We start from the raw sequence: 115,343 nt of genomic DNA, 5'->3' as shown, positions 1-115,343 counted from the left end.
AATCTCACCGTTGTCAACGAGCCCTGCCAATTCATAATAACCGGTAATCCATTCTTTGCGATTACTCAATTTAGCCTGATCCGGAATTTGCGTAAATATTTGGGTGACGCGTCCCAAATAAATACCAGCAATATCCACCATTTGGCGACGTTCATCGCCCTCCACTACCGCTTTGGGTGCAATATCGATTACCTGGGATCTTTCTAGAGTTCCCACGCGATATTGCAGATTTTGGCCAACCCCCAGAGTGGCATAACTGCTCAGCAAATACACTCTAGTCTCCTTAACCGCCGGCAAATCTAACGCTTTAGCCACTTGATTTTCAACAGCTAAATGCTGAGACGATAACTTCTTAGCAATCATTCGTAACTGTGGACGTGACCTTTCCGCTGAACATAGGATGGCAACCAACTTCTCCCACACCTGCTCTATAAATTCTCGATCCATTACTAAATGTCGAAAGTCGTCATCTTCTTTGGGAAGGACACTCTGCAACCCTAAAAATGTTGGCAATTTTTCATTGCCTAAAAAACAGATGAAGCTATCGAACAATTCCAAATAACGCAATTGAATATACTGATATTCTTTAGGATTATCCTTCCTCTGAAAATGCTGATGAACCTGGATCATCGTCTGCTTAACAAATTGGTCCAACTTTTTTAAGTTCTCGTCTTGCTCGGGCGTTAGTTTCAACTCCTGCAACCGCGTTTGAACTAAATCACGCATACAGTGTCCGCCCTCACTGGTTGCGGCCTGAGATGTCGTTTCTAAAACCTTAACTGTTCCACCATTTTCACGATAGCGCCGACTAACGTCAAAACTTTCCTTAACTGCGTCTGGTAAATTTTCGAGTCCATCAAGCAATCGTTCCCCTAGCGGCTCTCGTAAAAAGTTAAAATCAAAATTGCTGAGCACCGTTTCAACATTAACGGTTGCCGACATCCCCAAAACAACACCACGTTTTACGAGCCTCAAGAGAAATTTTTCCGGGGTCGTTTGAACTGTGCCAATCTCAACTTGCGTTCGATTTAAATGATCGTCACTATCCGTTAAAGAGACCAGTTGCAAGCCATAACGTTGTAAATGACGGCCGTAGTAGTTCTCAAATTTAAGCTCATAAGCTTTACGCCGATAACCACCTAACCGTTGAAACATCGCAACAATAATATTCTTCGCATCTTGCGACAACCATAATGTGTCACAGACCGTTCGCAAAGCACTTTCTAACTGCAATTGATTTTCCAAGTCATCACGTTGCCCGTTGACCTGACTTTGATAGAGTTCCGCCCACTTTCCCATTAATTCCGTGAACGTTTCTAAAAAAAGGCCAATCTGCCGCACCATTTCATAAAAGTGAAGATCATCCGTTTGGGGTTTCAGCTGCGTCAAAACCACCTTTTTTTCTTCCGGATTATCTCGACTCCACCAGGCATGACTACTGGTTATCGTTAAACTCGACAGATTAAAAATAAAATTTGTCTTCGTTGCTGAGTTGATTGTTTTATAGTCTTCAGTTAATTTATATTTTTGATCTAGATAATCGACGCGTTGTTTTAATTTGCTAAAACGTTGCTTTTGTCGAAGAATCGCCATAATATCTGCTGGCCGACTTTTCTGGAGATTATTTGTCGCCGCGTGGATTTCTCGAAAGAGCGCTAAAAAATCTATCGGTAATCGCAAGCTATCATCAATTATTTGATCACTCAAAATACGCTTCATCTCATCAATTTCATCCAACACAATTAGTGAATCACCAAGTTCCTCATCACGACTGATCGTGATTGATTTTGAACTGAAAAAAGATTGATAGCTTCTCGTAAACTTAGCCCACGTAAGAAGTACTAATTGATGTTGATCTAAATTAATTTCTGGAAAGTACTGATTGAGATAATGAGCGGCAGGTGTCTTATCAGCGGCAACATAATTGCAAAAACAGACACGATCACCCTGGTTCAACGGCATATTTAATCCCAGTTCAGCAGCTACTCTCTCAATTAGTGCACCCTTAAACTCAGTAAATGCTTGCGCCATATTTTGGTAATCCTTGATTCGCTCACCTCTTAAAACTTGATCCGGCTGATTACGAAAGCGCTGATAGTACGTTTCTAATCGTTCCACTACACGTGAAAGCCCATCTGACTGTAGGCTCACTGGAATATCGTTCTGATGATTTAAAACAATGGCAATCGTTTCCTCTAACGATCTCAAAACTGCCAATGTTCGATGTAGATACTGCCGACGAGCTTCCGTGGACTCAAAATTACCATTCTCTTTCACGTACTCAGCGAGTAGCCTTTTGCCAAACATTTCTGGATGGAGGTTATTTTTCTTTGTGGCGACAAAATACGCGCGGAACTTTCGATTCTCAACAACACGTTTACACAGGTAATTAATAATCCCAAATGTTTTTCCACTACCCGTTGGTGCAGAAACTGTCACGAGTGCTCCAGGTTGATCCATAGTTACCATATCGTATGCCGGTTTCAGTATCTCAGAAAAATTCAGACCCATGTATTCTGTCAGCTCCCAGTACAGCATTTCTTTCTAAACTAGCAAATAATGGGTTGTCTTACAATCTCCTTTACACAATTTGTACAATGTTTACCTACATTTTACTGGAAAGCCATTTTGCTCAAATTTACGCGCTAGTCAGGCTCTTCAACGCGACAGCATATCAATTTCCATCAAAAATAGGCCTCCCAACCGGCAGGCCTACACTTATTATCAAATTTAACTCAGGCCAACTTCCGGCGGTTCCGCCAATACACCACTACGAGTAGCGGAAGTGTGATCGCCATCATCGGGTAGAGCGAGACCCATGGTAAGTAAGTCGTGATGACCCCTGCCAGCATAGGCCCGAGCGTCATCCCCAAGTCGATACCAATGTAAAATGTGCTGTTGGCCAGACCTCGGTCGGACTCGGGAACCAGCGTGAGTGACTTCGCCTGACAAATGGAAAACATCAGACCGTATCCAGCAGCGAGACCCACGGCACCTACCGCCAACATCAACCAATTTGTCATATCCGTCAGCCCGATGATGCCAATCAGATTACACCCCAGGCAGACCCAGAAGAATTTGCCAAAGGGAATCCGGTCAAAGGCGTCTCGTAAAAGTAACCGCATCGCTAACAGTACCAGCGCATAGACCGGGAAGAAGGCTCCCGCCGGAATCGCAAAACCGCGGTGTTCGACATAACTCACAATATAGGTCTGCGTCGCGAAGTATGGCAGAGAAAAGAGCAAGAGAATCACGGCAACTGGAATGACTTTGGGCTGAACCAAGCGCAATTTCGGCTGCTGGGCCTTACTCTTTCTGTAATCGGGGTGCGGCACACTCCGGTTACCCACGAACTGAATGATGATGAGCAAAAGTGTCACGCAAATCGCGGCGACCCAGAAAACACTGCGATAGCCAAAATGGTGATAGAGATAAACACTCACCGCGGGACCAATCGCCATTCCCAAAGCGTTGGCGATACCGTAGATCCCCATGCCGGCGCCAATTCGGTCGGCCGGTAACAGGCTGGCCATCCAGGTCGACATGCAAACGGTACATAGCGTGTAGCCCAGGCCGTTCACGACTCGCCACACCATAATTAAGGGGACGGACGTGGTTACGCCATAGCCCACGCACGCAATAAGGATCAGGATTCCCCCAATCAAGGTCAGCCGATACTTGGAAAAGCGATCGGTCAGATTCCCTGCTAAGGGCCGCAAGACCAGCGAGGTCAGGTTCATCATCCCAGCGACGACCCCGGCCAACACACTGTTCGCCCCAACATTACTCGAGAATCCCGCAATGATCGGATTCACCAGCATCGGACTCATCAGGAAGAAGAAGCTAGCGGCTAACACTAATTTCACATCTTTTGTATACAAACGGGTCTTCACACGACCTCAGTTCCTTTCCAAATTCTGGCTGACGCGATCCAGCATCGCCAAAAGTTCTTGCTGCTCGGTCGGTGTAAAGTCGGTAAACAGTGCCTGACTGGTATCTTCAATATGCGCATCTAACTGTCGGCATTTCGCAAGGCCGGCCGCCGTGAATGCAACTAGCTTGGCGCGACCATCGTTAGGATTAGGGTCTAATTGTAACAGCTGCCGATTAACCAACCGCTTCACGATCATGCGGGCCGTTTGGTGGGTAACCTGCTGATGATCTTTAAAATCCGTAATCGTGCTCTGCGGAAAATCTTCAAAGAACCGCAGTGCATCAGCCTGCTCACTGGTTAACTCCAGCTGACCTACGAATAAATTCTGTTTATGCCTGATTCGCCGTCCCAAAATAACTAACTTGCGGGAAATCATTTGATCACCGTTCATGGAAACACCTCTATGATTATTGTACAGCTAACTGTATAGTTTTGGAAGGCCTGATTGTGTTTTCTTTTCTCAGCAGCTTTTGCCTTGCTTTCATTGAGTGGTCACTAGTTGACATAGCTTTTCAAAGATGGCCTAATTCTTTTCCACTTGCGATGAGTCCTACTGTACAAAAATAGCCGTCAGTTAATCCTGACGACCATTTTATTCTGAAATTTTTTTAAAACACATTTTAGGTAATCTCAACCGTCTTACTGGCGACGACGGCGTTCACCTAAGCCTAGCCAAGTCAAGACTGCCAACAATGCAGCCCCAATCGCTGACCAATAATTATCCTTTTCAAGGGTTTGTGGCAATTGCGTTTGCACCTGTGTTTCTTGTCCATTAACTTTGGAACCACGCTTTGCAATAACCGACTGTTGCGTATAGGACCACGTGGATGGCGACATCCCCTGTTGCGCACCATTGAATCCAGTGGACGCAGCGGAACCGGCTAACTTGAAAGTTACTCGCTGACCCGCACGTTTCACAGCCATCCCCTTAGTTCGATGTTGCTTAGCCTTACGAGTTGGCACCTTTTTCTGAGCCCGTTTAGTCGGCTTAGCTTTGTTAGTTGGCTTGCTAGGAATCGTTGGCTTGGTTGGCTTGGTTGGTTTTGTCGGTGTAGTTGGCTGAACTGGTTTAACCGGCGTCGTTGGTGTCGTCGTACCAGAACCACTACTTGGTGTTGACCAACTCAGTGTTAGGGCGTCCACCCCATAGTTTCCGGAATGGTCCGTTGCATCCCCAGTCTTTCCACTCGATAGCGACAGTTTCAGACTGGTCCCCTTAGAGTCTGCAGGCAAGGTTAACACGTCAGTTGTCAGATCATACGTAACTTGCGTATCACCCAGCATAAAGATCATGGGATCCGTCAGAGTGAAGTTCTTTAATTGTAGTTGCTTGGCAATGGCGGCACGAATGCCGGTCAGTTGATTACCGGACTTGTTCACACTAACAGCCAATGTCTTTTGCCCAGCTAGAGCGTTGTCCCCGAGAGTTGTGACTGGTTGAGCAGCCTGAATCCTCTGTAAATCGTTGCCAGCAAAGGCACCATCTCCGACACTATTCACAGTACCATTCAGTTGGATGCCGCCCAAATCGTTGCTGGCAAAGGCTGAGGCACCAACGTCCGTTACCGATTCAGGAATCGCTAATGTTCCTCCTAACTTATTGTTCGCAAAGGCTGCAGCGCCAATGGTCTTTACGGATTGTCCCAGTGTAAGTGTCTTCAATTGATTACTGACAAAGGCACTCTCACCAATCGTCGTCACCGAGTCGGGAATCTCTAAAGTACCAGCCACCTGATTACCTGCAAAGGCACTGCCTCCAATAGTGACTAAATCCGTACCTAGCTTTAGGCCAGTCAACCGATTACCTGCAAAGGCGTCCTCACCAATTGATGTCACCAAGTCGGGAACATCTAAAGTATCCTTCAATTGGTTGCCCGCAAAAGCACTGTCTCCAATAGTGAGCAAATCCGTGCCCAATTTTAGACCAGTCAATTGATTACCTGCAAAAGCTGCATTATTAACATGTTGAATACCATCTGACAACACCAACGTTCCTACCAAGTGATTGCCAGAGAATGCGGAATTCCCAATAGTCCCAGTACTCTTGCCAAAGTCAATTCCCGTCAAGGCATCTCCAGCAAAGGCCCCCTCATTAATGAACGTTACACTATCTGGAATCACTAAATTCCCAGTCAAGTCTGGATTGCCAGTAAAGGCCGCGCTCCCGATTGTTTGAAGTTGAGAAGTCCCATCGCCGAGTTGCAATCCCGTCAATTGATTGCCAGTAAAGGCGGTATTACCAATAGTAACCACCGTATCCGGAACATAAAGATCCCCTCCAATGCTATCACCAGCAAAGGCCGCATCTCCAATGGTCTGAACGTTTTTACCAAGCGTGAGCTGTGTGAGCGTCTGATTCGTTGAGAACGCGGAACCTCCAATCGTTTCAACCTGGTCTGGAATCACAACACTAGTTAGCAAGTTGTTATCAAAAGCTGATCCACCAATCGTTTTCAGTGCATTCGCATTATTCAGATCAAGCTGGGAAATTTGATTGAACTCAAAAGCATTACTATCAATCTTCGTTACCGTCTCAGGTATGGTGACAGCAGTGATCTTATTATTTGAAAACGCGGCTTTTCCAATTGTCTGCAGGGCATTCCCTAAGTCAACGGTGGTCAGAAGATTATAATCAAACGCGTTATTCCCCACAGACCATGTCTCCTTCGGTAACACCACACTGGTCAGTGCATTGTGGGAGAATGCGTTGACTCCAATTGAAAGAGAATTGTCTCCTTGACCGAAATCAACCCCAGTTAATTGGTTACCAGAGCCATCGCCTTCATTTCCTTCAAACGCCGCATTCCCAATCTCTGTTAAGGTTGCTGGCAACGTCAAAACACCTGTTAACTGATTTCCACTAAACGCATTGGCCTTGATATCCCATAGCGAATTAGTATCCTTGGAAAAATCAATCGTCTTCAGCAGATTATTCTCAAAAGCATGCTCCCCAATAACTTGGATATTAGCACCCATGGTTAAGCTCTTAATCCCCGCATTCTGGAAAACCTTATCCGCAATTTCGGAGACATTGAAAGTACCCGCACTCCCGGTATGAGCGTCCGGAATCACAATATCCTTACTTGTGCCCGAGTATCCTGTAATGATATAACCATTACCAGCAGCGTTTAAGGCATACGAAAATCCATCCGCATCCGGTGTCGTCTCATCAGCGCTTGTTGGAACAACTGCCGATCGCGATAACAACAAGGATGGCCGAACCTGATTCAACCGTAATGAATAGCCCATCGCAGAGAACTTTCTAGAATTGTTTACCGCCACGGATGAAGTCTTTACTCGAAGTGGCTCCGTAGACACTACCGGTGGTTGTACAGGTTCTGTTGGTTTTTCGACTGGTTCCTCTGTCGTTGCTTGGCTTGTCACAGCTGGTGAGTCCGCCTGAGACGGTTGTTGTGCAGCCACTGGCTTGCCACTGGCAGTACTCGACGCTTGACTAGTCACTGACGACGGGGCAACGCTAGACGACTGGCTCGTCACTGAAGATGGCGCCGAGTTTTCGTCAGACGCAGCGCTCGTCAGGTTACCAGCAGCCTTTGCTGAAGCAGCGACTTCACCAGCTGCTGCGTTTTCAGAATTTTTAACAGTTGCTGTGACCGGCTCTGTCGTATCTGTTGCGGCTTGTGCTGTTTGCGCACTGATCATGAGCCCTGTACTCAAAGCCACTAACGTAACGCCCGCATACAGGAACTGATGCTGCGTTTTATTTTCACGACCCCATTCTTGACGATCTTTCGTCTGCATGTCTAATCTTCCCTTTTCTTTTCCCATGCCGTTGTCGCACATGGAGATGTTCTCCGATTAATAAGTTTTCTTATATTTCAAGGGTAGCACGAATAATGTAAATTACCAGATGCCGCCAGATAGCCACGGGAGAAACGGTTCACCCTATGTTAAAAAAATTTTAGCTACTCTGCATCTATAATTCCCGCCATAATCCCGGTCTTTTGGAACAATCCACAACAATTATCAAAATTCATCACAAATTACCTTATCTGTGATGAATAACATTTTTCTGGTCACTGACCATTTTTTAATCATCATCTAATAGCAGTCCAATCATTACCGTTGTCTCCCTTTTAATCACCATCTCGCTACACAAAAAAGTGCCAAACACCGCCCCGTGCAGGGAAGCGTTCGGCACTCATATTATTAAGATTTAGGATTATCTCCGGCCTCTGCGTTGTCATCCTTCAGTGGCATCAACCGCGCCGACCAGGACTGCATCTGATCCAAGAACCGTTTACTCTTGGGATGAACCCCAATCTGGCTGTCGTAGATTTCATCCATCAACTGCCGCAGGGCGTGCTCCGTTTGAGGCTTCACACTAATCGTGTGGAGCTTATCCAGGTCGAGCACTGAGAACTGCCGTAGGTAATAGATTGTCCGCTGATTCAGATGAAGCCGGCGTGGGTCCATCTGCCAATGCTGCTGGCACAACAGTCCCCCGTAGCTTTCCGAATAATCAAAGGGCAGATCGTTTCTACCACAGACCGCACAGCCTTGGAGCTGTGGCGCTACCCCAAAGGCCGGCATCAACTGAATTTCCATGATGTTGGTCACAATCGACGCATTCACGCCATCGTCAATCAGCGTCAGCGCGCGCTGCACCCGGTGATACCACTCGGGTAACGGCTGACTGTCGGGAAAGGCGGCATCCACCAGGCTCATGATATACGTGGCGTAGGCATTTTTAAAAATGTCCGCGCTAATATTCTGATACTGGCTGGTCTCCCTGGCCGTGCGAATATAGGACAAGCCATCATCGGCAATGTCCCCCACGTAACTGCCCACCGTAAACGGTAGGATATCCGCGACCATCTTGAAGCCCTTCTTCTTGGCACCACGCACCAAAAACATCTTCTTGCCGAACTCCCGCGTCAAAAACTTAATCAGGAAGTCCCGCTCAGCATAGTCGCGCCGAAACAGCAGGATGCCGTGAAAATCCGTCACATTACGTGCCACCGTCATCCCCGCTTTCTTTCAAATACCGTTGCTTTACAGGTCGTCCTTACGATAACCGTAGCTCTTCAACAACGTTGCCTTGTCACGCCAGTTTGGTTGGACCTTGACCCACAGTTGCAGGTAGACTTTGCTTCCCAACAAGTGTTCAATGTCGCGCCGGGCCATCGTGCCGATCTTCTTGAGCATACTGCCACCCTTGCCGATCATAATGCCTTTTTGGGTCGGCCGTTCGACGATGATCGTGGCTTCGATGTGCACGTGATCTTCATCCTTTTGCTTCATGCTTTCGATTTCAACCGCCACTGAATGTGGCACTTCTTCACGCGTCAACATGAAAATTTTTTCGCGAATCAGTTCACTGACCACGAAGCGTTCTGGGTGATCGGTCACCTGATCTTCGGGGTAGTACTGGGGACCATTTGGCATCTCGTCAACCAAGTCACCCAAGAATTCATCCACGTTATTTCCTTCAAGCGCGGAAATTGGGTAAACGGCCTTCCATGGCAGCGCCGTCTTATACTGTTCCATGATGGCCAGCAGGTCGTCCGGATGAATCTGATCGATCTTATTGATCAACAAGTAGACCGGTGCCTTGATGCCCTTCAGACGGTCAATGATAAAGTTATCCCCGGCCCCCCGTTTTTCAGCAGCGTTGATCATGAACAGGACGGCGTCGACTTCGTTCAAAGCCGACATTGCGGACTGCACCATGTAGTCGCCCAGCTTACTCTTAGGCTTGTGGACCCCCGGCGTATCAATGAAGACGATCTGCGCTTCATCCGTCGTGTAGATCCCTTGAATCTTATTCCGCGTAGTTTGTGCGGTGTCCGACATGATGGCGATCTTTTGACCGATCACGCGGTTTAAAAACGTTGATTTCCCCACATTGGGCCGGCCAACGATAGCCACGAAGCCTGATTTATAATTTGGATTATCCATATTTTCCTCCACTTAGAACCAACGACTCAGCGCTGGCAGCATGACGAGTGCGCCGACAATGATGGCAAAAGTCGCGGCGAGTAAGACCCCACCGGCGGCCACATCCTTGGCCCGTTTCGCCAAATCGTGATAGGTCGTGCCCACCACTAGGTCGACGACAGCCTCAACAATCGTATTGAGCGTTTCGGCGATCAACACCAAGAAGATGGCGAGCACCAGCCACAGCCACTCATTTAACGTTAGTCTTAAAATAATGCCGGCAATCACCGCCAGCGTTCCTACTGCCAAGTGCTTCCGGAAATTCCGTTCGTAATGAAACAGTGCCCGCAGGCCATCCCACGCGTGACCTAACGACTGCACGAACGCCCGGTTCTTTCCCGTCTGCTTGCGCTTATCGTTTGAGCCCATAGGCATCGAGGATATCGGCTTGCAACTTGAACATGACCTTCTCATCCTCTGGCTTCATGTGATCGTAGCCATTCAGATGTAAGAAGCCGTGGACCACGAGAAATCCGAGTTCCCGTTCGTAGGAGTGGCCCAGATATTCCGCCTGTTCTTCGACCTTATCCATGGAAACAAAGATATCACCGATATTTTCGGGAATCTCGGCGGCCATCTCAGGGTCCATGACTAATGGAAAATCAGCGTCTTCATCCTCAGAATCTTCAATCGCAAAACTAATGACATCGGTTGCCCGATCGACCCCGCGGTACTGCTTGTTGATGCGGTGAATGTCTTCATTGTTCATCAGAGTCACGGACATTTCGGTATTTTCGGCAAGTTCAAGATACTTCCCGGCATATTCCAAAACATCTTTAATCATGTCCACGTGCTTTGCTGGCACGCCGTCTTTGGTTTTATCATAAATCTCTAAATCCATTATTTTTTAGCTCCATTTGGTTTAGTATCGTTGGCTTCGTAAGCGTTAATGATGCTGGCAACGACTGGGTGCCGGACCACATCATCAGAACTGAAGGTCACAAAGTTAATGTGCGCCACATTCTGCAGGATATGCTGAGCCTGAATCAACCCAGACTTGGCATTGTGCGGCAGGTCAATCTGCGAAATGTCCCCGTTGACGATCATCTTGGACCCAAAGCCCAATCGCGTCAGGAACATCTTCATCTGCATGTTAGTCGTGTTCTGAGCTTCATCCAAAATGACGAAGGCTGATTCCAGCGTCCGCCCCCGCATGTAGGCCAGTGGCGCAATTTCAATAACTCCACGATCCATCAAGCGGGTCGTATGTTCTGCCCCTAAAATAGCGTACAGGGCATCATAGATAGGCCGCAAATAAGGGTCGACCTTCTCCTTCAAGTCCCCAGGCAGGAACCCCAGGCTTTCTCCAGCTTCCACGGCGGGACGGGTAATGATCAGTTTCTCCACGTCACCGCGCTTCAGGGCAGCCACGGCCATGACAACGGCTAGGAAGGTCTTCCCAGTCCCGGCCGGCCCAATCCCAAAGGTAATGTCGTTGTGCTTAATGGCGTCAATGTACTGGCGCTGGCCAAAGTTCTTGACCCGCACAGCACGCCCCTTAGCGTCCTTAATCAACGTTTCATTGTAGAAATCCTTAAAGTACGTCAATGTGCCCTTACCCGCCATCTTCATGGCACTGATGACATCGGCACTGTTGAGCTTGATCCCCTTGGCCAGTAGGTCGCTCATGTTGCGCAAGATAGCCAGCGTTTGGTTGACCGTATCCGCAGCACCAGAGACCTTGATCACATTACCGAAAGGCTTGATTGTTACTTGCAAGCCTTCTTCAAGGATCGTGACGAACTGATCCTGCGCTCCCAGTAAAGCAACCTCATCTTCAGGCCGGGCCAAGATATATTCTTTTTCAATCGTTGTGTTTTCAGTCAAATACGGTGGCTCCTTTGTTTTTAGTTAGTGTCTAATAGTCAAATTTTAGCATACTGCCGGGGATTGTAAAAGGATTCCGCGCGAAAAGCCAGGAGAAGCGCCAATAACTGCCACTAATCACCGATTCAGACCGGTCTGGTTGCAGTCACCCTCACCACTCTTAATCAGTTGGGCTCACAACTCTTCGGGTCAACACGAGTCGATCCCGAAGCTCCAAGCCGTTTTCCATAATATCGTGATTGTAGTGGGTCGTAAAGTAATCGGCCTCCACCGCCACGACGCGATAACCCTGCCGTTGATAGAGATAGAGTTGAGTGAAGCTCGTGGTCCCCGTGGCCACCCGTAACGTGTGATAGCCGTGGTCGCTGGCCCACTGCCGGGCAAACTCCAGGAGGGCCTTGCCGTAGCCCTGCCGCTGACGGCTAGGGGTAACGGCCAAATTAGCAACTTCTAGGACTTGATTGGCCCGTGGTAGGAGTACCAGTACGCCAATCAGTCCCCGAGAATCACTAGCAGCGAAGGCTGTTGCCACTTTCAGGTAGCTGTCGATCAGGCTCTGACTGGGATCAGCGCTCAGTAACAGGTCATTTTGAGCCGGCGTGGGTTGCTGAAATTTTTGATAAATCAAAACCACGTGACCACCCTCCCTTCGTTAAAAAAATCACCACGGTCCAACCGTGATGATTCTCGTGAACTTACTTGTTTAATTGGGCCTTAACAGTCTTGTTGACAACGGCCCCATCGGCCTTGCCCTTAACCTGTGGCATCACAACGCCCATAACCTTACCGAAGTCACCCATACCGCTAGCAGACACCTTAGCGATGCTGTCAGCGACGATCTTAGCAACTTCGTCTTCACTCATTTGCTTAGGCGCGTACTTTTCAACGATGGCAATTTCGGCCTTAACGCCTTCTACCAAGTCGTCACGATTACCTTTGGCGAATTCTTCCATGGATTCCTTACGTTGCTTCAATTCACGGGAAACAATCGTCAATTCTTCGTCAGGGGTCAAATCATGGCCTTGCTTAACCTTTTCGTTGGTCAAAGCAGCCTTCATCATCCGGATAACGTTTAAGGATAACTTATCGTGGGCCTTCATAGCCGTCTTTAAATCTGTGTTGAGTTGGGTCTCTAAACTCATTACATTTCCTCCTAAAAATCGTGATTACTTTCTAGTTTACACCTATTTAGCGGATGCGTCAGCTGAAGTTGCTCCCGTCTGGCTTTGGTTATAATGCTGACCCCAAGCCGCCATCGCCGCAATTACTGGCCAAAGTGACTGGCCAAACGGTGTCAACCGATATTCTGTTCGCGGTGGCATCTCCACGTAAACCTTTTTGGTCAGGAGTCCATCCAATACTAGCTCGTGAAGTTGCCGCGCCAGCATCCGTTCTGAAATGCCGGGTAACCAACGTTTAAAATCACTGTAGCGGCCCACCCGTTCTTGAAACAATCGATATAAGATGACACTTTTCCATTTCCCCGCAACAAACTGTAAAGTACTCTCTACCGGACAGCCAACAGCACAATCATATTTTTTTCGCTCCATGATTCTCTGCCTCCTCTGTCAACTGGACCCAGTCTACGCCGAATGCGCCAGATAACAAGTAACAGCACTTACCTTTCATTCAAGCCCACAGCGCAACTAGTAACTGACAGATCTGTCAATTACTGACAAAAAATTCAGGATTGTTTTTCACCGACCGATGATTTACGCTAACACTGAATCACCAATCAAGAAGGGAAGTTTTGCCATGTCAGACATGCGGGCCATCGGCTTCACTCAGAATTTACCGATTGAAAATGAAAAAAGTTTCTTTGAATTCTTTACACCTAAGCCAACACCCACGGGTCACGACCTTTTGGTGAAGGTCCAGGCGACCTCGGTCAATCCCGTGGACACCGGTGTACGGCGTGGGACGAAGGGTGTCCTCACCACGCCTAAGGTGATCGGTTGGGATGCTTACGGCATCGTTGACGCGGTTGGCGATGCTGTCAGTCTATTTCAACCCGGCGACCGGGTCTTCTATGCTGGTTCCTTCAAACGCGCTGGAACGGACAGCGAATACCACCTCGTCGATGAACGCATCGGGGGCCACGCACCAACTACGCTGAATCCGGCGGAAATTGCGGCCATGCCCCTGACCTCCTTAACGGCGTGGGAAGCCCTCTTCGAACAGATGCCAATTGCCTTCGACCATCCCCATGACAACGCCGGGAAGACCGTGTTGATTATCAATGGCGCTGGTGGCGTTGGCTCAACGGCAACACAGCTCGCTCACCTAGCTGGCCTGACTGTGATTGCCACGGCATCGCGGCCGGAGACCATTGCCTGGACCAAGGCCCACGGTGCGGATGCCGTCGTCAATCATCGCAAGAACCTCGTTGAAGAGGTCCACGCACTGGGCTACAACACGGTCGACTACATTCTAGAACTCAGCAACCTCAATCAGCACTGGGCCGAGATTGTCACGCTCATCGCGCCCAGCGGTCACATCGTCTCTATTACTGGCAACGACCAACCCATCGACCTCCGGGCCTTAAAACAAAAGCGCGCGACCTTTGCCTGGGAATGGATGTACACCAAGTCCTACTTTGAGACGGCCGACATGATCAGCCAGCACGAGACGCTGGAACGCATTCGGCAATTGCTAGACGACAAGCAACTTAAGTCCACGCTAACCAAGACACTTACCCCCATTAACGCCGCTAATCTGCGAGCTGCCCACGCGTTAGTGGAAACTAACCGGATGATTGGGAAGGTCGTTTTGACTAACAACTAAAACATTCTTTATCGTACAACAGTCGCTTCCACCAACTCGTTAGAAACAGTAAACGAATTGGTAGAAGCGACTGTTTTAATGCACTAATAATGATTAATCAAATACAACAATCGGCTTGATGACCTTACCACTGGCAGAGTCCGCAAACGCCTGATTAATATCTTCAAACTTATAAAGCTTGGTGAGTTTATCAAATGGGAACAGGCCCTTTTGGTAATACTTAACAATCTTAGGGATAAAGAGTTGTGGAATGGCATCACCTTCAATGACCCCAGCAATCGTCTTACTTTCGGCCATGATGTCATCGTTCACATTAAATGTGACATCTCCAGCAATCCCCACGACTGCATCGATACCACGTGGCTTGATTGCGTTAGCCGATTCCTTAATGCATTGTGCGGCACCAGTCGTCTCCAATGCAAAGTCGGTTCCGTTACCGGTAATCCGTTTGATTTCGGAAACCACATCGACATCGGGCTTGCTCTCAATAACATCCGTTGCTCCCAACTCGCGAGCCATGTCCAACCGATAAGGATTAGGTCGATTCACGACAATGATGTGTTCCATATTCATTAGCTTGGCGGCCATCACACCAGACAACCCAACGGCGCCGGCACCAAAAATGACAATTGAATCGCCAAATTTAGGCTTGAAGTATTGTAAAACTGTCCCGGCACCGGTTTGAATTCCACAGCCCAAAGGTCCGAGTAGTTTAAGATCAGCACTCTCATCGACTTTAACCACACCACGTTCGGAGACTACTGAATAAGTACTGAATGAGGATTGACCGAAGAAGTTCGAGACAGCTTCCCCATCTTGGGTAATTGCAGCAGAACCATCCTTACGACGCCCACCAAAATTAATTTGGTTCATTTTATCACATTCTGCAGGATGCCCAGAAAGACAGCTCTCACATACGCCACATGAATTAAATGATAAGACCACGTGATCTCCTGGTTTCACCGTTGAAACAGACGACCCAACTTCTTTGACAATTCCGGAACCTTCGTGTCCAAGAACCACTGGATAGCCAGCCATACCAGCATCACGACCAACAGCATCCGTGTGGCAAACGCCACTAGCTACCATCTTTACCAGGACTTCATCACTTTCTAATTCAGCCAGTTGTGCCTTTTCAATTGTTAAAGGCTCCCCTGATTTGCGAGCCATTGCAACCGTAATGTCCATTGTGTTTTCCTCCACGATCTGTTCATTTTGTAACAAACATATTTATTTTAACCTATATTTTGTAAAACTCAATGGTTCTCTATGTAAATTTAGTTAACAGTCGTTGCACCGTCATCCACTTTGACCGAACAACGACAGTAACCGTGTGCCCTCTGAACGGAAGCTACTGACCAAAACACTACTAAAAAATGCTGCTAACTGCATTGCTTTAGTGCATCAACTTCACCTAAACGATACAAAAAACCGCTAACCAATTAAGGTCAACGGTTTTTTAAGTTAAATTGCAAAAAGAGCTTAGAAACGCTTCTTCTTGGCTTTACGCTTACGCGCAGCTTCTGATTTTAACTTTTTCTTCACACTTGGTTTTTCGTAAAATTCACGTTTACGGTATTCTTGTAAAGTACCGCTACGGGAAACCGTACGTTTGAAGCGCCGAAGAGCGTCGTCAAAAGACTCGTTTTTGCGAACGACTGTCTTTGCCATATAAAATTCCCTCCCTCCGAGCACAAGTAATAACGCCGGTTAGCTTTTTACCACCGGCGTAACGGTTCTTAACTATTATACATAATCATCCAAACGGCGTCAATAACGCAAGACAATAAAATTTGAACCGTTTTAGCGGACGGGGTAAACTAGGGGTAATCATTAAGAAAAAATGTAGAGGAGTTGCTCGCTATGCCGCAGATTACCATCTTCATCATTTCCGATTCTTCCGGGGAGACGGCGCTGACCGTTGCCCAAACGGCAGTATCTCAGTTTCCCACCGTGCAAGCCAGCTACCAACGGTTCCCCTTTATTCAAACCGATTCCATTCTCGATGGGATTCTCAACCTCGCTAAGAAACAGCGGGCGATGATCTTTCACACGCTGGTCAACGCCAAGCTGAGTAAAAAGGTCAGAGAATTTGCGACCACTAACCAGCTCCAGCAGTTCGACTGCATCCAGCCGGCCATGGGAGTCATGCAAAACGCCACGGGCTTAACTCCCGAAGGTGTTCCCGGCCTGGTTCACAACCTCAATGACACCTACTTCGATCGGATTGCCGCCATGGAATTCGCCGTGACCTACGACGACGGCAAGGACCCGACTGGCCTACTCAAAGCAGACATCGTGATTCTCGGGGTCTCACGAACCTCCAAGACCCCCCTGTCACTCTTCCTGGCCAACCGGAACTTACGGGTCGCTAATCTGCCGCTAGGCCCCACTACGCAGCTTCCAGACGAGCTGTGGCAGGTTGACCCCAAGCGAATCTTTGGCCTGACCAACAAGCCGGAATCGCTCAGAAAGATTCGTCAGGAACGGATGCTATCTTATGGCTTACCCGCAGACAGTGCCTACTCTGATACCAAGAAGATCAGCGAAGAATTAGACTACGCTCAGAAGATCTATAAAAAGATTGGCTGTCTAGTGATCGACGTCTCAAACAAGTCGATTGAAGAGACTGCCACACTGATTATGGAGAGCGTGGATTACGATTTAATTCCCCATCCCTTAGCTGATTAACCATCTAAAGAACAAAGTGCTCGTGACCAATTTCGGTCACAGAGCACTTTGTTTTTTTGCTATCACTATTAGTCAGAATCAACGCGTCTCTGCATTTCTTCACTTCTGAGCTATCAAAACTCTCGTACTCAGCAACGCATACATTCCATTAAGTCCAGCGTGCTGGACACTAACTTCCTTCACGCCAAGTTTTTTCAATTGATTCCGATATTCACCGACGTGTTCAATATCCAAAATAACCAGATGCCCGTTCGGCTTCAATACCCGGTAGGCCTCCGTAATCGCTTGTTGCCGGCTAGCCTTGGGTTTTACATTGTGAATGGCAAGACTCGCCACAACATAGTCAAAACAATCATCCTCAAAGGACAACTGTGTCATATCGCCGGTGACCAACTCACTGACGTCACTAACACCCGCCCGGTCAATGTTGCGTTGCGTCTCCTCGGTTGAATTGCCTGACTGGTCTCCCCGATTCCAAATATCTAAACCCGTCACTTTCCCCGGGACACGCAACCGCCGCGCAACTTCCAGTAAAAAGGCCCCATGGCCCGTACCGAGATCCAGCACCCGTTCGTGACCGTCAAGCTGCATTTCCGCAACGACGCGTTTGATAAGCTTGTACTTCCCCCACAACGACGTATACAAATACATGCCCGCAAACAAGTACAGGGCAATTGGGAAAAGGTAATTGGTCCACTCCCCAGAAGTAACTGCCATCACCATCCCCACGATACCAACGAGTAAAAACACGATTGGTACTAACGGCGCATCGACACCTTTTTTCATATTCAATTTCTCCTCCTAAGTCTCCTACTCCTACGATAAAGCTAAGCGATTATACCATATCTGCTCTACTACCGCGTCAGGTATGCATCGACCGGGTTTCCGGCTAATACATCAGCTTCTAAATCCGGATTAAATTGTTGATGCTTGAGCATGGCCACCTCGTAGCCGTGAGGATTGACCCCATGCTTGCGGTCTGGCCCAATCACGGGCGTTTCCATAATCTTCGGCACCGCCGTCAATTGGGGATGATGTGCAACACTGTTCAACACGTCAAACCCCAACGTTCCCAATCCGATATTGGTGTGCCGATCTTTGTGACTTCCCTGTGGATTCTTGGAGTCGTTCAGGTGAATCACCTTGAGCTTGTCGACGCCGATGACGTGGTCGAATTCATCGAGTACGCCATCAAAATCCGTGGCGATGGCGTAACCGGCATCACTGGTATGGCAAGTGTCGAAACAGACCGACAGTCGGTCATTAGCCGCCGTCGCATCCATGATGGCCGCGAGTTCTTCAAAGGTTCGACCGACCTCGGTTCCCTTGCCCGCCATTGTCTCCAAGGCAATCTGCACGGGCTCATCGGCCGCCGCCAAGATCTCATCGAGACCCTTGGCAATCTGGGCAATCGCAGCTTCCGGGCCAGCACCCACGTGAGCGCCGGGGTGCAGCACAATCTGTGTGGCCCCGAGAGCCGCCGCCCGTTTCACTTCATTGGTCAGAAATTCCACGGCAAAGGCATAGTTCTGGGGCTTGGTCGTATTTCCCAAGTTGACTACATACGGCGCGTGAATCACGACGGCCCGCTGATTGTGGTCGGCCATGAACTGCTTGCCCACCGGAATATTCAGCTCGTCGATTGGCTTGCGACGGGTATTCTGGGGCGCACCCGTGTAGATCATAAAGACATTTTCACCATACTGATCAGCCTCTTGCGCCGATCCCAGAAGCATGTCTTTGCCCTTCATACTAACGTGTGAGCCGATTAAAAATTCTGCCATTACAATTCATCCTTTCCACTGATGATCAGGCTGGCCACCTTCTGGCTAGCCGTGCCGTCTTCCCAATCACAAAACTTCTGATAAAAGGCGTCCTGCTGAGCCTGATACGCTGGGAAGCTCCCCTGGTCGCGCCACCCATCGAGTTGCTCATAGAAGGCGTTCGCCGTCGTGACGAGTGGCCCCGGAATTTCCTTTTGGTAATCGAAGTAGAACCCGCGAAGTTGGTCGCGGTAGTGTTCGAGGTCGTAGGCGAAGAATAATTGGGGCCGTTTTAAGTTAGCAAAGTCAAACATCACCGACGAATAATCCGTGATCAGAAGATCCGTAATCAGGTAGAGTTCGGCAATGTCGGTATCGGCCAGTACCGTCACTCGGTCCTCGTAGCCACGAATATCCACGGCGTCCTTAACCAGATAATGAGGGCGAATAATCAAGTGCGTCCCAGTCGGTACGTGCTTAAAGAATTCACCCAGGTCAAACGGCAGGTCAAAACGATAAACCCCTGGTCGCACCGCCATGTCGTCACGCCAAGTTGGCGCATAGGTCACAACTGGTCCAGTGACCTTGCCCAACAGGCATTGGCGCAGTGCCGCCACCTTATCCGGTTGATCATCCGTGTAGAGCACGTCGTTTCTGGGATAGCCAATCGTCAGAAAATGGCCGCGATAGCCAAAGGCCCGTTTGAAAATATCGCGCGAATACTGGTTCGGTGCAATCAGGTAATCCCAGCGCGATGCGGCCGTCACAAACTGCTGGTGGTAGTCAGCCGTACTGGTCCCCGGAATTGCCACGTGTTCGATGTCGGCGCCCAGCTTCTTCAGGGGCGTCCCGTGCCAAGTCTGAATGGTTCGAGTGTGCCGATTTGACCGCCACCAGTTCGGTAGCCGGGAATTTAAGACCCAGTACTGAGCCCGGGCCATCAGCCAGACCCACTTGGGTGTAAAGCGCTTGATTAGTTGGATCTCCGGGTACTTACGTTTCAATGCCGCATATTCACGAGGTTTGACGCTAAAGTACGCCGTCTCCCGGTAACGGGGATTCGCCGCCACCAATGCGCGGTAGATGGCCGCCGGATTGTCGTTGACATCCTTTCCGTTGAAGCTTTCAAACATCACTAGTCGCCGTTTAATAGGTAAACAAATAAGCCCATCGTTCATCACGATGAGCCCATAGCGAGCAACTAGCTTCAATGACTGCGTGATTTTTTGGAAACCGTTCGCCATTTGAGGTTGCTCCTTTCAATTATATTAAATCAACAAAGCGTGACCGGAACTTGTAGTGCAGGTGGGAACCCACGAGCAGTAAGAAGAACACGAACAGCCAGAATTCTAACGTTAACATTGGCTTATCCCAGAACCAACCGGTCCCTAAGAAGGATTCCCGGAAGCCCGCAACGATATAGTAGTACGGGTTAAGTTCGAGTAAGTGAATGAATGGTGTTGGGAATGAGGGTGTCACGAAGTTAAACAGCACACCGGACACGTAGAACAACATCCGCATCAGGGATTGTAACAGGATATGGTAGTCCCGTACCAGCACACTGATACATGAGTTGAAGATTCCCAGAGCCACGAGTAAACAAATCATGGCAAAGAAGTAGTAGATCCACTGGAACCAGGCAACCTTAGGGTAAACCCCGTTCAACAGGCCAATAAAGATGGTGAAGACCATCATGGTCCAGAAGGAACTCAGATTGCTGACGATCTTGATCGTTGGCAGCGCGGACACGGGGAACTTCATCTTGGCCACCATGTTGACCCGTTGGTAGATACTCTTGGACCCATCCAACGTGGCCCGGTTCATGAAGAACCAAGGTGAGATTCCGATAACCATCCATGGCAGATAACCGACCCCACTAATGGGTTGGCCGTGTTTCAGACCCACACCGAAGACTAACCAGTAGATACCGATTTGAATCAACGGATATAAGTACTCCCACATTAAACCTAAGTAATGACTTTGATAACTTGCTTGATCTTCGTAGCGCGAAATCCGAAAAATGATTCCGAGACTCGAGACCTGTTCTTTGAATAAGGTCATGACCTCTTTCAAGGCACTGCACTCCTTTAAATTTTAATCGCTGGTGCTAATCTAGCAACGCAGCATAACGGTCAACGACCCGCTGTGTGGCCGCCCCATCGTTGGCGGAATTCCACCGTTGGTTAAACTGGGTTAGATCGGTTGGCGCGTCGGCTTTAATCGCTGCCGCCAACTGATCGGTCGTCTTGATGATTGACCCAGGCAACCAGTCTTCCAAGTCCGGTTGAACACCGGGATCTTGCCGGTAATCGTCCAGATCGAACAGGAAGAACAACAGACTGTGTGCATTGGGCACCAGGCTGTAGTCAAAGGCCACTGAAGAATAATCCGTAACGACCGTTTCCGCAACGTTCAACAAGTCCGTGGTACTGATGTCCTCAGTCACCACGACCTGTTGTCCCAATTGCGCCTGTAACTTCTGCGCACTGGCTTTTAACGCCGGATGAATCTTCACGACTACCTTCGCATTGGGATCAGCGGTCAACGCTGCTGCCAACCCAGCTGGTGGCGTGAAGGTCACGCCCTCACGGTAGGTCGGCGCATACAAAATGACCCGGTGGTCCACCAACTCAGGTGCCGCTTTGGCAACCGCTTCACGTGACAATTGCTGCCACTTCGGATCGGAATACCGGTCCGACCGCGGATAGCCTAAAACTTGCATTCGCGCGACAGGCACCCGATAGCTTCTAGCAAAGACTTGACCCATTGCTGGCGAACCAACAACGTACTCATCAAAGTGATCGTAGACCGCCTGAAACCGTCGCTGGTCGCTGGCGGAACGCTGCGCCGTGGTGGGATCATCCCAACCAAAGCGCTTGATGGCCCCAGCCGCATGCCAGACCTGCACGATCCGCATCCGTTGGGGATGGTGCAAACCACCGAGAAACGCGTAGTAGTTGTCACAAAACAAGACCCGCGCACGCATAATCTGGGGAATGCCCTTCAAGGCAAAGGCCAAATCATCACGAAACGGCCGCACATCAATCCCGGACCGCGCCAAACGCTGCGCCGCCCGTTCCTGTTGCGGTCGGTAAAACACGACTAACGGTCGATCGACCGGTGACGCCTGTGCCAAGGCACGAATAAACGCGAGGTTGTCGCCAAAACTCATCAGGTAAACAAAGTTACGCTGCCGGCGGCCACCACACAAGAGCGACATCAGTCGGATTAACCCTAAATAAATATCTTTCACGCTATCACCAATATCACTTATTTTCGCTGTCCATAACACCGAGAATTATACCACATCTCCGGGGGGAACCTAGAGAAATTTAAGAACCTTTAAGAAACACGTTGAAAATCCACTGGAACTTAGCGGGAGGCTTGGTGAAAAAGCATGGAAACGTCGCGTTCTGTTAAATTACTTTCTACCCACAATGGCTCATAGGTTAACACGATTTTTTTGCGTAAGTGTCAAATTCATGAGACCAATTCCGAAAAAATTACATTAGTAATAAGTAGCAGCCCCCGTTTGACAAAAAATACAGCGGCGAAGGCTTCTCCTTCATCGCTGTATCGATTTACCATTTCGGCTCGTAGAAGTGCCCCAACACCTTCACCGTATCGGAGATGCTGACGAAGGCGTGTGGATCAGCCTCTTCCATGGCGACCTCCAACTCGTCCATTTCATAACGCGTGATGACCGTGAACAAGATTGTCTTCTCATCGTGCCGGTAAGCCCCTTCAGCCCCGTGGACGATGGTGATTCCCCGGCGCATATGGTTCTGAATACTGTCGATGACCGTCTTAGGCCGGTCGGTGATGACCATGACCTGCATCCGTTGTTGACGGGTAAACGTCATGTCGATGACCTTGGCGTTCACGAACAGTCCCAACGCGGAGTACAGCGCATATGGCCAGCCATAAACGAACCCGGCACTCAGGACGATCAAACTGTTAAAGGCGATGTTAATGGTTCCCATGCTTCGGCCAGTCTTACGCCGCAACACGATACCAATAATATCCAGCCCACCAGTCGAAATCCCATTCTTTAAGGCGAATCCCGTCCCGAAACCGTTGACCGCACCCCCGAAGATCGCACAGATAATCGGGTCACTAGTCAAATGAACGGGTTGAATAAACCGAATCATAATGGACGCGAACAGGACACAAATGAACGTAAAAACCGTAAAAGACTTACCAATTTGTTTCCAAGCCAGGACAAACATGGGAATGTTAATCAGAAACAGCCCCAGAGCCGTGGAGATATGAAACATTCCCAACCCTGCCGTCAAACTGTTAACCAACTGTGCTAACCCGGTCACACCGGAGGAGTAAATATGCCCCGGTGTCCAGAAGAAGTTCACCGCAATCGACACCAAGACTCCGTAGAAGAACGCCACGGAGAATTTCGCCGTATAGGTATGCCGTTTTAACAACTGCTGCACATCATCCATGATTTAAATACCAACCTCGCTTACTCTTTTGTCATATTTCATACTATGCTCGGCTTAGTATAGCATTTATCCCCCGCCACGGCCACGTTCCCGCGTATCTTTTAGCGAGTTCTAATGATTCTGCCAGTGCTGTTGGATAAAGTCAGCCCGACCGCCAGCCTCTTCTTGTTCGAAACGTTCGGCATTCTTCTTATAGAACTGTTGGTGCCGTTCCTCCGCTACAAAGAACGGTTGAGCGACCTGAATCTTGGTCACAATAGGCTTGTCAAACTGTTCACGATCCTGCAAAGCTGTCTTCGAGGCTGCTGCCGTTGCCGCCTGTTCTGCGCTATTCACGAAGATTACGGGGCGGTAATTGTCGCCTCGATCTTGAAACTGACCGGCATCATCCGTAGGGTCGGTTTGTTGCCAGTACAACTCAACTAACTGTCGGTAGGTCACCTTGCTGGGATCGAACCAGATTTTAACGGCCTCGGTATGTCCGGTCGTTTGACTCTTAACCTGTTCGTATGTAGGATTCGTCACGGTTCCACCCGTGTAGCCAGACAGGACTTTCACAATGCCCGGAAAGGTATCAAACGGGCGAACCATACACCAAAAACAGCCGCCAGCAAACGTTGCAGTTTCAATTCTCTCACTCATCATAATCACTCCATTTTCTAATGATTCCATTAAACGGCTTTTCACGGGCGGCGTCAAGGGTTACTTACTTTTCGTCACAGCATTGATCTTGGATTCGCCTTACCGGGTGGCGGAAATAGCCTGGAACGCTAGGGCGGACGTTCAGAGCCACAGAGCGGTCTCTGAACTTGCTTTCAAGCCTCTGAGAAACAAGTCTTAAAAGCACCAAAGTTCTAAGCGGTAAAATCCACCGCTAAGAACCTTCCCACGGCTGAGGCTATTTCCGCCATCCTCACGGCTTACATAGATCACTGCTGGCACCGTATGTCTCTCCTTGATGCCCGAAAATGACTATTCAAATCACCTTCACGTCAAATTGCTCATGACTAAAAAGCTTGATTAACCTTGTTTTGAAGATAGCGTCACGATTAACCGATACTCAGTTAAATTGCGTTTTGTCATTTACGCGACACTTATGGAGAAAAACTAGCTTAGCCGGAGGAGGCCAAGGATGGAGCAGCTGTGACAGCGGTGTTGTCTGATGTTCTTTACCAGACTACAGCGCGGGACGAGCTTTAAGCCAGGTGCTCTTCGCGGCTTAAAGTCGAGGTAAGAGATCGCTTCTCAGGCTCTTGCCGGTCCCCACAGCAGCGAAATCCTTGGCAGCCGCAGGCGACAGGTTTTCCGCCATCACATATCTTCAGTAAGCAAAAAAACGCCAACCGCAAATACGGCTGACGTTTCACCAGACAAAACTAGTCTTTGTCTGCGTCTGAATCTTCTTTTTTAGCGATCAACAAGTCCAAATCAAGCAATTGCTTGTCCGCAACCGTCGATGGGGCTTCGGTCATTGGTTCCGTGGCCTTCGAGTTCTTAGGGAAGGCAATCACGTCACGAATGTTGTCGCGCTTAGCCAGCAACCGGGCGAAACGATCCAACCCGATAGCCAGACCACCATGAGGCGGGAACCCGTAATCTAAGGCTTTCAGGAGGAAGCCAAATTGCTTTTCGGCGCGTTCAGGCGTGAAGCCTAAGGCCTTGAGCATCTTCATCTGCAGTTCACGAGTGTGAATCCGGATGGAGCCCCCACCTAATTCCAAACCGTTCAGGATGATGTCATAACTTTGAGCGTAGGCCTTGTGTGGGTCTTCACCGTCGTTCAAGTAGTGTGCATCCCCTTCGGCAGGCATCGTGAATGGATGGTGTGCTGGAACCCAACGTTCGAGGTCGACATCGTAGTCAAACAATGGCCAGTTGACGATCCATAAGAAGGCCCACTTATTTTGATCGATCATGTCCTGTTCCTTGGCAATGGCTACCCGCAAGTAACCCAAGGTTTGGGCAACGACACGCTTGGAGTCAGCAGCGAACAGCAAGAGGTCACCACTCTTGGCACCAGTCTTCTCAGTGATTTGGGCGAACCAGTCGCCTTCCTTGAAGAACTTGGCAACTGGGCCGCTAAAGCCGTCGTCGGTAACCTTCATCCAAGCTAAGCCCTTGGCGCCGAAGCGTTCAACGTATTGGCCGTACTTGTCGATATCCTTGCGGCTGTACTTGTCAGCACCACCAGGAACGGCGATAGCCTTGACTTGACCACCGTTAGCAACGGCTCCGGAGAATACCTTGAAGTCGGTGTTGGCCATGATGTCGGACAGGTCCTTTAATTCCATACCGAAGCGGACATCTGGTTGGTCGGTCCCGAAACGGGCCATAGAATCGTCCCAGTCCATCCGTTCAAATGGCAGCTTAACATCGACATTTAACGTATCTTTCATGACTTTAGCAATCAGGCCTTCAGTCAGGTCTTGGATTTCTTCAGCAGTTAAGAAGGACGTTTCCAAGTCAATCTGGGTAAATTCAGGTTGACGGTCCCCACGCAAATCTTCGTCACGGAAACAACGGGCGATTTGGTAGTAACGGTCGAAGCCAGACCCCATCAGTAATTGCTTAAACAATTGTGGGGATTGTGGCAAGGCGTAGAAGTGACCAGGGTAGATCCGTGAAGGTACCAGGTAGTCCCGGGCCCCTTCTGGCGTTGACTTGGTCAAATCTGGCGTTTCAATGTCGATGAACCCGTTCTTGTCAAAGTAACTGTGAACGGACTGTACGATCCGGTTCCGTAACAACAGTGACTTTTGCATTTCTGGCCGCCGTAAGTCCAGGTAACGGTACTTCAGACGCAGGTCATCGGAAGCGTTAACGCCATCCTTGATTTCAAATGGCAATTCCTTAGACTTGTTCAACAGGTTGATGCCGGTAACCCGGACTTCAACCTTACCCGTATGCATGTCGGGGTTGATTTCTTTAGGTGCCCGTGCGACAACTTTTCCTTGGATCTCAATGACGTATTCGCTACGCAGTTGGTCAGCAACGGCCAAAGCGTCCTTGTCGAATTCTTCACTGAAGACCAGTTGAACGATGCCTTCGCGGTCGCGGAGGTCAACGAAGATCAAGCTACCTAAGTCACGGCGCTTTTGTACCCAACCCTTTAAGACAACGGTTTGGTCGAGGTAGTCTTCGTTAACTAACCCGGCGTACGTGGTTCGCTTTAAATTCTTTTCCATTCTTATCCCCTCTTATTTTGCCGCAAACTTAGTGTTTACAACGTTTTGGAAATCTTGGTAAACGTCAGCTAACGGCACACTGACTTCTTCACCAGTCTCCATGGATTTTAAATTAGCCGTTTGGTCGGCTAACTCTTGGTTACCAATGGTTAAGGTGTACTTGGCTGCTAAGCGGTTGGCTGTCTTGAATTGGGCCTTAGGTTTGCGTGCCAAGTAGTCACGATCAGCGGTCAGACCAGCTGCACGAATGGCCTGAACCAACTTCAACGTTTCTAAGGACGTGTCGTCCCCGATACCCACGACGTAAACGTCAAGTGGGTGATCGTTAGGAATAACAACCTTTTCGGCTTGCATCAACAGAACCAGGCGTTCGACCCCGAGGCCGAAACCAACGCCGGGCATCTCTGGACCGCCGAGTTCTTCGACTAAGCCGTTGTACCGGCCACCGGCCAGCACAGTCGTGTAACCTTCGCCCAGTGCGGGTGAATCAGCCATGATTTCGAAGATAGTGTGGTTGTAGTAATCCAACCCACGGACCATCGTGGCGTCGACATCGTAGTCAATCCCCAGGGCGTCCAGACTAGCCTTAACCCGGTCGAAATGGGCCGTGGCGTCAGGCGTCAGGAAGTCCAGGATGGACGGTGCATCGGCGACAATCGCTTGATCGTGCTTGTCCTTGCTGTCCAAGACCCGCAGTGGATTCTTGTGCAGTCGAACCTTAGAGTCGTCACTCAGTTCATCAAAGTGTGGTTCCAAGAAGTCGATCAGGGCTTGACGGTAAGCGTCACGGCTTTCCTTGTCGCCCAGCGTGTTCAACGCTAAACGCAAGTGCTTCAGACCGAGCTTGCCCAACAGGTTCATCCCTAAGGCAATGACTTCAACGTCTAATTCTGGAGCGTCACTCCCAAAGGCTTCCACCCCAATCTGATGGAATTGCCGTTGGCGACCGGATTGTGGCCGTTCGTAACGGAACATAGGCCCCATGTAGTAGACCTTGTAAGGCTTGTTGGTCTCTGGACCATAAAGCTTGTTTTCAACGAAGGCCCGCACAACACCGGCAGTCCCTTCTGGCCGCAAGGATAAGTGACGATCCCCCTTGTCCCTGAAGTCGTACATTTCCTTGGTCACGATGTCGGAGGTATCCCCGGAAGTCCGTGAAAAGACTTCGAAGTTTTCAAACATCGGCGTCCGAATTTCTTCGAAGCGGTAATTAGCAAACAACTGACGCGCGGTGGCTTCGACGAATTGCCAGGTCTGTGAATCGCCTGGTAGAATGTCGGCCGTTCCCTTTGGTCGTTGATAACGCATGAGCATTCTCCCTTTCTACGCCTGCAACGAATTTTTATGTTGGTGGTACCCATCCCGCCTCTCGGCTGACACTTGCCACCAACAACGCACACAATAAATTTCAACGCGTTAGTGACAAGCATAGCTATAAGAGCATAAAAAACGCCCCTGTCAATTGACAAGGGCGCAGGTATGCACGGTACCACCTTTTTAAAGTTCTCTGCAGGATAACGTTGCAAACGAATGACGACGAGCGCCATTAGCCTCAAAAGTGTCTTCAGGGTCACACCGTTGACCGCTCCCAGCAACGCGGTCTCTCTAGTAACGGGCTTTCTCCTACTAATCTCTCTCATTGGCAATCTATTTTATTCTTCCTAAGCTTACTGAAACTACCGTGAAAAGTCAAGGCGTCCCCTCACAAAGTTTAAGAGTTATGAAAACCATTCGTGGTATAATTAAACCTAATTTGATGAAGGAGAATTCAGCATGCATTTTAAACCACGCAACTGGCCGGGAATCATTACCGCGCTAGTTATCCTCTTAGTTGCCGGGGGGCTGCTCTTCAGCTTCATCCGCAACAATTCTGTCACCGCCACCGTCAGTAATCTCAACCTGCGCAATGGCCCCGGCCTGACCTATAAAACAACCTATAAAATCAAACGTAACAGTCGCCTGACCATCCTGGGCGAAAAGAACAACTGGTACCACGTCCGCGACAGTCAAAATCACTTTGGTTGGGTCGCCAGCTGGCTGGTTGATCATCCGGGAAACCTTAAAAAAGCGACCAGCCTGTCAGAAGCCACGGTCGTTTTGGACCCTGGTCACGGTGGCAGCGACTCCGGCGCCCTGTCAATCAATCAGAAGCATGACGAGAAGACCTACACGCTGGCCCTGGCCAAACAGGTTGCTAAGCAGCTTCGTGCGCGTGGCACACATGTCATTATGACTCGTGACAACGATAAATCAGTCAGTCTCGCCAACCGACCTAGTCTCGCCAACACTAATCAGGCGAGTGCCTTCATTAGTTTTCACTTCGACTCTTCCCCAACCAATAACCTGGCTTCGGGGACGACAACCTACTATTACCATCGCGACACGTCCTACAAACTAGCCGAGGCGATCAACGATCAGATGGGCGACTTACCCCTAACCAACCGCGGCATCAAGTACGGAAACTTCGAGGTCATTCGCGACAATAGTCGGCCATCCCTTCTACTAGAGATGGGGTACATCAATACCAAGCAGGATTTTAAATATATTCACAGCACCACGTACCAAAAGCAGGTTGCGACCCGGGTCGTCAGAGGGCTCAGCGCCTACTTCAGTTCTCAGTCCTAGTCATTTAGAAAGAAGATCTTACCATGCAACTTACGTCGGAATGGCTAAACCAATTGCCGTTACCGCAAATCCAAGCCGCTCACCCCGTTTCTGGTGGGGACATCAATGAAGCCTTTCAACTAGATACCGCCGAAGGGCCATACTTTCTTCTGGTTCAGCCGGGTAAACCCGTCAGCTTTTACGCCCACGAGGTTGCCGGACTGAAGGCACTGAGCCAAGCCGCTAATGCACCAGAGGTCATCGCCACTGGTGAGATTGGCTCCGATGCCTACCTCGTGTTGGAATTTCTGGAGACTGGTCACGGGAGCCAGTACGAACTGGGCCAAACAGTTGCCCGGGTCCACCACGTCACCGCCAAGCAGTTTGGCTTCGCTGATAGTAACCTCGTCAGCAAGTTACCTAAGAACAACACCTGGCAAGACGACTGGACAACCTTTTACCTAAAGCAACGACTCGACCCACTCGTGCAGCGTGCTCAGGCACATCATCTCTGGAATGCATCCCGCCAAGCTGCATATGACCGTGTACGGCAGGCCATTATCACGGAGAACCAAGACCGGCAGATTCAGCCATCGCTGTTGCACGGCGATCTCTGGGCTGGTAACTATCTGTTCACGGCGGAGGGCGTGCCAACGCTGATTGATCCAGACGTCCTCTACGGCGACCGTGAATTCGATCTGGCCATGACTACCATCTTCGGCGGTTTTACGGCCGACTTCTACCGCGGCTATCAGGATCTTTATCCACTAACGACTGGCTACACTGAACGCTTGCCCCATTACCAACTCTATTACCTACTGGCTCACCTGAATCTTTTCGGTGAGACTTACGGCGAGGCCGTCGACCAGACGTTGGCTCGGGGATAGATTCTTCTAATTTAATGTGAATTTCAAAAGCGCAGACTGCCCGAGCAAGGCAATCTGCGCTTTCATTTGTAATTGGCGTATTATCAGCTTCTTGCATATAGCAAAATGCCAATTTAGATTGATTTCATTGTACAACTAGATGCATTTACCATCAGACTATATCGGCGAAAAATTGTTTCTCAATCGCACCAATACCCTAAAATTCAGCCCGAATTTCCGCTAAATAGTTTGTAATAGACAATAAGCTATCTATTGGTAATTCATCGGTCTATTTTTCGGTCATCCACGCCTGCAAATCGGCCATTCGGGTCACGCGAATCTCCGGCTGGCTCTCGTCCACAATCAAATGTTCCGGATCGAACAACGCTCCTGCCATCCCGGCGCGATGACCGGCTGCCACATCCAGGTTACGATCGCCAATCATGATGGCCGTGTGTGGATCGACTGAATATTGTTGGCAGAGTGCCAACAGACTGGTGGGGTCTGGTTTCCGCGGATAATCGTCATCCTTCGTCACATAACCGCTAAAATACTGATTCAAGTGTAACGTCGTCAGCCGATCCAAGGCCCGCCGGTTACGATGGGTTAACAAGAAGTTCCGACCGCCGCTGGCCACAACGGTTGCCAATAACTCGGCTACCCCAGGAAAAGCCACGGTCTCATTCAGCAGTGGCGCTGCTAGCTGTTCATAGATCTTGGATAGTCGGTCACGGTCCACTTGATACTCCGCGGTAAAGCGCTGATAAGCCGTACCCAAACTGTGCTGACGCATTGCCCGGTAGATATCTTCGCTGTCGATTTCAAAATCATTCACGCCACAAGCGACCAACGCCTCACCAAAGGCCTTGACCATCCCCGGATAGGTATCGACTAAGGTGCCATCAAAATCCCAAAATACTTGCTGATAACGCATGTTGTTTCCTCCCGAAAAAACGAGCCCGAACGCTTACCGCCCAGACCCGCTCTACTAATTTATTTGTGATCCGTGTCAAACCAAATCGTAACGGGGCCATCGTTGACCAAGGCCACCTGCATGTCGGCGCCAAAGACGCCCGTTGCGACCTTGATACCTTCAGCCGCCAGTTTTGCGTTGAGTTCTTCATACAATTTTTTCGCATGAGTTGGTTCGCCAGCCGCCGTAAAACTCGGGCGGTTGCCCTTTTTGGTACTTGCATATAATGTGAATTGGGAGACGGATAGAATCTGGCCATCAACATCGGCCAAACTCAGATTCATCTTACCCGCGTCGTCCTCAAAGACCCGCAACTTACTGATCTTATGGACGAGGTAGTCGACCTCTTCACTGGTATCGCTGTCCTGAGCACCCACCAGCAGGCAAAATCCCTGCTGGATGGCCCCGTGAACTTGACCGTCGATGGTGACGGATGCCTCGCTTACTTTTTGGAGTAATACTCGCATGGTGACCCTGCCTTTCTGTCTTATGTAATCGGCTGAGGTTCGCTCGCTTCGGGGCGACCTGGCCGAAACGTGAAAAAAAGGGCAGCCGATTCCGCTTAACCCCGATAAGCCAAGAATACAAGCCCGGTATTCTCAGTTTATCGACGTTAATGCTCGTCAGCTAACCGCCTTTTTTCTCACTTTTTCTTTAATGAAACGCCCGCTTAACCACGTAGACGTCCGGAATATTTTTAATGTTATCGAGAATCCGTTGCAGTTCAAACTGGTTTCGTGTCCCCACGCTGACCGAGATAACGGCCATCCGGTTGTGATCGACCTTGCCGTTGATGGACGTCAGGTACTTGGTGTTGTTGTTGATGGTCCGCAATACATCGTTCAGCAAGCCATTACGGTTGTAGCCCTGGACTTCGATGTCGGCATTGTAGTTGGTCTTATCGCCAGCCATATCGCCCCAGCGAACCGCCACGATCCGTTCACCGTTTTTCTCGGCTTGCTTCACGTTCGGACAATCCTTCCGGTGCACGGAAACCCCACGACCTTTGGTAATGTATCCGACAATATCGTCGCCTGGAACCGGTGAACAGCAGTGACTTAGCCGAATCAACAGGTTGTCGACCCCTTCGATCACGACGCCATCAGAATCCTTGCCCTTACGATCCTTCTTATCAGCGTCTGGATCGTTCTTAATGGTTTGGTGTTCCTCCAGCAACTCGCGTTCTTCCTGGCGCTGCCGTTCGTCCTCCTCGGCCTTACGTACGCCTTCGGTCAACCGGTTGGCCACACCGCGCGGTTGGATATCACCGAACCCAATGGCTGCCAATAAATCATCGGCGTGCTGGTAGTGCATCTTAGCCGTGACCTTTTCCAAGTTTTCCTTGTTCATCAAGGCCTTGGGTTCATAGCCGAGTTCGCGAATCGTCCGTTCCACGGCATCCTGCCCTGCCACGATGTTTTGTTCACGGTCAGTCTGACGGAAGAACTGCTTGATCTTGTTCCGTGCTCGCCGCGTCGAAACCAGCTTGAGCCAGTCACGACTGGGTCCGGCAGAACTCGAAGACGTCCGAATATCAACGATGTCCCCGTTCTTAATCTCGTAGTTCAACGGGACAATCTTACCGTTGATCGTCGCTCCGGTCGTGTGGTGCCCGACCTCGGTGTGAATGGCGTAGGCCATATCCAACGGACCGGCACCCTTAGGCAATTCAAGTACGTCGCCCTTAGGGGTAAACGCGTAAACGTGGTCCCCAAAGAGTTCACCCTTGACACTGTCCATGAAGTCGGAAGCATCATCAGTATCTTCCTGCAATTCAATGATGTGCTTAAAGATATTGAGCTTATCTCCGGAATTGGTCTCTTGAACCTTGTCCTTGACACCTTCCTTGTACGCCCAGTGCGCAGCGACCCCGTATTCAGCGACCGCGTGCATTTCTTTCGTCCGAATCTGGACTTCCAGTGGCTTGCCTTCGGGACCAATCACCGTGGTATGCAGGGATTGGTACATGTTGGCCTTGGGCATTGCGATGTAATCCTTAAACCGGCCGGGCATTGGCTTCCACTGTGAGTGGATGGCCCCCAGCACGGCATAACAATCCTTAATGGTATCGACGATGACTCGAATCGCCAACAGGTCATAGATTTGGCTAAACTGTTTGTGCTGGTCCTTCATCTTGCGGTAGACCGAGTAGATATGCTTGGGGCGACCATAGATTTCGGGCTGTAGCTTCAGATCCTGAATAGAGGATTGGATGACCTTGATGGCCCCCGCAATGTACTGTTCCCGTTGATCCCGCCGTGAATTCATCAGGTGAACGATCCGGTAATACTGTTGGGGATTCAAGTAACGGAGCGAAATGTCTTCCAGCTCCCACTTGATAGTGCTAATCCCTAAACGATCGGCCAGCGGTGCATAAATTTCCAGCGTTTCATTAGCGATTCGGCGTTGCTTATCGGGCCGCAGGTGTTGCAGTGTTCGCATATTATGCAGGCGATCGGCCAATTTGACGATCATGACCCGGATATCCTTGGACATCGCGAGCAACAACTTTCGGTGATTTTCAGCCAATTGTTCTCGGTTAGACTTGTATTTAATCTTCCCGAGCTTCGTCACACCGTCCACAATCAAAGCCACGTCGTCACCGAAAAGTTCCCGCACGTCACTCAATGACACACCGGTATCCTCCACGATATCGTGCAGGAAACCAGCGGAAACCGTTTCGGGATCCATGTTTAGATCAGCCAGGATTCCCGCCACTTGAATGGGGTGCATAATGTAGGGTTCACCAGATTGGCGATGCTGGTCCTTGTGGGCAACTGTTGCGAAATGACAGGCTTTGACCACCATCTCAACGTGTTGCGCATTCATATATTTACCGACTCTGGCAATTACTTCTTCAGCCGTCCAGACGCGTTCTTTGGTCATATTGGACGCCACCACCCTTAGTTATAAATTATGATTCGATTGCTTGCTTCGTTTCCGTTAAACCATAGCCCAGATAAGCTAGGCACAGATAGACCACCGCGAAGGACCACGTGTACTGAGGTAAGAATAGATAGGACCCCAGTAAGTAGACCAGTGGCCAAATAATGAGCCACCAGCCGGGCTGAGTCCGGCGATAGATTCGCCGGCCCAGTGCCACGGCCAAGCCACCATTGACGATGACCAGTAATCCCGCAAAGCGCCAGACTGGACTGACTCCCAACCAACTCAACACTGCGGGGACGATCATTCCCATCACCAGACCGACCGCCCAGTAACGCCAACCCACTCTCTCCAAAAACGCCATCCACATTCACCCAATTCTCTCTTATAATTGGAACCATTTTAGCATGTTTTCACAGAGATTTCATTAAATCATCTCGGTTGTTGAAGTTCCATCACCATCGAAACGGCTGAAAGCAGGTATAATGGGGCAGTTTCCGTTCGTAAAATCCGGGGGCCTAGACCAACTAGTGTCGTCTGAGCGGCCTGGGCTGCAGCCACTTCGGCTGGACTAATACCGCCTTCAGGGCCAAAGATGGTCAACAGACTCTGTCCCGGCGTAACGGCCTGTAGCTGTTGATTTAAGGCACTCTGTTCACCCTGCTTGGCTGATTCTTCATAGGCCATTAAGCGCACGTCTACGGGCTCCTGAAGGACTGCTGCGAGGTTCTGGACATAGCTCACGACAGGTCGCCGTAACCGATGAGATTGTTCGGCCGCACCGTGGGCAATCTTAGTGAGTCGTTTTATTTTTTTATCAACTTTATTCCCCTGCCACTTGGCAACGGACCAGTCACCACCGAAGAAGATGATTCGGTCAACACCGAGTTCGGTCGCTTTCTGGGTAATCCACTCGGCCTTCTCCTGTTTAGGTAGCCCACAGGCAATCGTTACGTGAACCGGTAATTCCACTTTCGGCGTGGGAACAGCCGTCAACGTTACGGTTGCCGCCTCAGTAGTCACCTGCGTCAATTCGCCGTGGAAGAGATGGGCCTGGGCGTCGACAAATTCTGCCGTGGCACCGACTTCGGCCCGCAGAACCGTCACCCAGTGATGGGCAATCGTCTCGGGTAACACCACATGGTCGCCGGTCTGATGGCTGTCATCTAAGAAATACCGTTGCATGCCTATTCATCCTCCGTTGGTTTGTGCGCGATTACACCACGCCAGTCCTTCATCTGTAAGATGTTATCAATGATAAAGCCCTGTTTTTCTTGCGCAGCAACCACTTCATCCAATTTGTCAGCAATGATGCCCGACGTCAGGAAGTAACCACCATCGGTCAAGTTTTCCCACGCTTGTGGCACTAAAGGTAGGATGATCTCAGCTAAAATGTTCGCCACAACCAGGTTAACCGGCTGGTGAATGCCCTTCAGTAAGTCGTTAGGCTTAGCTACGACATCCTTAGCGATTGGGTTCAAGTCCAGGTTGGTCTTGGCGGAACGAACGGCCACCTCATCGAGGTCAAACGCCGTGATGTCCTTAACCCCCATGTATTTGGCCGCAATACTCAACACACCGGAGCCCGTTCCCACGTCGTACATGGATTCGCCACCACGGACGACCATTTCCAGGGCGGTCATCGAGAGCCGCGTTGTTGGATGGGTCCCCGTCCCAAAGGCCATGCCGGGATCGAGGCGAATGACGCTCTCATCAGCTTGTACAGGTTGATAGTTCTCCCAGCTGGGGGTAACCGTCAAGTAACGCGTCACGCGGACTGGATGGTAGTACTTCTGCCAGGCAGTTGCCCAGCTCACGTCATCAACAGCCTTGGTCGTCACCGTTCCTGGCTGGGGATCGAGGCCAAATTGACTGAGTTCGTTGACCCGCTGCTTGATGGTTGGCAGAATTTCGGGAACAAACACCGTTTCGGGATAGTACGCGGTAATCAGCGCGCCCGTGGTCCGATGGGGAATCGTCTTGAGGTCCACGATTTCACCAAACTTACCGGCCTTTAAGTTAGCATAATCAGCGGCATCATCAATTTTGACCCCGCTGGCACCGGCTTCCTGTAAGATGTTGCTGACCGCTTCAACGGCCTCGTTCGTGGTTAAAACACTGACTTCGGTCCATTCCATGAATTATTTCCTCCTTAATCTATGTAAAAAAAGAGCCGGGACAACAACCTTGTCACCAGCTCACCGCTAAACATTTAAGAAATTGACGAAGACGGCCGCCTAGACCTTCTCGGTTTTCGACGGGTGGTCAGCGTTTTTTTGCTTTCGCTGGGCAAGACGTGTTTCGAGATAGTCCAACATGTCCGCCTCATTTTGGAATACGCGGGGATGCTTCTGTTTATGCAGGCGCAAATCAATCTCGTTAATTCGCTGACGCCCGGTCCACGTATGCCCATAACGAATGATTACCCGGTTATTGAGCGAATCTTTTCCGAATTTGAAGACGTAGACGCTCTCTGGCGCCATCAACGGCCGAATATACGATTTTTCATAACGGTAGTTGTTCTGCCGCAAAAACTCTTTGGTTCGACTCAGCATGGTAATCACCTCCTATACAATGACAATCGGCACGGTTCCTAGCTTTCAGGGCCGTTTAGACTGCCTTACCATTTTAAAATGTATCAATAATTGATAATAGTTGATTTTACGCCAGAATGCAAGTAAAAAGTTCACCCACCACAACTTTTGTGAAGCTTGATTTCAGATAAGCCTTCACCGTCTTGTAAACACTTACATTATACTATTTTTTGTCTTTTATTGAAACCATAAATCAGTCTGAATGCCCGTATTAAGGCATTTTTAAAAATATGATAATTACTACTCATTTTTCTCCAAACATCGATAATTGTAGAAAGCAGATACGTTTTGCCTAAGTCATATTAAAAGTAGCAAACACAAGTAGTCTCTGTTGCCACTAACGATCTAGCTGAAAATGAATTTATATTACACTATATTGACCTAACCATCTCAAAAGTCATAGATTCAAAAATACTTTTCCCTACAGAGTTCTCCAAAACATATCAGTCTAATTCTAAACATTATTCCTGAAAGAAGCATAGGTGATTATTCTTAGGACAATAAGCTTGCTTATTTAACCTGTTGCAAGTTTAAAAACAGACAGAGCTGGCTTTGAAATTATGGTATTCTAGAATGAATGATTCTTTGAGCCTGAATATGTTAATACCGTTCAATATCAAATCTTCAAAAGTGGTAATTCCCACATAGATTTTACGTCCAAAACTGATTGACGCTAAAAGCTGAATATACTTAGTCGGAGGATTAAAAATATGAAACACAAATTATTAACAATCGGCTTAATAACACTATCCTTTCTCGTGCTATCAGCCACTAGTGAAAAGGCGTTTGCCTCGAGTACTACGCCCAAAAGTATGCGAGGTTACTACATTGGTGACCATCATCTTTTGTGGTTAACTAAACACACGCTTCACGAAGGTGCCCCACAAGCAGATGTTTACAGTTACCATATCCGAAGTGTTTCAAAAAAGGGTCATAACTACCGTTTCCATACCAGCTTTACAATGGGAAATACCATTTACCCAACGTTAAAATTAAAAAAAGTCGGTTATCACAAACTACGTCTGGTTGGAATGGCGACTGTTCATAAAGTAACTAAAGCTCACTACTATCGTTACGCTAATGGCGGTTATTAATCGATAAATTACTTCGTCTTGAATCTTTCACACCTAGCACCACTTCTACCAAGCATCAAACGCATCAGTAAAGTCGTCTCGCCCTCCACCGCGTTTCGGTTGCAATTTATCAATAAATCGTTAAAAATAGAGGGTAAACGAAGCGGCGCCGAGTCGCGAGGGAGGAAATTATTTTGATCAAGGAATTTAAAGAGTTTATTGCCCGCGGCAACGTGATGGACCTGGCCGTTGGGGTTATTGTTGGGGCTGCCTTCACGGCCATCGTCAATTCGCTGGTAGAAAATCTAATCAACCCCCTCTTAGGAATTTTCATTGGGAGCATTGATTTTTCAGATCTGGTTCTAACGGTCGGCAAGGCCCACTTCCGCTACGGAGCGTTCATCAACTCCATCATTAATTTCTTAATTATCGCGTTCGTGGTCTTCCTACTGATTAAGCTATTAAATAAGCTGTTGCCAAAGCCAGCCGAGGAACCAGCCAAGCCAGAACCAAGCGGCGAGGAGAAGTACCTGAAAGAAATCGTCGAATTGCTGAAAAAAGATGAAAAGTAATCATTTAATGTCGTAACAATACAGGTCGTCCTAGTGGCGACCTTTTTAATTTCTCTGTACGAGATTAAATGCAAATCCAACGTGGTCGACCCAAAACTTAACGGAAAGCCTAGGTTTTGCTTGAAATCGTCTATTCCTCCACATAAAATGAGAGAGAAAGCTGTAACTCGCATTGTCCTAGCAGCGGCTAAAGCCGCTATGTTAGGAATTTTAATCTACATAAAGGAGTGGCTCATCATTTTTCTCACACTTATTTGGCTAGCCGCCTGTGCTGGCGGTGGCTACTGGGCGTTTACCCACCATCGTAAATGGCTGGTGGCTCTCAGCACCGTGCTCTTTATCTTTGGCGGACTGGTCGCGTTGGGTGCCAGTCAGCCCACGGTCCAAACGAAGACGGTCAAGGTCGGCACACAACGTTTGATTGCCGCCCAGAGCGAGTCTCGCCAGCTGGCTGCCTCGTCCAGCCGTCAGGCCAAGGCCTTCGCCGTGGTCGACAGTCAGGTGGCCGATTCCGAGTCAGCTAGCGAGTCCCGTGCGGATAGCGCTAGCGAAGCAGTTGCCAGTTCGAAGGCGAGCGCTCGGTCTGTATCCAAAGCTGAAGTACAGGCCGCCAAGCAAGTTGCCGCTGCAGCCAGTAGTCAAGCGACCCAGACGAGCCGTGCCAGCCACAAGCAAGGCGATCTTGATACCAACAAAGCGAAGAAAATCGTCGGTAATCGCAATTCCAAAATTTACCATACGCCCGATCAAGCCGGCTACCACATGAACAGTAGCAATGCCGTTTATTTCAATACGGAAGCCCAGGCCAAGGCGGCGGGCTATAGAAAGGCGCTGCGCTAATGAAAAAATTTATTACACTTACCGCCAGTCTATTGGCCATTCTTGGAATTGGCCTCAGTGGCTGCGGTCAGCAAAAATCGACTGCCAAGTCGGCTAGCTCCAGCACCAAGGTCGTGTACGACCACGGTCCACAGAAGAAAGCCAGCAGTTTGGAGCGGGCTAATTCCACTGAAAAGGCTCGGCTGGATAAACGCCAATCCAAGCTCAACAGTCAACAGGCCAGTCTCAAAGCAGCCAACAAAGCCGCTGCCCACAAGTCAACACCCTCTGTGCCAGCAAAGACCAAGTCATCCGGAGTCAACCTCGCTAGTCTGACCTACAGTGGGCAACAAGAAATTACCGTCAACCAGAATAAACCTGGCTTCAGCCGGGCCGAACTGTCCACGAAGAATGGTGCCTGGGCAACCTATCACAACCTGGACAGCTTGAACCGGGTCACCGGTGCGGCTGCCCTTCTGAATCAGTCGCTGATGCCTAGCGCTAAGCGAGAAGCCCTGACGGTCGATCCAACGGGTTGGCATAACAAACGCACCAGCCACGGGTGGCTCTATAACCGCAGTCACTTGATTGGCTACCAATTTACCGGGCAAAATAACAATCCTAAGAATCTGATGACTGGAACCCGAACGCTGAACAATCCCGCCATGCTACACAACGAGATGGACGTGGCGACCTACCTCAAGGAAAGTAAGAGTCACTACGTTCGCTACGCCGTGACGCCGGTCTTCAAGGGCAATGAGCTGGTGGCACGCGGGGTTCAGATGCGCGCCCAGTCCATTGGGTCCAACGCGGTTCATTTCAACGTTTACATTTTCAACATCGAACCCGGTTATACCATTGATTACACCACTGGATATAGTCGTGTAAGTTAATGGGTTCGACTGCGGGTACGAATAATTTGCAAGTTTGCTTACCATTCACGGAGATAATGCTATACTATTCGAGGGATACGGTTTCGTAATCACTATGATTTGTGTCGACAAATCGATATTACATAAATTATGAAACGCAAAGAGGATGAGCATATGAGAAATGAGAAGATTGAACTTACCAAGACTGATTGGCAACGCGCTCAAACGGCCGTCTTCAATGAATACGACCGCTTCGTCAAGCAACTACACGTTGAGGGCGTTGACTATACGATTCTGCTAGCACGACGGATTGTGATCTATCAAGACTTGATTGAAGAGTGGAAGCATCAGCTACCGACGTTGATCACGGACTTGGAAGACAATTCACAGGCACTCACCGTCTTCGATGATCTCGCCAACGATGGACAGAGTCATCTGCTCAAACGTTGTGCGAAGAAGATGGAAGCGTGGCCGGACTACATCCCCTCTCAACTCACGATTTGGTTGGAGCTGGCAGAGGATGCCGAACGGGAATAGGACATTAAAAGCGCGTAAGACCAGTGGCCCTACGCGCTTTCTTAATTGGCAACAACGGTGGACTCTTCAGGCGTCCAGGTAATGAGATCCAGGTGCACCAGTCGCGATAGATAAAACGATAACTCGGCGGTGGTAATCCCCAGTTTTTCACGAAGCGCCTTGACCGTCATGGGTTGTTCTGGTGCAACGGCAATGTCTAGCAGCGTTTCAATCAACGCAATTTCCGTTGTATCCAGGTGATCAATGACCTGATTCAACCGCCGACTGAAGGCGTGAACGCCATTCTTAAATTCAAATTCCATCAGTTTCATCTCCCCCCAAGATTAATTACCCCAAAATAACTTGGCTTTAGCTTATCACGGTGGTAATTAAGTGACGCTGTGAGGCACTGACTATGATAGCGTGATTGACCAACCAACTAACAACGATTACAAAGGAGACGATGCGTCATGGATACACTGATCAAGACAATTCTAGACAAGGTTGCCAAACTCCCGGCAAAACGCAACCTGATGTACGATGTCGAAGGCTTCACTGAGGAAGAAGTGGCGACTATTCAAGAAAAGCTCGCTGCACACGATGACCTCCACGTAGAATTAACCGGGACCAAGCGGCATCCGGTATTGGAAATTCATCCGCAGGCTTAGGCGTTCCCTATATTTATCAATTAGGCCTAGGCAACGGCCTCTAAAGCGGTTACACTGAGGTTAACCACGAAGGAGGCCTCTACATGCATAAGCATACATCCAAGTGCCTGAATATTATTTCAATAATCCTGCACCTTGTTACCATCTGCGTACTGTTACGGACGCTCCATCATGAACGTGAAGAAGATTAATGATCATTAAGGGACGCTGCTCGCTCTGAGCGGCGCCCCTCTTTATTTACACCCGACTGCCATAGTCAAGTAGTTCAAGCTGACTGAACTTTTCCAACCGGTGTTCGATTTCCTCGGCCGACAGCTGAATGCAACCATTGGGAATTACGCAGTCATTGGTCCAGGACCACTGCGTAATCTGGTCGAGCAATTGAATATCTCCATCGTCTAAATCATCGATCACTATTGCCAACCGGTCAATAAAGGCCGTGGCTCCCCCGTGAAACCGAAATGCTAATCCTTTAGTCATTAGAAACTCCCCCTTGCTGACGCCTTGTCTAGCTTGTTTGTAGGTTACCATTATTGTCAGGGGAACGGCTACAAGTCGACTTGTCTGGGTAGGCCAGTTTATGAACGAAACAAAATTATTTCATGTTATATTCAGACAAATCCTTAAATAATCAACGCAATAGTCAGTAACATCCCAAATATTCAGTATATTTATACAAATATCACTTTTAATTATCCAAGGCACGTAGTATTCTTAATATTGTCGTGTTTTTATCGACTTTAAATTCTCTTTCTTAGAATCTAAACCTGCTAATACTTAAATTTTAAATTACCTGATAAATTTTTCCTCAACCGTATATCTAGACCCCCTTCAACCCATAAGGAAAAACTCCTCTCTAGATAAACAAGCTTTTGTTATTTGCTTGCCTACCTAAAGAGGAGTATATCCGAAATATCGCGATTGCCTTCGAGTAGCCATCGTGCTCTGACCATTCAGGATTATTGGCTTTAAAAATTATTGTTAATAGATTATTTGAGGAAACCAATTGTTTTTAGAATTAAGAATTGCCCCACTCTACGTAATTTAACAATAGTTGTAAAGCATACGTTCACTTTTAACTACCGTCCACATCCGAAGACGTTAAAAGCTGTACATATTTCTGGGAGAGAAAACATGAACAAAATTGAATCTATTAGTTTAATCATACTTAGCTCATTATTACTGACTGGATGTAATACTCAAAAGAAATCGATGGTCACACGTAACGCTACCTCCTCGGAGCTTAATAAAAGTCTAAGTGAGACCTTAAAAGTCGAAACGGACGTTTACGTAGCCGCTATTCGTGGAAATGGAAGTACCACTAAAGAAATGTCCATCCTTGCAAAAAGCTCCAACAAAAAGCTTAGAAAATTAAATTCTAAATTGAAAAATTATAAGGCTTCAAAAAAAGTAACCGCACTCATCGAATATAATAATGATGCTCAAGCACTCGCTTCAGCAGTACTTACCAATAAAAGCGACAAGAAGATATATGGTTCTGCCCTTAAAGCAAATAAACAAGCAAGAAAGGTAGATGTAAAATCTGGATTCCACGCCTCTAAACCGATTGTTAATGATTATTACGCCTCGCTTAAAGAGTACGGAAGAATATATTCAGATGGTTCTCAGAGGGTCATTACTTACCCATCTCACAAAACTTATCACCAATCTGATACTTCAACATTACATACATTAACCGAAAAGTACGTATATACAGCTAACAAAGACAATACCTGGAATGGCGCCAATACTCAGATTGATGGTGTCTCTATAACCAAGACTAAATCTTTTACTTTCACTGATAATGATAATAACTCACAAACTGGCAATGGAATCATCATGGTTAACATTACTACAAAGGCAAATAAAGATATTTACTTTTATCCTAGCACGGGGAAATTGATTACTAATGATGGGCAACAATTGGATGCTGCTCGTTCTAGCGACTCATTTGGTCAAATTTACTCTAGTGCAAAAAAAGACGGAACAATTCTCTTCTACATTCCAAAACTAAAGAACGTCAACTCCATTAAAAATATACGGTTTGTGTTTGATGCTCATGAAGAAAAAAATGTTCTCAACAGTAAAGACTACAGTTTCAACATTAATCTGGATAAATAATTCTATCGCTTATGCAGTTAATTCCTTCCAAACTCAGAAATCGAAAGTTATCTTCAAATCATGGCAACCAGCACAAAAGCCAGACCGATTATGTTGACGATAGATTCAGTCTGGTGCTTCACCCCTTGGTCCAATCCTGGGGTGAAGCATAAAATAAAAAAACAAAGACGGAATTAAGATGACGAAGTGCCCCCTCGAATTGAAGTAGATTCAACTCGAGGGGGCACTATATTTTCAACAAGAATAAAACGACAGTAAGCACCTAATAACTGACCGTATTGAAATACAGGCAAAAGAAGAATGACGTCCTGCGTTTGTTTTGCCTGTCGCTGCAATCGTTTCTCTTGTACCACTAACAGTTGCGGTCTCTCATCGACGGCCGAAAGCCCCGTGCCCGAAGCTGTGAGTATTAGCTGATCTCTCGAATTGGCATTCCCGTCTGTTTAAGGCGTTTCAAAAAGACCGCTCACTTTAAATCTTTGTCATCGTAAAGTCGATGATTCTCAGGAAGAGTTTATTATGACTCGATTAAAGCTTAACACCTGGACCGGCGTCTTAGACATTGTCAACTGTGTCTTGTTCGCTATTTCTTGGTTTGTAATTTTTAGTACTGCGTTCAGCGATGCAAGTAACGGTGGAAACGCAACGGATTCCGCCGCTAACTTTTTCTACGCAATGGCTTGGATTGGCGTCGTTTTGAATATTGTCGCCTTAATTCAATCTCGTAAGCACAATATCTCACTCGTGGGATCTGTCTTAGGAATCATCGGTAGTGCTTTGTTCGGCTTCACGGCCGCACTTGCCTTCCCTGCAATGGTTGTTTTAATTGTCGCGGCAGTCTTCATCATGCTGCAACACCCAAGCAAAAACTACGCTAATCAAAGCAACAATGATCCACAAACGCCTACAAACTAACTTAAAAATTAAATTATCCCACAATAAAGAAGTGTGCTGTCAGGAAAAAATGACAGCGCACTTCTTTTGAATTTAACTATTTTATCGATACATTGATAAGTGGTAGGAAACACTTGGATACCGAAAAGCAGTTCCACAGGCCTGCGCCACTGTTTGACCTCGTCTCCGCCGATTTAGAACGCCTCCTGGTTCAACCGTCATTTACATGCCAATGCGGTAATCTCAACATTTTTTTGAAAGTGCTGGTAAATCAGCATCTATTCAGACATTTAAACCCAACCGATACTTACTCTCAGAAATACTTATCTGTTTCTACCTAATGTGAAGGGAATATGGAAAACTATGTGTTGACTGCGCGAACACTTGTTCGTATAATGATATTGAGGTGATGAACATGGAAATGCACGCTATAGCTGGACTGGTTCTATCCGAACCGAAAGTATTAAATCTCAGTCCCCTGCTTCTTTATACAAAAGTACGAAATTCTAAGACTGGAACTGAAATCAACTGCTTAGCGCACAAGCATGGATTAAATTTTTTATACGAAGTGTCATCCGGATCACGAGTTGCCTTCTATGGACATTACAACAAAAGAAAACAGTTCATAATTGACAAGTACACTGTCGTGGTCACCACCAAACAGAAGGCATCATGATCAAAGAATATCACGCAATGGTCGACCCTGCTATCGATTGCGCTATTATCGTAGACAAACATTTTCCTTGCACTAAAAGTTTCACTTGACTGTAACGTTACGGTACAGCTTACGATAAAAGCATACTAAAGCAAGCGATACAAAAAATGCGGAAGAAGGAATTTGAAATGTCACATCCCAACAAAAAAATTGATAACGTTCAGGAATGGCTTGGCGTCCCCTATGGTACTGCTGACCGGTTCCAAAAAGCTCAAATGGTCCCATTCGAAGCCAATCAAGACTATAGTCAAAGCGGCCCAGCATCGGTGCAATTTACAGATCCCGCCTTTTTAACTTCCGACAAAGGTGAAAGCGAAGACTGCTTAAATCTTAACATCTGGGCGCCAGACAATGTTCAAGAAAAACTGCCAGTTGTCGTGTATATCCACGGTGGCGGTTGGACTTATGGCGCTAACTCTCAAGACACGTCGGATTTATCCGGCTTAGTCGCTAGTGGTAAGGTAATCGGCGTCTCCATTAATTACCGGTTAGGAGCACTTGGTTGGCTTGAATTATCCCAATATGGTGGGAAGTTTAAAGATGCCAGCAACTTAGGCTTGCAAGACATCATCCTCGCCCTAAAATGGATTCACCAATACATTGGATTATTCGGCGGTGACGCCAACCAAGTGACGCTTACGGGCCACAGTGCTGGTTCATTCTCACTGTTAACGCTTTTGGCTGTGCCTGAAGCTGACGGATTATATAAGAGACTAGCTGCGTTTTCTGGCTATGCCGCTCGCTATATCCCAGCTTGGTGGGCCGAAGAACTGGCAGATAAAGTTTTAAAAACATTAGACTTAACGTCACCAGACCAATTATTAACGGTTGATGCCAAGTCACTGACAAATGCCGTTAATCAAGTTTTACCGACCGACGTTTTGAAACGTGGTAATTTAAATACACTTTCAATTGGCATTGTTGAAGATGAATTTCTGCCAAATGGCGTTTTAAAGGCTAATCCTGCTGACGTTATTAAAAGCGGTAGCCATAAAGATGTGGACTTAATCATCACCTCAACAACGGCTGAAGCAAGCTGGTATGCAGCTCACATGCCAGATAATATTGATCCCAAAACAATCGAAGCCGTAATTGATGAAATGGTTTACGATTGCCATATTCCCCGTAAACAGGCTGAGGCCATCGCCCTACATTGTGGCGCTGGCAAGAATTCACCCCTTAATGTCAGGACCCGCTTCTTTACAGATTACAATTTCACCTTACCTGCTATTCGAGAAGCCCATGATCATGCTCAAGCTGGTGGATGCGTGTATCAGCTGAGCGTTGGCCCAGCCGAAGGTTCTCCCGACTATCATGGGACCGACATGTATGGGATTGTCGGTCAAGCCGCACCCGATGCTAGTCAAGAACAACTCGATCGTGATGCCTTTATCAGTCAAGCATTACTTAACTTTGCGACTGATCAGCATGAAAAGCTATGGTCACCAACAAAGGCCGACCAAATAATTATCAAAGATATTGGTCAACGACCTTATAACGGCGTTGAACATGCTAAAACGGTGCTCCAGCTATTTAAGGGTATCTCTCGTCCATAACTAATATTCATAAGAGGGTGTTTATAGCACCCTTTTTGTTTGGCCAAAATCGGTTTCAAGAGAGAAGAATAAATTTTGACAGAGAAGTTTTCGTTTTTTTCAAGGGATATCATTTGCGTCATGTTGGCAACATTCTTTTATCAATTTAGTATTCAGGCCGTTAACCCCCTGATGAATGGCTATGCCCGTAATTTAGGGATTAATAGTACTTTTGCTGGTATTATTGTGGGTGTGATGAGTATCACTTCAATGTTATTAAGGCCTTTTGCTGGGAATTTAACCGATCAAATTTCTAAATATCGTCTAGCATTAGTCGGTGGTAGTCTGTGTGCAGTTAGTGACTTGGGCTACCTGTTTGCTGCCGACGTGTCTTGGCTAATAACTTTTAGAATCGTCAATGGCTTGGGCTTCGTCCTATGTACCATTTGTCTAGCAACTTGGATGGCCTTTCTAGTTCCGCGACAGCATCTAGGGGCAGCGATGGGGTACTACGGATTATTAAATGCGCTCGCCATGGCGATTGCTCCCGCCCTAGCGATTAGCATCTATCAACTTCTCGGATACAAATTCGTTATCATGCTGGCAGTTTTGAGTTCAATAGCCATGGTCGTTGTCATCCAATTCATCCATAACCATGCGAAACCTTCAATCGAATTAAAAGAAGATCGCCACTTTAAGATTATTCAACAAGATGCACTACCGGTAGCTCTGATTTTTTCGCTATTGTCTATTCCCTACTTTGTGACCCAAGCCGATATTGTTATGTACGTTCAAGAACGGCATTTGAATATTACCGTAAGTCTCTTCTTTTTATGCTACTCACTGACTTTGATTGTTATTCGAATTCTATTAAAAGATTATTTTGATACGATTTCGTTTGGCATTTGGTTTTCTATCTGCATAATTGCAACAATAGGTTACATCATCCTATTAACCATCATGCAAAACAACTTTGAAATGATCTTGGCAGCTGTATTAATGGCCGTTGGTTTTGGCGTCATGGTTTCTGTTTCCCAATCAACTGCCCTCTTATTAGCACCCATGAAAGAACAGGGACTTGCCAATGCGACTTACTATTTGGGCAGCGATATTGGGATGTCTCTTGGACCCATCATTGGTGGTATTCTGCCCACTATTTTTCCACTCAGGTTCTTTTATCCAGTGATGCTGCTGCTCGTTCCTTTAACAGTAATTATCTATCTACGTTATCGTCGTAAGCTTAATGCTGCAGTACAGTACAATTAGAGCGACATTATTTTAAAATTCATTTCTTTGAAATACCGAAAGTCACTACGGGGCTGTGACATAACTAGCCTCTGTAGAACAAAAATAAGGCACGAAACCGAACTTTGGTTTCGTGCCTTATTTCCATGCTCTTGATTCTCAAGCCATCTTCTCCTGGTGGAGACTAACTTGAGGATATTCAATGCTAGAACGAGGATTCCAGTTTCTTTTTTGACCTTCGCTAGACCACGGACCGAGTAGCGATTGAAATGCAAATAAGCCTTCATCTTGCCAAAAATTGGCTCTACGTCAATCTTCCGACGTCCGTAGATAGCCTTGTTTTCTGGTTTTGAAAGCTGGGTGCGTTCCTTTGCCTTAAAGTATTCCCATGCCTCATTCACTTTAATTCGGCGAAGATTTTTCTTTGGCGTCAGAGCCAGTGGAATCACCTCATGATTCTCATTGTACTTTTCGGCTTCGTATTCTTTAAATTCACGAGTAAAGCCATACTTGTCAGTACTTTTTCGATAAGCTTTAAAGTTGAATCTGACACCCTTCGGGTCAATAAAATAGTCATCTTTTTCGTAGTAATCCCAATTCATTACCTTTCGATCATCACTTTGCCACTTCCGACTATTCTCTTTGAGCATTGTCCCGTAAGGAACTAATACGATGTGTTTATCGAGCTCATCTTCGCAATATCGATAGTTACTTTCTGAGCCATAACCTGCATCAGCCACAATTACTTTTCCCAACACTTTTTGCGACTCCAAGCTTGCTAAAAATAACGGGAAAGTTCGCGTATCAGTTGGATTTTGAAAGAGATCGAATCCCGTAATAAATTAGTTACTCGTTGCTATTTGAAGATTATAGGCTGGCTTCAATTGGCCATTTTGCATCGGGTCTTCTTTGACCCGCATAAAAGTTGCGTCATGGTCAGTCTTGGAGTAACTGTTACGTTGACCAAAGATCACTTGCTGCTTTTGATGGTCAATCATCTTATTCCGCCGTTGAGTTAGCTTCCGCCGTTGTGCTTTGAGAATCCGCCGCTGTTTTTTGGCAGAATTAGGCGAGATTTTCTTGGTAGCCTGAACCTCCTCATCCAAAGTGACCAGTCTATCCTCGACAGTTCCGATAACAGCGTCTAACATGCCAAGATTGAGGTCAGAACCAGTTGGGACTTCACCAATAAGCTTTGCTTCGTGAAACTCGCCTAACATCGTGACCAGTTGGTCCCGATTCATTTTGTCAAAGCGTACCGTGTTCTTCCGCCAGACGAAGCTATATTTATTGGCATCGGCCAAAATCTTAGTGCCATCAATGAATGTGACGTCATCAATTACACCAGCGTCCTTCAAAAACAACGTTAAGTTGTTTAAACTTTTTTTGGTCAAACTGGCAGATCATCTGAGATTCGAAAACGACAAATGGTCCGATATGAAGGGACTTGGTCGGCGATGAGCCAACCAGCTAGTTTGTTTTCTCGGGCAAACTTTTCGATTTGACGACTGCTAAAGATGCCGTAAGCATAAGCTAGTAATACTAGTTTAAGCATTGCAACCAGGTCGTATTCACGAGGGCGACCGAATTGATAAGAGTAATCCAGTTTTAAGGATTCTACCAATGTGTTAATGTAACGAGCCGGATGGTTTTCTTCAGGCAAATAATCTAAAGCAATACTCAAAGTAGTTTGGTCCATGTTACAATAGTCTTGCATATTGAACGTCCTTTCGAGGCTAGTTTCGGGAGAGCATCGGGTGCGACCGGTGCTCTTTTTTATTTAATTATACTAAAAAGCTGATTGAGGAAAATTCGAAGACTTCCTTCAACCAGCTTTCATTTTAGAGACTTATGTCACAGCCTCTCTATAATCACTAATTGTCTTGATGAGATTTTCTTAAAGCTTCTACCATTTTCGAAGTCAAATTGGAATTAATCGATATACCAGAGGCAGGTAAGGAAAGCCTATTTTGATAAGTGATCTTTTCCAAATCCTTTCTCGAAAACTTTTCAGAATGATCCAAAACATATTTATAGTCTCTTATAGAAATTTGTTTACCATGGCGACAACGATGGCGAATTCGCTTAATGCTAATAAACCCACTGTGCCACATTTCATCTTTCAATTTTCCAATCTTGTCACCTATCCATCGAAAAATCTTTGCAATATTGATGATGAATGCTACGAGTAGACCAGATGTAATTCCGGCAATAATTGATGTTACAAGTTGTGGTGTATTGATGAGTACGGTAAGCATTTTTGCATTTTCCTCCTAGAATACTGTTTATTCAATTATATCCAAGAAATCCAGTGACTTGCAAATAGCCAGTACCCGTCACATCAGCGACTCTGTTCTCTTCATAAATATTTAATGCTTTTCACGTTTCTATCAGCCAAAATCAGCCGAGCTTTAGATGTTGTTGCTCAGTACCATCATTGAAGACAGTCTAACCAATAGGCTTGCTACTACTGTCACAACAGTGGCTTTCCCTCATGTTTGTCTCCATCTCTCTTCCTCCACACTCTCGTGACTGACCGATATGGCTTAGGTTTCTTCTTAGGCCGTCTTTGTACCTAGCGTGGTCAAGGTCATGTTCCAACTCGCCTAGACAACGCGTCTCTGTGCGGCTGACAAGGTCAAATTTTGTATTTACCATCTGCCCATGCCGGCCACCTCCTAATTTTGGGCATAATAAAAACACCATGCATTTGCACGACACTTATTATCCTTACACTACGTTATCCAGCCGAGCATCTGCCGGCACCCACTCAGACGATTCATACTCATATTACTATGAATCATGACTGACATGATGTTACCTCTGAATTTTTTTTGCCAAAAAGCTCCCGCATTTAAGCGAGATTGAGTTTAAAAATGTATAATTTTCACCTACAGGCTCGAGTAAATGTCATCACTATAAGCATACTCACCAGTTTTACCTTGGGTTCTACAATTCGACTCAAAGTCCGGCCAATCATTCATGGCCTTTTTCATTATCTTTTCTCCGTACGCCACGGTCAAATGTAACTCATCCTTTAGCACTGGTGGCATTAACTCATCCTGAGACCTGCTACCATTCAAATTGACAGCAATAATTGGTAGCTTCAATCGGATTGCCACTTCAATTTCCCATTTAACAAACTTCGTTAAATATCTTGTATGTTCACCAATCAAAAGAATGAATAACTTAGAATTATTAAATCTGTCCATTAAACTTTTTTTAATTGATTCTTCGGTGCTTGAATCCCTTGCGCTATGTAAGTCGTGTGCATCGTTAAAATCGAACTCATCTTTGACGCTCCACGCCCGCATCAAATCATAATACCGCATATCGTTGTCACCATCAAATGCAACATATACCTTATTTCTGTAAGCCATAAAATTTACTCCTTAGTAGGAAATAGTCAATTTTCCGATTTGTATTTTTGTCTAGAAGGATAATTAGCTTAGTAGGCCTCTTAAATTTAATTCTTCGGAGCTTAAAAGTCCAGAGTATTGTATCCAATATCTCTGTCGCACTATACCTATCATGGTCTAGCCTAGTTATACCCGATCCGAATAGAGTTATGACTACAGTTCTTCCAGCATACATTTCATCAATTTCATCCCAAAAGTTAATTAGAAATTTCACATAATCTTGAATAGACAAGTACGCTCGGTTCTTGTCATCAAAATGAGTTAGGGCTGTCAAGAAAACATCTTCTGAAAATTTATGAATTGATCCAAGTTCGTATCTTATTTTTTTACCTCTCGGCCTATCTCTATTGATATTCAATTTGTGTCTATGTTCTAGTCTCCCATCTTCATCAATAGAAATATCTAATTTTGAGATGTCGTCTACTTTTTTGTCAATAAATTTCCCGTTAAGAGAGCCATGCGATATTATCTCATCATCAACTTTTGTATCAAAATACTCGTTAAAAGCAAACACTTTAATAAACTCCTCAATTGTCAAATCAAGTGCAACACTAAGAATCTATTCTTAGAAGTGGTCTAGTTGCTAAGCTAGTTCAGGCATTAGATCGGCTGGGCAACGATAGTTTAATGACCGCCGCAGCCGGTTGTTTAAGGTATCCTGAGCCAGCTGAATATCAATGAGTGAGGCCAAAACCAAGGATCTACCCTTCGGGAAGAACTCGCGCAAAAGGCCGTTAGTGTTCTCATTGGTTCCGCGTTCCCATGGTGAATAAGGATGGGCAAAGTAGATGTCCGTTCCCACCACTTGGCTCAAGCTTGAGAACTCGGCACCGTTATCAAAAGTAATGGTTTTAAAGTACTCAGTTCCATAGTCATATAAGGTGTTCTGGAGGGCTTTCAAGCAAGTGTCGGCATGATAATTGGGAAGTTTAACGATGATTTCTAAACGACTAACACGTTCAGTCAAAGTCATTAATGCTGGCTCAGATTCAACTCGTTTACCTTTGACCAAGTCACCTTCCCAGTGTCCAAGCTCTTGACGTGCTTGAACCACAGTGGGACGCTCTTCGATTGAATGGCCCAGATTCTTCTTATTGATTCGGTGATGCTTTGTTCCGGGACGTTTGACTCGGCGACGGAGTTTAGCTGGTAGGTCTGAATTACGGATAGTTAAACGCTGGTCATCAATGTATCGATACACCGTCGGTGTTGAGGGACAGACAACTCCTGGGTAATTAGTCTTGAATTGGTGAACAAAAGTATCCACACTATGCATTCTGGGGCGAGCTTTTAAAGCTGTAACCAAAGCATTACAGAAGGTTTGACAGTGATCAAAGAGTCCACGATAACAGCTGTTTAGCCGGTGCTTACGATAAACTGCTTCGCCAGTTTCCGCCAGATATGACTGTTCGAAGATACGAGTATTAGCGTTAATCTGTGTTGTTGTCCCCCGTCTTAATTCACGCGAAATCGTACTGGGATTACGATGAAGAGCCTTGGCAATCCGGCGGATGGACCAATCTAAGCCCCTTAGGGCTTCAATTCGACCACGTTCAGCTAAATTGAGTTGGTGATACTGATTAGATATGATATTCTTAATTCGGGTCATGAAGATACCTCTTTCTTGTTTGTGGTGAATTAAGAATAGGTCTTCATGGCCTTTTTGACTAGTCTGAATAAAGAACTGGTCTAGTAGAGCAGGTGTTGCACTTCAATTTTAAATCGAGGCACTTTAATAAACTTACGATTGTCATAATATTTACTGTTAAATATATCTCCGTGTCTTACTGATATATTCGAGTCCCCAACCTTAAAACCAGCGTTTCTGATCAAGTTTGCCCAAATTAATTTAACAATATAAAATACAATCGTAATCAATACAAAACCGATTAGTACATCCTTTTTCGTCTGTTCCTTGAAATCAACAAATGACAATAATGCACCAATAACCCCAAAAAGCCAACCGGCACTTGCAGATACTGATTTCAACAGTTCTTTATTAAAAAATCCTACATTCATATTTCTATATACTCCCAGTGGTTAATTTAATATATCATCATATTACTCCACCGTTAGTCAGAAAAGAAAGGCTGAAATAGAAAATATGAGGGCATTAATATTTCCAATAAATATTGACATAAAAATCAATGGAAATAATAATCTTCACACGTTTGAATATCGCCATCGTAGATCCCTCCCAGTTTATGTAACAAAAAATGAGCTGCTCTACCACAGACGGCTCCTCAGACTAATTTCAAATTAAACTGAGAGAAGTTTCCACCTCTTTTCAGTTTAGTTTTTTATAATCCAGTATTAAGCAAAATTTATTTACGGTCAATGTGATTGGTGTGGAATCGAGCCACACACGGGATTCAGACCGCCCTCTTCTGGCAGGCAAATACCAGTTACAATCACGCGATGGACGCTCTAGCCTCGGATGAACGGGAGAGTTCATCTCCTCAAATTTTATTTACGCCCAATGCATCCTGCTGGATTTGAACCAGCGATCTTCCGTTTATCAAGCGACTGCTCTACTACTGAGCTAAAGATGCAAACTGACCGGTTTACCAGCCAATCAATCCATTATGAAGAAGGCGAATGCTGATTGTAGTTGGAAAGGCTTGATATGAAATTCAAGGGAGGCTTTCACCCCCTTTCATCCGCCAATACGTGTAGTGGGAGTCGAACCCACATTTGAAGCTTTGCCGTTAAGCCATACACGCCTGTCCTTTAATTCTTTCAGCGGTACTAGAATACCGCATAAATTCGGCTAGTGCCTGCTGACTTACTGCACAAATACTGCACTTAAACTGCATCAAAACTGCTTTTTTTAAAGACGAATTTACAATTGAAGTGCAACATTACTTGAATAAAAAAAACCATAGCGGGTACAATTACTTAACAACCAAGAAAAGCAAAGGAGTACTCGCTATGAGCTATCACCATCTTACTATAAATGAACGAGAAAGTATTCTAGAACTTTCGGCTAAAGGATTATCAACTCGTGGGATTGCCTTGAAGTTACGGCGTTCACCTAGTTCAATTTCGAGAGAATTAGGTCGTTTGAATGGGCACTATTCACCGTCTGAGGCTCAAAAGGATTATCGAATACGACGCCGAAATAGCCACAAGCCCCGACTTCTTGATCAGCTACCTCAACTGTGTTCAAAAATTGCCTATTTAATCAGGGAACGTCAATGGTCCCCACAACAGATCGCCAATCGTTTGAAATTAGAGGGCCAAACATTCGTTAGCTATAATACTATCTACCGCCACATTGAGCAACATAACCTCAACCAATCTTTTACTTCTCATGGAGATACTGGTATTCGGCGCAAGTTAAGGCCCCGAGGTCGCCAACGTCATCGTCCAGGTGACCGTAAACATCGTGAACCTAAAGACTACATTTCCATCCATGAGCGACCTAGGTTCATTAATGAACGCCGGCACTTTGGGGATTGGGAACTCGACACAGTTCAAGGAAAGATTGGTGAAGAAATTCTAGTAACTGCCGTTGATCGTAAAACACGATATACCTTGATTACTAAAGCATCGCTTAAGAATTCTGAGTCAATAAACGAGGCTCTATTGGCCATGTTTAGGCGTGTTCCTAAGGAATTTATCCATTCAATTACGCCAGACCACGGAACCGAATTCCTACAACTAGCAGATATTCGCAACAATTTACGAGTGACCATTTACTGGCCGGATCCATATTCGCCAGAACAACGTGGAACCAATGAAAATACCATCGAGTTAATTCGAGAATACTTTCCTAAAGGGAAAAGCCTCAACGGTCACAACCTAGAGGAAGTTTTGAAGTGCCAGAATCAGCTAAAAACGACGACCTAAAAGAGTTTTAGACTATCGTACTCCAGAAGAAATTTTATTTGATAAAGTGTTGCGCTTGGTTTGACAATTCGTCACAAAGAAAATGGTCAACCAGTCACCCCATACTCTATCAAATACCACGCTGACAAAGTTCAAAAGGATCTCGGCTTCCCATTTAATTTCCACTCTCTACGTCACACTCATGCTACCATGCTGCTAGAAAACGGTGCTAACATCAAAGAAATACAGGTTCGACTGGGACACTCACGAATCGCAACCACTATGGACACGTATTCGCACGTCACTCGAAAGATGAAGACTGAAACAGTCGACATATTCGAAAAAATGATGCACAACCAGAATAACTGATAGTGCATCATTTATGACATTTTTTTAGTTTTGTCGACATGCAGGGAATTCCGTCGACAAACGGTAGGCAAATGGGCGGCAAACGAAAAGGCAGTTCCATAGAGCCCGCGTCACTACTTGGTTTCGTCCTCATCAGTCTTCAAAACTGCCATGAATGCTTCCTGAGGAATATCAACCTTCCCAACAGCCTTCATCCGTTTCTTTCCGACCTTTTGCTTTTCCAGCAGCTTCATCCGCCGGGTACGGTCACCACCATAGAGTTTGGCGGTCACGTCCTTCCGGTAGGCCTTGATCGTCGTTCTCGCGATGATCTTGGCACCGATGGCAGCCTGTACAGGAATTTCAAAGTTTTGGCGTGGAATGATATTCTTCAGCCGCGATGCAATCTCACGACCTCGTTGGGCAGCGAAGGTCCGGTGGGCAATGAAGCTCAACGCATCGACCTTGTCCGCATTCAACAGGATATCAATCTTGACCAAGTCAGCCTCTTGGTAACCGCTCCGTTCGTAATCCAACGATGCGTAACCCCGCGTGCTCGACTTCAACTTATCAAAGAAGTCGAAGATGATTTCCGACAACGGCATGTTATAGATGATATTTACACGATAGTCATCCAAATATTCCATCGTCAGGAATTGGCCCCGCCGGTGTTGGCACAGGTCCATGACCGCCCCAACGTACTCGTTAGGCGCCATGATCGTAGCCTTCACAATTGGTTCCTCAATCCGCTTGATGGCTGAGGCTTCCGGCATCTCTGCTGGGTTCTCAACCGTCTTCATGGTCCCATCCGTCAAGTACGCGTGGTACGTAACGGATGGCGCCGTCGTGATCAAGTCCAGGTTGAATTCACGTTCCAACCGTTCCTGGATAACATCCATGTGGAGCATCCCCAGGAACCCACACCGGAATCCAAAGCCCAACGCCTGGGAGGCTTCCGGCTCGAATTCCAACGCAGCATCGTTCAGCTTCAGCTTTTCCAACGCTTCCCGTAAATCATTCAACTTGGCATTGTCAGTCGGGTACAGCCCGGCGTAGACCATCGGGTTCATTTCCCGGTAGCCTGGCAGTGCCTTTTCTGCGGGCTGCGCGGCATTGGTCACCGTGTCACCCACCCGGGTATCGGCAATATCCTTGATGCTGGCAGTGATGTAACCCACGTCACCGGCAATCAGGTAATCACGTGAAATTGGCTTCGGCGAGTTAACCCCAACCTCGGTCACTTCGTATTCACTACCACTATTCATCAGTAAGATCTTATCGCCCGGTTGAACCGTTCCCTCGAACAGCCGCACACTCATGACAACCCCACGGTAATCATCGTAAACGGAGTCAAAGACCAAAGCCTTCAATGGCGCATCCAAATCACCGGTTGGTGCTGGCACCTTGTGGACGATCTGTTCCAGTAATTCTGGAATGCCGACCCCTTGCTTGGCACTAGCCAACACGGCATCGGAGGCATCCAAGCCAATGACGTCTTCGATTTCCTTCTTGACCTTTTCTGGGTCCGCCGCTGGCAAGTCAATCTTGTTCACGACCGGCACAATTTCCAAGTCGTCGTCCAACGCCAGGTACACGTTAGCCAACGTCTGGGCTTCGACCCCTTGCGCCGCATCAACGACCAGGACTGCCCCTTCACAGGCAGCCAGGCTCCGTGAGACCTCATAAGAGAAGTCCACGTGTCCCGGGGTATCGATCAAATGAAATTCATAGTCGTGGCCGTCCTTGGCGTGATACGTCAATTCAACCGCGTTCAGCTTAATCGTAATTCCGCGTTCGCGTTCAAGATCCATGCTATCCAACACTTGATCTTGCATGTCACGCTTGGAGATGGTATCCGTTAACTCCAAGATTCGGTCCGCAATCGTGGATTTCCCGTGGTCGATATGGGCCACAATGGAAAAGTTGCGAATATATTTTTGATGGTTTTTTAATTTCTCAAGATCCATGTTGATTTCCTACTTTCTTAAACACCATGTCCAGACAATTATACCAACCATCAGCGTTAATCACAAACTAAAAGGTAAGTCGGCACCAATCGCCAGCTCGCCCCCAACCCGTTTGCGCCGATAGAGATGACAAAAGGCCCGGGCATCAACCCAGACCTCTCAGATTACTTGTTATTTTCGTACTGGCTCAGTTGAGATGGTTCCAACTGTTGCCATTGCTTCTCATAGAATTTGTCACTGGTGTGATAACGCGGTTGGGCCTGCTTCTTGGTTAAGAATGGGTCCACACGCTTATCAATCGCCAACCAGCCACGCCAGCCCGGATGAATCGTGTCGGTCATAAAGTACGGCACGTTGCCCTTATCCGATAAATCAACGATATTGTTGAAGCCTTGCGACTGTAATTGATAATGAATCTTTTGGTCGAATTGCTTCAGCATCGTTTCGGATAAGCCGGTGTATTTCTGCCAGCGTTGATTAATTGGTGGAATGATGAACAAGACGTCGGTATGCAGCCGAGCAAATTGATCCAAACACAGCTGGAAGTCACTATACTCTGGCGATTGCAGGTAAGACAGGTTCTTTTGGAAATCCTTCAAATTCCCCGTCTTAATCTCCTGCTTCAACCCATGATTGTAGAACTTATCGCTGATCTGGAACGGGTTATTGCCCGTTGCTTGCTTCCCTAACTGACCGCCGAGTCGATCCAGCGCCGAATAGGAGTAATGAGTGGGTAACTTCTTGGCTTGCCGGTTGACACGACTCAAGTTCTGCGATGGTAAATTAATGCCGGAGAAGAATTGATCTTCCTGGGTCAACATGTTCTTTCTAGTTTGCAGATAGAACCGCTGATCCTTCGTCAATGATTTACCGGCCGCCACCCGTTGTAGTGCGGCATAGATGAAATGGTCGGACTTTGCGGCAGGCATCTGCAGGAGGCGCTTGGCAGCGTACTGATCAATTGCATCGTGCCGGTAGTGGGTCAACCACTCCGCCGTCTGTAATTGTGAGTAGTAGAAGCCAAAGGCATCCTTACGCGTCCCGCCCTTCACGAACCACTGTGGTGAAACGAAGAAGACCGCCTTCTTGTTCCGCAATTGCCCCTGGATATTTTGCATCACAAAGAATTGCGTTAACGACTGGGTTCCCCGCGCACCTAATAGAAATGGCCGGTAGTCTCGGTGATACTTTTGCGCCAAAACCGAGGGATGCATCGGATCGATTCGTGACCACTCCGATGACCCAAAGAATGGCACGTAACCGTCACTTAAGGCCGCTTCCTTGATGTGCTTACCACGTAAAACGTTGGGTGACAGCGACACCGCTGCCTGTCGTTCTCGGGTAGTACTGATGTGCTTGAACCCGAAAGTGACCGGCGAAGCGAGTACCGCAAAAACCAGAATAGCTGCGAGAATTAACGGACCGAAAATCCGTAGTAATCGCTTTGCCATTGGCTAAGCCAGGCTTTCCACTTTCGCAATGATTTTGTTGGGCGTGTCCCACTCTGACCGCTCAAATTCGGAAACGGGTACGTTAACACCCAGTTCGCTTTGCAGTGATAATAATAATTGAACAGAAGCCATGGAGTCCATGATGCCGCTGTCGAACAGATTGTCATCCATTGCGCCACTAACATCGTTACCCGTTAAATCGTTTAAAATGTCTAATACAGTTGCTTTGATATCCATTTTTATTTCCCCCTCGATGAAATACATCCTCTACTGCTTACTTCAAAAACCAAATTTTATCCAGAATCCCTGAGAAGATCAAGAAACTAAAGCAGACCAGGTTGGCCGTTAAGAAGATGGCAAAGATCTGCGTAAATTTATTATGCGGAACACTCTGCCGGTGCTTCTTCTTGTAACGTAACCAAGTATCGTTGATCACTAGCGCAACCCCGTGGAACAGGCCGTACGTGATGTAATACCAGGTCACCCCATGCCAGAATCCCATGATCAGCATGTTGATGATATACGTAACGTTGGCAGTCGTCGTTGGCTTCTTGAAGACCCTATGCTTCATGAACCAGAAGACCAGTCGCATGTAGATAAAGTCTCGGAACCAGAACGATAACGTAATGTGCCAACGATTCCAGAAATCCTTGATGTTCGGTGACCGCCAGGGTTGATTGAAGTTCATTGGCGTAGCGATTCCCATAATGTAGGACGTCCCCACGGCAAACAAACTATACCCGGCAAAGTCAAAGAACAAGTCTGCACTGTAACAGTACATGTAGCCGATAAGCGGCCACGAGATATCCAGGAAGCCACCGCGCGAGTGCATCGCCATCAGCTGCAACTTCGGCATCAAGATCGTCCCGAAATAGTACGCCAGGATAAACTTGTACATAAAGCCGACAAACAGGTAACGAATTCCCTTTTGCAGCATCCCCAGATACTTGTCACGATCCGGCACCGACCGATAATCGGCTTCAAATCGCCGATACCGGTCAATTGGACCAGAAGAGATGGTTGGGAAGAACAACATGAACTGTAAGAATGTCATGATGTTATAGTTCTTCAGCGTGCCATCCCGTGTTTCCATCATCGTCTGCACGGCTCTGAAGGTCAGGTAGCTGACCCCCAGAAATCCAATCAGTGAGGCCTGGCCGTTCTCGACAGCCGGCGTCACCTTGACGATGGTTAATGGTGCGATGGCGAGAATCACCATCAGGTAAAACAACGGCCCCGAATTATGGTTCCTCCGGTAAACGGCATACCCCCAGGTCAAGACCACCTCATACAAAATGTAGATTATCAAGGCCACCCCTTGGGTCCATTTAGAACCCCCAAAGGTTAAGACCAGAAAGAAGATTGACACTAACGTTTCGTAAAGGCGCGACCGTTTGCCGTACAGAAGACCAATCATCAGTGGCAATAACGCCACCCCCAACAAGGCGAAATACGTTGGGTTGCCGTACGGTTCAAAAGTCAACATTATTGATTGACCTCAGCAATAATAGATTTAATATCAACCTCGCCGTTGGGGGTCATCGGTAGGCTATCCTTGTACACAAAGCGTTGCGGAATCATATATTCCATCATGTCGCCACCTTGCAAATTATCCTTGATCGCCTTGGTCAGGTCTAACTCGCTGGCAAAATTATGACCACTCGGAACCACCCAAGCAATCAGTTGGCTGACCTTGTGATTCCGGTCATACCGCGGCACAGCAACACCGACCTGAATGTGGTCTTCCTGTGACAAGTAGTGGTTGACCTCCTCCAATTCGATTCGGTAACCGTGGAGCTTAATTTGGAAGTCGGTTCGCCCACGATACATAATCAGGCCATCCGCCATAGCCACACCCAGGTCACCGGACCGGTAAACGGTCTTACCGTTCAGGGTGACGAAGGCTTTAGCCGTCTTCTCTGGGTTATTCAGGTACCCTTTCGACATCGATGGACCACTGATTAAAATCTCGCCTTCAGTTCCTGCTGGTACCGGCTGCAGTTGGTCATCGACCACCGTGATCTCGGTATCACCCTTGGCATAACCAATGGGTAACCGTGGATAGTCGGCTAAGATTTCCGCCGTAATTTCCACCTGTGTCACCGCCACCGTAGTTTCCGTTGGCCCGTAAGTGTTGAAGATCCGAGCATCCGGGAACCGCTGGTGTAAATTCTGTGCCGTGGCGTGGGTCAATTCTTCCCCACAGAAGAGGAAGCGACTCAGGCGTGGATAATGTGCGGCATCAAAAGTGGGCTCCAACAAGCAAATGTCCATAAACGACGGCGTAGAGACCCAGACATCCAGATCCATTTGCGGTAGCGTCTCGAACAGTTGCTTGAAGTTATCCGTCACCGTCTTCGGCAACGCGACAAGTGTCCCACCACTGGCCAGCGTTGGACCCCAATCCATGACGGACAGGTCGAACGAATATGGCGCTTGCGACAACGTCCGCGGTGCGGTTGGCAACACGAAGTCGGCGCTCAGCATCCAGTTGACATAGCTTAACAAGTTCTTGTGTGAAATCTGCACACCCTTAGGTTTCCCCGTTGTTCCGGACGTGAAGATAATATAGTAGTTCTCGTCCCCACTCACGGCATGATCCACCTGGTAGTCCACCACGGGACTGCTGAAGATGGTCTGTAGGTTATCCGGTGTAAGTACCGGCGTCTCACCTAAAGTCGTGGGTAACGCGCTCACAGCGATAGCTGCGGCGGGTTGGGCAATTTCATTAATCGTGGTAATCCGCTCGAGTGGCGAATGTGTATCGATTGGCGCATAGGCGTGACCACTCTTGACGATTCCTAAGAAGGTCGCCATCATGTCAAACGTCTGGCCCCCATACACTAGGATGGGCGCGTGCACTGGTAACTGCATGGCATCCAAATGAGCGGCCAAAGCATCTGAGCGCTGTTTTAACTCACCGTACGTGTTCGTGTGCCCCAGATCATCGTAAGCGATACGATCCGGATCACTAGTGGCAAACTGATCAATCGCTGTGATCATGTTTTCTATCATTCTATATCCCCCCCGAAGAAATCATGGCTAATGGTTAGTTGACCCCGCAACTAAAACTCGTTGTAAATAAACGTCGAGTTATTCAAACCACTGTAACCATACAAATAAACCAAAATCATCAAAATCACAAAGTAAAACATGGTCCAGCCAATGAAGGCCACCACCGGCTGATGCCATAACGCCAGCCACTTTGCTCTCATGAAATTCACCCCCAAGTTTTGCTGGTCGATTCGTCCCCCAAACCAGCTTCCGTTCGCAGCCAATTCACCCGTATATTCCCCGACGAATCCAAGTGAATTGGTGAGGAGTTCCGCAGCCAAAGCCGCGCTCCCTATGTTTTGAGAGTATCATTGCCAAAACCGGATTGCAATTAACCTTACTCAAGCTTAAGCGTTTCTTTTGCAATTATAAAAATTCTTATATTTTGAGACAAATAAAAAGGCTGCCGAAATCTTCAGCAGCCTTGATAGATTAGCTATTTGAGCACGTTGGCCCGCAAGCTAATTTTCATTAAATTTATCGCGCATTTTGTTAAATAAGTTACCTTTGCCCGTACCTGTAACAGTCTCACCACTGGCCTTAGCAAAGTCGCGGAGTGCATCCCGTTGACCCTTGTTCAGGTTCTTTGGTGTCATGACCTTCACAGTGACGTGTTCATCACCATTACCATTACCACGTAGGCGCGGTGCACCCTTGCCCCGTAGCCGGAAAGTCGTCCCAGCTTGCGTACCGGCTGGCACCTTTAATTTAACATCACCGTGAACGGTCTTAACCGTCACATCATCCCCCAGCGTTGCCTGGACGAATGAAATTGGTTGGTCAAAGTAGATTTCCGTTCCGTCACGCCGGAAGTCCTTGCTTGGCGTCACTTGGAAAATAATGAACAGATCGCCGTAGCCACCGCCGTTTATGCCGGCTTCACCTTGACCCTGTAACCGCATTTGTTGACCGTCATCGACCCCAGCTGGGATGGAAACTTCAACTTCGTGCTGTTCTTCTTCGTGACCAGAGCCACCACAGGTTGGGCACTTTTCTTTGATTTCTTGACCCGTACCGTGGCAGACAGGACATGGTTGTTGACTCCGCATCCGACCCAGTGGCGTGTTGGTCTCCGTCGTGACGTAACCAGAACCGCCACATTGGTGACAGGTCACTGGTGAAGTCCCCGGCTTAGCACCGTTCCCACCACAGGTATGACATTGGGCTTCACGCGTATACTTGATCTTGGTCTTCTTCCCAAAGATAGCCTCTTCAAACTTCAAGTCCATCTGGTACTGCAGATCACGACCCGGACGTGGTGCGTTAGGATTGCGTTGACCGCCTCCGCCACCACCAAAGAATTGATTGAAGATGTCGTCGAAGCCGCCTCCGCCACCAAAACCGCCGAAGCCACCGCCGGCATTACCGCCGCCAAAGCCACCAAAGCCTTGAGGACCGTCGGCTGAACCGTACTGGTCGTAGTTAGCCCGTTTATCCTTATCACCTAAAACATCGTAAGCATCCTGAACCTCTTTAAACTTGTCCGCCGCGTCGGGGGCCTTGTTCAAATCTGGGTGATACTTCTTAGATAATTTCCGGTAGGCCTTTTTAATTTCATCTTGGCTGGCATCCTTTGAGACACCTAAAACGCCATATAAGTCCGATTGCGCCATCGTTTTCCTCCCAATCCATTCCGAAATTTTTCGCTACTAGTAAGAATAGCATACTCGAAACAAAAAGCCAAAGCCCCACGGACTCTGACTTTTTGCCATGACCATTTGCGATTAGACAATCAGTCTTTACTTCTTGTCCTTATCGTCGTCATCGTGAACTTCATGGAAGTCACCGTCAACGGTGTCGCCATCTTTACCGTCAGCCTTGGCACCATCGGCACCAGCAGCTTGGCCAGCAGCGCCCTTAGCGTCGCCTTGGGCTTGTTGTGCTTGTTGGTATAACTTAACGGAAAGGTCTTGGATGATCTTGTTCAAGTCATCCTTCTTAGCCTTCATGTCGTCCAGGTCGTTGGATTCTTGGGCCTTCTTTAAGGCGTCACGAGCATCTTCAGCCTTCTTGATTTCATCATCGGAGACCTTACCCTTAACGTCCTTCAGCGTCTTGTCGGTCTGGAAAAGTAATTGGTCGACTTCGTTCTTAGTGTCGACTTCTTCCTTACGCTTCTTGTCGGCAGCTTCGTTTTCCTTAGCTTCCTTCATCATCTTTTCAACTTCTTCGTCGGAAAGACCGCCGGAACTCTTGATGGTAATCTTCTGTTCCTTGTTAGTGCCCATATCCTTAGCGGAAACGTTAACGATCCCGTTCTTATCGATATCGAACGTCACTTGGATTTGAGGAACCCCACGAGGTGCGGCTGGAATATCAGCAAGTTGGAAGTTACCCAACGTCTTGTTGTCAGCAGCCATTGGCCGTTCACCTTGTAAGACGTGGATATCAACGGCTGGTTGGTTGTCAGCAGCGGTTGAGAAGACTTGGGACTTGCTGGTAGGAATCGTGGTGTTCCGGTCGATTAACTTGGTGAAGACCCCACCCATGGTTTCGATACCCAAGGATAATGGCGTAACATCAAGTAAAACAACGTCCTTCACATCACCGGTGATAACCCCACCTTGAACGGCGGCACCTAAAGCAACGGCTTCATCAGGGTTGATGGAGTGGTTAGATTCCTTACCCGTCCACTTTTCAACGGCTTCTTGAACGGCTGGAATCCGAGTAGATCCACCGTTTAAGATAACAACGTCAATGTCGCCAGCCTTTAAGTCGGCATCCTTCAACGCATTTTCAACAGGGATCCGGGTCTTTTCAACCAGGTCGGCCGTCAATTCGTTGAACTTAGCCCGGCTCAATGACTTTTCCAAGTGAAGTGGGCCGTTGTCACCAGCGGAAATAAATGGCAAGCTGATTTGTGCTTCGGTAACCCCAGAGAGGTCCTTCTTAGCCTTTTCAGCAGCATCCTTTAAACGTTGTAAAGCCATCTTATCCTTGGATAAGTCGACACCGTTTTCTTGCTTGAAGTCGGCGATCAACCAGTCCATGACCTTCTTATCAAAGTCATCCCCACCTAAGTGAGTATCACCGTTCGTTGAGAGAACATCAAAGACACCGTCACCTAAGTCCAGTACGGAAACATCAAAGGTCCCACCACCAAGGTCGTAAACCATGATTTTTTCGTCTTTGTCTTGCTTGTCCAAGCCGTAAGCTAAGGCAGCAGCCGTAGGTTCGTTGATGATCCGTTCAACGTTCAAGCCGGCAATCTTACCAGCATCTTTAGTGGCTTGACGTTGGGCATCGTTGAAGTAAGCTGGCACCGTGATAACGGCCTTTTCAACCGTGTCACCAATGTAGTCTTCAGCGAATGACTTCAAGTGTTGTAAGATCATTGCTGAGATTTGTTGTGGCGTGTAATCCTTGCCATCAACGGAAACTTTGTAACCTGCTTCACCCATGTGACTCTTGATGGATGAGATCGTGTTCGGGTTGGTAATTGCTTGCCGCTTGGCAACTTCACCGACTTGCGTTTCACCGTCTTTAAATGCAACAACTGATGGCGTCGTCCGAGCGCCTTCCTTGTTCGCAATAATCTTCGGGGTACTACCTTCAAGAACGGCAACGGCTGAGTTGGTCGTCCCTAAGTCAATTCCGATAATCTTGTTACTTGCCATCAAAAATTCCCTCTTTGTTAGTTTTTTTTAATTTGCTTTATTGTGCAACGACAACCATTGCTGGTCGCAGAACGCGATCTTTCAGTTGGTAACCCTTTTGGAGGACCTTGACGATCGTTTCGGCCGCTTGGCCATCCTCTGCGGGTACTGATTGAACCGCTTGATGCAACGTTGGGTCGAATGTCTTCCCAATGGCTTCAATCTCCGTGACGTGGTTTCGCTTCAGGGCGTCTTCCAAATGATCATAGGTCATCTGAACACCCTTCTTTAGCTGTTGCCCCGCCTCGTCCGCTGCTTCGACTGCTAGAGCGCGCTCCAAGTTATCGATTACGGGGAGCACGTCCTTAGCCAGTTGTTGGCCATCGTACTTGATAAGCGTTGCCTGTTCCTTTTGGAATCGCGCTTGCATGTTTTGGACTTCCGCCTCCGCACGTAAATACTTATCTTCAAAGTCACTGGCCTTGCGCTTGAGTTCATCGACTTCAGCCGCGGTCGCAACCTTCTTAAATAACTTTGGCTTCTTTGGTGCTGCCTTTTCGGCCGATTCAGTCTTTGAATCTGGCTTAGTCGTGGCGGCCTTTGCCGCAGTTTGGTCATCGGTGGACGCTTGTTGCTTGTCAGCCACGATAAAAACCCTCCCTTTCTTTACTCGTCATAAAACCGGTAGTAATCTAATAGTTTCTTCGCGAGCTCTTCACGAAACGCTCCAACGATACCGAGCATCCGAGAATATGGCATCCGCGTGGGTCCCAGAATCGCGATCATCCCCTGACCATGTTGGTCAACGTCATAGGTCGCCGTGATCAGGCTGAAGTTACGCAACGCATCGTTGGTCATTTCATTGCCGATACGCACGGAGATCTTATCGCTAGGTTGCCCCAGCACACTCGCGATGTCATCGGTCTTGTCGATCAATGAATACAAGGACTTCAGTGAGTCAACGTCGCTATCCTGAGAAAAGTTCAGTAGGTTGAGTCGCCCACCAACGTAGAACCGCTCCTGAGCGGCCCGCGTCAGCACATCGCCAAAGATATCCAAGAATCCCTGTGGACTCTGAAGATAGTGTGCGATCTTTGCGGGAATATCAGCCTGCAACTTCCGTAAGACTTCCGGTAAAGTCAGTCCCACCAGTTGGTCATTAATCAAGCGAACCACAGCTTCAAGCTGCTCACCATCAACGTCTCCGGCCACGTCAAACGTCTGGTTCTCCACATCACCACTATCGGTGACGAGAATGGCCATGATTTGCCGTTTGCCTAAAGGCACTAACCGAAAACCACTGAGGCGACTATCCTTTAATTCCGGCTTCAACGTGAACGCCGTGTAACTCGTCAGGTTAGACAGGATCGTCGCGGATTGCGAAATGATTTCGTCAATCTTATGAAAATCGCCACCTAGTGATGACTGAATCACATCGATATCGTTGGGCCGTAATGGATCGGGCTTAACCAGATGATCAACGTAATACCGGTAGCCTTCGACCGAAGGAATTCGGCCGGAAGATGAGTGGGTCTTCTTAATCAGGCCCTGCTCTTCTAAGGCTGCCATCTCGTTACGAATTGTCGCTGAGCTTACGTGGATGGGTAACTGCTTGGCTAATGCCTTGGACCCCACCGGAACACCGGTATTGGTGAAGTCGCGGACAACGGCTCGCAGAATCATCATTTGTCTTTCTGAAAGCATCACAATCACCCCTTTTTTAGCACTCAAACTAATCAAGTGCTAAGACACATATATAATGTAGCAAAACCGGGTTTTGAAGTCAAGAAATCTGGCAGGATTTTTAGCAATCTCTGCAATTAAGTGCTAATTTTTTGGCTTGGCTGTGATGATTGCTTGTAATTCCGCCTGCGGCTGCCAAGGGTTCTGCCTGCTGTGGGGACCGGTGAAAGCCGAAGAACGTCTTTCACCTCGACTTTAAGCCGCGAAATCCACGCGTCTTAAAGCTCGTCCCGCGCTGTAGTCTGACCAAAAACGTCAGACAACACCGCCGTCACGGCCGGCGCCACCCTTGTCCTCCTCCGGCTACGATTGTCGGTGCTATCCACCCATCGGCTGAAAAAATTCAAGCTTTCCTTTACCATCAACTGGTCGTTCACTGCCTACAAGCCGAATTTCAGCTACAATAAACGGGTCTTTTACCTCAAGATACCTGCTAACCAGTCCTCAGCATATCAAAAATTACCCGACTTGCAATTATCTTCTCAAAACAAAAGAGCCCAGATAAAATTATCCGAGCTCTTTATTTATGCTGTAATTAATGGTCTAATCCGCGGCGACCTGAGAGAAATAATCTCTAGTGGCCGTCTCGTCTTTCTTGAGTTGGACGATCAGCCCCTCTGCAGAGTCAAACTTAACTTGTCCCCGCAAACGGTGATGCCACTCAACTTCAACGTTTTCGCCGTAGAGATTCCCCTGATAATCCAGGAGATTCATCTCCACCGTGATTGGCCGGTTATCGCCGAAGGTATCGTTACGGCCCACGGAGATCATGCCGGGATACCAAATGGCCCCAACCTTCAATCGTGCCGTGTAGACCCCAATGCCTGGTAACCATTCATTCTCCGGTGTCAGGACGTTGGCGGTTGGATAGCCGATAGTCCGGCCCCGCGCCTCACCGTGGACAACGACCCCTGTCAACCGGTAAAGATAACCCAAGAGGTCATTAGCCGTATCGACATCACCCGCCTTCATGGCCGAGCGAATCCGCGTCGAACTGATTTTCTCCTGACCACCAGTTTCCTTAGCGACCGTTTCCACCTCAAAACGTCCCTGCGCATAGGCTGGCAACAGATCCATCGTGGCCACGTCTTTCTTACCATAGGTGTGGTCAAAGCCAGCCACCGCCGTCACCGTGTGGAACGCCACCAAGTAATTGTCGACGAACTCCTGAGGTTTCTGGGCAGCAAACTCGCCCGTATAACTGACTAGAAAGACCCGATCTACGCCCATCCGGTCAAACTGTTGGAGCTTACGTTCGGGCGTACTTAGATATTTGCGATCATCACCCTCTAACGGCCGGTAAACCAGCGATGGATGATGATCATAGGTTAACACCGCCAGTTTGACGTGTTTGGCCGCAGCGAGTGCCTTAGCCCGCCTAATGACCGCCTGGTGCCCCCGGTGGACACCATCAAAGAATCCCATGGCCAAAACGACCGGATCTGCTGGAATCTGACGGGGGTCCAACGGGTGATGTATGCGAATAACTTCCATTACGAGACGCCTCTTTCTTAACGCTTAATTCACCGTAAACATTTTCAACGGCTTATATTGCTTTTTTTCGGGAAGGTACTGGTACAGACACTTCGTCTGGTCCTGATAAGTCAGAGCCACGACGGGAGCCGTACTACCGACCTGTTCTTCATCCAGGAAGACGCCATTCTTTACGAGGCCCCAGAGCCGCTCTGACAACGCCACGTGCGGGTAATCTCGCAAGGCGTAGTCGATTGGTCGAAGAATCTCGGAAAGGTCCTCAGCGGCCATCGCAGCGGCCACCTGGTCCAACGTCACCGTCTGGTCCAGGTCGAAACCACCACTCTTGAGCCGTGTCAACGAGGCCATCACTGCCGGTACGCCCAGCTGCCGACCAAGATCAACAGCGAGAGTCCGCACGTAGGTTCCTTTGGAGCAGGCAATCTCAAACGCAATCGTCTGGGTGCCCTGTTCAGCATCGAACTGGCCATCGTCGACCAGATCAAAGGCGGACACGGTAATCGTCCGCGTTGGCCGCTCAACCGTTTCCCCAGCTCGTGCGTACTCATAGAGCCGTCGACCGTTCACTTTCACTGCCGAAAACATCGGTGGTGTCTGCTGGATGGTACCAGTCAACGCTGCAGCTGCTTGAAGCAGTTTAGCGCGATCAAACGGTGTTGTCAAAGGCTGACGGTCAATGACCTCACCGTCTAAATCCTCCGTAGTCGTTGCCAGACCTAGCGTAACCGTGCCCTTGTAGACCTTTCCAGAGGCCATGAGGTAGGGCACAACCTTTGTCGCACTCCCAATACAGATGGGTAGGACCCCATCCACACTCGGGTCTAACGTACCACTATGGCCGACCTTCTTCGTATGCAGAATATGGCGCAACTTCGCCACACAGTCAAAACTCGTGAGGCCGCGTTCCTTATAAAGCGGGATAATCCCATCCATCTTCGTTTCCTCCGTTTCGCGTTGCAAAACTTAGTCGTATCCAACCACCTGCGACGGCCAGAGATTCCGGCGTCTGTGGGGACCGCCTGCGGCCTGAGAAGCGGTCCTGCGGCTCGGTTTGAAGCCCGACACAAACCGTCAGTCTCCAAACACGTCCCACGCTGTAAGCTGATTCTCAGCTAACACCGTCGTCACAGCTACCTCCACCTCTGGCCGCCTCCGGTTACAACTATATCTTTGCCAATAAAATTGATTCTAATATCGTCAAGACGTCAGTACTCACCTACACTAGTTGATTGCATACTAAATGATGGCATATTCGGTCTCTAATTAAATCGTCAAACCGAAAATACTGGTGCCACCGGCGAATGCTGCCAGTACCATAGCCGAAGGATGCCAGAGATGGCGCCAGCCGTGGTTGTCAGATAAATTGGCGCGTTGGCCAATTTATCTGACAGGACGATTTGAAGATTCGTTGCCTTTTACGAAGCTTCAAGTCGAGGAGCAAGACCGCTCTTTGGCTTGCTCCGGTCCACACAGCGGCAGAATCTCTGGCAGCCGCAGGCGTCTTGCTGCCAGCATTCGCCGGTAGTACGAAAAAGAGGCGCTGATCCGCTTGGACCAACGCCTCCCTCAAACACCGTGAGCAACTACTCGCGGCGGTGTAGATCATTCAGCAGTTCATCGATATGACTTCCGTAACGCACGGAAGAGTCCTGTTCAAAGTTCAACTCAGGCGTCTTGTAGATGCTCAAGCGTGAACCCAGTTCAGACCGAATCAGACCCGTAGCCTTGTTCAGACCTTGTTGTGTCTTTTCCGCTGAAGAAGCCTTGTCCGATAAAATACTGTAGTAAATCGTTGCCTGCTGCAAGTCACCTGTGACTTCCACGCCGGTAACAGTGACGCCCTCGACCCGGGGATCGCGGACACGTTTTAGGAGAATATCCGTAACTTCCCGCTGGATTTCTTGTTCCAACCGGCCAACTCGATATTGTGCCATGACGTTTGCCTCCGATTTTTATTTAACGGGAACTTCCTTCATGATGTAGGCTTCGATCACATCGTCCACCTTAATATCATTGAAGTTCTCGATAGTTAATCCTAATTCATAACCCATCTTAACTTGCTTGACGTCGTCCTTGAAACGCTTCAAGCTACCAAGCTTACCTTCGTAGATGACCACGCCGTCACGGATTAACCGGACGTCGGCGTCAGCCGTTACGTAACCTTCAGTAACCATCCCACCGACGATCGTGCCGACCTTAGAAGCATGGAAGATGTTCTTAACTTCGATTTGGCCAGTAACTTCTTCTTCGTAGGTAGGTTCCAGCATCCCCTTCATCGCCGTTTCGATTTCATCGATGGCGTTGTAGATGACGTTGTGTAAGCGAATATCGACCTTGTCGCTATCGGCTTGGGCCCGTGCTTGTGGCGTAGGCCGCACGTTGAACCCAATGATGATCGCGTCTGAGGCTTCGGCCAAGGTCACATCACTTTCGTTAATGGCACCCACGGCGGAGTGAATGATGTTAACCCGCACACCGGAGACATCGATCTTCTGTAAGCTACCTGCCAAGGCTTCAACGGAACCTTGAACGTCAGCCTTGATGATCACGTCAACTTCCTTCATTTCGCCTTCCTTGAGGGAGTCGAAGAGGTTGTCCAACGTGACGTGACTGGTGTTCTTACGTTCTTGAACCAAGGCTTCCTTAGCCCGTTCTTCACCAGCGGCCCGGGCCGTCTTTTCGTCGTCAAAGACCACGAAACGATCCCCAGCTTCTGGCACGTCGCTCAACCCAGTGATTTCAACTGGCGTTGATGGCTTGGCTTCCTTGATCCGACGGCCACGTTCGTTGGTCATCGTCCGAACCTTACCAAAGGTATTCCCAACAACGATTGGGTCACCTACACGTAACGTCCCTTGTTGAACCAGCAAGGAGGCAACGGAACCACGACCTTGGTCCAAACTAGCTTCGATGACGGAACCAACCCCGTTTTGTTCTGGGTTAGCCTTTAATTCCAACACTTCGGATTGCAGGAGAATCATGTCGAGCAATTCGTCGATGTTCTTCCCAAACTTCGCAGAAATCTCAACGAAGATGGTATCGCCACCCCAGTCTTCAGGAATCAATTCGTATTCCGTCAATTGTTCCATGACGTGGTTCGGGTTAGCACCTGGCTTATCAATCTTGTTGACAGCCACGATGATTGGCGTCCCAGCAGCCTTCGCATGGTGAATGGCTTCGATGGTTTGTGGCATCACACCATCATCTGCGGCAACCACTAAGACCGTGATATCGGTAATCTCAGCACCACGGGCCCGCATTTCAGTAAAGGCCGCATGTCCTGGGGTATCCAAGAAGGTAATAGACTTGTCGTTGTAGTGAACTTGGTAGGCACCAATGGCCTGCGTGATCCCACCGGCTTCACCCTCGGTAATGTGAGAGTGACGCAAGTGATCCAACAACGTCGTCTTCCCGTGGTCAACGTGTCCCATGATGGTCACGACCGGTGCCCGGGTCTCCAAATGATCCGTGTTGGCCATTTCAGCATCGAAGAACTTGTCGAGGTCGGTCACGTCAACTTGAACCTTTTCTTGTGCTTGAATGCCATAGTCATCGGCTAAGATTTCGATGGTGTCCTTGTCCAAGGATTGGTTCTGGTTAACCATAACGCCCAACATGAAGAGCTTCTTCACGATTTCGGCTGAAGAACGGTGCAAGATCTTGGCTAAGTCCTGGGCGTTCATGCCGTCCGTATAGACTAATACATCTGGTAATGCCTTGTTCTTCCGTTCTGGTGCACCCTTGTGCTGATTGGTGTCTTTGATCCGTTGGTTCTTCTTGTAGCGGTTATTATTGTTATTATTACGGCGGCGATTGTTGCGGTTGTTCCGGTTATTCCGGCCCCCACGACTGTTTCCGTTGCTGCTACCACGCCGGCCATTGCTATTATTTGTATTATTATTCAAGCTTCCACCAAATCTGCCGGTCCCGGAATTGTGTTGCTCAGTGTGGTTACTTCCGGACTGGCCATTATTATTTTTATTATTGTTATTGTTCGTACGTTGTTGGTTACGATTATTGCTGTTGCCGCTATTGGACCGTTGGTTAGAGGTGCGACTGCCGCCGTTAGCCGACTGGTTTCCACCATTGTTGCTGTGGTTACCGTTGTTGGTTGGACGGTTGCCCCCATTTGACCGGTTACCATTCCCCTGCGAAGCAGGTTTGTGGCTGGTGGTCTTGGGGTGATCACTCTTCTGACTAGCAGGCCGGGCCGCTTGCATCGTTGCAGGTTGCTTGGCAGGCTTGACACTCGGTGTCGTTGCCTTGCCAGCAGACTTCTTGCTAAATGCTTCGCGGAGCTGACGTTCTTCGTTCTCGCCGAGCGTTGACATGTGGTTTTTCACCGGAAAGCCCTTTGATTCGGCTTTCGCAATGATCTGTTTACTGGAGACATTAATTTCTTTGGCGAGTTCATAAATTCGCTTTTTCCCCATATCTTCACACTCCTTTGTATTCTGCCGATCACGAGAACGTCAGGCGGCTACTTAGCAAGTAATTGTTGTAACTTCCGGACGAAACCCGGATCGGTGATTGCGATGACCGTGCGCGCTGACCCAATGGCCGTGCTCAACTGGTCTTTCGTAAAGTCCTCGTTTAATTGGACGTTATAGCTCGCCGTCTTATCACGAAACTGCTTCTGACTGGTCTTGCCGGCATCACTAGCCATTAAAACCATCTTAGCTGAGCCGTCTCTGACTGCTGCCATAACGAAGGATTCGCCGGTGGTCAGTTTACCTGCCCGCCGAACCAATCCTAAAAGTTGTAAAGCGCGCTCGGGATTAGTCATTGTCGAATAATTCCCGCCGTGCTTGCTGATGATCCACGTAAGCAATTAAGTCATCGTAGAAGTCATCCGGAACCTTCACGCCAAAGACGTGATCGAAGGTCCGTTCCTTCTTAGCCCGCTTTGCAATGTCCACATCTAAAGCAATGTAGGCACCACGACCGGATTGTTTACCGGTAGGGTCAACGCTAACTTCCTGTTCCTGGTTGCGAACAACCCGAACCAGTTGCTTCTTAGGCGCCATTTCCCCAGTCACAATATCCTTGCGCATAGGGACTTTCCGTTGTTTCATGGGACCAAACCTCCTTTAGATGGGTACTATTCAGCTGACGAAGAATCGTCAGTGGTTGACTCACTAGCTGCTGAATCTGTGGCGTCATCATCGTTAGCAGCTACATCGGTCGCGTCGTCAGCAACTTCATCGCTAACTGGTGCGTCTTCCGTCACTGGGGCATCGTCAACAGACGTATCTGTGTCGGTGTCATCAGTGGCAACGGGCGCATCATCGTCAGCTGCTGGTTGTGCATCAGCAGTCTGATCAGCTTCCATTATAGCAGATGCTTCGGATTCTGATTTAATATCGATCTTATAACCGGTCAACTTAGCGGCTAACCGGGCATTTTGACCCCGCTTACCGATGGCCAGAGACAGTTGATAGTCTGGCACGATGACTTGGCAAGCCCGTTCGTTGTTTGGATCAAAGATGACATCCAGAACTTCGGCAGGGTTCAGGGCGTTGGCGATAAATTTGGCTTCGTCATCCGTCCACTCCACGATATCCATGTTTTCACCGCCAAGTTCATTGACGATGGTTTGGACCCGTTGCCCACGAGGACCAACACTGGTCCCAACGGGGTCAATGTCAGGGTTGTTCGAACGAACAGCCACCTTGGCCCGGTCGCCGGCTTCACGAGCGATTGCCATGATTTCAACGGTCCCATCAAAGATTTCAGGCACTTCTTGTTCGAACAAACGCTTTAATAAGTCAGCGTGCGTCCGGCTAACGAAGACCTGAGGCCCCTTGGTGGCATTTTCGACCCGGGTCACGTAGACCTTGATCCGGTCATGAATCCGGTACGTTTCGTTAGGCATTTGGTCTTGGTGGCCCATAACGGCTTCAACCTTACCTAAACTCACGTAAACGAAACGGGAATCTTGGCGTTCAACTTCACCGGTAATGATTTCATTCTCATACTGGCTGTATTGATCGTAGATGATGTTCCGTTCGGCTTCACGAACCCGTTGCAAGATGACTTGCTTAGCGGTTTGCGCGGCGATCCGACCAAAGTTCTTGGGGGTCACTTCAAACTTAATGTCATCACCAATTTCGTAACCCTTGCTGATGGCCAAGGCGTCATCCAAACTAACTTCCAGACGTGAATCGTAGACTTGGTCAACGACCTTCTTCACGGCAAAGACGTGGATATCACCCTTCTTTTGGTCGAACTGAACTTCAACGTTTTGGGCTTGGTCGTAGTTCCGCTTGTAAGCAGAAACTAAGGCCGCTTCCAAGGCGTCGATAACGACTGATTTCTGGATACCCTTCTCCGTCTCAAGGACGTCAAGGGCACCTAATAATTCTTTACTCATGTTGTGTTTCGCTCCTTATTTAGTTAGAACTTGATGGCTAACCGGGCTTGGGCAATCGCATCGCGTGGAATGGTCAACGTCTTGATACGTCCCTTTAAATTAACGGTTAAATCCAAGGCATCGTCACGTAATTCTTCCAACGTACCTTCGTAAACCTTACTTTGACCAATCTTTTGATATAGGGAAACGTGGATATACTCACCCACGGCCCGTTCAAAATCTTCCGGCTTCTTCAGTGGCCGTTCTGCACCAGGTGAAGAAACTTCGAGGAAGTAGGCTTGGGGAATGGGATCTGGATCGATCGCGTCCAGCTGTTCGGACAACTCATCACTCACCATCGCACATTCTTCAATGTTAATACCACCGGGCTTGTCAATGTAGACCCGCAGGTACCAGCCTTTACCTTCCTTGACAAATTCAACGTCAACTAATTCAAACTGATGATGCGCCACGATTGGCCGGGCCAGGTCCGTCACGGTCTCAACGACTGTACTCAAAGAATTCCGCCTCCTACATTTTTCCATTAAAAAGAGTGAGCATGGACTGCTCACTCATTTAAAAAACGAGTTTAACTACAAAGCCTACTTTACTACAGTTCACGCGGGATTGCAACCATTGTGCCAGCTACTGTTCGCAGGTGAACAGTAGCAAAATGAATCCCGCAATCGTAATGAATTCAAAAACCAATAAGTTTAACCGATTCAATGCCATTTCCTTTAAGCTAATCGCCTTAATTACGGTCAAAATGAATGCAATTAGGAAGTAGCCAATGACGACTGCCAAGAATGGCACCGCCGCGACAGTTGATACCAAGCCAAACAACACATAGCCTAAACCAATCAAACAATAGCCTGCCAGAAACATCCAACCGTCTGGTAATCGTGCAAACCGCTGTAGCATGGTGAACACCCGCTTTCGTTAAAGTTTAGTAATGGTTCTCTGATTCCTCACCATTATTGTACCATAATTTAACGATTTTGTAAGCGCTTACCACGTTATTAATCCTGATAAAAGCGGGTTTAACGTTGTGTTAGTTCACCGGCGTTCTTAATTGAGCAATTGAATTGCAGACTGTCGCCTGCAGCTGCCAAGGATTTTGAAATTTCGAAGACTGTCTACCGGCTTTCTCTGGCTAAACTAGGCTTCACTCTGGCTCTATTCACTAATTTCCTCTCAAAAAGGATTTACAGATTCTTCACCCTCCACAACAACTTCAAAGCTAAAACGAATTTTCAATTAATTACCAAAAGAATGAGACAGATTTCCTCATAATTACATTAGTAGTAAGTAAGGGACTACCATTCGCTGCGCACGGATAATCATAACAAAAGGCCCATCACCCAGCCATTTGGCTACAGTGATGGACCTCATATTAACATTTACTAACAAAGTATATCTCTCAGTTAAACGGCCCACACTTGATGTCACCATCAACCTTGGGCTATCCAATTTAACCGGCCCGGAAGCATTATCTCAGTGCCAACTTGTAGTCCAACTACACATGAGACTTGATGTCATTGCAATTGTGTGGGGTGACACCATGTAAGCCGTGAGGGCGGTGTAAATCAACCCAGCTGTGGGAATTCTCTTGGCGGCTATGCCGCTTAGAGAATTGGTGCCTTTGAAACTCGGCTCTCAGAGGTTCAAAGGCAAGTCCAGAGACCGCTTCTCGGCTCTGGACGCCCGCCCTCAGCGTTCCAGTTGATTTACACCGCCCGGTAAGGCGCACCTCGCGCTCCAACAATTGCGACTTACATCATGTCGTCGAATAAGCTGAGTTGGTTCTCGTCTGGTAACCCAGCAAGCACACCGTTTTCCGTCATGAAGTCGATCAAGGTCTTCGAGACTTTCCCCCGTTTAGCGAGGTCTTCCTTGGAAATGAATGGCCGGTCGTTTCGAGCCGCCACAATCTGCTTGGCTACGTTCAACCCCAGTCCGGGAGCCGCCTTGAATGGCGCAATCAGCGTATTACCGTCGATGATCCACTCCGCAGCATCAGACTTTTCGAGGTCAATCATCTTGAATTCGTAGCCCCGTTCCAACATTTCGTTGGCGAGTTCGAGCACCGTCAGGAGGTTCTTATCCTTGGTAGAAGCGTCCATCCCCTGGTCGTTGATGGCCTTCATGGCCGCCTTAACCGCGGATTTCCCCTGTGACATAGCTACGACATCGAAGTCATCAGCCCGCACGGAGAAGTACGCTGCATAGTAGATAATTGGGAAGTAGACCTTGAAGTAGGCCACCCGCAATGCCATTAGCACGTAGGCAGCGGCATGGGCCCGTGGGAACATGTACTTGATCTTCAGACACGAGTCAATGTACCAGTCGGGACAGTCCGTTGCCTTCATCTTTTCCTGCCATTCGTCCGGGATTCCCCGGCCCTTCCGCACGTGTTCCATGACCTGGAAGGACGTTTCGGAATCGAGACCGAAGTTGATCAAGTCGGTCATGATGTTATCACGACACCCAATCACGTTGGCGATGGTGGCGGTTCCGGCCTTAATCAACTCTTCGGCGTTCCCCAACCACACATCGGTCCCGTGAGACAGGCCGGAAATCTGGAGTAGTTGCGAGTAGTTCTTCGGGTGCGTTTCTTCCAGCATCCCCCGGACAAAGCGCGTCCCGAATTCGGGCACACCCAGCGTCCCCGTCTTGGACTGAATCTGTTCCGGCGTAACGCCCAGTGAATCCGTCCCGGAGAACAGTGCCATGACGCCCGGATCATCCATTGGAATGGTCTGCGGGTCGACCCCGGACAAATCTTGTAGCGTCCGGATCATGGTTGGATCATCATGTCCCAGAATATCAATCTTTAAAATATTATCGTGAATCGAATGGAAATCAAAGTGGGTCGTTTGCCAAGCGGCGTTTTGGTCATCGGCTGGGTACTGGATCGGCGTAAAGTCGTAAATATCCATGTAATCCGGCACAACAATAATCCCAGCCGGATGTTGTCCGGTGGTCCGTTTGACCCCAGTCGCGCCCTTAGCCAAGCGATCGATTTCGGCACCTCTAAAGGTCTGTTCCGTGTCCCGTTCGTAGGCCTTCACGTAACCGTAAGCCGTCTTGTCGGCAACCGTCCCAATCGTTCCGGCCCGATACACGTTTTTCTCGCCGAACAACACCTTAGTGTAGTTATGGGCGATTGGTTGGTAGTCCCCGGAGAAGTTCAAATCAATATCGGGAACCTTGTTTCCCTTGAACCCTAAGAAGGTTTCGAACGGAATGTTATGACCGTCACCGATCATCAACGTGCCACACTTCGGGCAGTTCTTTTCCGGTAAATCGTAACCGGAACTGTATTCACCCTTAGTGTAGAACTTGGAATACTGACAGTTCGGACACCGATAATGCGGCGGCAACGGATTCACTTCGGTAATTCCGGTGAACGTTGCGACCACACTGGACCCAACGGACCCCCGGGACCCAACTAAGTAGCCGTCCTTGTTGGACTTGGCTACCAGTCGTTGGGCAATCAGGTAGATCACGGAGAACCCGTTCCCAATGATCGACTTCAACTCCCGGTCAACTCGGTGTTGCACCAATTCCGGTAGTGGGTTACCGTACCACGCGTGCGCAGTGTCCATGGTCCGTTGGCGAATTTCGTCCTCGGCCCCTTCCATCCGCGGCGTGTACAGCTTGTCCTTTAACGGGTGAACCTCATCAACGTCGTTCGCAATCTTCTGCGTATTGGTGACCACGATTTCCTTGGCCGTATCTTCGCCCAGATAGGCGAAATCGTCCAGCATCTCGTTGGTCGTCATGAAGTGCGCATCGGGTAACTCCTGACGGTTGAGTGGGTTGGCCCCACCTTGTGAGTGAATCAAAATTTTGCGGTAAATATAGTCCTCGGGGTTCAGGTAGTGCACATCCCCGGTAGCGACGACCGGCTTGTTTAAATCATGACCGAGTTGAACCATATTGCCCACGATCTCTTCCAAATTGGACTCGTCGGCAATCAGCCCCGAGTCAATCAACGGCTGGTAGGCCGCCTTAGGCTGAACTTCGAGATAGTCGTAGTACTTGGCCTTCGCCGCAGCTTCGACCTGACCCTTTTGCATCATCGCGGTGAAGACTTCACCGGATGAACAGGCCGATCCAACGATAATTCCCTCCCGATAGTGGTCGAGCACACTCCGGGGCACCCGTGGTACCCGATAGAAATAATCCACGTTGGAAGCCGAGACCAATTTGAACATGTTTTTCAAGCCGGCCTGCGTCTTCGCAATCAGAATGGCATGGCTCGGCCGCGCGTGTTTATACGCATCGTTATCGGTCATATGGTCATTGAGTTGGTCGTGATACTGAATGTCATAGCGGTCCTCAGCGTCCTTTAAGAACAGATAATTCAAGTGACCCGTGGACTCGGCATCGTAGACGGCCCGGTGATGGTGCTCCAGGCTGACGTGGAACCGCTTAGCCAACGTATTCAACCGGTAGCTCTTCAACGTTGGGTACAGGAAGCGCGCCAACGTCAAGGTATCGATGATTGGATTGCTGATTTCTGACATCCCGTGACGCTTGTAGCCGGTGTTCATGAACCCCACATCGAAGGTCACGTTATGCCCAACGATAATCGCATCGCCACAGAATTCGCGGAAGAGCTTGAAGACTTCTTCCTCGGACTTGGACCCCGCCACCATATCATCGGTGATACTGGTCAAATTCGTCGTCTGTTCGGACAACGGGAATCCGGGATCGATGAACTCTTCAAACTGTGCAATGACGTTCTTGTGCTCCATCTTAACGGCGGATAGTTCGATCACCTTGTCGTAGATGGCAGACAGTCCAGTGGTTTCCACGTCAAATACAACGTACGTGGCGCCATCTAGTGGCACGTGAGCGCTGTTGTAACCGATCGGCACCCCGTCGTCCACGAGGTTTGCTTCGACCCCGTAGAGCATCTTGATACCCGCCTTGGCTCCCGCGTTAAATGCCGCTGGGAACCCCTGAAGGTCAGAGTGATCCGTAATGGCTAGTGCGGGCATCCCCCACTTTTTTGCCTGATTGACGTAATCTCCGATTGGGTTGGTTGCGTCCATCTGACTCATCGTGGTGTGCAAATGCAGCTCGACCCGCTTTTGGTCGGCTGGTGCCGTGTCTTGCCGACTAGCGTGCTTGACCTCGTTAATGTCGTAGGCGTTCAGAGCCAGGTCACGCATGAAGCTATCCTCTTGGACGCTCCCACGGACCTTAACCCAGCTACCTTCTTCAACCCCGGCAAATTGGGCCTCGTCTTCGGCACCGCGCGAGAACTTCTTCACGACGATGGAAGATGTGTAGTCGGTGATCTTAATCGTCAACAGTTGCCGACCGGAACGTAACTTCCGAACTTCCTTGTCGAAAATGTACCCTTCAACAATGACCGATCGCTCTTCTTGGGTGATATCGACCATTCGCATCGTCGGTTGATCGCCCTTAATGGCTTTCCCAATCTGGGTCGGACCGCTGGCGGCTTGAACGTCACCATTACTTTGACTGGCACGTTTTTGGTTGGCCTTTTCAATCGCCACAGCCGCCTGTTGGGCTAACTGAGCGTCGGTCTTTTCCTGTCGTGCTTTGAATTCGTCGATCTTGGCTTGTGACTTGGATTCATCGACCATCACGTGGATGTTAAATTTCGGAAAACCGGCCTGGCGGTAGGTATCCTCAATGGGACCCAACGCCTGATTGGCCAAGAAGTTCTTCACAACTTCATTTTGAGCGTATAACAGGACCCGGCCATCCGGATCGAGCTGGGGCACTTGAGATTGACAGAGTTCCTGAACCAGATTACTGGTCAAGCCACTGTTCTTCACGACCCATTCCCAATAATCACCCACTAGGCGGTTAGTCAATTCGGGCTGATCAACCTCGATGCTAGCCTCCACCGTCGCAATCTCCCGAAATGCAATCTGAAGGTGATTGTGAAATTCCACAAAGGCTGTCAGGGGTAAAATACTAGGCATTTTAAGGAAAAAGTGCCAGCGCCGTGACTGTTCGTGAACGGTCAACCGGTCGATCGTGGCCGTTTGGTAGTACGGCTGGTCGGCCGCACCGGACAAATCTAGTTGTTGTAATAATTTTTCAAATAATGCATGGCGATCTTCGTCCACAAGCGAACTCCTTTCACACTGTCTGAATCTCTTCTTACTTCTACTTCTTCATTGGTTACTGATGGTTAAAAATTGTCGCCTGCGGCTGCCAGGGATTCTGCCGCTGTGGGGACCGCCTGCAGCCAAAGATCGGGCTTCCGGCTCGGTTTGAAACCTCGCCAAGTTCAGCCGAGTTTCCAAACGCGTCCCGCGCTGTAAGCCCGGGAAAACACAACCGCCCGGGCTAACACCGCCGTCACAGCCGGCGCCATCCCTGGCCTCCTCCGGCTAGGCTTGCTCTTAACCATGACATTAATCCAATGAACATTCATTCTATCATCTGAAACAGCAATCAAAAATTTTGATTAATTTGAAAACACGGGACCCAATTCGCTAGCCAAAATTCAACTCAATTTGAGTCCGACACTAGTCACCAGTAAAGTATCAGCCAGCTGCTGGTCTTGACCCGACCACTAGTAGCCTAAAACAACGACCAGTCTTAGCCGAAGGCTGTCAGAAGCGTAGCCGGCCGTGCCGATGGCGTTAGGACGGGCGCTTGTTTCTCCCCGTTCTTACGCCATGGGACGAGCTTGGAAACTCGCGGCTTTCAGCGAGGTTTCAAGTCGAGGTGAAATACCGCTTCTCAGGATTTCACCGGTCCCCACAGCAGGCGGAGCTCCTGACAGCCACAGGCGAACATGCCCGCGTTGTTTTAAGCTAAAAGACTAAAAAGACCAGCTGCTAGCTGGTCTTTCGGTAAGCTAGTCGATGTCTTTAAAGAGAATTTCCACAGTACTTGCGACTTCATCCTTAATAACTTCGACCGTTTCACCAGTCTTTCTGATCTTGATCTCAACGATGCCTTCGCCGGCCTTCTTACCAATGGTGATGCGGACCGGAATCCCCATCAAATCGGAATCAGCAAACTTCACACCGGGACGTTCCTTCCGGTCATCAGTCAGCACCCGGTAACCCTTGGCCGTTAACTGTTCTTCCAGTTCAGTGGTCAGGTTGGCTTGGTCTTCCTTCTTCAGGTTGACGGGAACCAAGTGAATATCAAATGGTGCGATGTTCCGTGGCCAAACCAGACCATTTTCATCAGCTTGTTGTTCAGCAATCGCGGACAGCAAACGACTCACACCAATACCGTAAGATCCCATGACAACGGGCTTTTGACGGCCACCTTCGTCCAGAACAGTTGCGCCCAAAGCATCGGAGTAACGCGTCCCCAACTTGAAAATGTGGCCAATTTCGATACCCTTGGTGAACTTCAGCACGCCGGCACCATCTGGCGACAAATCACCAGGTTGGACTTCACGGAAATCGGCATAGTCGTCGACCCGGAAATCACGGCCTGCATTAGCGTTGATGTAATGGTGACCATCTTCATCGGCACCCACGGTCACGTTGACCATGTCACCCACGTATTGGTCGGCCAAGATTTTAACATCTTCACCCACACCAACGGGACCCAGAGAACCAAAGTTGGCGCCCAGGAACTGCTTAGCTTGGTCTGGCGTTGCGGGGTCTAAGAAGTCCGCATTCAAGTAGTTCTTCAGCTTTGTTTCGTTGACTGCGTGATCACCACGAACCAGCACCATTACGGGTTGCTCCTTGTTGGCCACGTAGAGCATACTCTTGATCAACGTTGTGGGCTTCACGTCTAAGAACTTGGCGACTTCATCAATCGTTTTGGCCCCCGGCGTCGCTACTTTTTCCATTTCTTCTGGTTGAGCGTGGGACTTCTTACTGATGAAGAGGCTCCGTGCCATTTCCAGGTTAGCAGCATAGTCGGATGAATCAGAGTAAACAATCGTGTCCTCACCCACTGGCGCAATGGCGGAGAATTCCTTGGAATCCTTCCCACCCATGGCACCACCGTCACCAACGATGGCCCGGTAGTTCAAGCCCACGCGATCAAAGATGTTTTCGTAGGCGTGTTCCATTTGTGAGTAAATGCGATCGAGATCTTCATCGTTGATGGTAAAGGAATAACCATCCTCCATGATAAATTCACGACCACGTAATAACCCGTAACGCGGACGATCTTCATCCCGGTACTTCGGTTGGATTTGGTACATCACCAAAGGCAACCGCTTGTAGGACTTAACCGCATCGCGAACCAGCATCGTAAACGTTTCTTCGTGGGTTGGTCCCAGAATAAAGTCACTGTCATGCCGGTTCTTCAGCTTGAATAAGTTAGGCCCGTACGTTTCGTAACGGCCGGATTCTTCCCACAGTGAGGCAGGCAAGATGGCTGGCATCAAGGTTTCAACCGCGTCAATCTTTTCCATTTCCTCACGGATAATCTTTTCGATATTTTCTAAGACCCGGTAGGCCAGTGGCAAGTAAGCGTAAACGCCCGCCGTCACTTGGCGAATGTAGCCGGCCCGCAACATCATTTGATGGCTCAGGGCCTCAGCGTCATTCGGCACCTCTTTCAAAGTTGGAATGAGTAATTTCGATTGTTTCATAGTCAAATATTCCCTTCTCGTTACATCCCTATTTTGCTAGTGAATAAAGTAGCGTTCGATATCGTTCCAGGTCACCAGTAACATCAGAATCACCAGGAAGCCGACACCGACCAGCGTGATCCCCGCTTCCACGTTTTCGGAAAGGGGCTTGCGCCGGATAGCTTCAATAAAGTTCAATAATATTTTACCACCATCTAAGGCAGGAATTGGTATTAAATTGACAATTGCCAAGTTGATCGACAAGAAAGCCAGGAAGTTCAACACGCCGACCAGGCCAAATTTAGTGGCTTGAGAGGTCGTTGCAAAGATCGCAACTGGCCCACCCAAATCGTTCAGACTAAAGTGACCGGAGACCATACTCCAGAGCGCCCCAAAGAGCGCCTTGGTCATCGTCCAGGTCTGTGTGAACCCGGAAGCCAAAATGGCCCCGATATGCTTGTTCTGTGCCTGGGTAATCCCAATCATCCCAACCGTTTTACCGTTGGACTGCTCGCCCTTTGGTGTCAACGTCAGCGTTTTCTGCGTGCTACCGCGTTGAATGACAACCTTGGTGGCCTTGTTGGCCCGCGGTTGAATGGCCGTACTCAATGATGTCCAGTCCTTGGTCTGCTTGCCATTCACGGACAGGATCTTGTCATTGTTCTGGATACCAGCCTTCTTGGCGATGGACACCGGTGAACTTGCCACTTGGATTTGGTTGGTCCCCATGGCGACCCCGCCTTGCACAAACGACATCAGCATGAACGTCACGATAGCCAAGATGATGTTGTTCATCGGCCCGGCGAAGTTGGTCATGAGGCGCCGACCTAACGAAGCTGCTTGGAATTGCACATCCTTAGGCGCAATCTGCAGCTCGGTACCATCGGTCTCAATAATGGTCGCATTGTGCGCGACCGGGTAACGCTTGACCTCAGACTCATCACCATTTTCATAACCCTCGATCCAGAGCTCATCCTCCAGATCAGAGCCGGTGATTTCGACTGGAATCCCGTTAAACAACGTCGACTTTTTGCTAGCATTGATCCGTTCGACCTGATCATCCTTGCCTAAGTACAGGCTGACCGGTGTCCCGGGCTTAATTTCATCTTCGTCGTCCTCGGCACCCGCCATGCGGACGTACCCCCCGACGGGTAATAGACGGACAGTATAGGTCGTCCCATCCTTCCCGCGCCGGTAAAACAACTTGGGACCCATCCCAATAGAAAATTCTCGGACCAAGATCCCACCACGTTTGGCAAAGTAAAAATGCCCAAATTCGTGAACGATGACCAGAATCCCAAAGACGATAATAAAGGTAATAATCGTTGTAATCACAGCTGTCGTCCCTTCTAATGTTCGACGCAATCCTACGTTTTTTTAACTGCTGTATAGCATACCTTAACCACCCCAAGGGGCGCAAGCGAACAGCAAAACTTAAATCAGGCCAAACAAATGAATGACTGGCAGAACTAACAGTAAGCTATCAAACCGGTCCAGAATACCGCCATGACCGGGGAGAATCTTTCCGGAATCCTTAACGCCGTAGTACCGTTTGAGGGCAGATTCCACCAAGTCACCGAACTGACCAACGACGGAGAAAATCAGCGTCAAGATGATCATGACAACCAGACTGTAGTGGCCAATTGGGAAGAAGTACCAGAAGACACTCCCGACAATCGTGGCTACCAACGAGCCACCAATCGATCCTTCCCAGGTTTTATTGGGACTGATATGCGGTGCCAGCTTGTGCTTCCCTAATTTCCGACCGATCATGTAGGCGCCGGAGTCCGTGGTCCACACGATGAACAGCGCGTACAGTAACGCCACGAGACTAACGGCCCGGGCTGCGATGAAGAAGTGAAAACCGATCCCGATGTACAGCATACTCAGGGTAATCATCCCGGCATCGTCAAATGAGAAACGGTTCTTGGAAACCACCGTCCGTAACAATAAGAGCAGGACAAACAAATAAACGATGTACCAAGGATCTAGGAAATGGGGCAGATCTGCCCACCAGCCTTGTGGTGCAATGACCAATAAGATTCCGATACCCGAAATAAAGGCCTCCGGACTCACTAACAATTTTTTCCGCATAATTAAGACTTCTGACAAGGCCACAAGACCCAGTGCAAAGGCAGCAATGTCGACCCAGATACCCCCTTCAACGATGATGGGGATAAAAATAATCAGGGCAACGACCGCCGTTATAACCCGTTGTTTCATATTACAAACTCCTCAATGTTCTCAATTTTTAGTCGTATCAGTCGCGGGGTTAAGCCCGCCAAAGCGCCGATGACGCTGCTGATACGTGTAAATAGCTTGTTCTAGCGTTGCTTGACCGAAGTCCGGCCAATGTTCTTGCATGAAGACAAACTCGCTGTAGGCGACCTGCCAGAGCATGAAATTCGACAACCGCTCTTCACCACTGGTCCGAATCAACAGATCGGGATCGGCTAACTCGGCCAAGTCTCCGGTCATCAACTGCTGCCCGAGCATATCCGCCGTAATGTCCGTGGGCGCCAACTGGCCGGCCTGTACTTGTGCTGCCAGTTGCTGCGTTGCCGTGACCAGTTCAGCCCGACCACCATAGTTCAACGCGAAGTTCAGCACCATACCGGTACAGTCGGCCGTATCCGCAATCGCATCGCGAACTGCTTTTTGGGTCGCCGCTGGCAACTGATCCGTGTAACCCATGACCTTCACCCGAATATTGTTCTTCACCAAATCGGGAACGAATGTGCCAAAGAAATCGACCGGTAACTTCATGAGATAGTTGACTTCAGTAGATGGCCGCTTCCAATTCTCCGTGGAGAAGGCATACAGCGTGAGCACCTTGACACCCAAATGGCTGGCTGCCTTGGCAACCGTCTTCACCGTATTCATCCCCTGCTTATGGCCGGCAATCCGGGGTAAATGTCGCTGCTGCGCCCACCGTCCGTTACCATCCATGATAATGGCGATGTGGGCCGGAATATTTTGTTCGTCCAACTGGCGCTCCGTGACCTCGCCCGTGGCTTGATCTTTATTTAAAAATGAAAACACTGCGCACCTCCGTTGATTCTAGGTTCATCTCTACAACCTCTCATCATAACAAAAAAAGAGCCGGGAAACTATCCCGGCCCCCAAATTGAGCAAATCTTTAGCTTTTGACCGGAATTACTCGATTAACCGCCATTCACCGCGCTTAGCGTCAACCAACGTCCCGAAGTAGCTCAAGAGATTGTTGGCATCGTCAGCACTGGTTTGGCCCAAGAGGTTCAAGCCTTCCCCAGTTGGCAGTGGATCTGAAAGATCAGTAATTTCGTTACCATTAGTAATGGTAGCCTTAGAGAACGCTACGATCCAGTCGTCTCCAATTAATTGCGTAACGACAAAGAATAAGTTGAAATCGTCACTAACGTATGCAGGTTGAGCATAAACGCCATCCTGAATCTGTTCCAATTCGGCCCCGTTGTAGTTCAACACGGAAATATTTTCAGCGTTAACTGGGTTGTTCAGACGGAAAACCATCTTCCCAAATTCCTCAGTACCGGGGGTAATTTCAACGTTATCTTGGTTATTTTGGTTATCTTCTGCCATTTTTAAACGCTCCTTACTCAGTTGGATTAGTCCGTTAAGACTTCTTTTTCCTTGTCAGCCGCAATTGCGTCAACACCCTTGATAGCCTTATCCGTTGCTTTTTGGACTTGGTCCTCCAAGTTGTGTAAGTCATCGTCGGTGTAATCGCCGTTCTTGTGGCCCTTCTTAACGCTGTCCATAGCATCGCGCCGGACATTCCGGACAGCGACCTTGCCCTGTTCAGCGGTAGCCTTAACTTGCTTGGCAATTTCCTTACGCCGTTCTTCGGTCAGTTGTGGAATCACTAACCGCAGTGCAGTCCCGTCGTTAGCTGGCGTGATCCCCACGTCAGATTCCAAGATACCCTTTTCGATATCTTCGAGGGCGGACTTGTCGTAAGGTGTCACCATGAGTACCCGTGGTTCCGGAATGGTGATAGATGCCACTTGGTTCAATGGCGTTTGGGCACCATAGTAATCCACAGTGACCCGGTTCAAAATGCTAGCATTGGCACGGCCGGCACGAATCGTCCCGAGTTCCCGCTTCAAAGCTTCTTCGGCTTTTTTCATCCGACTCTGTGCATCTGTAATAATCTGATCTGCCATATCTATTTTCCCCTAACTGTAGTCCCGATATTCTCGCCTTCAACAACCTTGCGAATGTTACCACTCTCATTGAGGTTGAACACGACAAACGGGATATCATTATCCATCGAAAGCGAACTAGCCGTCGTATCCATGACGTGCAGGCCCTTGTTGATGATGTCCAATTGCGTTAATTGGTCAAACTTAACGGCATCCGGATCCTTGTTAGGATCGGCGGAGTAGATTCCATCGACCCCGTTCTTAGCCATTAAGATGGCATCAGCGTTGATTTCCGCCGCCCGTAAAGCAGCCGTCGTATCCGTTGAGAAGTACGGACTTCCCGTACCCCCAGCAAAGATGACAACGCGTTCCTTCTCCAAGTGCCGGATGGCCTTACGCCGAATGTACGGCTCGGCGATCTGCCGCATCTCAATAGAAGTCTGAACCCGCGTTGGTACGCCAATCGACTCTAGGTTGTCTTGTAAGGCTAACGCGTTCATGATGGTCGCCAGCATGCCGATGTAGTCGGCTTGGGCGCGTTCCATGCCCATTTGCTCACCAGAGACACCACGCCACATGTTACCGCCACCAACCACAATAGCGATTTGAATGCCCAAGTTATAGACACTCTTAACCTCTTCCGCTACGGTTTTAATCACAGGCGGATTAATCCCAAAACCCTTGTCGCCGGCCAAAGCCTCGCCACTCAGTTTCAGCATAATCCGTTTATACTTTACGTCCGCCATTGTGTTTCCTCCTATTGTATTCTGACAATAATTCTATCATATTCCCCGGGCTAGTGATAGTCAGGGGTTACGAATTACCACATTTCGCTAAAAATATATGAAAAAAGCGTAGCCTCCAACCGGAATCTACGCTTCTTTACTGAAATTAGCCGTTGATTTGGTCGTTAACTTCCTTGGCCAAGTCACTCTTAGGCTTTTCGATACCTTCGCCAACTTCGTAACGTACAAAGTTAACTAACTTGCCACCCTTGCTGGCAACAAATTGGCTGACAGTTTGGTCGCCATCCTTAACGAATGGTTGGTCAGCTAAGCTGATTTCGGATAAGAACTTGTGCAGACGGCCTTCGACCATCTTTTCAACGATCTTTTCAGGCTTGCCTTCGTTCAAGGCTTCTTGCTTCAAGACTTCACGTTCGTGAGCCAAACGGTCAGCTGGAATGTCGTCCTTAGAAACGAATTCTGGGTTGATCGCAGCAACGTGCATCGCAACGTCCTTGGCAGTGGCTTCGTCAGCACCTTCCAAGACAACTACGGCAGCGATTTGGCCACCTTGGTGTAAGTATGAACCGAATACTTGGCCGTCAGTCTTCTTCACAACAGCGAAACGACGTAACTGAACGTTTTCGCTAGTGATTTGCGTCGTCTTAACGATAGCGTCATTTAACGTGTCGCCATCAGTCGTCTTCAATGCTAATGCAGCATCCAAGTCAGCTGGTTGTTGTGCAGCAATCGTGTCGGCAACCGTGTCAACCAAAGCGTTGAACGTGTCGTTAGTGGCCACGAAGTCAGTTTCAGAGTTAACTTCGATGATGGCAGCAGTGTTCCCACTAACCTTCACCCGAGCTAAACCGTTAGCAGCAACATTGCCGCTCTTCTTCTTTGCCTTAGCGATACCCTTTTCACGCAGGAAATCGATGGCTTTGTCCATGTCACCTTCGGAAGCAACGAGGGCCTTCTTAGCATCCATCATCCCAACTTGGGTCTTGTCCCGTAATTCTTTAACTTGTGCTGCAGTGATTTTGCTTGCCATGTGTAATGGCCTCCTTTTGAATTCATCTAATTCCGCAAAAAAGACTGACTCAATCTCAGGCCATTATCGGTCCTAAACATTAAGCCAGCCTAAGGTGCTTTAAATCTTATATTTGGAAAGTGTCAGAGTGACACCTTGCATTTAATTACTTGTTGTCGCCTTCAACGGCGTTAACGATGTCTTCCATCGAGTTGTCAGAAGCAGGCTTGTCGCCCTTCTTGTCAGCTGACTTCTTACCTTCGAACGTCTTTTCGTTGACTTGGTCTTCACCTTGACGGCCTTCAACGATAGCGTCAGCCATCTTAGAAGTGATCAGACGAACGGCACGGATAGCGTCATCGTTAGATGGGATAACCACGTCAATTTCGTCTGGGTCAGTGTTCGTATCAACCATAGCAACAATCGGAATGTTCAACTTTTGTGCTTCATGAACAGCGATTTGTTCCTTGCGAGGGTCAACGATGAACATAACGTCAGGGAGCTTAGGCATATCTTCGATACCGCCTAAGAACCGTTCCAACTTGTCTTGAGACTTCTTAAGTAAGGAAACTTCCTTCTTAGGAAGAACATCGAAAGTACCGTCAGTAGCCATCTTCTTCAAATCTTTAAGACGCTTGATCCGAGTTTGGATGGTTTCCCAGTTGGTCAAAGTCCCACCTAACCAACGGTGGTTAACGTAGTATTGACCAGCACGGGTAGCTTCTTCTTCGATAGAATCTTGAGCTTGCTTCTTAGTCCCAACAAACAGAACAACGGCGCCCTTAGCAGCTTCGTCCTTCATGTAGTTGTAAGCAGCGTCAATCAACTTCACCGTCTTTTGTAAGTCGATGATGTAGATACCGTTACGTTCCGTAAAGATGTATTGCTTCATCTTAGGGTTCCAACGACGGGTTTGGTGACCAAAGTGGACACCGGCTTCGAGCAGTTGTTTCATTGAAATAACAGCCATGATAAAATGCCTCCAAATAGTTTTTGATTTCCTCCCCCACGATCAATTGACTAGAGAACTCGCAAGCGAGCACCCCTCCGGTCATCACGCGAGGTGTGAATTGGCGCATACGCACCGAAAGTAATTATACAAAACTACTGGCGCTAACACAAGCAAAAGTTAACAATTCCTGCGATTAATCCCTCGATGGGCTGAACTGATGGAAGCAGCGCCTTACCGGGAAAGGCAAATCGGCCGGGACGCGGTGGGCGGACGCCTAAAGCCAAAAATCGGTCTTTAGGCTTGGGGCTAAGCCTCTGAGAACCAAGTCTTAGCCCCACCACTTATCTAAGCGGCAAGCCGCTAAGGTAAGTCCCACGGCTGAGCCGATTTGCCTCTCCCTCACGGCTGACATCAGTCTAACCCACGCTATCCACTCTGCTATGTACAGTTGTGAGTCCACATAAGCGTCACAGTTTTTGAATATCATTTCCCCATACCCCCTGAATAAGGCCTGGTGGAATTTAATCGGTTTGTAAGTTCGTCGTAAGAACAAAACTCTTACTGAAAATGGAAAGCTCAGTGCGACCAGAAATACTTGGTAACCGGAGGCCGCCAGGGGTGGCACCAGCCGTGACAATGGCGTTAGTACGGGTGGGTCTCCCCCCGTTCTTACAGCATGGGACGATCTTGGAAACTCGCCGATTTTTGCGAGGTTTCAAGTCGAGGTAAAAGACCGCCCTATGGCTTTTACCGGTCCCCACAGCGGCAGAACCCCTAGCGGCCGCAGGTGGACAACAAGCCTTAAATACTTGCTTTCCCCAAATGTAGCCATGCCTCAACTGGATCCCACCCAAGTCTCGGATTCATCCCCGTCAGCCGTGAGGTGAGGCAAAATAGGCCTAGCCGTGGGAATTGCCTAAGTGGCGCACCTTGCCGCTTAGGCAATTGGTGACCTTGAAATTCGTTTCTCAGAGGTTCAAGGTCAAGCCTGGAGACCGCCTTGTGGCTCCAGGCGTCCGCCCACCGCGTCACGGTCTATTTTACCTACCCGGCAAGGCGCCTGCAGAGAACAATCTCAGGCCTTACATTGCTTTTATTTCCAGTTATGGTAAACTGCTTAGGCATAACTGAGGAGGAAACGAATATGATTAAAGCGGTCGTCTTCGATGTCGATGACACGCTCTATGATCAAAAAGCGCCCTTCGAGGCCGCCCTTGCGCCGATTTTAAATCTGCCGCAAGATTTTGATCTTAATGTGACCTTCCAGACTTACCGCCAGCAAAGTGACCAGGCTTACGCTCAGGTTGCTGATGGTCGGTGGTCGCAACAGGAAATGGCCGTTAAGCGGCTCAACACCGCGCTTTTAGCCCAGCAGTTGCCCGCGGTCGATGTCCAGTCAGCGCTTGATTTTCAACGCGCCTATACCACTGGACTTCGCCAAATCGAGTTGTTCCCCGGACTGGAAACCGCCCTCGATCAACTCAGCGAGCAGTACCAATTGGGCATTATTACGAATGGCAATACGGACGCTCAGCTTGCCAAAGTCATGCAGCTCCAGATGCACCGATGGTTGACTAGGGACGCCATCATCACCTCGGAGGAAGCTGGCTTAGCCAAGCCTGATCCCCAGATCTTCACGTTGATGAACCGCAAGCTTAACCTGCGGGCGAGTGAAGTTGCCTACGTTGGCGATAATTATAGCATGGACGTCAAAGCCGCCAAACAGGCCGGCTGGCACGCCTTCTGGTTTAATCATCGTAACTTAGAGATTCCAGACGGACAGTGGATCCCGGACCAAACGGTGACGGATTCGTTCGAGTTACAGGACTTGCTCCTGGCGCTCACAGCTGCCTGTTCGGAAGCCTAAACGTTTCCATTATAAAAGCGTCGCGCAAATTGCGTGACGCTTTTTTCGTCCAGCTAAGCTTAGAAAGCAACCTCGTTTTCAGCCTTGCCAGTTTCAATCAATTGTTTGTTATTGTTCAATGCAAATTGGACCATGTTCTTAACGGCCGTCCGGGTGTAGAACGCGATGTGCGGACTAACCAGAACATTCTCACGTTTCAGCAAGTTCTTCAGCCGTTCGTCTGGAATGGCGTCAAAGCTACCGAAGTCAGCGTTGAAAATACCAACTTCATCTTCGTAAACGTCCAACGCCGCCCCAGCAACTTTACCGCTATCTAGAGCCCGAATCAGCGCATCCGTATCAATCAGCGCGCCCCGAGCCGGGTTCAAGATCCACACACCATCCTTCATCTTACCGAAGCTTTCGTCATTCAGCATGTGATTGTTGTCCTTAGTAGCTGGTGCGTGCAGAGAGATCACGTCGGCTTGGGCGTACAATTCGTCCAAGGTGTCCACGTAGATGCCCTGCTTTTCCAACTCTGGATTGTGGAAGACATCGTAAGCAATGACCTTTGCGCCAAAACCTTGGTAGATCTTCATAGCTGCCCGACCGATCCGGCCAGTCGCCACAACTCCCACCGTCATTGAATTGAGCTCATCGGCAATGTCCGGTGCCCAACGCAGGTCACCGTGGGCTTGCTTCCGCGCAAACGTTGGTGCCCGCCGTAATAACTGCATCAGTTGTGATACCGTAAATTCAGCGATGGCTTCCGGCGAATATGCCGGAACGTTGGTTACCTTGAAGCCGTTGCGTTTAACCGCATCAGCATCAACGTTGTCGACCCCAACATTTCGCAGAGATAAGTTCGTAATACCATCGGCAGCTAATCGGTCTAAGACCGCCGCTGTGTAAGGCTTTTGTTGGTAAACCACTGCCCCGTCATAACCCTTGGCTAAATCAACCGTTGATTCGTCTAGTAATTCACTCACGGCTTTAACTTCGATACCCTGGTCCTGGGACCATTCTTCTAAGTAAGGTCGTTCATCGTCACGGATGCCATAAGCAATAATTTTCACAGTAAGTTCCTCCTTCGCTTGTCTGAAAAATAACATCTACTACCCGCCACAAGTGTACCATAGTCCTTACCATTAAAGGGGGAATACGCCTACTTTTCGACGGAAATCCCCTGCGCCTTTAAGAACGCTAGCTTCCGTTGGCGGGACTGGTGTTTGAAGGCCCACTCAGCGTGGAGCGCATCGTGCTTGTTATCGAAGGACTGACTAAATAACACCTTCAGTGGTCGGTGGACCTTTGTATACTTAGCACCCTTACCGGCAACGTGGGTGGCAAAGCGCTTGGCAACGTCAGTGGTGAATCCGCCGTAAAGAGAGTTGTCCGCACAGAGCAAGACGTAAAAGTAATATTTTTTTGCCGGTTCTTCGCTTGTTTTCTTAGTCGGTTCCATAGAGTAACGCCTTCACTTCTGGAGAATATTCGCCATGTCCGTCATACACGATCAGGGGGTCTAAGAAGCGTAATCCCCCTGGCTTACCGTCCTTGATGGCTTCGACCAAGACCATGTTAGCTTCCTTACCCGGCTTGGGATGGACCAGGCGAATCCGTTTCGGTGCCAACCGGTTGGCCGTCATCAGGTCTAAGAGCTGAAGCAAGCGGTCTGGTCGGTGGACGAAATAGGCTTTACCATTCATTTTCAACAGACCACTGGTCGTCTGGACCACCGTGGCGAGTGTCGTCGTGATCTCATGCCGTGCGATTGCTAGATAGTGATTGGGGTTCTTCTGACTATCTGGCAGATCCTCAAAGTACGGTGGATTGCAGGTCACCACGTCCACCGAATCCTTAGGAATCCACTGATTGACCTGGGCCAAGTCGCCCTCGTAAACGGTGACTCGTTCCGTAAGGTCGTTCAACGCCACGCTGCGCCGGGCCATATCCGCCAGCCGCGGCTGAATCTCGACTTCGGCAATCTTGCCCCTGGTCTTACTGCTCATGAAGAGTCCCACGGCCCCGTTACCGGCACACAAGTCCACGGTCTGACTGGACTGACGCGCTGGGAGCTTGGCAAAGTCGGCTAGAAGGACTGCATCCAACGAAAAGGCGAAGACCTCTGGGCTCTGGATAATTTGAATATCTTGGCTATAAAGCTGGTCGATTCGTTCACCGGCCTGTAATTCTGGCGTGGTCATGACCGCCACCTTCTTTCATTTTTGGTTAAGATTACTTGCAACCCCGGCAGTTTTTTTGCATACTAGATTCATTGAAGATTCGCTGCGAGAGGAGCACGACTCATGTTTTATTCGTTTCTGCGGAATGTCATCCGCGTTATCTTATTCATCGTAAATGGAAAAGCTAAATATCTCAACCGTGAAAAATTGCCAGATGGCCCCTATGTCCTAGTGGGCCCCCACCGGACCTGGTTTGATCCCGTCTACTTTGCGCTGGCCGCCAGTCCCCGGAAGTTTAGTTTCATGGCCAAGGAAGAGTTGTTCCAAAACTCCATTTTCCGATGGCTGCTCTACCATGTCAATGGTTTTTCGGTAAATCGTGACCATCCGGGCCCCTCGGCGATCAAAACGCCAGTCCGAATTCTACGGAAAGGTGACCTATCTTTGATCATGTTTCCTTCAGGTTCCCGCCATTCGCAGGAACTCAAGGGGGGCGCGGCCGTCATTGCTAAGATGGCAAAAGTGCCACTCGTGCCCGCTGTCTATCAGGGTCCCCTGACCTTCAAGCGACTGTTCTCCAGAAAGCGCGTGACGGTAGCCTTTGGCGATCCAATCACCATCGACCGCAAGTTGAAACTGGATGAAGCCGGTCAAGCTGACATCGAGCAACAGATGCAGGCCGCCTTCAACGCACTGGACAAGCAGATCAATCCGAACTTCGAGTACGTGGATGTTTCTGGTGAAAAGGAAAAAGAAGACCACCAAGATTAAATTGAAAGCCATCATGACTAGGACGTTGCTAGTCATGATGGCTTTTTGCTACCGTTGCTTAAGCAATGGATCAACCCAAACCACGTACTTTAGATTCAATCCGAAACTAATTGGCCATTAAAACGAATCTTTGGCCCATTGCTCTAAATCATGAGACAAATTCCGGGAAAATTACATTAGTACTAAGTGAGGGGCTCTATTCAACCAGCTGCTTTCGAACAGTCTAAAAAAGGCAGCCAACTCAGAATCGAATTGGCTGCCAATAGTGACGATTAAATTGACGACAACTAGTTGACGTGCGCCGCGTTCTGCAGCTGAATCATGTCGTAATAGTAACCGTGTTGTTGCATCAATGAATCGTTAGTTCCACGTTCCACAATCTTACCGCGGTTCAACACCAGAATCAGATCGGCATTTTGAATCGTCGACAACCGGTGGGCAATCGCAATCGTCGTCCGGTTTTCCTGAATCCGGGAGAGTCCCGTCTGAATCATGGTTTCCGTTTCGGTATCCACGTTAGCCGTGGCTTCATCCAAGATCAGAATCTTAGGGTCGGTCACCACCGTGCGGGCAAACGTAATCAGTTGCCGCTGTCCAGCAGAGTATTCCGTTCCCCGCTCCAGGACTGGCGTTGCGTAGCCTTCTGGCAACTGATCGATGAACTCGTCAGCCTGCACAAAGTGGGCCGCACGTTGCACTTGATCGTCCGAAATATCCGGATTGAACATCCGAATGTTGGTCTGAATATCCCCGTAAAACAGCTGTGGTTCCTGGAGCACTAACCCCATCTTTGTCCGCAACTCTTCGGCGGGATACTCGCGAATGTCACGGTCATCGATTAGGACCTGACCAGACTGGAATTCGTAGAAGCGCATCAACACGTTAATCGTTGACGTTTTCCCTGATCCGGTTTGGCCAACCAACGCTACCGTCTGGCCGGGCTCAACGACGAACGACACGTCTCGCAGGACGGGATGCTCTTCGTCGTAAGCAAAGGTCACGTGGCGAAATTCAACCTTACCACGGGTGATCTTTGCGTCCGCTATGGGATGTTGTGCAGGCGCTAACGTTTGATCATCGACCACGCGCAGGACCCGTGAACCAGCCACCATTCCGTTTTGAAAGTCGCTCAGGCTGTCCATCATGTTACTCATTGGACTGTAAAAGTTATTCAGGTATGTGATAAACGCGTAAATAACCCCGGCAGCAACGACTTCGTGCAGACCTCGCATCCCAAACATTCCCAACACAATTACGGTACCCAACGCATAGAACAGATTAATGATGGGACTCAACAGTAAGGAGTTCGTCCGAATCATGGCCTTACGGGTATCGTAGTATGCCTGGTTAGTCGTTTCAAAGTTAGCTGCGGTTCGCCGTTCTTGCCGGAATTCCTGAATGACACTGATCCCGGTAATGGCCTCGGCCAGCTTGGTATTCAATTCACTCAGTCGTTCCCGCATCCGCCGGTACACCTTGGAGCTATAACGCTGGTAATACCAGATTGTCACACCCAGGAATGGTACCAACACTAGCGTCCACAGCGCTACCGTCACATCGGTGAAGTACATCGCCGCAAAGGACGAAATAACCGCAAAGATAGCTAAGATCAGCGTGTTGAGCAACGCCCAGAAGTTGGAGAACGTCATGGTGTCGTTCATCAGCCGCGAGAGGATCGAGCCCCCCGGCGTCTGGTCGAAGTAGCGCATCCCCTTTTGATGGAGTTGACTAAAGAGCTTGCGGCGGACATTTTCCAGCATGTACTCCGCACCCATGGTACTGGTATAGTTCTGCCAGAACTGCATGAGCGCCCGTGTCACCATGCCGAAGAAGTAAAGCCCAGCGAACATCCACATAATCGCGATTGTCGCGTTACTGGTCCGCAGATAGCGGTCCATGTACGTCTGCAACAGCCATGGGAGGAAAACGTTGATCCCACTGATGACCGCCGACAGGACAATCGACCCAATGAAGAACCACTTATACGGTGCCGCAAACTTCAGCAGGCGTTTGATGACCGTCCACTGTTCCTTGGTCGTCATGCTATGGGCCCATGCCGATTCGTGCTTATCAGTCATCACTAACGCCTCCCTTCACTTGCGTCTCTAATTGTTGTTGATCAAACATCCGTTGGTACCACCCGCGAGCCGCCATTAATTGCGCGTGCGTGCCGCGCTCGACGACCTCACCGTGATCGAGCACCAAGATTTCATCGGCCCCCATTACGGAGCTCAACCGGTGCGCGGAAATGATGGTCGTCTTGTTGGCCCGTTCGGCCTTCAGGTTCGCCAAAATTTCGGCCTCGGTCTCAGCATCGACGGCCGACAAGGCATCATCCAAGATCAGCAGCTCCGGATTGATCAGAAGGGCGCGCGCAATGGCCATCCGTTGCCGTTGCCCACCAGATAAGGAGATTCCTTCCTCACCCACTTGGGTATCGTAGCCCTCAGGCAACTGCGCAATCTGACCCGACAAGTCGCTCTTAGCTGCGGCCGCTTCGACCTCTGCTTGAGTCGCTTCTGGTCGGGCAAAGCGAATGTTTTCGAAAATATTTGAGGAGAAGAGGAAACTCTCCTGAGGGACGTAGCCGATAGCGGGTAAGTAACTATCCAGCGCATAATCCTTGATGGGATGGCCGCCGAATTGAATCTCACCATCGTAGGCGTCAAACTCCCGCAGAATCAATTTCATAATCGTTGATTTACCAGCGCCGACCCGTCCCACGATTCCAAGGGTCTTACCCGCCTGCAAGTCAAAGTCAATCCGCTGGAGACTGGCTCCGGCATCATCGGGATAGTCAAAACGATTGACGTGGTAACTCAACGTCCCGGTTGGGCGCGTCTTCAAACCGTTGACTCGGTCAATAATGTGGGTCTTCTGGTTCAACAGTTCCATGACCCGGTCATAACTGGCGTTCCCCCGTTCCATGGTATTGAACAGCATCCCCACGGCGAACATCGGCCAGACCATCATCGCTAAATAGCTGATAAAGGAGACCAAGTTCCCAATGGTGATGACGTTGTGGGTCACAAACAAGCCGCCGAGCACGATGGTCGCCACGTAGGATAATGAGATCACCAACGTAATTGCCGGATCAAACAACGAGTCTAACCGGTTCACGCGCCGGTTGATCTTAATCGTCCGCGCAACCTGGCTATCGAAATCGGCCACGTCGGCATCTTCTTGTCCTAAGGCCTTAATGACCTTGATACCGCTAATACTTTCCTGAGCCTTGTTGTTCAGACGTGAGAAAGCCGCCTGTGACGCCCCAAAGGCCCGGTGAATCCGTTGCCCGAGGAACCACGAGATGACGGCAAGAAAGGGAAATGGAATGATGGCAATCAAAGTAAGCCGCCAATCGATCAACGCCATCATGGCGATCAGGGTCGTGCCCCCAGTAATGATGGCATCGGCGAACTGGAGAATCCCCCCACCAGCCACCCGTTGTACGGCTTCCAAGTCATTGGTCGCGTGGGCCATTAGATCCCCCGTCCGGTAATGTTGGTAGAATTCGCGATCCATCACCATAAAGTGACTGAACAGCCGATTCCGTAAAAGTTGTTCCAGGTGAGCAGCGCCCCCCCAGATGGCGTTACGCCACATATAGCGCGTGGCGTACTGCCCCAAGGCAGCTAGGGTAACCAAACCCAAATCGATGGCTAAGAGCCGCCCGGTCATGGTCTGCCCGTGAATGCCGTCAACCATGTTCCCAATGATTCGCGGCGGAATAATAGCAATGATGGCCGTTAGAATCAAGCCAATGATGCCGACTAGATACGTTCGCCATTCTAGACGAAAGTACCAAGCCAATTTACGAAAGATACTCACGAACGTCCCTCCTTTAAGATTAAAATATGATTAAATTGTAACAGACTTTCCAATTTTACAGAAATTAAATAAAAATGCAAACAAAAAAACTCGCCTCCATGGAAACTGGAAGCGAGTCGTCAGTAAAACCCGATCTACTTTTTGTTGTGTGATTGTTGTTGCATCGCATTCATCATTTGATGTAACTTCCGTTGAGATGGTTTTTGTCCCATTTGCAACATCATAGCACGCAGTTGATCTTCGTTAATTGGCGGATTGTCTTTCAGGTAGTTTTCCATGTACTTCCGGGCACCGAAGAAGCCTCCAGCAGCACAGCCAAGGCCGACAACGATGACGATAATGATCCAGATCCAAGTTGACAAGGTATTCCCCTCCTTTATAAAGTCATTCAGTTTACAATTTTACACAAACTTAACGCAAAATAAAAGAGCGAATCCATTAAAAAGACTCGCTCTCGCAATTAATTGTCCCGCAAACCCTTTTCACGTTGGATATTACGGACCTTTTCTGGCGTAACTTCCTTACCGCTTTTATCGTAAACCTGCATCATTTCGACCTGACTCTTAAAGCTGGCCCGGAATAACTTCAGGTACTTCTTCCGTAAGGTTGCCCGTTCCGCCGTTTCAGCAGGGGTGAGGCCTTCACTTGTTTTGGCCTTGTGGGCCAGTTCGTTGATGCGAACTAATAAGGTGTCCATCGTTTCTTCAGCCATGAACAATCCTCCTTTAAGTTTATTTTTGAATTTGGGTCATTACGCAGCCGCGATTTCAACATCGACCGGCCGCTTGATTCCCACGTCACATTCCAAATGAAACTTTGACGATCATTGCCGTCGCCATTTCAAGACAAGCCCTATCATATCAGGGTTAATTTCAAATTTCAATTATCCGGCCGCAAACAACACGATTTTAGCGAATCACTCGCGCCTTTAGGCGAAAAAAAGATGTCGTCCAAAATAATCAACCTCCGCCAGCACCTCTGTTCGCCGCAACACTAGCGATAACTAATTGGCTGGTAATCCCGCAACAGCAACGTTTGTCGATTGACTATCTGCATAATCTCGCCAACCCATAGCGTCACAAATATATTAATGCCTGAATTTACCCGAACATCTGTTTGAAAACGCCGGAAACCTATGCTACACTATGGTTAAACTATACTACGAATGACGAACGAGGTGGCAGAAAAAATGAGTAAAGCTTCTGAAAGTAAACAGTTAGCCGTCCTACGCTTCATTTGGGAACGGGTCAACGAAAAAGGGTATCCGCCGACTGTCCGTGAGATTGGCGAAGCCGTCTCTCTCTCCTCAACCTCTACGGTGCACGGCCACATCGCCCGCCTAGAAAAGAAGGGCCTGTTGACGAAGGACCCGACAAAACCACGGGCCTTAGAAGTTACCCCCGCCGGATTAGAAGAACTGGGTGTTCACGAACAACAGACCCGAATTCCCGTTTTGGGTACGGTCACGGCCGGAGAACCCATCCTGGCCGTTCAGGAAGCGACCGACTACTTCCCAGTTCCCCCAGAATTCGAACGCGACGATGATCAACTCTTCATGTTGACCATTCGCGGCGAGAGTATGATCAACATTGGCATTCTCAATGGCGATCAGGTCATTGTCCGCCGGCAGCAAAATGCCGATAATGGTGATATCGTGATTGCCATGACGGAAGAAAATGAAGCCACGTGCAAGCGTTTCTTCAAGGAAGCCGATCACTTCCGGCTACAACCAGAAAATGATACCATGGCGCCAATCATCCTCAATAACGTTAGCATCTTAGGTAAAGTTGTTGGCCTGTTCCGCGATGACGTCCACTAACTTTAGACTTAAAACGGCTCCCCGTCACTGACGAGAAAGCCGTTTTTATTTGTTCAACTTATTTAAGTGTGCTTTAGATCACTTTACCGTGGTAATGACTTTCAGGTAAGGTCGAAAAGTCGTAGGCCGCCAGAGCTTCAGCTTCCTGAACGTAAGCGTGCAGGCCCTCAGCAATCATCAGGTTCAACGTGGTATCCTTCTCGTGAAGAATCACTACCGGCTTCTTGCTGTGAAAGGCGTAGCCAATTTCGAATGCCGTTCCAGAATCCACCTGGTCATCAACAAAGTCGACCATACCAACCACAACGTCGGCTTGATCAATCTGGCTCACGTCCATTTGGAATGTTTGTGTTGCCCATTCAGGTGTCCCCATTGTTAATCCAGGAATCTCGCTCTTCCGGGGGCTGAAGAAGTTTGTTACGCGGGGGTTAGCGGCTAAGGCCTGTTCCACCCGTTCAATCCGTGAAATCTGCTCATCATCAAAGAATGGTCCTGCTAAATAAACGTTGGTCACACTAATCTCCTCATTTCTATCTTATGTGTTTTATATTATACCGGAAAGGTTAACTATTAGCGACTACATTTTGATTAATATTCGGTTATAAAATGTTGTGGGTCCCTAATTTAATTAATTTGTTAATATTATTCGAGTTTAACGGTTCCAGGTAACCCCTTTCACGATATAATTGTTTCATGCTATACTGAAAGCAACAGAAATTGGGGGGATTCATCATGATTCTTGGATTTGCCATTATGGGCGGTCTAATCACAATAATTGCGGCGTTTTCACTCGCCACGGCAATTCAACACGGTGACTCAAAGGTTGGCTCGATTATCCTAATGACGCTGGCCCTCTTGGGAACCGTCTTCGCCATTTGGAAGTTGCCCTACTGGTCTCAGGACAACGCACCGGCGACTCACACGGCTAAGCAGAGTCAGATCAGTTCACAGTCGGGCAAAGCCTTCTCAGCCAGTTCAAGTGGTGTGACTCAGGCCGACAACGAACAAAGTGTTAAGCAACAGTTGGCAAAGGCCCTGACAAAGTTGGGGGACGTCACCTTTGATAAGTCCAGCAAGACCTACACACTGACGGTCACCAACAGTGATCTGAAGCAGACGATTGCGGCGCTGAATAAGAAGCCGAGCTTGGCCAAGCAAGCTAAGTGGCCCCGCTTCGTCACGAACTTCACTAAGACTAGTGGCTCGCTGGAAAAATCGCTGGGTAAGGGCTATACCTTGCAGATCAGAGTGGGTAAGCAATCTCCTGTCCTGGTATTTAAGGACGGTTACGTCGTTAAAAATCAATTTGAATAAACCAAACGCTCCGCATCTTAAGAAAGGTGTGGAGCGTTTTTTTAAATTGGATCATACAAAATGCTATTGTTCGCGGTATTGACGCTGCTGGTTTCGCCGACCAGCGAGGTAGTACTGGGCGGTCTCTTCACCCACTGGCAGTTGGACATCGCGGCTGTCATTGCTCAACTGGGCGCGATAAATGTCTTCGTATTCAGCGACACTCACCCGTTTGCGCTGGGCAAGTAACGTTGTCAGGGTGGCATCATCGAATCCTTGTTGATAGTTGGGTTGGAGTATGCCACTAAAGAATTCCCCTTCGGCACCGGAACCATAACTGAAGAACCCTAGACGCGTTCCCGATGCCAACTGCCCATGCCGAAGCAGTGACAATAGACTGAGATACAGTGAGCCAGTGTAGAGATTACCCACGTTTCGGTTATCTTCCTGACTAGCCTCAAAGGCCGCTTTCAGGCTTTCCTGTTGGTCTGGTTGGGCTTCGGGCAGGATCTGGCGAAGACCCTTGCGCCCCATCTTAGTAAATGGTAAATGAAAAACAAAGGCGCTAAAGTCTGCAATGGTGCGATCGGTTTGCTGCTGATAATCAGCCCAGACTGTCTTGAAGAAGTCGAGGTAAACGTTGGTGGAGTATTTACCATCAACCAGAGCTTCGGTCCGGTAGGTTGGCCGCCAGAAATCCATCACGTCTTCGGTGTGATAACTGCTGACCCCGTCCAACGCCAGAATTTGCGGATTGGCCGTCACCAACATAGCAACCGCGCCACCACCCTGAGTCACTTCACCTGCCGTGCGCAGACCGTACCGCGCCACATCAGCCCCAATAACCAGCACTTTGGCCTGAGGATGGACTCGAACGTAATCGGCGGCTAGTTGCAAGCCAGCTGTGGCTCCGTAACAAGCCTGCTTCAATTCAATCGCTCGCGTCTGTGGTGACAATCCAAGTAGATGTGCGAGGTAGACAGCACTGGCTTTAGAGTTATCGATACCCGACTCCGTCCCAAACAGAACCATTGCCACCTCAGCCTTTAGAGCGGGCGTCAGAATCTGACTGGCGGCATTGGCAGCCATCGTCACAATGTCTTGTGTCGGCGGAATAACAGCCTGCTTCGATTGACCGATTCCAATCAAATATTTATTGGGGTCCTCTCCCCGCACAGTGGCCAATTCGGCCATATCTAGATACAAGTCTGGCGTGTAGAACCCGATTTTATCAATACCAACACTCACAGTCATCAGTTATTTCCTCCTACGTTAGGCTTTATGTATTATACAACTCTAGTGTTACATCGTTGTTCAGGGGTGTTCATGCCGTCTAGTGTGTCAAATTAGTGAACAACCCCAAACATTTCGCTAACTTTCATTGTACTACACCGTGGTCGTTCACCGATGTTCCCCAATCGAATCTCTAAAAAGTCTTAACCTATTCGACGCAAAAATACTGATATCCACGCTGAACGTTGCCTAAGTTTAGGGGCAACGTTCAGCACAAATATCAGTATTTGTATGTTACAATCTTGTGTGCTCTAGTCTACAACCATAGCCTTTACAGTGGCTTTTTGTATCTAACAATATCTTATAATTTATGATCTTTTAGCTCTTGAAGGACAGACCGCAACTTTTGCTTCGTCTCTGAACTAACTTTAGGATATTGAGGGTTCAGGGCCTGTAACCGATCAATCAAGATGTTGGACACAATCAGCCGGGCCACACCCTTGTCATCAGCTGGAATCAAATACCATGGACTCTTCTTAGTTGCCGTGTTTTCCAGCATCTTGGTATAAGCATCCTGATAATCATCCCAGAAGGCCCGTTCTTGCATATCGCTCGGGACAAATTTCCAGTTCTTGCTAGGCACTTCGATGCGTCGTTCGAACCGGTGTGTCTGTTCATCCTTGGACAGATGCAAGAAAATTTTGATGACTTCAAAGCCTTGATGTCGTAAATATTTTTCATAATTCTTCAAATCATGGTAACGATGATTCCAAAATTTATCATCAACATCCGCCACTGAATTGATGCCTGGTAAATGTTGTGTGGTCAGCATCTCTGGATGGACGTGACTGATCAAGACGTCTTCGTACTGGGAGCGGTTAAAGATCCGAATCTCTCCTCGTGAAGGCAGGGCTTGGTTAACCCGCCACAGAAAGTCATGGGCTAATTGCACGTGAGTCGGCTCCTTGAAGCTGACCACACTCGTCCCAGAGGGATTCAGCCCGCTAAAGACGTGTCGAATCAAGCCGTCTTTCCCGGCGGTATCCATCCCTTGCAGGATCACGATAACCCCGTGCTGCTTCTGAGAATATAGCCGGGACTGCAAGTCACTCAGTGTCGCCACGTTGGCGTCCAATGCACTGTTGATGACGGCCTGATCCGGCCCCTTCTCAACGTGCGTTGCCAACTGCGCTAAATCAATCGATTTCTCACCCGTATAACGATAACTGCTCTCAGTACTCATGCACATCATCTCCTAATATCTTTCACCTTAGCATGCTTGCCTAACGGATTCCAGCGAACACACACACTTTTTGCAAAAGTTGCGGCAAAATCTTCGCGTTCTATTTTCAAGCTTGATATACTGAGGATGTAAACACTTACTTGATCAACGGAGGCCTAGAAGAAATGAAGAAATTTACGGCATATTTTGTGCGTCATGGTCAAACGATGTTGAATCACTACAACAAGGTTCAGGGCTGGATTGACTCCCCCCTTACAGCTAAGGGGCGGGCCGATGCCAAGCGTGCTGGCCAACAGCTCAGTAACATCCCCCTCGCCGCTGCCTACAGCAGTGACTCTGGGCGGGCCATTGAGACGGCGCGAATCGCACTCAGGGAAAATCCAGATAACATGAACATTGTGACTTACCAGTACCCCGAATTTCGTGAACAGTGTCACGGCTACTTTGAAGGCAATGACTTAAATCAGATGTGGCAATTTGTCGGCGCTCAGGTTGGCCTGACTTCCGAATCAAAGGTGCTCGGCACCTACGGCTTGGAAAAAGCGCGGGACCTGATTCACCAAGCGGACTTGTACGGTGAAGCTGAAAGCAATGACATGTTCTGGGAACGACTCGACCGCGGCTTTAACAAGCTACGGGAAAACTCCAAAGATGGCGATCAGGTCATGGTCGTTTCACACGGAATGACGATTCGGTCAATCATCGATCGCTACGCTCCCGATTTGGATGAAGGCATTGCAACCATCAATGGGAGTATCACCAAGCTAGAAATCACCGATGATGACATTCACGTGGATTTCTTCAACAAAACTGATTTTCAATCCTAAACTAATTAGAGGAGGACTACGTCATGAAAAATATTCATCGTTCTATGAGTAACCGGGTCTTCGCCGGCGTCATCGGTGGAATTGCCGATCACTTCGACTGGAATCCCGGTATCGCCCGCCTAATTTTCTTCTTACTGGCAATCACCCCTATCTTCCCCGGAATCATCGTTTACTTGATCCTGTGGATGGTCATGGGTGACCCCGAATAATCGACCAAAAGTCCGAGTAAATTCGGGCTTTTTTCATGCTTAAAAATAAAATAATGAAAACGCTATCAAAATATTCACAATTCGATTGACGTTGCGGAAAGGTTAGTCTACAATTTGAATTAACAACTCGTTATACCCGTTATAACCTGGACGCTTTAAAAAACTCAAGGAGGTTCTCTACCATGGCAAATTCAGAAAAAACTTTAGTATTAGTTAAACCGGATGGTGTTGCGGAAGGACATATCGGAGATATTATTTCACGGCTCGAAAGAAAGCGTTACCAAATCACTGCGCTCAAGGTGGTTAACGCAACAACTGACCAATTAAAGCGGCACTACAGGGAGCAAGTCGAAAAGCCTTACTTCAAGGAAATCGAGACCTACATGCAGGAAGGTCCCCTCGTTGCGATCATCGTGACTGGGACTGACGTGGTTAAAGCTGTTCACAATTTAGCGGGTAAGACGCGGCCTAACGACGCCCAACCCGGAACGATTCGGGGCGACTTTGCCCACGAATACCCAGATGGCATCCTGAGAAACATCGTGCACACCGCTGACAGTCGGGAAAACGCGCACCATGAGATTGCAATCTGGTTCCCAGAACTTGCCGTAGCTGCTCACCAAAAAGTGACGACTAAGGAAAAAGTTGGGGCAAAGTAAGCACACTACAATTGAATGATTAATGTAAACGCTTGGTAAAATTTGCCGAGCGTTTTTTTCTTGTCCACACACCTAACGACATCCTTTTTACGAACACATCTTTTCAAGATGCTTCTCTGCTACCTATCACCAGTAACCGGTTATACTTAAATTACGACAACTAGGCAAAATCTTTACGCATGAATTAGTTCTGTTATATAGGATTCATAAGAAATAAATATATCTGTAATGGTTTTGACTTCTTAACGGACTACACTGTTGTTAATCAGAAAGGAGTTAGCCCTATGAGTGATCTATTTATCAGCTACCAGTCAGCCGATCCATTAGCCCATTCGTTTTACGAGCAACTCTGCGAGTGGGCCCAACGCGACTGGGCGTTTCCCACCATCAGTTTTCATGAACAGCACTTGTCCGCTAAGTTTACTGGGTTGCACGCTGCGGCTATCAAACGCCAGCTCAGAAAAGAAATTAAACGTTCCCACCGGCTTCTGGTCATCATCAGTCGAGAGACCTGGCAATCGGAATGGACCGATTGGGAGATTGCTACGGCCCGTCAAGAAGATAAGCAAGTTTTGGCAGCCAAGTTGGATAGTACCAATATCTCACCGCTCAGCCTGTTAGAGATTGCCCCCGCATGGATTGACCCATTTGATCCCAAAGTTTTAGCGGACGGCGTAATTTAAAAATACGCTTGCAATTATGGTCATTATTGGTAAAATATATGAGTAGTGACTTGGAGAGTTGGCAGAGTGGTAATGCAACGGACTCGAAATCCGTCGAACCGGCTAATACCGGCGCGCAGGTTCAAATCCTGTACTCTCCTTACCTAAATAACGTTTTGGGGAACTTCAAGCGTCCTTGAAGTTCCCTTTTTTCTACCGAAAATTAATCAGATCGGGCACCACCCGAAAAAGTATATTATACTAAATAATAATCATTTCATTTAGAAAGAAGAATTTTCATGTTCAAACTCATTGGTCTGATTCTCATTATCATTGCCTTAGGAATTGCCCTTTACAGTTATTTTCTTGCCAGACATAATCAATAGATTCAGGCATTCATCACTCCGTCATTTCTCTTTAGAAATGACTTTTTTTATTTTTTACCATTTTTTGCTTGCCAAGCTAATCATTTTAATGCATAATATAATTATTAACTAATCTAATCCATTAGTTAATTAATCCATTGACGTTACTCCCAGGTACTTTCATCGTCAGTGGATTAGCGTTAATCGACTAGCGTCACCACATATTGCCTGCTGCCCCCCGACCATATCGAAGGAGGTAACACCCATGTATAAACGCCTACTCGTTCCACTCGATGGCTCCAGTAACGCTAATGAAGCGCTCAAGACCGCGATTGACTTGGCTCAGGACTGGCATGCCAAACTGATTCTTCTGCAGGTCATCGACATTACCCAGTTCTCCGCGCAAGGCCTGGGTGGTGGCTACTCAGCCGTAATCAAGAGTCTCCGCGATACCAGCCAAGAAATTTTAGAAGCGGCTCGTGATCACGCTGAAAAAGCGAATCTGGAAGTCGCGATGCTGGTACGCGAAGGCGCGCCCAAACAGGTCATTGTAGAAATTGCTAACGCCGCAGATAGTCAAATCGACCTCATCGTCATGGGTAAGTCTGGGACCAACGCGTTCTCCCGCATGATCGTGGGTTCCACGACGAATTACGTGGTCCAGCACGCTGAACCCAACGTTATCGTCGTCAACGACCTACCCGAACCGCACGAGTAGCGTCGATTCAGCCTTAAGTTGTCAACTAAAGTTTGCAGAGAGGTCCTCCCCTCTCTGCTTTTTTGTGTTTCAGAAGTTTTGCACTAAAAACATTATATTTAATTTTGCTTTCATGAAAGAAATCACGCCAAGCCCCTTTTCTTCCATCCGCCGCCCGGGCTATAATGGACTGACGAACAATTCATAGGAGGCACTTACTTTGAAACAAACCCAACCTCGTTGGTTCTTGATTGGCATGATGCTGATCGCCGCCAACCTCCGTTTACCCATCACTATTATTCCACCCTTACTCCCCAGCATTGAAAAATCTCTGAATCTTCCCAGTTCGATGGCTGGACTGATTACGTCGATTCCGCTAGTGACCTTCGCTATCTTTTCACCGATCATCGTGAAATTAGCGCAACGGTGGGGCAACGAGCGCACCGTCTTTGGCCTCTTTTTGCTACTGATCATCGGGACCTACCTCCGAATCATCCCCACCTTACCGGCCCTGCTCTTCGGGACATTTCTGGTCGGCATTGGGATCGACAGTGGTAACGTTCTGGTCCCCGCTTTGATCAAGGAACATATGCCTTACAAAATTCGCCTGGGAACGAGCCTGTACACCCTATCGATGCTTCTCGTTGGGGCGATTGGAACCGCCGTTTCGGGAATTCTGATCTCTCGAACCAGTCTCGCTGCGACTCAAGCCTATCTCGGAATCATCAGCATCATCGCCATCTTTGCCTGGTTTCCAAATATTCGTGCGAAACGTCAGAAACCACTGACCGACGAGCAACGTTCCCACATTCCTCACTATCAGAGCGTCTGGCACCAGCCCCTAGGGTGGTTGATTACCTTATTCTTCGGGCTTCAGTCGCTAGTCTACTATGCAATTATTACCTGGATGCCATCGATTCTGGCCGTTCACGGCGTCTCAACCATCACGTCCAGCAATCTCCTGACACTGCTCCAAATCAGTGGCCTACCGCTCTCATTTATGGTGCCGCTTCTCTTCAACAAACGTCACGGTGTCAGCATCCTGCTGAGCATCATGACGCTAGGCTATGTCGTTGCACCGCTCACGTGGCTGATCGATACCAACTCCGTTCCCTTTCTCACTATCGTCTCGTTAGTCACTGGTCTGGGATCCGGAGTGGCCTTTAACCTCGCTATTATGTTCTTTACGGAGAAGACGACGAACCCTTACCAAACAGCCGCCATCTCGGGGATGGCCCAGTCTGCCGGTTACCTGCTGGCTGCGGTCGGCCCGATTCTCTTTGGTTACCTGCAACAGTTCAGCGGCTCCTGGATGCCGGTGATCTGGCTGCTGGTCATCTTTGCCACGGCACTGACCACCACGGGAATCATCGTCCAAAAACGCGGCATGATTAAAAATTAAACAGCTTCCACCAGCAATATTCATTTCAAAATCATTTATGATAAACTTTTCATCGTATCGGGCCTATGCAAATCTCACTAATCTATCCGACAACTTCTACCCAAACTAAAATGGCTTTACCATCCGAGATCCGGTGGTAAAGCCATTTTTCATTATCTTAGTAAGTCATCAAACTGAAGACATCGTAACCCTTCAGCTTGTCGCGACCGTGCAGTTCCTTTAATTCAATCAGGAAGGCCGTTCCAACCACGATACCACCCAGGTCTTCGACCAATTGGATGGTTGCGCCAATGGTCCCACCAGTGGCTAAGAGGTCATCGGTAACCAAGACCTTTTGGCCCGGTTTGATGGCATCCTTGTGCAGGTAAAGTGCTGACGTGCCATATTCCAAGTCGTATGAAGCCTTGACCGTTGGCCGTGGCAACTTGCCTTGCTTACGAGCTGGTGCGAAGCCAATGCCCATTTGGTACGCAACGGGACAGCCGACGATGAATCCGCGGGCTTCTGGACCCACGACCATTTCAACGCCCTTATCCTTGGCGTATGCGACAATTTCATCGGTTGCGGCGTGGAAGGCCTCACCGTCCGCCATTAATGGGGAGATGTCCCGGAACATGATGCCCTTTTCTGGGTAGTCCGGAACGGAAGCAATATATTTCGTAAAATCAGTTGCCATAAGTTAAGTAGCTCCTTTATTTTATATCAATGAGGCAAGACGCTTCGTTAACGCCGCAGCCGGACAGGCCAAGAGGTCTTGTTCCGTCTGCATCTGTTGTTGTCGAAGTTGGTAACTCGGAGCCGCTGTCAGATCCTTGTGCTCCGGGTTCGCCACACCATTCATGATGCCGTGATCGATTGCGATGAAGCCACACTCGAAGAACACCTGAATCATGAAGACTAACTGGGTTCGTGGAATTTGCAAGAAAGTTGCCAATTGTGCCAGTTGGTGCCCCACATCTACTTGTTGATGCGTTGCAACGAACTTAAATAGTTTAGCATATTGCGAGCGAGTTGGCATCCCTAATTGCGAAAGACTTTCTTTCTTATAGAGATAAGCGGTAATTTGTGTAGGTTGAAGTTGTTTTAAAACCGTCTCCAAATCAGTCGTGGCATCCGGACAATCCACAATAAACACGGCTGAATCAGCCGGTAATTTTTCGGCCACACTTCCATCATAAAGCAGTGCCGTCGCGGTTTCTGGCAGTTGGTTAGCTAACTGTCGAAACGCGTTGTTGTGGAAGAACACGTACGTTCCGGGTTGCTGGAACATCTTTTGATGCAACTGATTGGTCCGTTCAACCTTTACCGGATTATCCGCCAAGCGGAGATCCTTGACCATCACCTGTAGGGAATGCCGGCCCTGCCAGACATTATCCTCGATGGCACCCAGAACGGCCGCCGAATCCGGCTCCGCACTCAGGGCTGCCACATTCTTCCCGGCGCCAAACTGAATGGCATCGAGCTGATGATTACCCTCTTGAAGCTGAAACTTCAAGTGAGACTTGTCTTTACCAATCGCCTTGATTTGCGTCAACGTGGCCGTTTCAAAGGCAAACAACGGCTGACTATTGTCCGTACCGAACGGTGCCAACTGTGCCAGCTCCTGATAGAGCTTGGGCGTAACCGTGCCAACCCCTAACGAAGCCGCAACGGGCACTTCAGCTGGCCCACTTTCGGTCAGTTTCTGATTGGCCGCCTCCTGGTCCAAGGCATCAGCTAAGGCGCCTAACTGCTCACTAGGCACCGTTAACCCAACAGCCATGTGATGACCACCAAATGCTGTCATCAGGTCTCTATGACCGTCTAAGGCCTCAAAGAGATTAAATGCGGCCACGCTTCGACCAGACCCTTTGGCCCGACCATCTTCGTTCACGTTCAACACCAACGCTGGCTTACCCGTCGTCTCAACGACTTTGCTGGCAACAATTCCCAGAACGCCTTCGTGCCAGTCATGCCCACTAATGATCAGTGCGGCCCGGTCACGATGCTCGGCGTCCTCAGCCTGTGCCAAGGCCGCCTGACTGATCTGTTGAACCAGTTCCTGGCGTTTACGATTCTTCTCCTCGGTCTGTTGCGCCAATTCCTTAGCCCGTGCGTCATCCAGTGTCGTCAGCAGCTCGACAGCTGGACTGGCATCTTCTAGCCGGCCCAATGCATTCAACCGGGGCGCGATACCGAAGCCAATCGATTGCTCGGTCAGTTCTTCAGGCTTAATGCCTGCCCCAGCCATCAGCGCTTGCAAACCTGGTCGTTCGTCCTGCTTTAACAGCTGGAGACCAAAGTAGACCAGCACTCGATTTTCATCAACCAGTGGCACCAGATCAGCAACCGTCCCGATAGCCGCGAGATCCAAGACATCCTGTGGAATTTCCTCGCGCAACGCTTGGGCCACCTTAAAGGCCACCCCAGCACCGGATAAGCCGCCAAAGGGATACTCAGCACCGGGATACCGGGGATGAATAATGGCATAGGCAGCGGGTAGCTCTTGGGGAAGTTCGTGATGGTCCGTGACAACCACGTCCACTCCCGCCTCATTTGCCGCCGCAATCGCCTCATTACCAGCGACCCCGTTGTCCACCGTCACAATGAGTTGGGTCCCCGCTGCAATCAGCTTCTTAAAAGCTGCCACGTTAGGCCCGTAGCCGTCAGTAAACCGGTTAGGAATGTACGTATTGACCTTGGCCCCCATCTCATTGAGCGTTTCATAAAGAATCGATGTACTCGTGACTCCATCGGCATCGTAGTCCCCGTAGATCGTAATCTGCTGGTCACTCCCGATGGCATCCTCAATTCGGTCGACCCCCTTCTGCATGTCGTGTAAAAGGCTGGGATCATGCAGTTGTTCTGGCCCGGGATTCAAGAAGGCGTGTGCAGTGTCCGGCGTCTGATAGCCCCGATTCCACAAAATCTGAGCAACAATCGGCGAAATCTCTGCAGTCTTCGCTAGCGCCTGTGCCTCCGCGGAGGGCTGGTCAACATTCTTAATGTTCCATTGGTATTGTGCGGCAATCACCAGCAAATCATCCTTTCTAAACGTTAGAAAAGCGGTGTCACTGGCACCGCTCCTCGCTATCGGTTCTTGTTATTTTTCAGCTAAGCTAAAAGTTGTCGCCTACGGTTGCCAATGATTCCACCTGCTGTGGGGACCACCTGCAGCCAAAGACCTGGCTTTCTTCGGCTAAGATAACTTTTAAGCTTGAAATTAACCAACTGGTACGGTCATTTCACTTAAATGTAGCTAGTCTTTAGACTCTCCAGCTAATCTTGCCTTTAATTCAGCATTTTCTTTCTCTAAATCTTGTAACTGCTTCTCCTGTTGCCCAGTGATCTGCTTACTCTTGGAGTTTTGCAGCCGCTTGGTCAGGCGGTCATTGTCCTTGGTCAGTGCGTCAATGCGTTCATTACTGCTCTGCTCCAAGTCCTTGTATGCTCGGTTGTGTTGGAAGACGGTGATGGTTGAAAAGAGAATCATCAAGACAGCGCCGATCAAAATCGACACCAACAGAATCAAAATCAATGGCCAATGAACCGTTGTGAATCCAAAAGAAACCGGGACACTTTCTACGTTTAGAATGGCAAAAATTGCCACCACGATAACTAGTAAGATTGTTAGAACGATTCGCCACTGATTTTTCATTTCTGAGCACCCTCCGCAGTTATTTTTTGAAATGGCACATTGTATTCATCAAAGTCCTTGACGACCCGTGTGTTCTTAAAGACCTCACGTGCCTGTTGCTGTAGCTCTAACGCCATCTTACCCGTGTAACGCGCTGAGATATGGTTGAGCAGCAACATCTTCACATTGGTCCGTTTAGCCAGCTCAGCCGCTTGAATATTGGTTGAGTGATAGTAGGCCCGTGCCAGCTTGCTTTCACCCTTGGCAAACGTACTCTCATGCACCAAGACATCGGCGTCTTGTGTCAGACGAGCGGCGTTACGGGTCTGCCGGGTGTCACCCAAGAGGGCAACGATACGGCCAGGTTGACTTGGTCCCAGGAAGTCCGCCCCGCTCACGGTACGCCCGTCAGGAAGTGTGACCGTCTTGCCAGCCTTCAATTCACCGTAAACTGGTCCAGAAGGAATCTGAGCTTCTCGTAGCTTGTCGACCATCAATTCTCCCGGATGATCCTTTTCAACGACCCGGTAGCCAAAACATTCGATGCGGTGATCAAGGTGCTGGGCGTAAACTCGAAACTTATCATCTTCGAAAATCATGCCGTCCGCGGATAATTCGCGGTAGTGAATCTTATAGGACAACTTGGTCTCGGAGACGCGCATACTGACTTCCACAAAATCCCGAATTCCTTTGGGTCCGTAGATAGTCAGTGGTTCATTGCCGCCCTGAAACGACCGGCTACTCAAGAGACCTGGTAGCCCAAAAATATGGTCACCATGCAGGTGGGTAATAAAAATCTTATCGATCTTCCGCGGCTTTAACGTGGTCCGCAGAATCTGGTGCTGGGTGGCTTCACCCACGTCGAACAGCCACACTGAATTGCGCTCATCGAGTAAGCGCAACGCCGTACTGGTCACATTCCGAAACTTTCCGGGTGACCCGGCGCCCGTCCCTAAAAATTGAATTTCCATATTTTTTCGTTCCTATTCTATAATTAAAGTCCGTCCACTATTTTAGGGGATTTTGGGTAAAATCGCAACTCTCAAAACCGGCCATTCCCAGTGAAGGGGATTATTGCTAGGGTTCTTTCCTAAAATTCGGTATAATCGAGGTAAGCTTGTGATTGGGGGCAACAGAACATGCGGCTCATTGACTTTAACCTGTCGACCATCGACCTGCATCCCGCCCTGCGTCTGTACTGGGAGCACGACGGTCAGCAAGTACCAGTGGTCGATCTACAAACCAAGCCCCATCAGCTTCATCTCATCACGGGGACCGGCCGACCACTAACGCTGGACCAACTAAGGACCCGCACGCAACAGGTCGACCCCCAGGCCAGCCTATTCATCGCGCAGGAATCACCTCAACGCCTCTACGGCTACCGCCTGGTGCCCCATCAAATCTTATTCGGTTGAAAGGAGTTTTACCATGCGTTTCATCAAAGCATCATTGCTGCTCAGCCTCGGGCTGCTCACTCTAGGACTCGCTGGTTGCCAATCCAGCGGCCAAAAGAGCACCGCCAGCTTCAAGGATAGCAGTAGCCAATCCAGTAGTTACAGTGCCAAGGAACCGGATGCTGCGGTAACGTCATCCGCCACTTCGCATAAAGAAGAGGCGCAGACGTATCACCCGCAGGCCAAGTTGACCAAGAGTACACGCTACAAGAAGTCGGGCAACCTCAAGAAGGCTGGTCAGTACACCTTCGACAAGGTCGGAACCCAGCTGACGTTGAGCACCATCAAGCATCCCCAAACGACCATTAAATCTGGCAATTTAACGTACAAGGTCACGACCGTTCGGGTCATTAAGAACACCGCTAAGACGGCTGCGGCCAAACGCATGGCGGCTCAGGCCCTAAATTTGGCACAGATCAAGAGTCCCTACTACACGCTACAGGTTAAGTTTACCATTTATAACCGGGGGAAGCAGGCCGTAACCACCGATGGCATTCAAAGTATCCGGCTCAGCGGCAACCGTCAGTTAAATGCGGCCAATCAACTGAGCGATGCCAGCGCTGGAAAGACCATTCCAGCCAAAGGCAAGCTCGCCACATTTGCCACCGGCCTTGCCAGTGAAAAGACTAACCCCAATCTGAAGACCGTTAAGATTAAGTTTGCCGGCGCCTTTGCTGACAAAAAGCAAGTGGTCAAGCCCACGACTTGGTTAAAATTAACATTGTAAGTTAACACCCACTAAGGGCAAGCAATTGGCAATTATTCTCATAAGGTTCAAAATTAAAGCGTGGTCAATCAGGATTCAAGTCTTGATTGACCACGCTTTTTTGGCGCTAAACTATTGAGTCGGCTATTGCCCCTGCAGACCAATCAGACTAAGTCCAATCGGTCCCACTGGCAACACCCATTTAAGCCATATATTCGAAGGTGAAGTCGTCGATCTTGACCAGGTCACCGTTCTTGGCACCATGATCTCGCAGACCATTGTCGACACCCATTCCCCGCATTTGACGGGTAAAGCGTAAC

Annotated in this window: 108 protein-coding genes, 2 tRNA genes and 2 pseudogenes (2 of these 112 cut by a window edge); 29 read left to right on the top strand and 83 right to left on the bottom strand. The window is 48.6% G+C overall.

Going from position 1 to position 115,343, the window contains the following annotated elements:
* From ACEPSU_RS06570 to ACEPSU_RS06515, 12 genes are all read right to left on the bottom strand, one after another.
* Positions 1-2,511: the 5' portion of a hypothetical protein gene (locus ACEPSU_RS06570; RefSeq protein WP_395320728.1), read on the bottom strand. 1,104 nt of this gene lie to the left of the window's left edge; the window shows 2,511 of its 3,615 coding nt (coding positions 1-2,511); its start codon is at positions 2,509-2,511; its stop codon lies off the left edge, out of view.
* A gap of 224 nt (positions 2,512-2,735) precedes the next feature.
* Positions 2,736-3,893 carry an MFS transporter gene (locus ACEPSU_RS06565; RefSeq protein WP_395320727.1) on the bottom strand — a complete coding sequence of 386 codons (1,158 nt, stop codon included), beginning with the start codon at positions 3,891-3,893 and terminating at the stop codon, positions 2,736-2,738.
* Between the two features lie 6 nt (positions 3,894-3,899).
* Positions 3,900-4,325 carry a MarR family winged helix-turn-helix transcriptional regulator gene (locus tag ACEPSU_RS06560; protein ID WP_395320725.1) on the bottom strand — a complete coding sequence of 142 codons (426 nt, stop codon included), beginning with the start codon at positions 4,323-4,325 and terminating at the stop codon, positions 3,900-3,902.
* A 248-nt stretch (positions 4,326-4,573) separates the two neighbouring features.
* Positions 4,574-7,696, bottom strand: coding sequence for a leucine-rich repeat domain-containing protein (locus ACEPSU_RS06555; RefSeq protein ID WP_395320724.1), 3,123 nt, complete (start codon positions 7,694-7,696; stop codon positions 4,574-4,576).
* A 408-nt stretch (positions 7,697-8,104) separates the two neighbouring features.
* Complete coding sequence (gene recO, locus ACEPSU_RS06550; protein ID WP_395320723.1) at positions 8,105-8,923, bottom strand: DNA repair protein RecO; 819 nt, start codon at positions 8,921-8,923, stop codon at positions 8,105-8,107.
* A gap of 27 nt (positions 8,924-8,950) precedes the next feature.
* Positions 8,951-9,856 (bottom strand): GTPase Era, encoded by a 906-nt coding sequence (era, locus tag ACEPSU_RS06545; RefSeq protein ID WP_020088523.1) that lies wholly within the window; start codon positions 9,854-9,856, stop codon positions 8,951-8,953.
* Positions 9,857-9,868: 12 nt separating this feature from the next.
* Positions 9,869-10,270 (bottom strand): diacylglycerol kinase family protein, encoded by a 402-nt coding sequence (locus tag ACEPSU_RS06540; protein ID WP_020088524.1) that lies wholly within the window; start codon positions 10,268-10,270, stop codon positions 9,869-9,871.
* Positions 10,248-10,736, bottom strand: coding sequence for an rRNA maturation RNase YbeY (gene ybeY, locus ACEPSU_RS06535; protein WP_020088525.1), 489 nt, complete (start codon positions 10,734-10,736; stop codon positions 10,248-10,250). Before ybeY ends, ACEPSU_RS06540 begins: the two co-directional genes overlap by 23 nt.
* Positions 10,736-11,722, bottom strand: a complete 987-nt coding sequence (locus ACEPSU_RS06530) for a PhoH family protein (protein ID WP_395361480.1) — start codon at positions 11,720-11,722, stop codon at positions 10,736-10,738. Before ACEPSU_RS06530 ends, ybeY begins: the two co-directional genes overlap by 1 nt.
* 160 nt (positions 11,723-11,882) lie before the next feature.
* Positions 11,883-12,356, bottom strand: coding sequence for a GNAT family N-acetyltransferase (locus tag ACEPSU_RS06525; protein WP_395320721.1), 474 nt, complete (start codon positions 12,354-12,356; stop codon positions 11,883-11,885).
* 61 nt (positions 12,357-12,417) lie between these two features.
* Entirely contained in the window at positions 12,418-12,864 is a 447-nt protein-coding gene (locus tag ACEPSU_RS06520) for a GatB/YqeY domain-containing protein (RefSeq protein ID WP_020088528.1), read from the bottom strand.
* A gap of 42 nt (positions 12,865-12,906) precedes the next feature.
* A complete protein-coding gene (locus ACEPSU_RS06515) occupies positions 12,907-13,272 on the bottom strand; it encodes a winged helix-turn-helix transcriptional regulator (protein WP_395320720.1) in 366 nt (121 codons plus the stop codon).
* Between the two features lie 214 nt (positions 13,273-13,486).
* Here ACEPSU_RS06515 and ACEPSU_RS06510 point away from each other — a divergent pair, with 214 nt between their 5' ends.
* Complete coding sequence (locus tag ACEPSU_RS06510) at positions 13,487-14,506, top strand: zinc-binding alcohol dehydrogenase family protein (protein WP_395323148.1); 1,020 nt, start codon at positions 13,487-13,489, stop codon at positions 14,504-14,506.
* A gap of 93 nt (positions 14,507-14,599) precedes the next feature.
* Here ACEPSU_RS06510 and ACEPSU_RS06505 read toward each other — a convergent pair whose 3' ends face one another.
* Entirely contained in the window at positions 14,600-15,694 is a 1,095-nt protein-coding gene (locus tag ACEPSU_RS06505; RefSeq protein WP_395320719.1) for an NAD(P)-dependent alcohol dehydrogenase, read from the bottom strand.
* 294 nt (positions 15,695-15,988) lie between these two features.
* Complete coding sequence (gene rpsU, locus ACEPSU_RS06500; protein WP_011667518.1) at positions 15,989-16,177, bottom strand: 30S ribosomal protein S21; 189 nt, start codon at positions 16,175-16,177, stop codon at positions 15,989-15,991.
* A 192-nt stretch (positions 16,178-16,369) separates the two neighbouring features.
* On the opposite strand from rpsU, the gene ACEPSU_RS06495 reads away from it, so the two are divergent.
* On the top strand, positions 16,370-17,197 hold the full coding sequence (locus ACEPSU_RS06495) for a pyruvate, water dikinase regulatory protein (protein WP_020088531.1): 828 nt from the start codon (positions 16,370-16,372) through the stop codon (positions 17,195-17,197).
* Positions 17,198-17,296: 99 nt separating this feature from the next.
* Here ACEPSU_RS06495 and ACEPSU_RS06490 read toward each other — a convergent pair whose 3' ends face one another.
* The 9 genes from ACEPSU_RS06490 to hisS all read right to left on the bottom strand — a co-directional run bounded on the left by ACEPSU_RS06490 (position 17,297) and on the right by hisS (position 27,910).
* Positions 17,297-17,983, bottom strand: coding sequence for a class I SAM-dependent methyltransferase (locus ACEPSU_RS06490; RefSeq protein ID WP_395320718.1), 687 nt, complete (start codon positions 17,981-17,983; stop codon positions 17,297-17,299).
* 68 nt (positions 17,984-18,051) lie between these two features.
* A complete protein-coding gene (locus ACEPSU_RS06485) occupies positions 18,052-18,981 on the bottom strand; it encodes a deoxyribonuclease IV (protein ID WP_395320717.1) in 930 nt (309 codons plus the stop codon).
* A complete protein-coding gene (locus ACEPSU_RS06480; RefSeq protein ID WP_395320716.1) occupies positions 18,981-20,204 on the bottom strand; it encodes a CDP-glycerol glycerophosphotransferase family protein in 1,224 nt (407 codons plus the stop codon). The genes ACEPSU_RS06485 and ACEPSU_RS06480 overlap by 1 nt, the downstream gene beginning before the upstream one ends.
* A 19-nt stretch (positions 20,205-20,223) precedes the next feature.
* Complete coding sequence (locus ACEPSU_RS06475) at positions 20,224-21,033, bottom strand: ABC transporter permease (protein WP_020088537.1); 810 nt, start codon at positions 21,031-21,033, stop codon at positions 20,224-20,226.
* Between the two features lie 34 nt (positions 21,034-21,067).
* A complete protein-coding gene (locus ACEPSU_RS06470; RefSeq protein ID WP_395320714.1) occupies positions 21,068-22,180 on the bottom strand; it encodes a CDP-glycerol glycerophosphotransferase family protein in 1,113 nt (370 codons plus the stop codon).
* Between the two features lie 361 nt (positions 22,181-22,541).
* On the bottom strand, positions 22,542-23,417 hold the full coding sequence (locus ACEPSU_RS06465; RefSeq protein ID WP_020088539.1) for a YitT family protein: 876 nt from the start codon (positions 23,415-23,417) through the stop codon (positions 22,542-22,544).
* Positions 23,418-23,528: 111 nt separating this feature from the next.
* Positions 23,529-24,059 (bottom strand): peptide-methionine (S)-S-oxide reductase MsrA, encoded by a 531-nt coding sequence (msrA, locus tag ACEPSU_RS06460; RefSeq protein ID WP_395320713.1) that lies wholly within the window; start codon positions 24,057-24,059, stop codon positions 23,529-23,531.
* Between the two features lie 734 nt (positions 24,060-24,793).
* Entirely contained in the window at positions 24,794-26,602 is a 1,809-nt protein-coding gene (gene aspS / locus ACEPSU_RS06455) for an aspartate--tRNA ligase (RefSeq protein WP_395320712.1), read from the bottom strand.
* 12 nt (positions 26,603-26,614) lie between these two features.
* Positions 26,615-27,910 carry a histidine--tRNA ligase gene (gene hisS / locus ACEPSU_RS06450; RefSeq protein WP_395323293.1) on the bottom strand — a complete coding sequence of 432 codons (1,296 nt, stop codon included), beginning with the start codon at positions 27,908-27,910 and terminating at the stop codon, positions 26,615-26,617.
* Positions 27,911-28,375: 465 nt separating this feature from the next.
* On the opposite strand from hisS, the gene ACEPSU_RS06445 reads away from it, so the two are divergent.
* Positions 28,376-29,227, top strand: coding sequence for an N-acetylmuramoyl-L-alanine amidase (locus ACEPSU_RS06445; protein ID WP_395320710.1), 852 nt, complete (start codon positions 28,376-28,378; stop codon positions 29,225-29,227).
* Positions 29,228-29,250: 23 nt separating this feature from the next.
* Positions 29,251-30,093 (top strand): fructosamine kinase family protein, encoded by an 843-nt coding sequence (locus ACEPSU_RS06440; RefSeq protein WP_395320709.1) that lies wholly within the window; start codon positions 29,251-29,253, stop codon positions 30,091-30,093.
* A gap of 268 nt (positions 30,094-30,361) precedes the next feature.
* On the opposite strand, the gene ACEPSU_RS06435 is transcribed toward ACEPSU_RS06440, so the two are convergent.
* The 7 genes from ACEPSU_RS06435 to ACEPSU_RS06405 form a co-directional block, all read right to left on the bottom strand.
* Positions 30,362-31,006, bottom strand: coding sequence for an HAD-IA family hydrolase (locus ACEPSU_RS06435; protein ID WP_395320708.1), 645 nt, complete (start codon positions 31,004-31,006; stop codon positions 30,362-30,364).
* A gap of 59 nt (positions 31,007-31,065) precedes the next feature.
* Positions 31,066-31,512: a D-aminoacyl-tRNA deacylase gene (gene dtd / locus ACEPSU_RS06430; protein WP_260339339.1), complete on the bottom strand. Its 447-nt coding sequence runs from the start codon at positions 31,510-31,512 to the stop codon at positions 31,066-31,068.
* A 187-nt stretch (positions 31,513-31,699) separates the two neighbouring features.
* The gene (locus ACEPSU_RS06425) at positions 31,700-33,931 is read right to left on the bottom strand and encodes a RelA/SpoT family protein (protein ID WP_260339338.1); all 2,232 of its coding nucleotides are present in this window, start codon (positions 33,929-33,931) and stop codon (positions 31,700-31,702) included.
* A gap of 28 nt (positions 33,932-33,959) precedes the next feature.
* Positions 33,960-34,301 carry a hypothetical protein gene (locus tag ACEPSU_RS06420; protein WP_395320707.1) on the bottom strand — a complete coding sequence of 114 codons (342 nt, stop codon included), beginning with the start codon at positions 34,299-34,301 and terminating at the stop codon, positions 33,960-33,962.
* A gap of 62 nt (positions 34,302-34,363) precedes the next feature.
* Positions 34,364-35,116, bottom strand: a complete 753-nt coding sequence (locus ACEPSU_RS06415) for a 16S rRNA (uracil(1498)-N(3))-methyltransferase (RefSeq protein WP_395320706.1) — start codon at positions 35,114-35,116, stop codon at positions 34,364-34,366.
* A gap of 2 nt (positions 35,117-35,118) precedes the next feature.
* Entirely contained in the window at positions 35,119-36,069 is a 951-nt protein-coding gene (gene prmA / locus ACEPSU_RS06410; protein WP_395320705.1) for a 50S ribosomal protein L11 methyltransferase, read from the bottom strand.
* A 99-nt stretch (positions 36,070-36,168) separates the two neighbouring features.
* A complete protein-coding gene (locus ACEPSU_RS06405; RefSeq protein WP_020088552.1) occupies positions 36,169-36,486 on the bottom strand; it encodes a hypothetical protein in 318 nt (105 codons plus the stop codon).
* Between the two features lie 749 nt (positions 36,487-37,235).
* Between ACEPSU_RS06405 and ACEPSU_RS06400 the strand changes: the two genes are divergently transcribed.
* The 5 genes from ACEPSU_RS06400 (at position 37,236) to ACEPSU_RS06380 (ending at position 40,398) form a co-directional block, all read left to right on the top strand.
* A complete protein-coding gene (locus ACEPSU_RS06400; protein WP_395320704.1) occupies positions 37,236-37,619 on the top strand; it encodes a hypothetical protein in 384 nt (127 codons plus the stop codon).
* Between the two features lie 173 nt (positions 37,620-37,792).
* Positions 37,793-38,170: a large-conductance mechanosensitive channel protein MscL gene (mscL, locus tag ACEPSU_RS06395; protein ID WP_260340322.1), complete on the top strand. Its 378-nt coding sequence runs from the start codon at positions 37,793-37,795 to the stop codon at positions 38,168-38,170.
* Between the two features lie 147 nt (positions 38,171-38,317).
* Positions 38,318-39,010, top strand: coding sequence for a hypothetical protein (locus tag ACEPSU_RS06390; protein ID WP_395361478.1), 693 nt, complete (start codon positions 38,318-38,320; stop codon positions 39,008-39,010).
* The gene (locus tag ACEPSU_RS06385; protein WP_395320702.1) at positions 39,010-39,882 is read left to right on the top strand and encodes a DNA/RNA non-specific endonuclease; all 873 of its coding nucleotides are present in this window, start codon (positions 39,010-39,012) and stop codon (positions 39,880-39,882) included. The genes ACEPSU_RS06390 and ACEPSU_RS06385 overlap by 1 nt, the downstream gene beginning before the upstream one ends.
* A gap of 153 nt (positions 39,883-40,035) precedes the next feature.
* Positions 40,036-40,398 (top strand): hypothetical protein, encoded by a 363-nt coding sequence (locus tag ACEPSU_RS06380; RefSeq protein WP_020088556.1) that lies wholly within the window; start codon positions 40,036-40,038, stop codon positions 40,396-40,398.
* Positions 40,399-40,439: 41 nt separating this feature from the next.
* Here ACEPSU_RS06380 and ACEPSU_RS06375 read toward each other — a convergent pair whose 3' ends face one another.
* Positions 40,440-40,700 (bottom strand): hypothetical protein, encoded by a 261-nt coding sequence (locus ACEPSU_RS06375; RefSeq protein WP_395320701.1) that lies wholly within the window; start codon positions 40,698-40,700, stop codon positions 40,440-40,442.
* A 147-nt stretch (positions 40,701-40,847) separates the two neighbouring features.
* On the opposite strand from ACEPSU_RS06375, the gene ACEPSU_RS06370 reads away from it, so the two are divergent.
* A complete protein-coding gene (locus ACEPSU_RS06370) occupies positions 40,848-41,045 on the top strand; it encodes a hypothetical protein (protein ID WP_125702097.1) in 198 nt (65 codons plus the stop codon).
* Positions 41,046-41,282: 237 nt separating this feature from the next.
* Here the strand turns inward: ACEPSU_RS06370 and ACEPSU_RS06365 are convergent, their stop codons facing one another.
* A complete protein-coding gene (locus tag ACEPSU_RS06365) occupies positions 41,283-41,525 on the bottom strand; it encodes a hypothetical protein (protein ID WP_395320699.1) in 243 nt (80 codons plus the stop codon).
* A gap of 654 nt (positions 41,526-42,179) precedes the next feature.
* Here ACEPSU_RS06365 and ACEPSU_RS06360 point away from each other — a divergent pair.
* The 4 genes from ACEPSU_RS06360 (at position 42,180) to ACEPSU_RS06345 (ending at position 47,576) form a co-directional block, all read left to right on the top strand.
* On the top strand, positions 42,180-43,166 hold the full coding sequence (locus ACEPSU_RS06360; protein ID WP_395320698.1) for a hypothetical protein: 987 nt from the start codon (positions 42,180-42,182) through the stop codon (positions 43,164-43,166).
* 519 nt (positions 43,167-43,685) lie between these two features.
* Positions 43,686-44,081: a transporter gene (locus ACEPSU_RS06355; protein ID WP_395320697.1), complete on the top strand. Its 396-nt coding sequence runs from the start codon at positions 43,686-43,688 to the stop codon at positions 44,079-44,081.
* An 801-nt stretch (positions 44,082-44,882) separates the two neighbouring features.
* Positions 44,883-46,331 carry a carboxylesterase family protein gene (locus tag ACEPSU_RS06350; protein WP_395320696.1) on the top strand — a complete coding sequence of 483 codons (1,449 nt, stop codon included), beginning with the start codon at positions 44,883-44,885 and terminating at the stop codon, positions 46,329-46,331.
* A 75-nt stretch (positions 46,332-46,406) separates the two neighbouring features.
* A complete protein-coding gene (locus ACEPSU_RS06345; RefSeq protein WP_395320695.1) occupies positions 46,407-47,576 on the top strand; it encodes an MFS transporter in 1,170 nt (389 codons plus the stop codon).
* On the opposite strand, the pseudogene ACEPSU_RS06340 reads toward ACEPSU_RS06345, so the two are convergent.
* From ACEPSU_RS06340 to ACEPSU_RS06310, 7 genes and pseudogenes are all read right to left on the bottom strand, one after another.
* Positions 47,573-49,272, bottom strand: a pseudogene (locus ACEPSU_RS06340) (IS1182 family transposase). The gene ACEPSU_RS06345 and the pseudogene ACEPSU_RS06340 sit on opposite strands and share 4 nt — an antisense overlap.
* 157 nt (positions 49,273-49,429) lie before the next feature.
* The gene (locus tag ACEPSU_RS06335) at positions 49,430-49,813 is read right to left on the bottom strand and encodes a hypothetical protein (RefSeq protein ID WP_395320693.1); all 384 of its coding nucleotides are present in this window, start codon (positions 49,811-49,813) and stop codon (positions 49,430-49,432) included.
* A 633-nt stretch (positions 49,814-50,446) separates the two neighbouring features.
* Positions 50,447-50,935 (bottom strand): TIR domain-containing protein, encoded by a 489-nt coding sequence (locus ACEPSU_RS06330; protein WP_395320692.1) that lies wholly within the window; start codon positions 50,933-50,935, stop codon positions 50,447-50,449.
* On the bottom strand, positions 50,919-51,512 hold the full coding sequence (locus ACEPSU_RS06325) for a macro domain-containing protein (RefSeq protein WP_395320691.1): 594 nt from the start codon (positions 51,510-51,512) through the stop codon (positions 50,919-50,921). Before ACEPSU_RS06325 ends, ACEPSU_RS06330 begins: the two co-directional genes overlap by 17 nt.
* A gap of 45 nt (positions 51,513-51,557) precedes the next feature.
* Positions 51,558-52,583, bottom strand: coding sequence for an IS30 family transposase (locus ACEPSU_RS06320; protein WP_060463087.1), 1,026 nt, complete (start codon positions 52,581-52,583; stop codon positions 51,558-51,560).
* Positions 52,584-52,663: 80 nt separating this feature from the next.
* On the bottom strand, positions 52,664-52,993 hold the full coding sequence (locus ACEPSU_RS06315; RefSeq protein ID WP_395320690.1) for a hypothetical protein: 330 nt from the start codon (positions 52,991-52,993) through the stop codon (positions 52,664-52,666).
* A 461-nt stretch (positions 52,994-53,454) separates the two neighbouring features.
* Positions 53,455-53,526: transfer RNA gene (locus ACEPSU_RS06310), tRNA-Ile, on the bottom strand.
* 379 nt (positions 53,527-53,905) lie between these two features.
* Between ACEPSU_RS06310 and ACEPSU_RS06305 the strand changes: the two genes are divergently transcribed.
* Together ACEPSU_RS06305 and ACEPSU_RS06300 are read left to right on the top strand one after the other, a co-directional pair.
* Positions 53,906-54,826 (top strand): IS30 family transposase, encoded by a 921-nt coding sequence (locus tag ACEPSU_RS06305; RefSeq protein WP_395320689.1) that lies wholly within the window; start codon positions 53,906-53,908, stop codon positions 54,824-54,826.
* A gap of 75 nt (positions 54,827-54,901) precedes the next feature.
* Positions 54,902-55,174: pseudogene (locus tag ACEPSU_RS06300) on the top strand (tyrosine-type recombinase/integrase); the annotation flags it as partial.
* Positions 55,175-55,287: 113 nt separating this feature from the next.
* Here ACEPSU_RS06300 and lepA read toward each other — a convergent pair.
* The 29 genes from lepA to rpsB form a co-directional block, all read right to left on the bottom strand.
* Entirely contained in the window at positions 55,288-57,120 is a 1,833-nt protein-coding gene (gene lepA / locus ACEPSU_RS06295; RefSeq protein WP_395323112.1) for a translation elongation factor 4, read from the bottom strand.
* A 164-nt stretch (positions 57,121-57,284) separates the two neighbouring features.
* Complete coding sequence (gene dltD / locus ACEPSU_RS06290) at positions 57,285-58,571, bottom strand: D-alanyl-lipoteichoic acid biosynthesis protein DltD (RefSeq protein ID WP_020088568.1); 1,287 nt, start codon at positions 58,569-58,571, stop codon at positions 57,285-57,287.
* Positions 58,572-58,574: 3 nt separating this feature from the next.
* Positions 58,575-58,808 carry a D-alanine--poly(phosphoribitol) ligase subunit DltC gene (dltC, locus tag ACEPSU_RS06285; RefSeq protein WP_020088569.1) on the bottom strand — a complete coding sequence of 78 codons (234 nt, stop codon included), beginning with the start codon at positions 58,806-58,808 and terminating at the stop codon, positions 58,575-58,577.
* A gap of 37 nt (positions 58,809-58,845) precedes the next feature.
* Entirely contained in the window at positions 58,846-60,057 is a 1,212-nt protein-coding gene (gene dltB / locus ACEPSU_RS06280; RefSeq protein ID WP_020088570.1) for a D-alanyl-lipoteichoic acid biosynthesis protein DltB, read from the bottom strand.
* Positions 60,057-61,586, bottom strand: coding sequence for a D-alanine--poly(phosphoribitol) ligase subunit DltA (dltA, locus tag ACEPSU_RS06275; RefSeq protein WP_395361637.1), 1,530 nt, complete (start codon positions 61,584-61,586; stop codon positions 60,057-60,059). The genes dltB and dltA overlap by 1 nt, the downstream gene beginning before the upstream one ends.
* Positions 61,587-61,636: 50 nt before the next feature.
* A complete protein-coding gene (locus ACEPSU_RS06270; RefSeq protein ID WP_027825899.1) occupies positions 61,637-61,786 on the bottom strand; it encodes a teichoic acid D-Ala incorporation-associated protein DltX in 150 nt (49 codons plus the stop codon).
* Between the two features lie 300 nt (positions 61,787-62,086).
* Positions 62,087-63,238: a molecular chaperone DnaJ gene (gene dnaJ / locus ACEPSU_RS06265; protein WP_020088573.1), complete on the bottom strand. Its 1,152-nt coding sequence runs from the start codon at positions 63,236-63,238 to the stop codon at positions 62,087-62,089.
* A gap of 126 nt (positions 63,239-63,364) precedes the next feature.
* Positions 63,365-65,242 (bottom strand): molecular chaperone DnaK, encoded by a 1,878-nt coding sequence (gene dnaK / locus ACEPSU_RS06260; protein ID WP_395323109.1) that lies wholly within the window; start codon positions 65,240-65,242, stop codon positions 63,365-63,367.
* Between the two features lie 37 nt (positions 65,243-65,279).
* On the bottom strand, positions 65,280-65,867 hold the full coding sequence (gene grpE, locus ACEPSU_RS06255) for a nucleotide exchange factor GrpE (protein ID WP_020088575.1): 588 nt from the start codon (positions 65,865-65,867) through the stop codon (positions 65,280-65,282).
* 20 nt (positions 65,868-65,887) lie between these two features.
* Entirely contained in the window at positions 65,888-66,925 is a 1,038-nt protein-coding gene (hrcA, locus tag ACEPSU_RS06250; RefSeq protein ID WP_033388572.1) for a heat-inducible transcriptional repressor HrcA, read from the bottom strand.
* Between the two features lie 582 nt (positions 66,926-67,507).
* Complete coding sequence (gene ribF / locus ACEPSU_RS06245; RefSeq protein WP_395323108.1) at positions 67,508-68,458, bottom strand: riboflavin biosynthesis protein RibF; 951 nt, start codon at positions 68,456-68,458, stop codon at positions 67,508-67,510.
* Between the two features lie 24 nt (positions 68,459-68,482).
* Entirely contained in the window at positions 68,483-69,391 is a 909-nt protein-coding gene (gene truB, locus ACEPSU_RS06240) for a tRNA pseudouridine(55) synthase TruB (RefSeq protein WP_395323107.1), read from the bottom strand.
* Between the two features lie 650 nt (positions 69,392-70,041).
* Positions 70,042-70,392, bottom strand: a complete 351-nt coding sequence (gene rbfA / locus ACEPSU_RS06235; RefSeq protein ID WP_020088579.1) for a 30S ribosome-binding factor RbfA — start codon at positions 70,390-70,392, stop codon at positions 70,042-70,044.
* Between the two features lie 18 nt (positions 70,393-70,410).
* Positions 70,411-72,891: a translation initiation factor IF-2 gene (gene infB / locus ACEPSU_RS06230; protein WP_395323617.1), complete on the bottom strand. Its 2,481-nt coding sequence runs from the start codon at positions 72,889-72,891 to the stop codon at positions 70,411-70,413.
* A gap of 47 nt (positions 72,892-72,938) precedes the next feature.
* Positions 72,939-73,244 carry a L7Ae/L30e/S12e/Gadd45 family ribosomal protein gene (locus ACEPSU_RS06225; protein WP_020088581.1) on the bottom strand — a complete coding sequence of 102 codons (306 nt, stop codon included), beginning with the start codon at positions 73,242-73,244 and terminating at the stop codon, positions 72,939-72,941.
* The gene (rnpM, locus tag ACEPSU_RS06220) at positions 73,237-73,533 is read right to left on the bottom strand and encodes an RNase P modulator RnpM (protein ID WP_020088582.1); all 297 of its coding nucleotides are present in this window, start codon (positions 73,531-73,533) and stop codon (positions 73,237-73,239) included. The genes ACEPSU_RS06225 and rnpM overlap by 8 nt, the downstream gene beginning before the upstream one ends.
* A gap of 26 nt (positions 73,534-73,559) precedes the next feature.
* Positions 73,560-74,831 (bottom strand): transcription termination factor NusA, encoded by a 1,272-nt coding sequence (nusA, locus tag ACEPSU_RS06215; RefSeq protein WP_395323106.1) that lies wholly within the window; start codon positions 74,829-74,831, stop codon positions 73,560-73,562.
* A gap of 23 nt (positions 74,832-74,854) precedes the next feature.
* Complete coding sequence (gene rimP / locus ACEPSU_RS06210; RefSeq protein WP_020088584.1) at positions 74,855-75,328, bottom strand: ribosome maturation factor RimP; 474 nt, start codon at positions 75,326-75,328, stop codon at positions 74,855-74,857.
* 127 nt (positions 75,329-75,455) lie between these two features.
* On the bottom strand, positions 75,456-75,731 hold the full coding sequence (locus ACEPSU_RS06205) for a hypothetical protein (RefSeq protein ID WP_020088585.1): 276 nt from the start codon (positions 75,729-75,731) through the stop codon (positions 75,456-75,458).
* A gap of 851 nt (positions 75,732-76,582) precedes the next feature.
* Positions 76,583-80,926 carry a PolC-type DNA polymerase III gene (locus ACEPSU_RS06200; protein WP_395323615.1) on the bottom strand — a complete coding sequence of 1,448 codons (4,344 nt, stop codon included), beginning with the start codon at positions 80,924-80,926 and terminating at the stop codon, positions 76,583-76,585.
* Positions 80,927-81,666: 740 nt separating this feature from the next.
* A complete protein-coding gene (locus tag ACEPSU_RS06195) occupies positions 81,667-83,379 on the bottom strand; it encodes a proline--tRNA ligase (protein WP_395323104.1) in 1,713 nt (570 codons plus the stop codon).
* 36 nt (positions 83,380-83,415) lie between these two features.
* Complete coding sequence (gene rseP / locus ACEPSU_RS06190) at positions 83,416-84,693, bottom strand: RIP metalloprotease RseP (protein ID WP_395323103.1); 1,278 nt, start codon at positions 84,691-84,693, stop codon at positions 83,416-83,418.
* A gap of 99 nt (positions 84,694-84,792) precedes the next feature.
* Positions 84,793-85,581 (bottom strand): phosphatidate cytidylyltransferase, encoded by a 789-nt coding sequence (locus ACEPSU_RS06185; RefSeq protein ID WP_020088590.1) that lies wholly within the window; start codon positions 85,579-85,581, stop codon positions 84,793-84,795.
* 21 nt (positions 85,582-85,602) lie between these two features.
* Positions 85,603-86,400 (bottom strand): isoprenyl transferase, encoded by a 798-nt coding sequence (locus ACEPSU_RS06180; RefSeq protein WP_395323102.1) that lies wholly within the window; start codon positions 86,398-86,400, stop codon positions 85,603-85,605.
* Positions 86,401-86,514: 114 nt separating this feature from the next.
* Positions 86,515-86,937, bottom strand: coding sequence for a hypothetical protein (locus ACEPSU_RS06175; RefSeq protein WP_020088592.1), 423 nt, complete (start codon positions 86,935-86,937; stop codon positions 86,515-86,517).
* A 26-nt stretch (positions 86,938-86,963) separates the two neighbouring features.
* A complete protein-coding gene (frr, locus tag ACEPSU_RS06170; RefSeq protein ID WP_020088593.1) occupies positions 86,964-87,521 on the bottom strand; it encodes a ribosome recycling factor in 558 nt (185 codons plus the stop codon).
* 2 nt (positions 87,522-87,523) lie between these two features.
* Positions 87,524-88,246 (bottom strand): UMP kinase, encoded by a 723-nt coding sequence (gene pyrH, locus ACEPSU_RS06165; protein WP_020088594.1) that lies wholly within the window; start codon positions 88,244-88,246, stop codon positions 87,524-87,526.
* 145 nt (positions 88,247-88,391) lie between these two features.
* Positions 88,392-89,276, bottom strand: a complete 885-nt coding sequence (gene tsf / locus ACEPSU_RS06160) for a translation elongation factor Ts (protein ID WP_020088595.1) — start codon at positions 89,274-89,276, stop codon at positions 88,392-88,394.
* A 145-nt stretch (positions 89,277-89,421) separates the two neighbouring features.
* Entirely contained in the window at positions 89,422-90,225 is an 804-nt protein-coding gene (gene rpsB / locus ACEPSU_RS06155; protein ID WP_020088596.1) for a 30S ribosomal protein S2, read from the bottom strand.
* A gap of 1,126 nt (positions 90,226-91,351) precedes the next feature.
* Here rpsB and ACEPSU_RS06150 point away from each other — a divergent pair.
* On the top strand, positions 91,352-92,074 hold the full coding sequence (locus ACEPSU_RS06150) for an HAD family hydrolase (protein ID WP_020088598.1): 723 nt from the start codon (positions 91,352-91,354) through the stop codon (positions 92,072-92,074).
* Between the two features lie 59 nt (positions 92,075-92,133).
* Here ACEPSU_RS06150 and ACEPSU_RS06145 read toward each other — a convergent pair whose 3' ends face one another.
* The 3 genes from ACEPSU_RS06145 to ACEPSU_RS06135 form a co-directional block, all read right to left on the bottom strand.
* Positions 92,134-93,129, bottom strand: a complete 996-nt coding sequence (locus tag ACEPSU_RS06145; RefSeq protein WP_395323100.1) for a D-2-hydroxyacid dehydrogenase — start codon at positions 93,127-93,129, stop codon at positions 92,134-92,136.
* An 89-nt stretch (positions 93,130-93,218) separates the two neighbouring features.
* A complete protein-coding gene (locus tag ACEPSU_RS06140; protein ID WP_395361635.1) occupies positions 93,219-93,518 on the bottom strand; it encodes a GIY-YIG nuclease family protein in 300 nt (99 codons plus the stop codon).
* Positions 93,505-94,260, bottom strand: coding sequence for a tRNA1(Val) (adenine(37)-N6)-methyltransferase (locus ACEPSU_RS06135; protein ID WP_395323098.1), 756 nt, complete (start codon positions 94,258-94,260; stop codon positions 93,505-93,507). Before ACEPSU_RS06135 ends, ACEPSU_RS06140 begins: the two co-directional genes overlap by 14 nt.
* 102 nt (positions 94,261-94,362) lie before the next feature.
* On the opposite strand from ACEPSU_RS06135, the gene ACEPSU_RS06130 reads away from it, so the two are divergent.
* On the top strand, positions 94,363-95,010 hold the full coding sequence (locus ACEPSU_RS06130) for a 1-acyl-sn-glycerol-3-phosphate acyltransferase (RefSeq protein ID WP_020088602.1): 648 nt from the start codon (positions 94,363-94,365) through the stop codon (positions 95,008-95,010).
* A 287-nt stretch (positions 95,011-95,297) separates the two neighbouring features.
* On the opposite strand, the gene ACEPSU_RS06125 is transcribed toward ACEPSU_RS06130, so the two are convergent.
* From ACEPSU_RS06125 to ACEPSU_RS06110, 4 genes are all read right to left on the bottom strand, one after another.
* Complete coding sequence (locus ACEPSU_RS06125; protein ID WP_395323097.1) at positions 95,298-97,088, bottom strand: ABC transporter ATP-binding protein; 1,791 nt, start codon at positions 97,086-97,088, stop codon at positions 95,298-95,300.
* Complete coding sequence (locus ACEPSU_RS06120; protein WP_395323096.1) at positions 97,081-98,838, bottom strand: ABC transporter ATP-binding protein; 1,758 nt, start codon at positions 98,836-98,838, stop codon at positions 97,081-97,083. Before ACEPSU_RS06120 ends, ACEPSU_RS06125 begins: the two co-directional genes overlap by 8 nt.
* A gap of 134 nt (positions 98,839-98,972) precedes the next feature.
* Positions 98,973-99,200, bottom strand: a complete 228-nt coding sequence (locus ACEPSU_RS06115) for a YneF family protein (RefSeq protein WP_020088605.1) — start codon at positions 99,198-99,200, stop codon at positions 98,973-98,975.
* Positions 99,201-99,298: 98 nt separating this feature from the next.
* Positions 99,299-99,550: a DUF896 domain-containing protein gene (locus ACEPSU_RS06110; RefSeq protein ID WP_020088606.1), complete on the bottom strand. Its 252-nt coding sequence runs from the start codon at positions 99,548-99,550 to the stop codon at positions 99,299-99,301.
* A gap of 477 nt (positions 99,551-100,027) precedes the next feature.
* On the opposite strand from ACEPSU_RS06110, the gene lexA reads away from it, so the two are divergent.
* Positions 100,028-100,657, top strand: coding sequence for a transcriptional repressor LexA (gene lexA / locus ACEPSU_RS06105; protein WP_020088607.1), 630 nt, complete (start codon positions 100,028-100,030; stop codon positions 100,655-100,657).
* Positions 100,658-100,730: 73 nt separating this feature from the next.
* Here the strand turns inward: lexA and ACEPSU_RS06100 are convergent, their stop codons facing one another.
* On the bottom strand, positions 100,731-101,171 hold the full coding sequence (locus ACEPSU_RS06100) for a nucleoside 2-deoxyribosyltransferase (RefSeq protein WP_020088608.1): 441 nt from the start codon (positions 101,169-101,171) through the stop codon (positions 100,731-100,733).
* 218 nt (positions 101,172-101,389) lie between these two features.
* On the opposite strand from ACEPSU_RS06100, the gene ACEPSU_RS06095 reads away from it, so the two are divergent.
* Positions 101,390-101,971 (top strand): hypothetical protein, encoded by a 582-nt coding sequence (locus ACEPSU_RS06095; RefSeq protein ID WP_395323095.1) that lies wholly within the window; start codon positions 101,390-101,392, stop codon positions 101,969-101,971.
* A gap of 63 nt (positions 101,972-102,034) precedes the next feature.
* Here the strand turns inward: ACEPSU_RS06095 and ACEPSU_RS06090 are convergent, their stop codons facing one another.
* Together ACEPSU_RS06090 and ACEPSU_RS06085 are read right to left on the bottom strand one after the other, a co-directional pair.
* Positions 102,035-103,204 (bottom strand): hydroxymethylglutaryl-CoA synthase, encoded by a 1,170-nt coding sequence (locus ACEPSU_RS06090; RefSeq protein ID WP_395323094.1) that lies wholly within the window; start codon positions 103,202-103,204, stop codon positions 102,035-102,037.
* Between the two features lie 340 nt (positions 103,205-103,544).
* A complete protein-coding gene (locus tag ACEPSU_RS06085) occupies positions 103,545-104,426 on the bottom strand; it encodes a PPK2 family polyphosphate kinase (RefSeq protein ID WP_395323093.1) in 882 nt (293 codons plus the stop codon).
* Between the two features lie 164 nt (positions 104,427-104,590).
* Between ACEPSU_RS06085 and ACEPSU_RS06080 the strand changes: the two genes are divergently transcribed.
* From ACEPSU_RS06080 to ACEPSU_RS06050, 7 genes are all read left to right on the top strand, one after another.
* A complete protein-coding gene (locus ACEPSU_RS06080) occupies positions 104,591-105,253 on the top strand; it encodes a histidine phosphatase family protein (RefSeq protein ID WP_020088612.1) in 663 nt (220 codons plus the stop codon).
* 23 nt (positions 105,254-105,276) lie between these two features.
* Positions 105,277-105,462 (top strand): PspC domain-containing protein, encoded by a 186-nt coding sequence (locus ACEPSU_RS06075; RefSeq protein ID WP_020088613.1) that lies wholly within the window; start codon positions 105,277-105,279, stop codon positions 105,460-105,462.
* A 182-nt stretch (positions 105,463-105,644) separates the two neighbouring features.
* Positions 105,645-106,121, top strand: a complete 477-nt coding sequence (gene ndk / locus ACEPSU_RS06070) for a nucleoside-diphosphate kinase (protein ID WP_260338950.1) — start codon at positions 105,645-105,647, stop codon at positions 106,119-106,121.
* Between the two features lie 284 nt (positions 106,122-106,405).
* On the top strand, positions 106,406-106,804 hold the full coding sequence (locus ACEPSU_RS06065) for a TIR domain-containing protein (protein WP_395323092.1): 399 nt from the start codon (positions 106,406-106,408) through the stop codon (positions 106,802-106,804).
* Positions 106,805-106,856: 52 nt separating this feature from the next.
* Positions 106,857-106,944: transfer RNA gene (locus ACEPSU_RS06060), tRNA-Ser, on the top strand.
* A gap of 469 nt (positions 106,945-107,413) precedes the next feature.
* The gene (locus ACEPSU_RS06055; RefSeq protein WP_395323091.1) at positions 107,414-107,866 is read left to right on the top strand and encodes a universal stress protein; all 453 of its coding nucleotides are present in this window, start codon (positions 107,414-107,416) and stop codon (positions 107,864-107,866) included.
* A gap of 199 nt (positions 107,867-108,065) precedes the next feature.
* Entirely contained in the window at positions 108,066-109,247 is a 1,182-nt protein-coding gene (locus ACEPSU_RS06050; RefSeq protein ID WP_395323090.1) for a CynX/NimT family MFS transporter, read from the top strand.
* A 157-nt stretch (positions 109,248-109,404) separates the two neighbouring features.
* Here ACEPSU_RS06050 and ACEPSU_RS06045 read toward each other — a convergent pair whose 3' ends face one another.
* The 4 genes from ACEPSU_RS06045 to rnz form a co-directional block, all read right to left on the bottom strand.
* Positions 109,405-109,923, bottom strand: coding sequence for an adenine phosphoribosyltransferase (locus tag ACEPSU_RS06045; RefSeq protein WP_020090270.1), 519 nt, complete (start codon positions 109,921-109,923; stop codon positions 109,405-109,407).
* Positions 109,924-109,944: 21 nt separating this feature from the next.
* Positions 109,945-112,260, bottom strand: a complete 2,316-nt coding sequence (gene recJ / locus ACEPSU_RS06040) for a single-stranded-DNA-specific exonuclease RecJ (protein WP_395323606.1) — start codon at positions 112,258-112,260, stop codon at positions 109,945-109,947.
* Between the two features lie 225 nt (positions 112,261-112,485).
* On the bottom strand, positions 112,486-112,884 hold the full coding sequence (locus tag ACEPSU_RS06035; RefSeq protein WP_020090268.1) for a lipopolysaccharide assembly LapA domain-containing protein: 399 nt from the start codon (positions 112,882-112,884) through the stop codon (positions 112,486-112,488).
* Positions 112,881-113,834 (bottom strand): ribonuclease Z, encoded by a 954-nt coding sequence (gene rnz / locus ACEPSU_RS06030; protein ID WP_020090267.1) that lies wholly within the window; start codon positions 113,832-113,834, stop codon positions 112,881-112,883. The genes ACEPSU_RS06035 and rnz overlap by 4 nt, the downstream gene beginning before the upstream one ends.
* A gap of 168 nt (positions 113,835-114,002) precedes the next feature.
* Between rnz and ACEPSU_RS06025 the strand changes: the two genes are divergently transcribed.
* Both ACEPSU_RS06025 and ACEPSU_RS06020 read left to right on the top strand, forming a co-directional pair.
* Positions 114,003-114,278, top strand: coding sequence for a hypothetical protein (locus ACEPSU_RS06025; protein ID WP_395323088.1), 276 nt, complete (start codon positions 114,003-114,005; stop codon positions 114,276-114,278).
* A 13-nt stretch (positions 114,279-114,291) separates the two neighbouring features.
* Entirely contained in the window at positions 114,292-115,044 is a 753-nt protein-coding gene (locus ACEPSU_RS06020; protein WP_395323087.1) for a hypothetical protein, read from the top strand.
* A 181-nt stretch (positions 115,045-115,225) separates the two neighbouring features.
* Here the strand turns inward: ACEPSU_RS06020 and obgE are convergent, their stop codons facing one another.
* Positions 115,226-115,343, bottom strand: partial view of a GTPase ObgE gene (obgE, locus tag ACEPSU_RS06015; RefSeq protein WP_395323086.1) — the end only. 1,178 nt of this gene lie beyond the right edge of the window; only the last 118 of its 1,296 coding nucleotides appear in the window; its start codon lies off the right edge, out of view — the gene reads right to left on this strand; its stop codon occupies positions 115,226-115,228.

The sequence above is a fragment of the Levilactobacillus parabrevis genome, assembly GCF_044051715.1.
Lineage (GTDB): Bacteria > Bacillota > Bacilli > Lactobacillales > Lactobacillaceae > Levilactobacillus > Levilactobacillus parabrevis.
This window is presented reverse-complemented; position numbering and strand designations above follow the sequence as displayed.

Bases quoted from the DNA above. Each gene is read 5' to 3' on its own strand.
- prmA (WP_395320705.1), bottom strand. From the start codon at position 36,069: ATGGAATGGACCGAAGTCAGTGTTTTAACCACGAACGAGGCCGTTGAA.
- rbfA (WP_020088579.1), bottom strand. From the start codon at position 70,392: ATGGCACAATATCGAGTTGGCCGGTTGGAACAAGAAATCCAGCGGGAA.
- ACEPSU_RS06150 (WP_020088598.1), top strand. From the start codon at position 91,352: ATGATTAAAGCGGTCGTCTTCGATGTCGATGACACGCTCTATGATCAA.
- ACEPSU_RS06515 (WP_395320720.1), bottom strand. From the start codon at position 13,272: ATGGAGCGAAAAAAATATGATTGTGCTGTTGGCTGTCCGGTAGAGAGT.
- ACEPSU_RS06335 (WP_395320693.1), bottom strand. From the start codon at position 49,813: ATGCTTACCGTACTCATCAATACACCACAACTTGTAACATCAATTATT.
- ACEPSU_RS06465 (WP_020088539.1), bottom strand. From the start codon at position 23,417: ATGGATGATGTGCAGCAGTTGTTAAAACGGCATACCTATACGGCGAAA.
- ACEPSU_RS06355 (WP_395320697.1), top strand. From the start codon at position 43,686: ATGACTCGATTAAAGCTTAACACCTGGACCGGCGTCTTAGACATTGTC.
- aspS (WP_395320712.1), bottom strand. From the start codon at position 26,602: ATGGAAAAGAATTTAAAGCGAACCACGTACGCCGGGTTAGTTAACGAA.
- dtd (WP_260339339.1), bottom strand. From the start codon at position 31,512: ATGCGAGTATTACTCCAAAAAGTAAGCGAGGCATCCGTCACCATCGAC.
- ACEPSU_RS06095 (WP_395323095.1), top strand. From the start codon at position 101,390: ATGATTCTTGGATTTGCCATTATGGGCGGTCTAATCACAATAATTGCG.
- dltC (WP_020088569.1), bottom strand. From the start codon at position 58,808: ATGGATATCAAAGCAACTGTATTAGACATTTTAAACGATTTAACGGGT.
- ACEPSU_RS06435 (WP_395320708.1), bottom strand. From the start codon at position 31,006: ATGCGTTATCAGCAAGTATTTTGGGATTTTGATGGCACCTTAGTCGAT.
- ACEPSU_RS06425 (WP_260339338.1), bottom strand. From the start codon at position 33,931: ATGACCAAAGAACGCGTCTGGACGGCTGAAGAAGTAATTGCCAGAGTC.
- msrA (WP_395320713.1), bottom strand. From the start codon at position 24,059: ATGAGTGAGAGAATTGAAACTGCAACGTTTGCTGGCGGCTGTTTTTGG.
- hrcA (WP_033388572.1), bottom strand. From the start codon at position 66,925: ATGCTTTCAGAAAGACAAATGATGATTCTGCGAGCCGTTGTCCGCGAC.
- ACEPSU_RS06225 (WP_020088581.1), bottom strand. From the start codon at position 73,244: ATGACTAATCCCGAGCGCGCTTTACAACTTTTAGGATTGGTTCGGCGG.
- ACEPSU_RS06365 (WP_395320699.1), bottom strand. From the start codon at position 41,525: ATGACTAAAGGATTAGCATTTCGGTTTCACGGGGGAGCCACGGCCTTT.
- ACEPSU_RS06085 (WP_395323093.1), bottom strand. From the start codon at position 104,426: ATGAGTACTGAGAGCAGTTATCGTTATACGGGTGAGAAATCGATTGAT.
- ACEPSU_RS06320 (WP_060463087.1), bottom strand. From the start codon at position 52,583: ATGACCCGAATTAAGAATATCATATCTAATCAGTATCACCAACTCAAT.
- rpsU (WP_011667518.1), bottom strand. From the start codon at position 16,177: ATGGCAAAGACAGTCGTTCGCAAAAACGAGTCTTTTGACGACGCTCTT.
- ACEPSU_RS06485 (WP_395320717.1), bottom strand. From the start codon at position 18,981: ATGGCAGAATTTTTAATCGGCTCACACGTTAGTATGAAGGGCAAAGAC.
- ACEPSU_RS06445 (WP_395320710.1), top strand. From the start codon at position 28,376: ATGCATTTTAAACCACGCAACTGGCCGGGAATCATTACCGCGCTAGTT.
- ACEPSU_RS06125 (WP_395323097.1), bottom strand. From the start codon at position 97,088: ATGACTGATAAGCACGAATCGGCATGGGCCCATAGCATGACGACCAAG.
- ACEPSU_RS06185 (WP_020088590.1), bottom strand. From the start codon at position 85,581: ATGAAACAACGGGTTATAACGGCGGTCGTTGCCCTGATTATTTTTATC.
- ACEPSU_RS06360 (WP_395320698.1), top strand. From the start codon at position 42,180: ATGAACAAAATTGAATCTATTAGTTTAATCATACTTAGCTCATTATTA.
- ACEPSU_RS06035 (WP_020090268.1), bottom strand. From the start codon at position 112,884: ATGAAAAATCAGTGGCGAATCGTTCTAACAATCTTACTAGTTATCGTG.
- ACEPSU_RS06045 (WP_020090270.1), bottom strand. From the start codon at position 109,923: ATGGCAACTGATTTTACGAAATATATTGCTTCCGTTCCGGACTACCCA.
- ACEPSU_RS06480 (WP_395320716.1), bottom strand. From the start codon at position 20,204: ATGGCGAACGGTTTCCAAAAAATCACGCAGTCATTGAAGCTAGTTGCT.
- ACEPSU_RS06130 (WP_020088602.1), top strand. From the start codon at position 94,363: ATGTTTTATTCGTTTCTGCGGAATGTCATCCGCGTTATCTTATTCATC.
- tsf (WP_020088595.1), bottom strand. From the start codon at position 89,276: ATGGCAAGCAAAATCACTGCAGCACAAGTTAAAGAATTACGGGACAAG.
- ACEPSU_RS06385 (WP_395320702.1), top strand. From the start codon at position 39,010: ATGAAAAAATTTATTACACTTACCGCCAGTCTATTGGCCATTCTTGGA.
- ACEPSU_RS06405 (WP_020088552.1), bottom strand. From the start codon at position 36,486: ATGCTGAGTCGAACCAAAGAGTTTTTGCGGCAGAACAACTACCGTTAT.
- infB (WP_395323617.1), bottom strand. From the start codon at position 72,891: ATGGGGAAAAAGCGAATTTATGAACTCGCCAAAGAAATTAATGTCTCC.
- ACEPSU_RS06370 (WP_125702097.1), top strand. From the start codon at position 40,848: ATGGATACACTGATCAAGACAATTCTAGACAAGGTTGCCAAACTCCCG.
- ACEPSU_RS06350 (WP_395320696.1), top strand. From the start codon at position 44,883: ATGCGGAAGAAGGAATTTGAAATGTCACATCCCAACAAAAAAATTGAT.
- ACEPSU_RS06540 (WP_020088524.1), bottom strand. From the start codon at position 10,270: ATGCCTATGGGCTCAAACGATAAGCGCAAGCAGACGGGAAAGAACCGG.
- ACEPSU_RS06330 (WP_395320692.1), bottom strand. From the start codon at position 50,935: ATGGCTTACAGAAATAAGGTATATGTTGCATTTGATGGTGACAACGAT.
- ACEPSU_RS06305 (WP_395320689.1), top strand. From the start codon at position 53,906: ATGAGCTATCACCATCTTACTATAAATGAACGAGAAAGTATTCTAGAA.
- ACEPSU_RS06270 (WP_027825899.1), bottom strand. From the start codon at position 61,786: ATGAGAGCAAAGTGGCTGGCGTTATGGCATCAGCCGGTGGTGGCCTTC.
- ACEPSU_RS06080 (WP_020088612.1), top strand. From the start codon at position 104,591: ATGAAGAAATTTACGGCATATTTTGTGCGTCATGGTCAAACGATGTTG.
- dltB (WP_020088570.1), bottom strand. From the start codon at position 60,057: ATGTTGACTTTTGAACCGTACGGCAACCCAACGTATTTCGCCTTGTTG.
- rnz (WP_020090267.1), bottom strand. From the start codon at position 113,834: ATGGAAATTCAATTTTTAGGGACGGGCGCCGGGTCACCCGGAAAGTTT.
- dltD (WP_020088568.1), bottom strand. From the start codon at position 58,571: ATGGCAAAGCGATTACTACGGATTTTCGGTCCGTTAATTCTCGCAGCT.
- ACEPSU_RS06055 (WP_395323091.1), top strand. From the start codon at position 107,414: ATGTATAAACGCCTACTCGTTCCACTCGATGGCTCCAGTAACGCTAAT.
- ACEPSU_RS06175 (WP_020088592.1), bottom strand. From the start codon at position 86,937: ATGGCAGAAGATAACCAAAATAACCAAGATAACGTTGAAATTACCCCC.
- pyrH (WP_020088594.1), bottom strand. From the start codon at position 88,246: ATGGCGGACGTAAAGTATAAACGGATTATGCTGAAACTGAGTGGCGAG.
- ndk (WP_260338950.1), top strand. From the start codon at position 105,645: ATGGCAAATTCAGAAAAAACTTTAGTATTAGTTAAACCGGATGGTGTT.
- ACEPSU_RS06490 (WP_395320718.1), bottom strand. From the start codon at position 17,983: ATGAAAAAAGGTGTCGATGCGCCGTTAGTACCAATCGTGTTTTTACTC.
- nusA (WP_395323106.1), bottom strand. From the start codon at position 74,831: ATGAGTAAAGAATTATTAGGTGCCCTTGACGTCCTTGAGACGGAGAAG.
- ACEPSU_RS06140 (WP_395361635.1), bottom strand. From the start codon at position 93,518: ATGGAACCGACTAAGAAAACAAGCGAAGAACCGGCAAAAAAATATTAC.
- ACEPSU_RS06560 (WP_395320725.1), bottom strand. From the start codon at position 4,325: ATGAACGGTGATCAAATGATTTCCCGCAAGTTAGTTATTTTGGGACGG.
- ACEPSU_RS06400 (WP_395320704.1), top strand. From the start codon at position 37,236: ATGAAACACAAATTATTAACAATCGGCTTAATAACACTATCCTTTCTC.
- ACEPSU_RS06390 (WP_395361478.1), top strand. From the start codon at position 38,318: ATGAGAGAGAAAGCTGTAACTCGCATTGTCCTAGCAGCGGCTAAAGCC.
- rnpM (WP_020088582.1), bottom strand. From the start codon at position 73,533: ATGAAACAACGGAAAGTCCCTATGCGCAAGGATATTGTGACTGGGGAA.
- hisS (WP_395323293.1), bottom strand. From the start codon at position 27,910: ATGCGTTATCAACGACCAAAGGGAACGGCCGACATTCTACCAGGCGAT.
- ACEPSU_RS06470 (WP_395320714.1), bottom strand. From the start codon at position 22,180: ATGTCGCTCTTGTGTGGTGGCCGCCGGCAGCGTAACTTTGTTTACCTG.
- ACEPSU_RS06440 (WP_395320709.1), top strand. From the start codon at position 29,251: ATGCAACTTACGTCGGAATGGCTAAACCAATTGCCGTTACCGCAAATC.
- ACEPSU_RS06090 (WP_395323094.1), bottom strand. From the start codon at position 103,204: ATGACTGTGAGTGTTGGTATTGATAAAATCGGGTTCTACACGCCAGAC.
- ACEPSU_RS06065 (WP_395323092.1), top strand. From the start codon at position 106,406: ATGAGTGATCTATTTATCAGCTACCAGTCAGCCGATCCATTAGCCCAT.
- era (WP_020088523.1), bottom strand. From the start codon at position 9,856: ATGGATAATCCAAATTATAAATCAGGCTTCGTGGCTATCGTTGGCCGG.
- ybeY (WP_020088525.1), bottom strand. From the start codon at position 10,736: ATGGATTTAGAGATTTATGATAAAACCAAAGACGGCGTGCCAGCAAAG.
- dnaJ (WP_020088573.1), bottom strand. From the start codon at position 63,238: ATGGCGCAATCGGACTTATATGGCGTTTTAGGTGTCTCAAAGGATGCC.
- ACEPSU_RS06025 (WP_395323088.1), top strand. From the start codon at position 114,003: ATGCGGCTCATTGACTTTAACCTGTCGACCATCGACCTGCATCCCGCC.
- ACEPSU_RS06420 (WP_395320707.1), bottom strand. From the start codon at position 34,301: ATGTGGATGGCGTTTTTGGAGAGAGTGGGTTGGCGTTACTGGGCGGTC.
- dltA (WP_395361637.1), bottom strand. From the start codon at position 61,586: ATGATAGAAAACATGATCACAGCGATTGATCAGTTTGCCACTAGTGAT.
- ACEPSU_RS06135 (WP_395323098.1), bottom strand. From the start codon at position 94,260: ATGACCACGCCAGAATTACAGGCCGGTGAACGAATCGACCAGCTTTAT.
- ACEPSU_RS06380 (WP_020088556.1), top strand. From the start codon at position 40,036: ATGAGAAATGAGAAGATTGAACTTACCAAGACTGATTGGCAACGCGCT.
- ACEPSU_RS06110 (WP_020088606.1), bottom strand. From the start codon at position 99,550: ATGGCTGAAGAAACGATGGACACCTTATTAGTTCGCATCAACGAACTG.
- ACEPSU_RS06505 (WP_395320719.1), bottom strand. From the start codon at position 15,694: ATGGACATTACGGTTGCAATGGCTCGCAAATCAGGGGAGCCTTTAACA.
- ACEPSU_RS06020 (WP_395323087.1), top strand. From the start codon at position 114,292: ATGCGTTTCATCAAAGCATCATTGCTGCTCAGCCTCGGGCTGCTCACT.
- ACEPSU_RS06315 (WP_395320690.1), bottom strand. From the start codon at position 52,993: ATGAATGTAGGATTTTTTAATAAAGAACTGTTGAAATCAGTATCTGCA.
- rpsB (WP_020088596.1), bottom strand. From the start codon at position 90,225: ATGGCTGTTATTTCAATGAAACAACTGCTCGAAGCCGGTGTCCACTTT.
- ACEPSU_RS06510 (WP_395323148.1), top strand. From the start codon at position 13,487: ATGCGGGCCATCGGCTTCACTCAGAATTTACCGATTGAAAATGAAAAA.
- ACEPSU_RS06195 (WP_395323104.1), bottom strand. From the start codon at position 83,379: ATGAAACAATCGAAATTACTCATTCCAACTTTGAAAGAGGTGCCGAAT.
- ACEPSU_RS06555 (WP_395320724.1), bottom strand. From the start codon at position 7,696: ATGCAGACGAAAGATCGTCAAGAATGGGGTCGTGAAAATAAAACGCAG.
- ACEPSU_RS06520 (WP_020088528.1), bottom strand. From the start codon at position 12,864: ATGAGTTTAGAGACCCAACTCAACACAGATTTAAAGACGGCTATGAAG.
- dnaK (WP_395323109.1), bottom strand. From the start codon at position 65,242: ATGGCAAGTAACAAGATTATCGGAATTGACTTAGGGACGACCAACTCA.
- ACEPSU_RS06495 (WP_020088531.1), top strand. From the start codon at position 16,370: ATGCCGCAGATTACCATCTTCATCATTTCCGATTCTTCCGGGGAGACG.
- ACEPSU_RS06415 (WP_395320706.1), bottom strand. From the start codon at position 35,116: ATGCAACGGTATTTCTTAGATGACAGCCATCAGACCGGCGACCATGTG.
- ACEPSU_RS06075 (WP_020088613.1), top strand. From the start codon at position 105,277: ATGAAAAATATTCATCGTTCTATGAGTAACCGGGTCTTCGCCGGCGTC.
- lepA (WP_395323112.1), bottom strand. From the start codon at position 57,120: ATGGATCTTGAGAAATTAAAAAACCATCAAAAATATATTCGCAACTTT.
- lexA (WP_020088607.1), top strand. From the start codon at position 100,028: ATGAGTAAAGCTTCTGAAAGTAAACAGTTAGCCGTCCTACGCTTCATT.
- truB (WP_395323107.1), bottom strand. From the start codon at position 69,391: ATGGATGGGATTATCCCGCTTTATAAGGAACGCGGCCTCACGAGTTTT.
- ACEPSU_RS06375 (WP_395320701.1), bottom strand. From the start codon at position 40,700: ATGGAATTTGAATTTAAGAATGGCGTTCACGCCTTCAGTCGGCGGTTG.
- ribF (WP_395323108.1), bottom strand. From the start codon at position 68,458: ATGGAAGTTATTCGCATACATCACCCGTTGGACCCCCGTCAGATTCCA.
- frr (WP_020088593.1), bottom strand. From the start codon at position 87,521: ATGGCAGATCAGATTATTACAGATGCACAGAGTCGGATGAAAAAAGCC.
- recO (WP_395320723.1), bottom strand. From the start codon at position 8,923: ATGACGGTGGCACGTAATGTGACGGATTTTCACGGCATCCTGCTGTTT.
- ACEPSU_RS06205 (WP_020088585.1), bottom strand. From the start codon at position 75,731: ATGCTACAGCGGTTTGCACGATTACCAGACGGTTGGATGTTTCTGGCA.